Source organism: Stenotrophomonas sp. 1L-E-5-B-C3 (assembly GCF_057292075.1).
In genome coordinates, this window is sequence record NZ_JBXAWS010000008.1 from 56,314 (window position 1) to 168,402 (window position 112,089).

101 protein-coding genes, 1 other RNA gene and 1 riboswitch (2 of these 103 cut by a window edge) are annotated in these 112,089 nt (G+C 66.5%); of the genes, 47 read left to right on the forward strand and 55 right to left on the reverse strand.

The window, feature by feature from the left end; all coding sequences use genetic code 11:
- The 5 genes from AC0Z6F_RS12165 to AC0Z6F_RS12185 all read right to left on the reverse strand — a co-directional run.
- Positions 1-509: the 5' end (the start) of a TonB-dependent receptor gene (locus AC0Z6F_RS12165; RefSeq protein ID WP_100435260.1), read on the reverse strand. Its footprint begins 1,789 nt before the window's first position; 509 of the gene's 2,298 nt are visible here — the first part of the coding sequence; its start codon is at positions 507-509; its stop codon lies off the left edge, out of view.
- Positions 510-646: 137 nt separating this feature from the next.
- Complete coding sequence (locus tag AC0Z6F_RS12170) at positions 647-907, reverse strand: hypothetical protein (RefSeq protein WP_180889640.1); 261 nt, start codon at positions 905-907, stop codon at positions 647-649.
- Between the two features lie 205 nt (positions 908-1,112).
- Positions 1,113-1,853, reverse strand: a complete 741-nt coding sequence (gene phbB, locus AC0Z6F_RS12175) for an acetoacetyl-CoA reductase (protein ID WP_012512061.1) — start codon at positions 1,851-1,853, stop codon at positions 1,113-1,115.
- A 24-nt stretch (positions 1,854-1,877) separates the two neighbouring features.
- A complete protein-coding gene (locus AC0Z6F_RS12180) occupies positions 1,878-3,206 on the reverse strand; it encodes a CitMHS family transporter (protein ID WP_100435267.1) in 1,329 nt (442 codons plus the stop codon).
- A 75-nt stretch (positions 3,207-3,281) separates the two neighbouring features.
- The gene (locus AC0Z6F_RS12185) at positions 3,282-4,421 is read right to left on the reverse strand and encodes an OprO/OprP family phosphate-selective porin (RefSeq protein WP_485616919.1); all 1,140 of its coding nucleotides are present in this window, start codon (positions 4,419-4,421) and stop codon (positions 3,282-3,284) included.
- Between the two features lie 276 nt (positions 4,422-4,697).
- On the opposite strand from AC0Z6F_RS12185, the gene AC0Z6F_RS12190 reads away from it, so the two are divergent.
- The 4 genes from AC0Z6F_RS12190 (at position 4,698) to AC0Z6F_RS12205 (ending at position 8,562) form a co-directional block, all read left to right on the forward strand.
- Complete coding sequence (locus tag AC0Z6F_RS12190; protein WP_012512060.1) at positions 4,698-5,393, forward strand: response regulator transcription factor; 696 nt, start codon at positions 4,698-4,700, stop codon at positions 5,391-5,393.
- On the forward strand, positions 5,386-6,777 hold the full coding sequence (locus tag AC0Z6F_RS12195) for a sensor histidine kinase N-terminal domain-containing protein (RefSeq protein ID WP_485616920.1): 1,392 nt from the start codon (positions 5,386-5,388) through the stop codon (positions 6,775-6,777). The genes AC0Z6F_RS12190 and AC0Z6F_RS12195 overlap by 8 nt, the downstream gene beginning before the upstream one ends.
- On the forward strand, positions 6,774-7,829 hold the full coding sequence (locus AC0Z6F_RS12200; RefSeq protein WP_100435264.1) for an ABC transporter substrate-binding protein: 1,056 nt from the start codon (positions 6,774-6,776) through the stop codon (positions 7,827-7,829). Before AC0Z6F_RS12195 ends, AC0Z6F_RS12200 begins: the two co-directional genes overlap by 4 nt.
- Before the next feature lie 76 nt (positions 7,830-7,905).
- A complete protein-coding gene (locus AC0Z6F_RS12205) occupies positions 7,906-8,562 on the forward strand; it encodes a response regulator (RefSeq protein WP_197584872.1) in 657 nt (218 codons plus the stop codon).
- Between the two features lie 45 nt (positions 8,563-8,607).
- Here AC0Z6F_RS12205 and AC0Z6F_RS12210 read toward each other — a convergent pair whose 3' ends face one another.
- The 5 genes from AC0Z6F_RS12210 to AC0Z6F_RS12230 form a co-directional block, all read right to left on the reverse strand.
- Positions 8,608-9,966 (reverse strand): GlcNAc-transferase family protein, encoded by a 1,359-nt coding sequence (locus tag AC0Z6F_RS12210; RefSeq protein ID WP_197584871.1) that lies wholly within the window; start codon positions 9,964-9,966, stop codon positions 8,608-8,610.
- A 57-nt stretch (positions 9,967-10,023) separates the two neighbouring features.
- Entirely contained in the window at positions 10,024-10,686 is a 663-nt protein-coding gene (locus AC0Z6F_RS12215) for a hypothetical protein (RefSeq protein WP_197584870.1), read from the reverse strand.
- A gap of 29 nt (positions 10,687-10,715) precedes the next feature.
- Positions 10,716-10,964, reverse strand: coding sequence for a hypothetical protein (locus AC0Z6F_RS12220; RefSeq protein ID WP_197584869.1), 249 nt, complete (start codon positions 10,962-10,964; stop codon positions 10,716-10,718).
- A gap of 235 nt (positions 10,965-11,199) precedes the next feature.
- Positions 11,200-13,848, reverse strand: a complete 2,649-nt coding sequence (locus tag AC0Z6F_RS12225; RefSeq protein ID WP_197584868.1) for a PAS-domain containing protein — start codon at positions 13,846-13,848, stop codon at positions 11,200-11,202.
- A gap of 66 nt (positions 13,849-13,914) precedes the next feature.
- Positions 13,915-15,084, reverse strand: coding sequence for an OprO/OprP family phosphate-selective porin (locus AC0Z6F_RS12230; RefSeq protein WP_065724721.1), 1,170 nt, complete (start codon positions 15,082-15,084; stop codon positions 13,915-13,917).
- Positions 15,085-15,416: 332 nt separating this feature from the next.
- Between AC0Z6F_RS12230 and AC0Z6F_RS12235 the strand changes: the two genes are divergently transcribed.
- Together AC0Z6F_RS12235 and AC0Z6F_RS12240 are read left to right on the forward strand one after the other, a co-directional pair.
- On the forward strand, positions 15,417-16,760 hold the full coding sequence (locus AC0Z6F_RS12235) for a dicarboxylate/amino acid:cation symporter (RefSeq protein WP_006391248.1): 1,344 nt from the start codon (positions 15,417-15,419) through the stop codon (positions 16,758-16,760).
- Between the two features lie 229 nt (positions 16,761-16,989).
- The gene (locus tag AC0Z6F_RS12240; protein ID WP_012512055.1) at positions 16,990-19,281 is read left to right on the forward strand and encodes an NADP-dependent malic enzyme; all 2,292 of its coding nucleotides are present in this window, start codon (positions 16,990-16,992) and stop codon (positions 19,279-19,281) included.
- A gap of 459 nt (positions 19,282-19,740) precedes the next feature.
- Here AC0Z6F_RS12240 and AC0Z6F_RS12245 read toward each other — a convergent pair whose 3' ends face one another.
- Together AC0Z6F_RS12245 and AC0Z6F_RS12250 are read right to left on the reverse strand one after the other, a co-directional pair.
- Positions 19,741-20,478, reverse strand: coding sequence for a basic secretory protein-like protein (locus AC0Z6F_RS12245; protein WP_154354826.1), 738 nt, complete (start codon positions 20,476-20,478; stop codon positions 19,741-19,743).
- Positions 20,475-23,819, reverse strand: coding sequence for a GH92 family glycosyl hydrolase (locus AC0Z6F_RS12250; protein WP_197584982.1), 3,345 nt, complete (start codon positions 23,817-23,819; stop codon positions 20,475-20,477). The genes AC0Z6F_RS12245 and AC0Z6F_RS12250 overlap by 4 nt, the downstream gene beginning before the upstream one ends.
- A 420-nt stretch (positions 23,820-24,239) precedes the next feature.
- Between AC0Z6F_RS12250 and AC0Z6F_RS12255 the strand changes: the two genes are divergently transcribed.
- The 3 genes from AC0Z6F_RS12255 to AC0Z6F_RS12265 are packed head-to-tail and all read left to right on the forward strand — an operon-like array spanning position 24,240 to position 26,880.
- Positions 24,240-24,437 carry a zinc-finger domain-containing protein gene (locus tag AC0Z6F_RS12255; RefSeq protein ID WP_012512052.1) on the forward strand — a complete coding sequence of 66 codons (198 nt, stop codon included), beginning with the start codon at positions 24,240-24,242 and terminating at the stop codon, positions 24,435-24,437.
- A gap of 15 nt (positions 24,438-24,452) precedes the next feature.
- Positions 24,453-25,568 carry a glycosyltransferase gene (locus AC0Z6F_RS12260; protein WP_006391101.1) on the forward strand — a complete coding sequence of 372 codons (1,116 nt, stop codon included), beginning with the start codon at positions 24,453-24,455 and terminating at the stop codon, positions 25,566-25,568.
- Positions 25,549-26,880 carry an O-antigen ligase family protein gene (locus AC0Z6F_RS12265; protein ID WP_012512051.1) on the forward strand — a complete coding sequence of 444 codons (1,332 nt, stop codon included), beginning with the start codon at positions 25,549-25,551 and terminating at the stop codon, positions 26,878-26,880. The genes AC0Z6F_RS12260 and AC0Z6F_RS12265 overlap by 20 nt, the downstream gene beginning before the upstream one ends.
- A gap of 100 nt (positions 26,881-26,980) precedes the next feature.
- On the opposite strand, the gene AC0Z6F_RS12270 is transcribed toward AC0Z6F_RS12265, so the two are convergent.
- On the reverse strand, positions 26,981-27,898 hold the full coding sequence (locus AC0Z6F_RS12270; RefSeq protein ID WP_006390992.1) for an LpxL/LpxP family Kdo(2)-lipid IV(A) lauroyl/palmitoleoyl acyltransferase: 918 nt from the start codon (positions 27,896-27,898) through the stop codon (positions 26,981-26,983).
- Positions 27,899-27,958: 60 nt separating this feature from the next.
- On the opposite strand from AC0Z6F_RS12270, the gene waaA reads away from it, so the two are divergent.
- Positions 27,959-29,257, forward strand: coding sequence for a lipid IV(A) 3-deoxy-D-manno-octulosonic acid transferase (gene waaA, locus AC0Z6F_RS12275; RefSeq protein ID WP_012512050.1), 1,299 nt, complete (start codon positions 27,959-27,961; stop codon positions 29,255-29,257).
- Between the two features lie 213 nt (positions 29,258-29,470).
- The gene (locus AC0Z6F_RS12280) at positions 29,471-30,721 is read left to right on the forward strand and encodes a hypothetical protein (protein ID WP_012512049.1); all 1,251 of its coding nucleotides are present in this window, start codon (positions 29,471-29,473) and stop codon (positions 30,719-30,721) included.
- Between the two features lie 100 nt (positions 30,722-30,821).
- On the opposite strand, the gene AC0Z6F_RS12285 is transcribed toward AC0Z6F_RS12280, so the two are convergent.
- From AC0Z6F_RS12285 to AC0Z6F_RS12295, 3 genes are all read right to left on the reverse strand, one after another.
- Positions 30,822-32,180 carry a TolC family outer membrane protein gene (locus tag AC0Z6F_RS12285; protein WP_012512048.1) on the reverse strand — a complete coding sequence of 453 codons (1,359 nt, stop codon included), beginning with the start codon at positions 32,178-32,180 and terminating at the stop codon, positions 30,822-30,824.
- Between the two features lie 16 nt (positions 32,181-32,196).
- Positions 32,197-32,844 carry a protein-L-isoaspartate O-methyltransferase family protein gene (locus AC0Z6F_RS12290; protein ID WP_006390984.1) on the reverse strand — a complete coding sequence of 216 codons (648 nt, stop codon included), beginning with the start codon at positions 32,842-32,844 and terminating at the stop codon, positions 32,197-32,199.
- A gap of 136 nt (positions 32,845-32,980) precedes the next feature.
- Positions 32,981-33,661, reverse strand: coding sequence for a TetR/AcrR family transcriptional regulator (locus AC0Z6F_RS12295; protein ID WP_006390982.1), 681 nt, complete (start codon positions 33,659-33,661; stop codon positions 32,981-32,983).
- A gap of 123 nt (positions 33,662-33,784) precedes the next feature.
- Between AC0Z6F_RS12295 and AC0Z6F_RS12300 the strand changes: the two genes are divergently transcribed.
- Both AC0Z6F_RS12300 and AC0Z6F_RS12305 read left to right on the forward strand, forming a co-directional pair.
- Positions 33,785-34,924, forward strand: a complete 1,140-nt coding sequence (locus AC0Z6F_RS12300) for an efflux RND transporter periplasmic adaptor subunit (RefSeq protein ID WP_485616925.1) — start codon at positions 33,785-33,787, stop codon at positions 34,922-34,924.
- Between the two features lie 3 nt (positions 34,925-34,927).
- Positions 34,928-38,089: an efflux RND transporter permease subunit gene (locus AC0Z6F_RS12305; protein ID WP_065724728.1), complete on the forward strand. Its 3,162-nt coding sequence runs from the start codon at positions 34,928-34,930 to the stop codon at positions 38,087-38,089.
- A 214-nt stretch (positions 38,090-38,303) separates the two neighbouring features.
- Here AC0Z6F_RS12305 and AC0Z6F_RS12310 read toward each other — a convergent pair whose 3' ends face one another.
- Complete coding sequence (locus AC0Z6F_RS12310) at positions 38,304-39,209, reverse strand: LysR family transcriptional regulator (protein WP_485616926.1); 906 nt, start codon at positions 39,207-39,209, stop codon at positions 38,304-38,306.
- Positions 39,210-39,324: 115 nt separating this feature from the next.
- On the opposite strand from AC0Z6F_RS12310, the gene AC0Z6F_RS12315 reads away from it, so the two are divergent.
- Together AC0Z6F_RS12315 and AC0Z6F_RS12320 are read left to right on the forward strand one after the other, a co-directional pair.
- On the forward strand, positions 39,325-40,098 hold the full coding sequence (locus AC0Z6F_RS12315; protein ID WP_100435221.1) for an SDR family oxidoreductase: 774 nt from the start codon (positions 39,325-39,327) through the stop codon (positions 40,096-40,098).
- Positions 40,099-40,193: 95 nt separating this feature from the next.
- Positions 40,194-41,333: a hypothetical protein gene (locus tag AC0Z6F_RS12320; RefSeq protein WP_157804790.1), complete on the forward strand. Its 1,140-nt coding sequence runs from the start codon at positions 40,194-40,196 to the stop codon at positions 41,331-41,333.
- Between the two features lie 99 nt (positions 41,334-41,432).
- Here the strand turns inward: AC0Z6F_RS12320 and leuB are convergent, their stop codons facing one another.
- The 9 genes from leuB to ilvC form a co-directional block, all read right to left on the reverse strand.
- Positions 41,433-42,494, reverse strand: coding sequence for a 3-isopropylmalate dehydrogenase (leuB, locus tag AC0Z6F_RS12325; RefSeq protein ID WP_100435219.1), 1,062 nt, complete (start codon positions 42,492-42,494; stop codon positions 41,433-41,435).
- Positions 42,484-43,062: a 3-isopropylmalate dehydratase small subunit gene (leuD, locus tag AC0Z6F_RS12330; RefSeq protein ID WP_485616928.1), complete on the reverse strand. Its 579-nt coding sequence runs from the start codon at positions 43,060-43,062 to the stop codon at positions 42,484-42,486. Before leuD ends, leuB begins: the two co-directional genes overlap by 11 nt.
- A complete protein-coding gene (leuC, locus tag AC0Z6F_RS12335) occupies positions 43,062-44,480 on the reverse strand; it encodes a 3-isopropylmalate dehydratase large subunit (protein ID WP_006390725.1) in 1,419 nt (472 codons plus the stop codon). Before leuC ends, leuD begins: the two co-directional genes overlap by 1 nt.
- Positions 44,481-44,540: 60 nt before the next feature.
- The gene (locus tag AC0Z6F_RS12340; protein WP_006390723.1) at positions 44,541-45,314 is read right to left on the reverse strand and encodes a class I SAM-dependent methyltransferase; all 774 of its coding nucleotides are present in this window, start codon (positions 45,312-45,314) and stop codon (positions 44,541-44,543) included.
- A gap of 10 nt (positions 45,315-45,324) precedes the next feature.
- Complete coding sequence (locus AC0Z6F_RS12345; protein WP_100435218.1) at positions 45,325-46,911, reverse strand: 2-isopropylmalate synthase; 1,587 nt, start codon at positions 46,909-46,911, stop codon at positions 45,325-45,327.
- Positions 46,908-47,999, reverse strand: coding sequence for a threonine dehydratase (locus AC0Z6F_RS12350; protein ID WP_197584985.1), 1,092 nt, complete (start codon positions 47,997-47,999; stop codon positions 46,908-46,910). Before AC0Z6F_RS12350 ends, AC0Z6F_RS12345 begins: the two co-directional genes overlap by 4 nt.
- Positions 48,000-48,095: 96 nt before the next feature.
- Complete coding sequence (locus AC0Z6F_RS12355) at positions 48,096-48,347, reverse strand: ACT domain-containing protein (RefSeq protein ID WP_012512039.1); 252 nt, start codon at positions 48,345-48,347, stop codon at positions 48,096-48,098.
- The gene (gene ilvG / locus AC0Z6F_RS12360; RefSeq protein ID WP_485616929.1) at positions 48,331-50,067 is read right to left on the reverse strand and encodes an acetolactate synthase 2 catalytic subunit; all 1,737 of its coding nucleotides are present in this window, start codon (positions 50,065-50,067) and stop codon (positions 48,331-48,333) included. The genes AC0Z6F_RS12355 and ilvG overlap by 17 nt, the downstream gene beginning before the upstream one ends.
- A gap of 38 nt (positions 50,068-50,105) precedes the next feature.
- The gene (gene ilvC / locus AC0Z6F_RS12365; RefSeq protein ID WP_006390600.1) at positions 50,106-51,080 is read right to left on the reverse strand and encodes a ketol-acid reductoisomerase; all 975 of its coding nucleotides are present in this window, start codon (positions 51,078-51,080) and stop codon (positions 50,106-50,108) included.
- A gap of 728 nt (positions 51,081-51,808) precedes the next feature.
- Between ilvC and ggt the strand changes: the two genes are divergently transcribed.
- Entirely contained in the window at positions 51,809-53,527 is a 1,719-nt protein-coding gene (gene ggt, locus AC0Z6F_RS12370; RefSeq protein WP_100469601.1) for a gamma-glutamyltransferase, read from the forward strand.
- Positions 53,528-54,088: 561 nt separating this feature from the next.
- Here ggt and AC0Z6F_RS12375 read toward each other — a convergent pair.
- On the reverse strand, positions 54,089-55,666 hold the full coding sequence (locus tag AC0Z6F_RS12375) for a BCCT family transporter (RefSeq protein WP_006390329.1): 1,578 nt from the start codon (positions 55,664-55,666) through the stop codon (positions 54,089-54,091).
- A gap of 66 nt (positions 55,667-55,732) precedes the next feature.
- Between AC0Z6F_RS12375 and AC0Z6F_RS12380 the strand changes: the two genes are divergently transcribed.
- The 7 genes from AC0Z6F_RS12380 (at position 55,733) to AC0Z6F_RS12410 (ending at position 65,754) form a co-directional block, all read left to right on the forward strand.
- Positions 55,733-55,873, forward strand: coding sequence for a hypothetical protein (locus AC0Z6F_RS12380; RefSeq protein ID WP_154354822.1), 141 nt, complete (start codon positions 55,733-55,735; stop codon positions 55,871-55,873).
- Between the two features lie 39 nt (positions 55,874-55,912).
- Positions 55,913-56,014: riboswitch (TPP riboswitch) on the forward strand.
- 82 nt (positions 56,015-56,096) lie between these two features.
- The gene (gene thiC, locus AC0Z6F_RS12385) at positions 56,097-57,941 is read left to right on the forward strand and encodes a phosphomethylpyrimidine synthase ThiC (RefSeq protein ID WP_012512035.1); all 1,845 of its coding nucleotides are present in this window, start codon (positions 56,097-56,099) and stop codon (positions 57,939-57,941) included.
- A gap of 134 nt (positions 57,942-58,075) precedes the next feature.
- Complete coding sequence (locus AC0Z6F_RS12390) at positions 58,076-58,747, forward strand: ion channel (protein WP_100435214.1); 672 nt, start codon at positions 58,076-58,078, stop codon at positions 58,745-58,747.
- A gap of 269 nt (positions 58,748-59,016) precedes the next feature.
- Complete coding sequence (locus tag AC0Z6F_RS12395) at positions 59,017-61,341, forward strand: winged helix-turn-helix domain-containing protein (protein WP_012512033.1); 2,325 nt, start codon at positions 59,017-59,019, stop codon at positions 61,339-61,341.
- Positions 61,342-61,455: 114 nt separating this feature from the next.
- Entirely contained in the window at positions 61,456-62,355 is a 900-nt protein-coding gene (locus tag AC0Z6F_RS12400; RefSeq protein WP_006390157.1) for a helix-turn-helix transcriptional regulator, read from the forward strand.
- A 49-nt stretch (positions 62,356-62,404) separates the two neighbouring features.
- A complete protein-coding gene (locus AC0Z6F_RS12405; protein ID WP_006390155.1) occupies positions 62,405-65,368 on the forward strand; it encodes a TonB-dependent receptor plug domain-containing protein in 2,964 nt (987 codons plus the stop codon).
- A gap of 179 nt (positions 65,369-65,547) precedes the next feature.
- Entirely contained in the window at positions 65,548-65,754 is a 207-nt protein-coding gene (locus AC0Z6F_RS12410) for a hypothetical protein (protein ID WP_012512032.1), read from the forward strand.
- A gap of 56 nt (positions 65,755-65,810) precedes the next feature.
- Here the strand turns inward: AC0Z6F_RS12410 and AC0Z6F_RS12415 are convergent, their stop codons facing one another.
- Entirely contained in the window at positions 65,811-66,932 is a 1,122-nt protein-coding gene (locus AC0Z6F_RS12415) for an HDOD domain-containing protein (RefSeq protein ID WP_006390153.1), read from the reverse strand.
- 151 nt (positions 66,933-67,083) lie between these two features.
- Complete coding sequence (ppa, locus tag AC0Z6F_RS12420) at positions 67,084-67,620, reverse strand: inorganic diphosphatase (protein WP_005410935.1); 537 nt, start codon at positions 67,618-67,620, stop codon at positions 67,084-67,086.
- 184 nt (positions 67,621-67,804) lie between these two features.
- On the opposite strand from ppa, the gene AC0Z6F_RS12425 reads away from it, so the two are divergent.
- From AC0Z6F_RS12425 to AC0Z6F_RS12440, 4 genes are all read left to right on the forward strand, one after another.
- Positions 67,805-68,278: a hypothetical protein gene (locus AC0Z6F_RS12425; protein WP_153676080.1), complete on the forward strand. Its 474-nt coding sequence runs from the start codon at positions 67,805-67,807 to the stop codon at positions 68,276-68,278.
- A gap of 72 nt (positions 68,279-68,350) precedes the next feature.
- Positions 68,351-68,851: an RNA polymerase sigma factor gene (locus AC0Z6F_RS12430; protein WP_006390147.1), complete on the forward strand. Its 501-nt coding sequence runs from the start codon at positions 68,351-68,353 to the stop codon at positions 68,849-68,851.
- A gap of 104 nt (positions 68,852-68,955) precedes the next feature.
- Positions 68,956-69,903 (forward strand): FecR family protein, encoded by a 948-nt coding sequence (locus AC0Z6F_RS12435; protein WP_485616931.1) that lies wholly within the window; start codon positions 68,956-68,958, stop codon positions 69,901-69,903.
- 244 nt (positions 69,904-70,147) lie between these two features.
- Positions 70,148-73,069, forward strand: a complete 2,922-nt coding sequence (locus tag AC0Z6F_RS12440; protein ID WP_485616932.1) for a TonB-dependent receptor — start codon at positions 70,148-70,150, stop codon at positions 73,067-73,069.
- Between the two features lie 110 nt (positions 73,070-73,179).
- Here the strand turns inward: AC0Z6F_RS12440 and AC0Z6F_RS12445 are convergent, their stop codons facing one another.
- A complete protein-coding gene (locus tag AC0Z6F_RS12445; RefSeq protein WP_100435232.1) occupies positions 73,180-73,437 on the reverse strand; it encodes a DUF2789 domain-containing protein in 258 nt (85 codons plus the stop codon).
- 108 nt (positions 73,438-73,545) lie between these two features.
- Between AC0Z6F_RS12445 and AC0Z6F_RS12450 the strand changes: the two genes are divergently transcribed.
- From AC0Z6F_RS12450 to AC0Z6F_RS12475, 6 genes are all read left to right on the forward strand, one after another.
- Positions 73,546-74,133, forward strand: coding sequence for a biliverdin-producing heme oxygenase (locus AC0Z6F_RS12450; protein WP_046983038.1), 588 nt, complete (start codon positions 73,546-73,548; stop codon positions 74,131-74,133).
- A 31-nt stretch (positions 74,134-74,164) separates the two neighbouring features.
- A complete protein-coding gene (locus tag AC0Z6F_RS12455; RefSeq protein ID WP_012512027.1) occupies positions 74,165-74,632 on the forward strand; it encodes a YbaN family protein in 468 nt (155 codons plus the stop codon).
- Positions 74,619-75,347 (forward strand): tonB-system energizer ExbB, encoded by a 729-nt coding sequence (gene exbB / locus AC0Z6F_RS12460; RefSeq protein ID WP_012512026.1) that lies wholly within the window; start codon positions 74,619-74,621, stop codon positions 75,345-75,347. The genes AC0Z6F_RS12455 and exbB overlap by 14 nt, the downstream gene beginning before the upstream one ends.
- Positions 75,348-75,356: 9 nt before the next feature.
- Positions 75,357-75,782, forward strand: coding sequence for a TonB system transport protein ExbD (exbD, locus tag AC0Z6F_RS12465; protein ID WP_012512025.1), 426 nt, complete (start codon positions 75,357-75,359; stop codon positions 75,780-75,782).
- Positions 75,779-76,498: an energy transducer TonB gene (locus tag AC0Z6F_RS12470; protein WP_006390046.1), complete on the forward strand. Its 720-nt coding sequence runs from the start codon at positions 75,779-75,781 to the stop codon at positions 76,496-76,498. Before exbD ends, AC0Z6F_RS12470 begins: the two co-directional genes overlap by 4 nt.
- Positions 76,499-76,585: 87 nt before the next feature.
- Positions 76,586-76,921, forward strand: coding sequence for a hypothetical protein (locus tag AC0Z6F_RS12475; protein WP_238380139.1), 336 nt, complete (start codon positions 76,586-76,588; stop codon positions 76,919-76,921).
- A gap of 43 nt (positions 76,922-76,964) precedes the next feature.
- Here AC0Z6F_RS12475 and AC0Z6F_RS12480 read toward each other — a convergent pair whose 3' ends face one another.
- Complete coding sequence (locus tag AC0Z6F_RS12480; RefSeq protein ID WP_006390044.1) at positions 76,965-78,992, reverse strand: sodium-translocating pyrophosphatase; 2,028 nt, start codon at positions 78,990-78,992, stop codon at positions 76,965-76,967.
- 284 nt (positions 78,993-79,276) lie between these two features.
- Between AC0Z6F_RS12480 and AC0Z6F_RS12485 the strand changes: the two genes are divergently transcribed.
- Complete coding sequence (locus tag AC0Z6F_RS12485) at positions 79,277-79,780, forward strand: hypothetical protein (protein ID WP_485616935.1); 504 nt, start codon at positions 79,277-79,279, stop codon at positions 79,778-79,780.
- Between the two features lie 72 nt (positions 79,781-79,852).
- On the opposite strand, the gene AC0Z6F_RS12490 is transcribed toward AC0Z6F_RS12485, so the two are convergent.
- The 3 genes from AC0Z6F_RS12490 to AC0Z6F_RS12500 form a co-directional block, all read right to left on the reverse strand.
- Positions 79,853-80,242 (reverse strand): DUF488 domain-containing protein, encoded by a 390-nt coding sequence (locus AC0Z6F_RS12490; RefSeq protein ID WP_485616936.1) that lies wholly within the window; start codon positions 80,240-80,242, stop codon positions 79,853-79,855.
- A 120-nt stretch (positions 80,243-80,362) separates the two neighbouring features.
- On the reverse strand, positions 80,363-81,157 hold the full coding sequence (locus AC0Z6F_RS12495) for a hypothetical protein (RefSeq protein WP_006390034.1): 795 nt from the start codon (positions 81,155-81,157) through the stop codon (positions 80,363-80,365).
- A gap of 205 nt (positions 81,158-81,362) precedes the next feature.
- The gene (locus AC0Z6F_RS12500; RefSeq protein WP_006390031.1) at positions 81,363-82,619 is read right to left on the reverse strand and encodes a 6-phosphofructokinase; all 1,257 of its coding nucleotides are present in this window, start codon (positions 82,617-82,619) and stop codon (positions 81,363-81,365) included.
- A 136-nt stretch (positions 82,620-82,755) separates the two neighbouring features.
- Here AC0Z6F_RS12500 and AC0Z6F_RS12505 point away from each other — a divergent pair, with 136 nt between their 5' ends.
- The 3 genes from AC0Z6F_RS12505 (at position 82,756) to AC0Z6F_RS12515 (ending at position 85,586) form a co-directional block, all read left to right on the forward strand.
- Complete coding sequence (locus tag AC0Z6F_RS12505) at positions 82,756-83,319, forward strand: adenylate kinase (protein ID WP_012512023.1); 564 nt, start codon at positions 82,756-82,758, stop codon at positions 83,317-83,319.
- A 327-nt stretch (positions 83,320-83,646) separates the two neighbouring features.
- Positions 83,647-85,011, forward strand: coding sequence for a UDP-N-acetylmuramate:L-alanyl-gamma-D-glutamyl-meso-diaminopimelate ligase (gene mpl / locus AC0Z6F_RS12510; RefSeq protein WP_012512022.1), 1,365 nt, complete (start codon positions 83,647-83,649; stop codon positions 85,009-85,011).
- Positions 85,008-85,586: an LON peptidase substrate-binding domain-containing protein gene (locus tag AC0Z6F_RS12515; RefSeq protein WP_006389956.1), complete on the forward strand. Its 579-nt coding sequence runs from the start codon at positions 85,008-85,010 to the stop codon at positions 85,584-85,586. Before mpl ends, AC0Z6F_RS12515 begins: the two co-directional genes overlap by 4 nt.
- 96 nt (positions 85,587-85,682) lie before the next feature.
- Here the strand turns inward: AC0Z6F_RS12515 and AC0Z6F_RS12520 are convergent, their stop codons facing one another.
- Positions 85,683-87,677: a bifunctional DedA family/phosphatase PAP2 family protein gene (locus AC0Z6F_RS12520; protein ID WP_329894239.1), complete on the reverse strand. Its 1,995-nt coding sequence runs from the start codon at positions 87,675-87,677 to the stop codon at positions 85,683-85,685.
- Positions 87,678-87,762: 85 nt separating this feature from the next.
- On the opposite strand from AC0Z6F_RS12520, the gene AC0Z6F_RS12525 reads away from it, so the two are divergent.
- Both AC0Z6F_RS12525 and AC0Z6F_RS12530 read left to right on the forward strand, forming a co-directional pair.
- Positions 87,763-88,425: a serine/threonine-protein kinase gene (locus tag AC0Z6F_RS12525; protein WP_006389922.1), complete on the forward strand. Its 663-nt coding sequence runs from the start codon at positions 87,763-87,765 to the stop codon at positions 88,423-88,425.
- Positions 88,422-88,928, forward strand: a complete 507-nt coding sequence (locus AC0Z6F_RS12530; RefSeq protein ID WP_485616937.1) for a DUF2867 domain-containing protein — start codon at positions 88,422-88,424, stop codon at positions 88,926-88,928. Before AC0Z6F_RS12525 ends, AC0Z6F_RS12530 begins: the two co-directional genes overlap by 4 nt.
- A 63-nt stretch (positions 88,929-88,991) precedes the next feature.
- Here AC0Z6F_RS12530 and AC0Z6F_RS12535 read toward each other — a convergent pair whose 3' ends face one another.
- Entirely contained in the window at positions 88,992-89,675 is a 684-nt protein-coding gene (locus AC0Z6F_RS12535) for a hypothetical protein (protein ID WP_012512018.1), read from the reverse strand.
- Between the two features lie 108 nt (positions 89,676-89,783).
- Here AC0Z6F_RS12535 and AC0Z6F_RS12540 point away from each other — a divergent pair, with 108 nt between their 5' ends.
- The 3 genes from AC0Z6F_RS12540 to AC0Z6F_RS12550 all read left to right on the forward strand — a co-directional run bounded on the left by AC0Z6F_RS12540 (position 89,784) and on the right by AC0Z6F_RS12550 (position 92,671).
- On the forward strand, positions 89,784-90,602 hold the full coding sequence (locus AC0Z6F_RS12540) for an SDR family oxidoreductase (RefSeq protein ID WP_100435206.1): 819 nt from the start codon (positions 89,784-89,786) through the stop codon (positions 90,600-90,602).
- A 93-nt stretch (positions 90,603-90,695) separates the two neighbouring features.
- Positions 90,696-91,688, forward strand: coding sequence for a YiiG family protein (locus tag AC0Z6F_RS12545; RefSeq protein ID WP_012512016.1), 993 nt, complete (start codon positions 90,696-90,698; stop codon positions 91,686-91,688).
- Positions 91,689-91,705: 17 nt separating this feature from the next.
- The gene (locus AC0Z6F_RS12550; RefSeq protein WP_485616938.1) at positions 91,706-92,671 is read left to right on the forward strand and encodes a YiiG family protein; all 966 of its coding nucleotides are present in this window, start codon (positions 91,706-91,708) and stop codon (positions 92,669-92,671) included.
- A 102-nt stretch (positions 92,672-92,773) separates the two neighbouring features.
- Here AC0Z6F_RS12550 and AC0Z6F_RS12555 read toward each other — a convergent pair whose 3' ends face one another.
- Positions 92,774-93,646: an ion transporter gene (locus tag AC0Z6F_RS12555; protein WP_485616939.1), complete on the reverse strand. Its 873-nt coding sequence runs from the start codon at positions 93,644-93,646 to the stop codon at positions 92,774-92,776.
- A gap of 63 nt (positions 93,647-93,709) precedes the next feature.
- Between AC0Z6F_RS12555 and AC0Z6F_RS12560 the strand changes: the two genes are divergently transcribed.
- Positions 93,710-94,936: an acetylornithine transaminase gene (locus AC0Z6F_RS12560; protein WP_006467246.1), complete on the forward strand. Its 1,227-nt coding sequence runs from the start codon at positions 93,710-93,712 to the stop codon at positions 94,934-94,936.
- A gap of 139 nt (positions 94,937-95,075) precedes the next feature.
- Here the strand turns inward: AC0Z6F_RS12560 and AC0Z6F_RS12565 are convergent, their stop codons facing one another.
- Entirely contained in the window at positions 95,076-95,678 is a 603-nt protein-coding gene (locus tag AC0Z6F_RS12565; protein WP_485616941.1) for an HAD-IA family hydrolase, read from the reverse strand.
- A 123-nt stretch (positions 95,679-95,801) separates the two neighbouring features.
- Here AC0Z6F_RS12565 and azu point away from each other — a divergent pair, with 123 nt between their 5' ends.
- Positions 95,802-96,251 (forward strand): azurin, encoded by a 450-nt coding sequence (azu, locus tag AC0Z6F_RS12570; RefSeq protein ID WP_006389875.1) that lies wholly within the window; start codon positions 95,802-95,804, stop codon positions 96,249-96,251.
- A 121-nt stretch (positions 96,252-96,372) separates the two neighbouring features.
- Here azu and hemL read toward each other — a convergent pair whose 3' ends face one another.
- Both hemL and thiE read right to left on the reverse strand, forming a co-directional pair.
- A complete protein-coding gene (gene hemL / locus AC0Z6F_RS12575) occupies positions 96,373-97,662 on the reverse strand; it encodes a glutamate-1-semialdehyde 2,1-aminomutase (protein ID WP_485616942.1) in 1,290 nt (429 codons plus the stop codon).
- Between the two features lie 16 nt (positions 97,663-97,678).
- Entirely contained in the window at positions 97,679-98,305 is a 627-nt protein-coding gene (thiE, locus tag AC0Z6F_RS12580) for a thiamine phosphate synthase (protein ID WP_012512011.1), read from the reverse strand.
- 34 nt (positions 98,306-98,339) lie between these two features.
- Between thiE and AC0Z6F_RS12585 the strand changes: the two genes are divergently transcribed.
- Positions 98,340-98,564, forward strand: coding sequence for a rubredoxin (locus AC0Z6F_RS12585; protein WP_014038358.1), 225 nt, complete (start codon positions 98,340-98,342; stop codon positions 98,562-98,564).
- Positions 98,565-98,623: 59 nt separating this feature from the next.
- Here the strand turns inward: AC0Z6F_RS12585 and AC0Z6F_RS12590 are convergent, their stop codons facing one another.
- From AC0Z6F_RS12590 to AC0Z6F_RS12625, 8 genes are all read right to left on the reverse strand, one after another.
- On the reverse strand, positions 98,624-99,469 hold the full coding sequence (locus AC0Z6F_RS12590; RefSeq protein ID WP_010484022.1) for a SirB1 family protein: 846 nt from the start codon (positions 99,467-99,469) through the stop codon (positions 98,624-98,626).
- Positions 99,470-99,629: 160 nt separating this feature from the next.
- Positions 99,630-100,076, reverse strand: coding sequence for a DUF192 domain-containing protein (locus AC0Z6F_RS12595; protein ID WP_012512009.1), 447 nt, complete (start codon positions 100,074-100,076; stop codon positions 99,630-99,632).
- 20 nt (positions 100,077-100,096) lie between these two features.
- Positions 100,097-100,744, reverse strand: a complete 648-nt coding sequence (gene rpiA / locus AC0Z6F_RS12600; protein ID WP_006389802.1) for a ribose-5-phosphate isomerase RpiA — start codon at positions 100,742-100,744, stop codon at positions 100,097-100,099.
- Between the two features lie 22 nt (positions 100,745-100,766).
- The gene (locus tag AC0Z6F_RS12605) at positions 100,767-101,246 is read right to left on the reverse strand and encodes an EVE domain-containing protein (protein WP_485616943.1); all 480 of its coding nucleotides are present in this window, start codon (positions 101,244-101,246) and stop codon (positions 100,767-100,769) included.
- On the reverse strand, positions 101,243-101,836 hold the full coding sequence (locus tag AC0Z6F_RS12610; protein WP_485616944.1) for a 5-formyltetrahydrofolate cyclo-ligase: 594 nt from the start codon (positions 101,834-101,836) through the stop codon (positions 101,243-101,245). Before AC0Z6F_RS12610 ends, AC0Z6F_RS12605 begins: the two co-directional genes overlap by 4 nt.
- An 83-nt stretch (positions 101,837-101,919) precedes the next feature.
- Positions 101,920-102,105, reverse strand: a non-coding RNA gene (gene ssrS, locus AC0Z6F_RS12615) — 6S RNA.
- 153 nt (positions 102,106-102,258) lie between these two features.
- Positions 102,259-102,555 carry a cell division protein ZapA gene (locus AC0Z6F_RS12620; protein WP_006389797.1) on the reverse strand — a complete coding sequence of 99 codons (297 nt, stop codon included), beginning with the start codon at positions 102,553-102,555 and terminating at the stop codon, positions 102,259-102,261.
- Positions 102,552-102,773 (reverse strand): TIGR02449 family protein, encoded by a 222-nt coding sequence (locus AC0Z6F_RS12625; RefSeq protein ID WP_005410898.1) that lies wholly within the window; start codon positions 102,771-102,773, stop codon positions 102,552-102,554. Before AC0Z6F_RS12625 ends, AC0Z6F_RS12620 begins: the two co-directional genes overlap by 4 nt.
- A gap of 154 nt (positions 102,774-102,927) precedes the next feature.
- Between AC0Z6F_RS12625 and AC0Z6F_RS12630 the strand changes: the two genes are divergently transcribed.
- Together AC0Z6F_RS12630 and AC0Z6F_RS12635 are read left to right on the forward strand one after the other, a co-directional pair.
- On the forward strand, positions 102,928-103,476 hold the full coding sequence (locus tag AC0Z6F_RS12630; protein ID WP_485616945.1) for a YecA/YgfB family protein: 549 nt from the start codon (positions 102,928-102,930) through the stop codon (positions 103,474-103,476).
- A gap of 5 nt (positions 103,477-103,481) precedes the next feature.
- Entirely contained in the window at positions 103,482-104,804 is a 1,323-nt protein-coding gene (locus AC0Z6F_RS12635; RefSeq protein ID WP_087986246.1) for an aminopeptidase P N-terminal domain-containing protein, read from the forward strand.
- Positions 104,805-105,361: 557 nt separating this feature from the next.
- Here the strand turns inward: AC0Z6F_RS12635 and pepQ are convergent.
- The 7 genes from pepQ to rph all read right to left on the reverse strand — a co-directional run.
- The gene (gene pepQ / locus AC0Z6F_RS12640; RefSeq protein WP_485616946.1) at positions 105,362-106,693 is read right to left on the reverse strand and encodes a Xaa-Pro dipeptidase; all 1,332 of its coding nucleotides are present in this window, start codon (positions 106,691-106,693) and stop codon (positions 105,362-105,364) included.
- 75 nt (positions 106,694-106,768) lie between these two features.
- Positions 106,769-107,143 carry a PilZ domain-containing protein gene (locus AC0Z6F_RS12645; RefSeq protein ID WP_006389793.1) on the reverse strand — a complete coding sequence of 125 codons (375 nt, stop codon included), beginning with the start codon at positions 107,141-107,143 and terminating at the stop codon, positions 106,769-106,771.
- Positions 107,140-109,422 (reverse strand): DUF1631 family protein, encoded by a 2,283-nt coding sequence (locus tag AC0Z6F_RS12650; protein WP_485616947.1) that lies wholly within the window; start codon positions 109,420-109,422, stop codon positions 107,140-107,142. The genes AC0Z6F_RS12645 and AC0Z6F_RS12650 overlap by 4 nt, the downstream gene beginning before the upstream one ends.
- Positions 109,423-109,625: 203 nt before the next feature.
- A complete protein-coding gene (gene hemW, locus AC0Z6F_RS12655) occupies positions 109,626-110,852 on the reverse strand; it encodes a radical SAM family heme chaperone HemW (RefSeq protein WP_065723796.1) in 1,227 nt (408 codons plus the stop codon).
- 56 nt (positions 110,853-110,908) lie between these two features.
- Complete coding sequence (gene rdgB / locus AC0Z6F_RS12660) at positions 110,909-111,505, reverse strand: RdgB/HAM1 family non-canonical purine NTP pyrophosphatase (protein WP_485616949.1); 597 nt, start codon at positions 111,503-111,505, stop codon at positions 110,909-110,911.
- The gene (locus AC0Z6F_RS12665) at positions 111,502-111,891 is read right to left on the reverse strand and encodes a VOC family protein (protein ID WP_485616950.1); all 390 of its coding nucleotides are present in this window, start codon (positions 111,889-111,891) and stop codon (positions 111,502-111,504) included. The genes rdgB and AC0Z6F_RS12665 overlap by 4 nt, the downstream gene beginning before the upstream one ends.
- Positions 111,888-112,089: the 3' end of a ribonuclease PH gene (gene rph / locus AC0Z6F_RS12670; RefSeq protein ID WP_049426699.1), read on the reverse strand. It continues 524 nt past the right edge of the window; only the last 202 of its 726 coding nucleotides appear in the window; its start codon lies beyond the right edge, outside the window; it ends in the stop codon at positions 111,888-111,890. Before rph ends, AC0Z6F_RS12665 begins: the two co-directional genes overlap by 4 nt.

Sequence of the window (112,089 nt, forward strand, 5' to 3'; positions counted from 1 at the left end):
TCCATCGAGAAGTACTGGATGGTGCCGCCCAGGTTGCTGGTCGAGGCCACACCCAGCGAGCCGATGCCCTGCGACAGCTCGGCGCCGGCCAGGTTCTCGGCGATCAGTGCACGGGCGATGCTCAGGCCGTTGTAGTTGCCGTAGCTGTTGTCACCCAGCGGGATGCCGTCCAGCGTGTAGCCGAGGCGACTCTTGTCGAAGCCGCGCAGGCTGATGGTCTGCGACTCCTCGTTGGCACCGAAGGCATCGTTGGACTGCACCGACACACCTGGCAGGCGGTCGAGAATCTTCTGGCCGCTCGTGCCCGGCGGCAGTACCTGCTTGTCCACCGTGGTGATGCGCTGTACCTGGCGGGTCTCGCCCTGGCCGATCACGGAGACAGTATCCAACGTCTGTGCGCTCAGCGCGGCATCGGTGCTGGCGCCGGTATCGGCGGCAGAGGCGGCATGGGCGCTGGCGGCGGCGGAGAGCGCGATCGTCACGGCGATCGTCAGGTGTCGGGTCTGCATGGTGGTCCGTTGCATTGGGGGTGGTCACCGGCACGGATGCGCGGCGCATGGCCACTATGCGAACGGAACATGAAACCTTCTTTACGAAAAACCAACGAACAGTGCAGGGCAGTGGTGCGTGTCCTGCAACATTCCTGTCACGGCGGCGGTGCATCTGCCGGTTTGAGGATCACCTGCGCGACGCACGCGTGATGCAATCCGGGGAAGAGGTAGCTCATCCATCGGTCCGGGGACGGGTAGCTCAGCGTCAATGCCTGTTCGGGGGCATGGCCTGAAGGAGGAAGCACGAGCGCTGGCGCGATCTGGCGCTGGACGATCTGCCGACGCGTAACGCAGGCGCCCCCGACATCCAGGCGCACGGAGTGCACGTGCTGGTGATCGGCCTGCAGCAGGACCACGCCGCCGGTGATCCGAAGCGGTCCGGCCGTTCATCCATCGGGCTCAGCGAGCGTTGGCAGGTAAACACCGGTTCTGCCGATGTATCGGGCAATGCGTCCCGAAAATGCAGAAACAAAAAGAGGCCGGATCACCCTCGCAAGCGAAGGTTCACCGGCCCCGCGCACTCCGTGGGGGAGGCGGTCCACGTACTGCGTGGACGAGGGCTTAGCCCATGTACAGGCCACCGTTGACCGGATAATCGGCGCCGGTCACGTACGAGGCTTCATCCGAGGCCAGCCACGCACACAGGCCGGCCACTTCCTCCGGACGGCCCAGGCGCCGCACCGGCACCGAGGCGGCCAGCCGGTCCAGCACGTCCGGCGGGAAACTGCTGATGGCCTGGCTGGCGATATAGCCCGGCGACAAGGTGTTGACGGTGACACCACGCGAGGCCACTTCGGCGGCCAGTGCACGGCTGAAGCCGTGCATCGCGGCCTTGGCGGTGGCGTAGTTCACCTGGCCGATCTGGCCCTTGTGGGCGCTGACCGAGCCGATGTTGATGATGCGGCCCCAACCCCGCGTGGCCATGCCGTCGACGACCTGCTTGGTCAGGTTGAACAGCGAGTTGAGGTTGGAGGCGATCACCGCATTCCAGTCCTCCACCGTCATCTGCCGGAACAGCAGGTCGCGGCTGCCACCGGAATTGTTGACCAGCACGTCGACCTCACCGACTTCAGCGCGGACCTTGGCGAACGCGGCGCTGGTCGAGGCCCAGTCGGTGGCGTTGCCTTCGGAGGCGATGAAGTCGAAGCCCTGTTCGCGCTGCTCGCGCAGCCAGTTGGCCTTGCGCGGCGAGTTCGGTGCACAGCCAGCAACCACAGTGTGGCCGGCACGGGCCAGGCTCTGGCAGATGGCAGTGCCGACACTGCCCATGCCGCTGGTGACGTAAGCGATTCGAAGCGTCATTGCAGAAGGCTCCTTGGTAGAGGGTCAGGCAGCGAGCGGGTACAGGCCGAACAGCAGGCTGCCGATCATCAGCAGCATCGAGATGGCGATGGCCCACTTCAGGGTGAACTTCTGGTGGTCGGCGAATTCGACTTTGGCCAGGCCTACCAGCAGGTAGGTGGACGGCACCAGCGGGCTGAGCAGGTGCACCGGCTGGCCGGCCAGCGAGGCGCGCGCCATTTCCACCGGGGTGATGCCGTAGTTGCTGGCGGCCTCGGACAGGATCGGCAGCACGCCGAAGTAGAACGCGTCGTTGGACATGAAGAAGGTGAACGGCATCGACGCCACCGCCGTGATCACCGCCAGGTACGGGCCCCACGATTCCGGGATCACCGCCAGGAAGCTGTGCGACATTGCCTCGACCATGCCGGTGTTGTTGAGGATGCCGGTGAAGATGCCTGCGGCGAAGATCAGCGATACCACCGACAGCACGTTGCCGGCGTGGTTGACCACGCGGCGACGCTGCTCGGCCAGGTTCGGGTAGTTGATCACCAGGGCGATGGCGAAGCCGACCATGAACAGTACCGGCATCGGCAGGATGCCGATGATCAGCGCGGTCATCAGCGCCACGGTCAGGGCCAGGTTCACCCACAGCAGCTTCGGACGCTTGATGTCCTCGGCGTCTTCCACCGTCGGCAGCGCATTGCTGTCATCGGAAACGCTGTTGTCCATCCAGCTGCCACCCTTGGGCAGGGTCACCACACCCAGCCGGCGGCGTTCCTTCAGGCCCAGGTACCAGGCCAGCAGCAGCACGCCGGCGCAGGCGATCACCATCGACGGGATCAGCGGCACGAACACATCGGCCGGGTCCACGTGCAGCGCGGTGGCCGCGCGGGCGGTCGGGCCGCCCCACGGCGTCAGGTTCATCACGCCGCCGGCAAGGATGGTCACGCAGGTCATGTTCAGCGCGTTCATGCCCAGCCGCTGGTACAGCGGCAGCATCGCCGAGACGGTGATCATGTAGGTGGTCGAGCCATCACCATCGAGCGAGATCAGCATCGCCAGCACCGCGGTGCCGAGCACGATCTTCATCGGATCGCCCTTCACGAAGCGCAGGATGATCCGCACCAGCGGATCGAACAGGCCCGCATCGATCATCACGCCGAAGTAGAGGATGGCGAACATCAGCATCACGCCGGTCGGCGCGATCTTCTTGATGCCCTCCAGCATCATCTCGTCGAGGCCGGCGCCGAAGCCGCCGATCAGCGCGAACAGGATGGGGATGGTGATCAGGGCGACGAGCGGCGACAGGCGTTTGCTCATGATCAAGTACATGAACGTAATGACCATGCCAAAGCCGAGGATGCTCAGCATCATCTGCGGACTCCTTGCGAAAACAGGACGTGGGGGAGTGGAAGGGGCCCGGGCGGCATGCCCGGAATGTCGGGCTTAGAAGTCGTACTGCAGGCGGCCGGTGACCGCACGCGTGCGGTCCACCGTGACCCCGGCCAGGCGGTCGCGGTTGCGGCTTTCGATCACGTTGAGCATGAAGCGCAGGTTGTCGCGCAGGTACCAGTTGCCACCCAGCGTCCAGGCTTCGGTGCTGCCGCGGCGCAGGTCCGGCGCACCGTCGAGGTGCTGCGCGCCCCACATCTGGTCGTAGCGCAATGCCACTTCGAAGGCACCGGCCTTGTGGCGGATATCCTTCACCCGCGCGAAGCGGCCGGTCTTGCGGTCGTAGGCGCGGCTCTCGCCGGTGACGAACCAGCTGAGCATGCCGTAGGCGGCCATCACGTCACCGCGCTGGGCACCGTCATCGAAGGTGGCGCCACTGAATTCGCCCTGCCATGACAGCGGGCCGCGCACCTGCGCGTATTCCAGCGACCACTTGTTGACGTCGGTATCGCGGCCGGCGGAGAAGTTGACCAGGGTCAGGCGGCTTTCATCAGAGAGATGGCCGGCCGGACGCGGGCGGATGCTCAGGCCCGGGGTGCCGTTGGCGCCGGGGTTGTCGTAGGCCTCGCGGGCCAGCGACAGGCCCAGGTGCAGCACGTCGCCCTCGCTGGGCGAGGGGGCCCAGGTGACGCGGCCACCGGCGGCGCGGCCCTTCACCTGCCAGGCATCGATGCTTTCCAGGCTGTAGATGCTGGCCGCCCAGGTGAAGTCACCCGGATTGGCCTGCCACGACGCACCCAGGCGGTACAGCGGCGCCAGCGTGGTGCCGGCGTTGCCGCGCTCCAGGAAGCTGCCGTAGTTGGAGCTGGTGCGGTCATCCAGCGAGAAATACTGCTTGAACTGGCCGACGGTCAGCTTGCCGGCCTTGCCGAAGCTGCGTACCAGGTACACGTCCTTGGCCTCGACGCGATCGCCGGAGAAGTCGGCTTCCAGCTTGTAGTCGACCACGAAGAACTTGCCGGACACGTCCAGCCAGGCGCGGCGGATCTCGGTATCGTCCTTGTTCGGCGTGCCGCGGTTGTCGTTGTCGAAGGTGGCGAAGTCCAGGTGCAGACGGCCGCCCAGGCTGGCGGTGACCGGACGGTCGTCTTCGGCGGCAAAGGCCGCCGCCGACAGGGCAGCCAAAGCCATCATGGCGGCAGGACGCCGCCAGGCAAACGTGAATTCCACAAACCCTCCCAGGTGCACGCCAGGCGCGCGGCAATCGTGGGCACCGGACGGTGCGCGGCCGCAGTCTGGGTCGGGCAAGCTGTCATCGTCCTGTCAACGGATTGTGCGGTGCAGCGTAAAAGACCGCCGGGCACGGCCCGGCGCTACCCATGCGGTGTATCCCGGTAGCGCCGGTCCATGACCGGCGGGCGGCCCCGGCGTCATGCGGTAGCATTCGTTTCCCCTCCCACCCCCGTGCCCATGCGCCTGCTGCTGGTCGAAGACAATCCGGATCTGGCCGATGCCATCATCCGCCGCATGCGCCGCAGTGGGCACGCCGTGGACTGGCAGGCCGATGGCCTGGCCGCTGCCAGCGTGCTGCGCTACCAGAGCTTCGACCTGGTGGTGCTGGATATCGGGCTGCCCAAGCTGGATGGCCTGCGCGTGCTTTCCGGCATGCGCGAGCGCGGCGACAGCACGCCGGTGCTGATGCTGACCGCGCGCGATGGCATCGAAGATCGGGTGCAGGCGCTGGATGTCGGTGCCGACGATTACCTGGGCAAGCCATTCGATTTTCGCGAGTTTGAAGCGCGTTGCCGCGTGCTGCTGCGGCGCGCGCGTGGCCAGGCCAGTGAGGTGGTGCAGATCGGCGGGTTCCAGTTCGACAATGCCGCGCACCGCGTCAGCCTCGATGGCGAACCGATCGAACTGCCCAACCGCGAGTACCGGTTGCTGGAGATTCTGGTCGGCCGCCTCGGCCAGGTGGTTGGCAAGGACGAAATCGGCAATGGCCTGTTCGGCTTCGATGACGAGGCCGGCCCGAATGCGATCGAGCTGTACATCGGTCGCCTGAGAAAAAAACTGGCTGCTGCGCCGTTGCGCATCACTACGGTGCGCGGTGTCGGCTACCTGCTGGAAGCCAGTGACGGCAGCACCGACGCCGACGCCGATGGCTGACGCGCGCGCCGCGAACGCCGCACCAGGCTCGCTGCGGCGCACGTTGCTGCTGTATCTCGGTGCATTGCTGGCGGTGTTCGCGGTGGCCCTGCTGTTCGCCGCGCGTGACTATGGCCAACGCGCCGCCAATCGTTCCTACGACCACCTGCTGCTGTCCTCGGCGCTGTCCATCGCCGACTCGGTGGCGCTGGTTGATGGCCAATGGCAGGTCGACCTGCCTTATGCGGCGCTGGACCTGCTGGCGATGGCGCCGGAGGACCGCGTGTTCTATCGGGTCGCCGACAGCCGCGGCAACCTGATCACCGGCTACGGCGACCTGCCGGCGCCGCCGCGCCGGCCCGGCACGCAACCGCAGTTGTTCGATGCCGCCTACAGCGGCGAGACCGTGCGCTTCGTGGTGGTCGGCCGCAGTTTCGCGGCCGCCTCGGCGCAGGGCGAGGTGCAGGTCCAGGTCGGCCAGACCCGGCGCGCCCGCGAAGCCGTGGCGCAGGACCTGGTCAATCGCGCATTGCTGGCCGTCGGCGTGCTGTCGGGGCTGCTGCTGGCGCTGGTGGCGTTTGGCGTGCACCGCGCGTTCCGGCCGCTGGTGCGGGTGGAACGCGAGCTGTCGCGCCGCGAGCCGTCCGACCTGAAACCGCTGGATGCGCGCGTGCCGCGTGAGATGGACCAGATGGTGGCCGCCTTGAACCGCTTCATGGAGCGCCTGTCCAGCAGCAACGAGACACTGCGTGCGTTCATGGCCGAGGCCGCGCACCAGATGCGCACGCCGCTGGCCGCGCTGCGTGCACAGGCGCAGCTGGCGTTGGACGACGACGATCCGGAAGACATGCGCCGCAGCCTGCAGGCGATCGAGCGCAATGCCACCCACATGAGCCGGCTGCTCAACCAGCTGCTCAGCGACGCCAGCGTGATCCATCGTTCGCACCTGCAGCGCTTCGCCACGGTGGACCTGGCCGAGACCGTGCACCAGGCCCTGCATGAAGCGCTGCCGCAAGCCGGCCCGGCGCCGCGCGTGCAGCTGGCGATGACCGCCGAGCCGGTGCAGGTGCATGGCGATGCGCTGTTGCTGCGCGAGGCGATCAAGAACCTGGTCGACAACGCGCTGAAGTACGGTGGCGATGGTCCCTTGCAGATCGCACTGACGGTGGAAGGCGGGCAGGCGGTGCTGACCATTGCCGACCATGGCGCCGGCATTGCCGCAGCAGACGCAGAGCGCGTCTTCGAACGTTTTGCCCGTGGCGAAGGCGCACCGTCCGGCGGCGCCGGCCTGGGGCTGGCCATCGTCAAGCGCGTGGTCGACAGCCATGGCGGCCGCATCGACCTCAGCAACCGTCCGCAGGGCGGCTTGATCGCTACCATCCGCCTGCCCCGGAGCAGTTCATGATCCGCCTGTTCGCCGCCGCTGTTGCCCTGCTGCTGGCCGTGCCGGTACTGGCCGCGCCGGGCGACGTGCGCCGTTTCCCCGCGCAGGGAAACGCTGCTGCGCAGCTGCGCATCCACGGCACTACCGACATCGAAGTGTTCGCGGTGGTCATCGCCGACTACCAGCGCCTTCACCCCGGCACCGAAGTGGTGTACGAGGACATCATTACCCAGGACCTGTACGCGCGTTACCTGCATGACCGCGCTGGACCTGCGTCGCCGGACCTGCTGATCTCCAGCGGCATGGACCTGCAGACCAAGCTGGTCAACGATGGCCATGCACTGCCGCACCGTTCGGCGCAGACCGCCGCGCTGCCGGCCTGGGCGCAGTGGCGCAACGAGGCGTTCGGGATCAGCTACGAGCCGGTGGTGATGGTCTACAACACCCGCGCGCTGCCGGTGGGGAAGGTGCCGCATACGCGCCGCCAGCTGTTGGACCGGCTGCGCGCGGAGGGCGCGCCGCTGCGCGGAAAGGTCGGCACCTATGACATCGAGCGCAGCAGCGTCGGGTACCTGCTGGCGACCCAGGACGCGCAGCGTGGCAGCATCGCCGGTGCGTTGCTGGGTGCGCTCGGTGACAACGACGTTGTGCGCGAGGAACGTACCGGCGTGCTGCTGGACCAGGTGGCCAGCGGGCAGCTGTCGCTGGTCTACAACGTGCTCGGCTCCTACGCGCAGGCACGTGTCGATGCCGGCGCACCGCTGGCCATTGTCGAGCCCGAGGATTACACGCTGGTGGTGCTGCGTACCGCGGTGATTCCGCGTACCGGCCCGCACCCGGAAGAAGCGCGGCGCTTCCTCGATTACCTGCTGTCGCCACGCGGCCAGCAGGTGCTGTCGCGCGAGGCGCGGCTGATGCCGATCGTGACCGGCAATGCACGCAGCGCGAATGCACCCGGCCGCAGCCGCCGCCCGATCCAGCTCGGCCCCGGCCTGCTGGTGTACCTGGACGCGCTCAAGCGCCGCCAGTTCCTCGATGCCTGGCGCAGCAGCGTGGAGCCGGCAGGGCGCTGATGCAGGGGACGATGCCCATCGCAATTCCGCCGGGCATGGCCCGGCGCTACCGGTGTCGCGCCCGTACAATGGCCGCATGAGCGAATACACCATCCTGATCGCCGATGACCACCCGCTGCTGCGTTCGGCGGTGGTGCAGTCATTGCGGCAGAGCCTGCCGCTGGCGCAGGTGCGTGAGGTCGCCAGTGCCGATGCGTTGGCCGAGGCACTCGATGCGCATCCGGATGTGGACCTGGTGCTACTCGACCTGACCATGCCCGGCGCGCACGGCTTTTCCGCGCTGCTGCACGTGCGCGGCTCGCATCCGGACATCCCGGTGGTGATCCTCTCGTCCAACGATCACCCCCGTGTGATCCGCCGCGCGCAGCAGTTCGGCGCGGCTGGTTTCATCCCGAAGTCGGCCCCGGCCGAGACCATCGGTGAGGCCGTGCGGGCGGTGCTGGACGGCGGACTGTGGTTCCCGGCGATGGCTGCCGAACGCTCCGAGGCCGACGCGCTGCTGGCCAGCCGCCTGGCCCAGCTGACCCCGCAGCAGTTCCGCGTGCTGCTGTGCCTGGCCGATGGCCTGCTCAACAAGCAGATCGCCTACGAACTGGGCCTGGCCGAGAACACGGTGAAGGTGCATGTCACCGCGATCCTGAAAAAGCTTGAGTGCCACAGCCGCACCCAGGCTGCGGTGCTGGTGAAGGCACTGGAACCGGAAGGTGACGCGCGAGCAGGGATGGACGGCTGACCTGGGCAGGGCGTTAAGGCAGAGATCCTTCGTCTGTTGCTGTGGTCAGAGAAGGACCTCTTCAACGAAGATCGAAAGCTGATGGTCCGCCGGCGCATCAGCGCAGCGCATATGTACCGCATAGCGAACCGGCAGTTGGTTTAGCGGTGCCCTGAGTGTGTCGACATACTGGACGTGGCCTTCTCTTGAGAGAGCTTTCAGTTCGAGCCTGGACAACTCGCGGGTGAGCAGCGTTGCGCCATCCGACGAATAGGAAGAGACGAGCACCGAGGCCGGGAATGAAGGGCAGAGGGTTGTGCAGAAAATATGGACTCGCATTGAGCGGAAGTAGACGAGATTCCGCTCCCATTCATTGTTATCAATAGTCTCTGACGCGCTAACTGGTTCTTGGACAGCAAGAGATTCCTCGTGAACTGCTCGGAGTCGAAAGTTGATTCCAGTGTATCGCTCATACTGAAGCAGTGTGCGCTGTGAGCCTAGTCCAAAGTCTCCAAAGTCTTCTATGTCAGCTCCTATAGGAAGGGCTACCAGAGCGAGTGTCTTTCGTAGCGCCGTGCTGGTGCGATCTTCTAGTGTCATGGAGGTGACAGAGTTGGCTGCTGACGATTCCGACTGGTCGTCCCAGACCTTTCGGGCAGGGTTGTCGTACTGATGCCAAAGTAGGGGGGCATATGGATGATAGAACTCATATCCCTTCGTGAACGCTCGTATGGATGTTGCGAGCTCTTCCGTGCAGAAGAAATGGTCAGGGTCGCTCATTACTTCCTGTATGAAGATCCCATCAGAGAAGATGAATCCGCCGGCTACGAATTTCGCCTTGAATGCGATCTCACCGTGAGCTGGAGAGGGGAGCCGGACAGATCGAAATCTGACTACACCGGTGGGTGAGAATGAGTCGAAGATGATGGCAGCTGTGTACTCCTGCCTTCCCAAAGGATAGGTGTCGGGATCGAAGCTGGGCGGATATCCCGTTAGAAGTGGCTTTGGTGAGCTTGCCTTCAGAAGTTCGAGCAGGGTCTTCATCTTGACGTCCCATTCACCTGAGAATCGGTGGTGCGAGTCGATTTGAAGGTTGTAGTGCTCACCTCGGTAGCGCCGCTGGGCTAGGTTTCTGGCCCAGCCGCATCCCTTGGAGTTGACGTACTCCACGTCGATCAACTCGATGTTTGCACCATGCAGCTGTAAGAAGTGGACTGTCGCGCCTTCTTCGCTTGCTGTATGGATCAATTCAAATCCATTCGCTTCGAAGGTCTGGATATCTTGCTCGGCTCCATGTTGCCAGCAGACGACAATTCGCAACAGGAATGGCGAGGTAGCGTTTCCTATCATGTCCTTCAGCGTTGGTAACAACTGAGGGTCTCGATAGCTTGGTACCTGTACGAAGATGGTTCTTTCCAGATTCATCAGTGATGCGTGCCTTTTGTGGCCTGATGTAATGGGGGCTTCAGGCTGCTCCAAGGATCAGTTGCCGCTGATCGAATTCATCGCTGGATCCGTGGAGAATATGAATCTGTTCTCGTACCCTGCGCCAATATTTTCGGATGTTTCGGCATAGCTGTAAGTGGGGGAGGACGTGTCTGACGCAAGTCTTTGACCCCAGGCTTCATGGTCTGCGTTGCTCCTGGCTCGAGCGATGCCGATGCAGATGCTAAGGCCGCATGACAGACGCTCAAGTAAAGCGTCCTCACCCATTGCGCGGGCTATTGAGGATCGATAGTGCTTGGCTAGATCCTGTGCTTCGGTGCTGGAAGCAGCGTCCACGGTCAAGCGGTCGATCGCGTCTGAAGTGCTTCTGCCGGAGCGTAGGAGCTCTTCGGACACCTGGCTTGAGATTCCGCCCTCGAAGATGAGTGCGGATTCTGACTGAAGATGCTCGATTGATGATGCTGCGCGATGTAAGGTTGCTGCCGAGTTGTAAGTTTCTGGTCGCGTAACCGGCGGCTGTGTGCTGAGATTGCTCGATATCACTTGATTGATTTGTGCGTCTTCCTCGGTTTTATCAAGGATGGTGTTGGTACTTTGCGCTGTGTATTCGGTACATCCTGCGCAGCACATGCATAGCAGTACTGCGGTGATCAGGCGTGAGGCCTGCATGATGGAGCTGGGTGCATGATTGGAGCTCACGGTGGATCCTCGGTCTCGGGCGGTCGCTGTCAATCAATAGGACAATCAAACGGACCATTGCAGTCCGGCGGTCGGGTTGTCTGGAATACTGTCTTCACGCGTCCGCCACAGCAGTCGGTGACCTTCCAAGCTCCGGCAGTGTCAACATTGACGACACAGCTGTTTGTGCAGCGGTACCTGACGCCATTGAAGGTCGTTTCACTTTCTGCATTTGCTTCGCCGGTTGCCAGTGTCAGGCCAGCTGCAAGAAAAACGCTACCAAGAGAACGCTTGTCCATTCTTTCGCCTACGATGTGATCGGCCGATCGGCCGGGAACTAGATATTCCTCACTTCGGCAGCGTCGGTCTGTCAGGGGACCGCTTGTCTTTACTCAGAGTTTGTCCTTTCCTTACGCATCTACGCCGCGCATCTCGCTCTTTTCACCCTGCGGATCTCACGTGAAGGGACGAGGGGATTCGCTATGGGGTCAGCTGGGCGCGAACCCACCCGTGCACTAATGCGGCGGAGTCGTCCTACCCCCGATGCCGCAACAACATCTGCGTCATCAACGCCCGCAACGCGGGCGGTCGCACCGGCTTGAGCAGGAAGCCCCAGCCGTTCTCGGCGGCATGCGCCTTCAGTGCCTCATCACGCTCGGCGGTCACCAGGATCACCGGCGGTCGCGCCTTCCACAGCGTGCACAGCGCTTCATACAGGTCCGGTCCGTGCCAGTGCCCCATGCGCACGTCCAGCAACAGCAACTGCGGTACGTTCAGTGCACTGGCGATTTCCAGTGCCCCCTGCGGACCGTCGGCAAGTTCCACCTGGCAGCCCCAACGTTCCAGTAGCGCGCGGGTCGCCGCACAGACGTGGGGGTCATCGTCGATGCTCCACACCCGGCATTGTCGCAGTGGGCTGTCATCGGAGGGTTCGCCCGCGATGACAGGCGCTGCGGCAGCTGCGATCACATCGTCGGCGCGCCCGAGTGCCACGCTCACAGCGAATACGCTGCCCTTGCCCAGGGTGGAGCGCAGGCTGATGCGGTGGCCGAGCAGCCGGCCGATGCGTTCGACGATGGCCAGGCCCAGGCCGGCGCCACGTTCCTGCTCCACACCATCGTTCAGGCGACGGAACTCTTCGAAGATCTCACCCTGCAGGCTTTCCGGAATGCCCGGGCCTTGGTCATGCACCTCGATGCGCAGCTGGTCGCCCGCACGCCGACAGCCGATCAGCACGCGTCCCTGTGGTGTGTAGCGCAGCGCATTGGACAGGAAGTTCTGCAGGATGCGGCGCAGCAGTGCCTCATCGCTGACCACTACGGCATCAGTATCTACCCAGTCGACCACCAGGCCGCGCGACTGCGCGGCGATGCCGAATTCGCGTGCCAGCGTCTGCAGCAGCGGTCCCAGCCGGAAGGCCTGTACACGCGTCGGCAGGCTGCCCGATTCCAGCCGCGCGATGTCCAGCAGGCTGTTGAGGATCGCGTCCTGCGCCGCCAACGCGGCATCGATATGGTCGCTGGTCTGCTGCTGCGCCGGGTCGCTCAGCTTGCCGCGCAGCACCGAGACGAACATGCGCGCGGCATTCAGCGGTTGCAGCAGGTCGTGCACCGCCGAGGCGACGAAGCGGGTCTTGTAGCGGTTGGCCTGTTCGGCCTCGCGGCGTGCTTCGTCCAGGTCATGGGTGCGTTCGGCAATGCGATGTTCCAGTGCATCGGCCAGCGAGCGCAGTTCGCGTGCAGCGTTCTTGTAGCTGGTGATGTCGGCGTAGCTGGTGACAAAGCCGCCGTCGGGCAGCGGATTGCCGCGGATTTCCAGCACCGTGCCGTCGTCCTTCTCGCTCTCGCGCATGTGCGGGCGGCCGCTGCGCAGATGGTTCAGGCGGCGCTCGATGGCCTCGTCGACCGGGCCGGGGCCGAGCAGGCCGCGGCGGGCGTTGAAGCGGAACAGCTCTTCGATCGGCCGGCCCACGCGTACCAGGTCCAGCGGGAAACGGAACAGTTCCAGGTAGCGCGAATTCCATGCGACCAGACGCAGGTCCCGGTCGATCACCACCACGCCCTGCGGCAGGTGTTCAAGGCTGCGGCTGAGGCCGCTGTCGGCATCAGTGGCGGCCTGCAGCAGGCCATCCTGTGCGGTGCGCAGTTCCTGTGCATGCTGCTTGAGCAGGGTTTCCAGTTCGCGGCGGCTGCGCAGGCGATGCTTGGCCAGGCGCCGGCGCTGCTGCACGAACAGCACCAGGAAGCCCAGCGCCAGCCACGCAGCACCTCCGGTAAGCGCGGCCGCACGGCCGGCGGCGGTGGCGGCACTGGCATCGTGCAGCAGGTGCAGGTTCCAGTTCTCGGCAGGCAGCGGCAGGCTCTGCCACAGCATCGGCTGCGGCAGCGCAGGGTCCAGCAGGCGCACCATGCGGCCACCGTCGGCCAGCACGTCTTCAGTGCGCGCGCGCAGGGGCTGCAGGGTACGGTCGGCATACTGGCGCGCATCCAGCATCTCGCGGCGCTCATCGGCACCCAGCGGGCGCAGCAGGCGGTAGCGCCAGGCATCGCGGTTGGCCAGGAAGACCACGTCGTGGTCGTCACTGGCCAGCACCACGTCCGGGCTGCTCAGCCATTCCTGTTCCAGTGCGGACAGCTCGACCTTGATCACCACCACGCCCAGTCGCTTGCCGTCTTCCTCGATGGCCTGCGACAGGTAGTAGCCGGGCACGCCGGTGGTCATGCCGATCCCGTAGAAGCGGCCACGGCCCTGGGCCAGCGCCTGGCGGTAATAGGGGCGGTAGCTGTAGTTCTCGCCGACGTTGGTGGTCGGCTGGTCCCAGTTGCTCGCCGCCACGGCCACGCCATCGTGACCGACCAGAGTCAGGGTCGAAGCGCGGGTGACTTCATTGGCACGTTGCAGCTTGAGGTTCAGCCGCTGCCGTTCGGTGGGCGAGGGCGGCACGCGTAGTGCGTGCAGAAGATCCGGATCAAGCGCCAGCACCTGCGGCAACGTACCGAATCGGTCGATACGCTGCTGCAGGCCCTGGCCGTACAGTTGAAGCTGGCGTTGCACCTGGCTGCTCTCGTCGCCGAGGGCGCGTCGCCAGGCGTAGTGGCCGGCGGCGACGGCGCACAGCACGGTGCCGCCGACCATGACCAGCAGGGTGAGCAACAGCATCCGGTGGCGGCTGAGCCAGTACATGGCGGCAGTCTACGCAGGGCCGGCGGGCGTGACGTGCACGCCCGCCGGGGTCTGACGTGGAAGGGGTCAGAAGTGCATCTGCGCGCGCAGTTCGAAGATCTCCGGCGTGCTGTGCACGCCGCGACGGCTGGCGTCGACCTTCACGTAGTTGGCCTGGAACTTGAAATGGCTGGTCAGGTACCAGTTCGCGCCGAGGGTCAGGTCGTGCTGGCGGCCGCCGAGGATGCTGCCGTCGTCGAGGTCGAGGCGGCTGTAGCGGGCCACCAGTTCCACCGCGCCGTAGTCGTGGGCCGGCTTGATGTTGGCCACCGCACCGGCGTTGTACGGGCGCGATTCGCCGGTCAACACCCAGCTGGCCATCGCGTACTGGCCGCTGCCGGTGTAGTCGGGCTTGCCGTCATTGCGGGTGACCGTGGCGCGCAGGGCTTCGGCCTGCAGCGAGAACGGGCCGCGGATCCAGATGCCTTCCAGGCCGGTGCGGCGGATCTGGTCGGCGGTGACCAGCGCGCCGGAATCGACGAAGCGGATATCGGTCAGGCCGGCTTCCGGACGGGCACGCAGGCGTGCGCTGGCTTCGTGGTGGACGTCGCGGCCATCGCTGTAACCACGCGGATTTTCCTGCGAATAGGCCAGGCCCAGGTGGATCACGTCACCGGGTGCCTTGACCGGGGTCCACACCGCACGCACCGCCTGGGTGGTGCCGGGGTTGTCACCCTGCAGGTCCTTGCCGCCATAGGCGCCGGCCTGCAGCAGGTACTGCGGACGCTCCAGCACCCATTCCACGCCGGTACGACGGCCTGCGTAGAAGGCCTGCACGGGCAGCGCGGTTTCCAGGAAGCTGCCGGCGCGCGAAGAGGTATTCGCATCCAGGCCGACCGGGGTCTTCATGTAGCCGAAGCGGAAGCGGCCGATGTCGCGGCCGAAGAAGGCCTTGCTCTCGAAGCGCACGAATACGTCCAGCCAGGTGTCGGCCTGGAAGTCGTAGTAGACCATCGCGTCGTAGACGCCCTTCTTCTTCAGCGTTGCACCGAACTCCTTGCGGCGCACGGCATCATCGTCCTCAAGGCCGCTGCCCGAGGAAAAATCGTTGTAGTCGTAGGCGATGTTGGCGGTAGCGGCCAGCTCGGTGCCGTCGCCGAAGGCGTACTTGGTCGGCCAGTTGTCGAAATCGGCAGCCGAAGCGAAGGCGGGAAGGGCGGCCAGCGACAAGGCCAGCAAGGTGGGAATCGGGCGCATGTTGGGTGCGGCTCTCTCAGATTGCGTGTGGACAGGACAACAACGGCCGCAAGGGCCGGAACTTTCGCAATGACGCGCCCGGCCGTTCAGCTCGGGCCACCGGCCTCCCCGTGATCGGGCGGTGCGGCGCCAGTGTAGGCACCGCTGCCACCTGAACCGGGGGGCTAGTACCAATAGGTTATCTGCGCCGGCGTGCCCGGCGCGTACAAAGGCGTCCATTGGTCGCACCCCCTGCGCGTGCAGCACAGGGCCTGCGAACAGTTTCCACGGTAACGGTTCCCGTGCAGTGCTGGGGCCGTACGTGCCTGAAAACGCCCCTTCCGGAGTCCGCCATGCACATCCCGACCGCAGCCCCGGCGCCTGCAAAGCCGTTGCCGATCTATCGCCAGCTGTACTTCCAGGTGATCGTGGCGATCGTCCTGGGCGCCATCCTCGGCCACTACGAACCGCTGGTTGGCGAGAAGATGAAGCCGCTCGGCGACGCCTTCATCAACCTGGTGAAGATGATCATCGCGCCGGTGATCTTCCTGACCATCGTCACCGGCATCGCCAGCATGACCCACCTGCGCACGGTGGGCCGCGTATTCGCCAAGGCGATGGCGTACTTCCTGTTCTTCTCCACGCTGGCGCTGATCGTCGGCATGATCGTGGCGCATGTGGTGCAGCCCGGCGCCGGCATGAACATCAACCCGGCCGAGCTGGACCAGACCGCGGTGCACAGCTACGTCGAGAAGTCGCACGACCTGACTCTGGTCGGCTTCCTGATGGACATCATTCCGAAGACGCTGGTGAGCGCCTTCGTCGATGGCAACATCCTGCAGGTGCTGTTCATCGCGGTGCTGTTCGGCATCGCCCTGGCATCGGTGGGCGAGAAGGGCAAGCCGATCCTGAACTTCCTGGAGGCGCTGGTCGCCCCGGTGTTCAAGCTGGTGCACATCCTGATGAAGGCCGCCCCGATCGGCGCCTTCGGTGCGATTGCCTTCACCATCGGCAAGTACGGCGTCGGTTCGCTGGTCAACCTGGCCTGGCTGGTCGGCTCGTTCTACCTCACCGCGTTCCTGTTCGTAGCGGTGATCCTGGGCGTGGTCTGCCGCCTGTGCGGGTTCTCGGTGTTCAAGCTGGCGCGCTACCTGAAGGCCGAACTGCTGCTGGTGCTGGGCACGTCCTCGTCGGAGTCGGCGCTGCCGTCGCTGATGGAGAAGATGGAACGCGCCGGCTGCAGCAAGTCGGTGGTCGGCCTGGTGGTTCCCACCGGCTACTCGTTCAACCTGGACGGCACCAACATCTACATGACCCTGGCCGCGCTGTTCATCGCCCAGGCCACCAATACCGAACTGACCCTGGGCCACCAGATCGCCCTGCTGCTGGTCGCCATGCTCAGCTCCAAGGGCGCAGCGGGTGTCACCGGTGCCGGCTTCATCACCCTGGCCGCTACGCTGGCGGTGGTGCCGGAAGTGCCGGTGGCCGGCATGGCGCTGATCCTCGGCGTGGACCGCTTCATGAGCGAGTGCCGCTCGCTGACCAACTTCATCGGCAACGCCGTGGCCACCGTGGTGGTCTCGCGCTGGGAAGGCGCGCTGGACCGCAACCGCCTGCAGCTGGCGCTGGACGGCCGCGAGAGCGAGCTGCCGCCGCCGATCGACGTGGTGCCCGAGGCACTGCCGGCCAAGGGCTGATCCAGGTGTGTGGTACTGCGGGGCCGATCACGACAGTGGTACGGCCCCGCAGCGTTTCAAGGCGTCCCATGGCTGTCATGGCCAGCGCCGAAGCTGTCCCTTCAGGCCGTCGCATACGCCCCGGAATTGTGCGGTCGCAGCATGACTGCGACAGGGTAGCGACAGGTCCGAGCGCTCCAACGGGGGTATGATCCCCTGTCCCTTCTGCCCATTCATGTAACCCACATCGATGTCCAACGAAGATTTCAAACAGGCCGCCCTCGATTACCACCGGATGTCCCCGCCGGGCAAGATCAAGGTTTCCGCTACCAAGCCCATGCTGACCCAGCGCGACCTGTCGCTGGCGTATTCGCCGGGCGTGGCATATGCCTGTGAAGCGATCAAGGCCGACCCGCAGCAGGCCAGCGAGCTGACAGCGCGCGGCAACCTGGTGGCGGTGATCTCCAACGGCACCGCGGTGCTGGGCCTGGGCAACATCGGCGCACTGGCCGGCAAGCCGGTGATGGAAGGCAAGGGCGTGCTGTTCCAGAAGTTCGCCGGCATCGATGTGTTCGACATCGAAGTGGATGAAACCGACCCGGACAAGCTGGTCGACATCATCGCCTCGCTGGAACCGACCTTCGGCGGCATCAATCTGGAAGACATCAAGGCACCGGAGTGCTTCATTGTCGAGCGCAAGCTGCGCGAGCGCATGAAGATCCCGGTGTTCCATGACGACCAGCACGGCACCGCGATCATCGTCGGTGCGGCGGTGCTCAACGCCATGGCGATCACCGGCAAGAAGATTGAGGAAGTGAAGCTGGCGACCACGGGCATGGGCGCGGCCGGCATTTCCTGCGTGAACATGCTGGTACAGCTGGGCCTGAAGCCGGAAAACATCCTGGCCTTCGACCGCGAGGGCGTGATCCACACCGGCCGTACCGATCTGGACCCGGAAAAGCAGCGCTATGCGCGCGATACCGACAAGCGCAGCCTGGCCGAGATCGTCGACGGTGCGGATATCTTCCTGGGCCTGTCGGCGCCGGGCATCCTGACTGCCGAGATGGTCAAGACGATGGCGCCGGACCCGGTGATCTTCGCGCTGGCCAACCCGACCCCGGAAATCATGCCGGAGCTGGCGCGCGCGGCGCGCCCGGACGCGATCATCGGCACCGGCCGTTCGGACTACCCGAACCAGGTCAACAACGTGCTGTGCTTCCCGTACCTGTTCCGTGGTGCGCTGGACGTGGGCGCGACCGCGATCAACGAGGAAATGAAGATCGCCTGCGTGCGCGCGATCGCCGCGCTGGCGCGTCGTGCGGCCACCGACATGGGTTCGGCTTATGGCGGCGAGACCCCGAGCTTCGGCCGCGAATACCTGATTCCGCGCCCGTTCGACCGCCGCCTGCTGGTGGAGCTGTCGGCTGCGGTGGCGCAGGCTGCGATGGATTCGGGCGTGGCCGCCCGTCCGATCGCCGACATGGGCGCCTACCGCGACAAGCTGGCCCAGTTCGTCTATCGCACCAGCCTGATGATGAAGCCGGTCTACGATCGCGCACGCAGTGACAAGCAGCGCGTGGTCTACGCCGAAGGCGAAGAGGAAGTGGTGCTGCAGGCGGTGCAGAACGTGGTCGACGACGGCCTGGCGCATCCGATCCTGATCGGTCGCCCGGAAGTGATCGAGTCGCGCATCGAGCGCCTCGGCCTGCGCCTGAAGATCGGCGAGAACATTGAAGTCACCAACATCAATGACGACCCGCGCTTCAACGAATACTGGCAGTACTACCACGGCCTGACCGGCCGTCGTGGCGTGACCGTGGCCGCGGCGAAGAACCTGATGCGTTCGCGTCCGACCCTGATCGCGGCGGTGATGGTGGCCCGTGGTGAAGCCGATGCGATGCTGACCGGCATCGTCGGGCGTTTCCACAAGAAGCTGGGTTACGTGCGCAGCGTGCTGCCGCTGGAATCGAAGGTCACCTCGACCTCGGCGATGACCGGCGTGATCAACCAGCAGGGCGTGTTCTTCTTCGTCGATACGCACGTGCAGGAAGATCCGACCGCCGAGCAGCTGTGCGAAGCGACCCTGCAGGCCGCCTACCGCATGAAGCTGTTCGGCGTGGAACCGAAGGTGGCGCTGCTGTCGCACTCCAACTTCGGCAGCCACGACTCGAAGGATGCGCTGAAGATGCGTCAGGTGCGCGAGCTGCTGCTCAAGCGCAACCCGCGTCTGAACGTGGATGGCGAGATGCAGGGCGACACCGCATGGGATGAAGCGCTGCGCCAGAAACTGCTGCCGGGTTCGACCCTGCAGGGCCGTGCCAACCTGTTCGTGCTGCCGAACCTGGAAGCGGCCAACATCGCCTACAATCTGGTGCGCGTGTTCACCGACGGCGTGGCGATCGGCCCGATCCTGATGGGCGTGAACAAGCCGGTGCACATCCTGACCACCAGCGCGACCTCGCGCCGGATCCTGAACATGACCGCGATTGCCGCGGTGGATGCGCAGATCCGCAAGCAGCTGGAAGCGGAAAAGAAGGCGTAAGCCTTCTTTCCAGCGACAGCTGCAGAAACGCGCCCCGCGGGGCGCGTTTCTGTTTCCGCAAAGCGGAAACGGGTAGTGCCGGCCGCTGGCCGGCAACCGCAATCATGTCCACCGCCACTGCAGCCGGCCAGCGGCCGGCTCTACCGCCCGCCGGCCTGTGCCACACGCGCTACGCCGCCCGGTCATGTCCCTGCAACGCCTTTGCGGCCCAATACGCCCACGTGGCCCGGCCGCGGGAAGGGACCGGACCGGCCTTCCTGCCCTGGGCCCGACCAACTTTCCATCGGCGAGGGTGCCATGCGCAATCGAGTGACGCGTCGTTATTTCCGGCAGCTGTTCGCGCTGTACGCCGGCTTCGTGCGGTCGCGCTGAGGCAGCGATGTGGTAGCGCCGGGCCATGCCCGGCGAGCGCGCAGCGCGGCGCTCTGCATTCCGCCGGGCATGGCCCGGCGCTACCCGTCAGCGCTTGCCGCGGCGTGCTGGCGCCGGCGGCGCATCCGAACGCGGCTTGGCGTACTGCGCCCACAGTGCCGGCAACGCCTTGCCGGTCTGCTTCTGCCACAGCGCAGGCGTGTAGCGACCATCGCGCAGGGCCTTGTCCAGCGCCAGTACCAGGCCCGGATGCTCGGTCTCGGCCCACTTCAGGAAGGCGCCGGTGACCCGGTAGCCGCTGTCGACGTTCTGCCCCTTCTCGACCTTGACCGGCAATGCCCAGCCGGCGGCGGCGTTATCCATGCCATAGCGGTCGCGGGCGTAGTCGGCGATGCCTTCCACCAGCCAGCCCGGTACCCGTGCATCGCCGTAGCCGGGATACCCCTGCACGATGTGCATCGCCTCATGGGTAACCAGGTCGATGTCGTTCGGGTGTTGCGCCAGCCAACCCGGATTGATGGTGATCGTCGCCGCCTGTTCCTTGTCGCCAACGAAGGCGATGCCGGTGTAGGCCGGATCGATCACGATGCGCACCATCGACGGCGCCGCCGGATGGAAGTCCGCGCGTTCGCGCAGATAGGCGAAGAAGAACGTATCGATCACCCGCTTGCGCTGCGGCGCGGCCAGGGCGCCACGGGCGTCCTGGTAGTTCAGCGTCACGCCATCGCGGGTCAGCTGCGTATCGAACGCCTGGGTCTGGCCGAAGCTGGAGAAGGACAGGGCAACAAGGGCCAGAGGCAGCAGACGGTAGCGCATAGGACTCATTGTACGGTGCTGGCTGCCAACAGTTCGATCTCCGCCAACGGCAGCCGACCCGGTGCCAGCAGGCGCAGGCGATACTCGCTGTAGCGGCCAGGCTTGGCGATGCGGAACGGACGGGTCTGGCGGGCGGACGCGAAGTCCTCACCACTACGCTGGTCGAGCACGGTCCAGCCGCCATTGCCGTTGCGTGCCTCCAGTGCCCATTCGCCGCCACGGATGCTGCCGTCGCCACTGGTCAACGTGTACATCGTCGGGGTGCCGTCGGTCAGGCCGCTCAGCGCGATGGTTGCGCCACCGCCCAGGCCCACCGTGGTGGTGGCATCGTCATCGACCAGTGCGGGCAGGGCGCGGCCATCGGCCAGCGTTGCTTTCGTACCGCTGCCGAGCAGGTCGTGCAGCAGCTGCGGGCGCTGGCCACGCGCGGTCAACGAGCGCGGAACATCGTCCACGCCACTGCCCCAGCGCGACGGCTGCGGGCCCATCACGAAGTCCAGGGTCGCGCCCTTGGCGATCACTTCGTGCGGCACCCAGGTCTTCGTCCACGGCGTGCCGTTGATCTTCAGCGACTGCACGTAGACGTTCTCGCGCGAGTTGTTGGCCGCGTTCACGGTCAGCACCGCGCCGCCCTGCAGTTCCACCCGCGCATGCTGGAACGCCGGCGAGCCGATCACGTACTCCGGCGCGCCCATGCGCAGCGGGTACAGGCCCAGCGACGCCAGCACATACCATGCCGAGGTCTCGCCGTTGTCCTCGTCTCCCGGATAACCCTGGCCGATCTCGCTGCCGACATACAGCCGCGACAGGATCTCGCGCACGTGCTGCTGGGTCTTCCACGGCTGCCCGGCATACAGGTACATCCACGGGATGTGATGCGCCGGCTGGTTGCTGTGCGCGTACATGCCCATGCGCACATCGCGTGCTTCGGTCATTTCATGGATGGTGCCGCCGTAGGAGCCGGCGAACGCCGCGTCGGCGGTTTCCGGCGTGGCGAAGAAGGTGTCCAGCTTGGCGGCCAGCCTGTCGCGGCCACCGTACAGCGCGGCCAGGCCTTCGCCGTCGTGTGCGGCGGTGAAGGCGAACGTCCAGCCATTGGATTCGGTGTAATCGTGGCCCCACACCCGCGGGTCGTAGTGCTTGGCATCCACCCGCCAGCGGCCATCGGCCCTGCGGCCCTGGAAGAAGCCTGCGGCCGGGTCGAACATCGTCGCGTAGCTGGCGGCGCGGTGACGGAAGTAGTCGGCCTCGGTGCTGTAGCGCTCGCGTGCGGCGGGCGTGGTCGCGCGCTTGGCCAAGGCCTCGGCCATGTTGGCGATGCCGAAATCGTTGAGCGCACCTTCCATCGTCCACGACATGCCTTCATGCACGTCAGCGCTGGCGTAGCCACGGAAGGTCGAGCGCTCCATGCCCTTGCGGCCGACATGGCGGTCCGGCGGTACCACCGTGGCGTTCTTCAGTGCGGCGGCATAGGCCTCGGCCGGGTCGAAGCCGCCGATGCCTTTCAGCCATGCATCGGCGAAGGCAACATCGGAGCTGGTGCCGACCATCAGATCGGCGTAGCCCGGCGACGACCAGCGTGCGATCCAGCCGCCGGCACGGTACTGCTCGATGAAACCCTGCACCAGCTGCCCGGCATCCTCCGGAGTGAACAGCGCATAGGCCGGCCAGGTGGTGCGGAAAGTGTCCCAGAAGCCGTTGTTGACGAACACCTTGCCATCGCGCACGGCGGCAAAGCTGCGGGTCGCGCTGCCGTCGGTGTTGTCGTCACTGGCGCTGGCCTGGTTGGCGTAGCGCCAGTCCGGCGCCGCCGCGCTGCCCACGTTCTCGTGGCCGGAGTTGGGGTACAGGTAGAGACGGTACAGGCTGGAATACAGCGTGGTCTTCTGGTCGTCGCTGGCATTGCCGATATCGAAGCGGGCCAGGCGGGCGTCCCATGCATCCTGGGCGCGACCGGCCACGCTTTCCAGCGTGTCGGTGGTGGCGATTTCCAGTGCGAGGTTGTGCCGCGCCTGTTCCACCGACATCAGCGAGGTGGCGATGCGCATGGTCACCCGGCGCTCGCTGCCGGTGTCGAACGTGATGTAGCCGGTGGGGCGGCCTGTATCGAGACGGCCGCTGCTGCGCCAAGGCTTGTCGAAGCTGGCCACCACGTACATGCGGCTGGCGCCGTTGGACAGGCCGCTGCGGGTATCGGTGTAGCCGGACAGCGTCTGCGTCGCAGCGTCCAGGGTCAGGCCGCCACGTGCATCGACGTTGTCGAACAGCAGGTTGGCGTTGCCGTCTGCGGGGAAGTCGAAGCGGAACACTGCGGCATGGTCGGTCGGTGCGATCGAGGCCGCGATGCCATTGTCGAAGCGCACGTCGTAGCGATACGGGCGCGCGCTTTCATGGCTGCGATCGAACGACAGTGCGCGCTTGCGGCGGTCTGCCTCCGGCACACCACGACTGGCCGAGGGCATCACCTGGAAGGTCTGGCGGTCGCCCATCCACGGGCTGGGCTGGTGGCTCAGCGCAAGCGCCTGCAGCTGCGGCCGGTTCTGTGCGTCGTTCTGTTCGTTCCAGCGGTACAGCCAGTTCAGCGCACCGGCATCGGTCACCGGGGTCCAGAAGTTGAATCCGTGCGGCACAGCGGTGGCCGGGAAATTGTTGCCGCGCGAGAAGGTGCCGTTGGCCTGGGTGCCACGGGTGGTCAGCACCCAGTCGGAGACGCGCTGCGGTTGCTGGTGTGGCTGCGCGTCGAGGCGCACATCGTCGATCCAGCCGGATACCGGTGCGCCGTCGGCACTGGCCACTTCCAGTTCGATCGCCACCACGCGGCGGCCCTTCAGCGCGGCCACGTCGCCCAGGCGTACCGCTTTGCGCGCCCACTGCTGCGGATACAGCGTCTTCGAATCGCCCTGCGCGCGCGCGCTGATGGCCACGCCATGCTGGTCGCGGGCAGTGCCGGCCGAAACCCTGCTGCCATCGTCCAGCAGCAGGTCCAGCGAGACATAGGTCGAGGCCACGCTGTCCTTGCCGACGATTTCCGGCAGCACCAACCACGACAGCGTGGTATCGGCCTCGATGGCCAGGTCTGTCTTGAACAGTTCGCGCCGCGCGTTACCGCCAGCGCTGCTGTAGCGCAGTGCATGCAGGCCGCTGTAGCCGGCGTTGCGCTTGGCGGTGTAGGGCGCTGCAGGGCCGTTGCCGATCGTGACCTGCAGTGCTCCCGCGGTCTGGGTCGGAGCTGGCTCACCGGGCTCGAACGAGGTCTGCAGCCCCTGTGCCAGCACCGGCATCGCAGTGGTCGCACAGGCCAGGGCCAGGGCGAGCGGAAGCAGGGCGCGGCGCGGATCGGACAGGGTCATGCAAGGGTCTCCCGGAGGGGCAGGCGGCAGGCAGAACCCGCATCGGCGGACACCACAGGCAGCATCGCTCCGCCCGCCAGGCTGGCAGTGGTAGAGGCGATGCTGGTCCGGTGGGGGCGGGCCATGCGATCGGGTCGGATTGAGCAGGTCGGGTTACGACCTGGCCCGATCCTGCAACAGCCATCGCGGCCTGACAAGTGCCATTTAGTTCGATCCAAATGCGGGAAATATCGCTGTCGGCCGATTTTCGGCATGAACCTGCAGGATCGGTCGGGAATTTCCACCGGCACCCCGTCCCGAGGCGGCATGCAAGGCCGCAGGGAATCGGCCCGGTACGCGCAAAGACCTGTTGCGGCGCAATGTCAGGGCAGCCCGGATGCTAGAATCGCAGGCCTCGCAACCCGTTCATCGACATCCGCCATGAGCCATACCGCCACCGCGCCCGCCAACGCCGAAAAGCGCTACACCGTGCACCGCAGCGATCTGCCGCTGAGCTGCCCGACGCCGGAAATGGCGCTGTGGAACTCGCATCCGCGCGTGTACCTGCCGATCGAAGACGAGCCCAACGGCGAAGCGAAGTGCGCGTACTGCGGCTCCGTGTTCGTGCTGGCCGACTAAGCAGGCCTTCGATCGATGCGCCGATTGACCGTGGTGCAGTTGCTGCCGGCGCTGCACTCCGGCGGTGTCGAGCGCTCGACCCTTGAAATTGCTGCGGCGCTGGTGGCTGCCGGCCATCGCGCGCTGGTGGTGTCCGCTGGCGGTCGCCTGGTACAGCCGCTGCTCGATAGTGGTGCCGAGCATCTCACCCTCGATATCGGCCGCAAGTCGCTGCTGACCCTGCGTCACCTGCCGACCCTGCGTCGCCTGTTCACCGAGGTCGGTGCGGATATCGTGCATGCCCGTTCGCGGTTGCCGGCCTGGCTGGGCCTGTACGCGATCCGTGCGATGCCCGTCGCACAGCGCCCGCATTGGGTGACTACCGTGCACGGCCTGAATTCACCCAGTCGCTACAGCGCGGTGATGACCAGCGGCGAGCGCGTGATCTGCGTGTCCAACACCGTGCGCGACTATGTGCAGCGGCACTATCCGACGGTTCCCGAAGCGAGGCTGCAGGTGATTCCGCGCGGCGTCGATGTCCGCCAGTTCCCGCGCGTGGCGTGTGCCGATCGCCGTCCGCGGCTGGCGCTGGCCGCGGATTACCCGTGGCTGGCCCAGGTTGAAGGGCCGCTGCTGCTGCTGCCGGGGCGGGGCACCCGCCTGAAGGGCCACGCACACGCGCTGCAGCTGCTGGCTGACGTTCGCGCCACCGGTGTGCCGGCGCAGCTGTGGATGCTGGGTACTGATGAACCCGGCCGCGAAGCCTACGTGGCTGATCTGCGCAGGCAGGCGGCGGCGCTGGGCATCGCCGACGCGGTGCAGATCAGCACGCCGACCGCGCGCATTGCCCAGGCCTATGCCGCCAGCGACCTGGTACTGCAGCTCTCGGACAAGCCCGAGGCGTTCGGCCGCACCGTGGTCGAAGCGTTGTCGGTCGGTCGCCCGGTACTGGGCTGGGACCATGGTGGCGTCGGCGAACTGCTGCAGCAGCTGCAGCCCAGCGGCGCGGTGCCGCTGGGTAATGCACGCGCGCTGGGTGAACGCGCGCTGGCCCTGCTGGCGCAGCCGCCGTCCTTGCCGGCCCGTATCCCGTTTACCCTGCAGGCCATGCAGCGTGACACCCTCCGCCTCTATGCCGACCTCGCCGGCTGATCCCGCCGTCATCGTGCGCGACGACCGCGCCGGTCGCTGGGCACCGTGGTGGGTGCTGGCGTACGTGGCGATGTGGCCGTTGCCGGGTATCGCCGAAACCGTACTCGGACTCGGTGCGCTGTATGCCGCCGCGCGCATGATGATCCGCCGGCTGCAGCGCCGCCCGCACCTGCTGAGCACCGCGGCGTGGGCGCTGACCTCGATCCTGTTCCTCGGCTATTGGCTGCCACAGGCGTTTTCCGCGTTCGATGCCATCGATCCGGCGGCGTCGTGGACCAAGGCCGCCGCTGGCCTGCGCTATCTGCCCTTCATGTGGCTGGTGGCGATTGCCGTGGCCACGCCGGAGCGGCGACGGCTGACCTTCGGCGGACTGGCGTTGATCACCGCCGCCTGGACGCTGGATGCGCTGGTGCAGGCGGTGGCCGGTACCAGCCCTTGGTTCTGGTCACTGGAACACCTGAAGCTGGCCGTGAGCGGCCACGCGTTGTGTCCGGCCGACGAGGCCGCGCTGGCTGACCGCCTCAGTGGCGCACTGGGTCCGTGCAACCTGAAGTTCGGCCAGGTGCTGGCCAGCCTGTCGCCGTTCCTGTTGCTGCCGGTAGCGCGCCGCTTCGGCAACCTGGGCTGGGTGTTGGCAGCGGCGGCGCTGGGCAGCGTGCTGCTGCTGGCCGGCTCGCGCGCGTCATGGATCACTTTCGCGCTGGTGCTGGCCTACAGCGGCGTGCGCCAGTTCGGCTGGAAGCGGTTGGCTTTGCTCGCGCTGCTCGCGGTTCTCGGAGCGGGCGCGCTGACCGCCAGCGTGCCACAGCTTCGCGAACGCTTCGCGCGTACCGCGATGGCCTGGGATGGAGGCGAGCGTGGCGTCGACGAAGCGCTGTCCGGGCGTGCAAGGATCTGGGAAGCCGCCGCCTGCATGATCGAGGCGCATCCGATCAACGGAGTCGGCGCGCGTGGCTTCCGCGACGCCTATGCGGACTGCGTGGCTGAGGAGGGCCCTGCGGTGTGGGGCAATGCTCCGGCCTTGCATGCCCACCAGATCGTACTGGAAATCCTTGCTGAAACCGGCGTGCTGGGCCTGCTGCTGTGGTTGGCCGCGGTCGCCCAGGCCTGGCGTGCGTGGCGCTTCGCGCCCACCGCCGCCCGCGAGCGAGCGCGCCCGGCAATGCTGGCGCTGGCGGTCACGGTGTTTCCGCTCAACACCCACCTTGCGTTCTATTCCGCGTTCTGGGGGGGCCTGACCGTGTTGTTGGCCGCATTGTTCGCCGGCAGCCTGCTGGCCCGCGAATCGGATGAATCTCCGCCGATGCAGTAGTTGCCAACCTTGGTTGGCTCTTCGGGACCGGCCTTGGTTCATCGGCGCCAACCAAGGTTGGCGACTACCATGAGCACGCCGGCCCTTCCACCGCATCCGGTTATTTGTAGAAATCGCTCCGCCCGCCGGGCTGGCGCTTGAAGCGGCGGTGGATCCACAGGTACTGGTCGGGGGCTTCGCGCACCATCGCTTCGATGGCCTGGTTGACCCGCGTGGTATCGGCTTCCACGTCCTCGCTGGGAAAATTCTCCAGCGGCGCGCCGATCTTCAGGAAGTACTTCCCGCCTTCGCGGCGGTGGAAATACGGGATCACCGCACAGCCGGTCATCCGTGCCAGCTGGTGGGTGGCGGTAATGGTGGATGCGGTATGGCCGAAGAACGGCACGAACACGGTGTCCTTGCCGCGCATGTCCTGGTCCGGCGCGTACCAGAGGAAGCCGCCCTTCTTCAGGTGGCGCACCGTGGCGCGGATGTCCTCGTTGGCGTACATCGCCTTGGCATAGCGCAGGCGACCGAACTTCACCGCCCACTCGTATACCGGATTCTTGTGCTTGCGGTACATGCCCGACAGGTCAACGTAGTCGCACAGCAGGCGGCCGCACATCTCCAGCGTCATGAAGTGGCCGGAGACCAGCAGCACGCCACGGCCCTCGGCCTGCATCTGCCGCAGATGTTCCAGACCCTCGATCTGCACCTGCGGGCGGATGCGGTCGATGCTGCCCCACCAGGCGCGGATGCACTCGAGTACGCCCACGCCCAGTGCGTCGAAGCTGTCGCGGACCAGGCGCTGTCGCCAGGCCTCGTCCTTTTCCGGGAAGCACAGTTTGAGGTTGACTTCGGCGGCGCGGCGGCGGCTGCCGAGCAGGCGCCAGCTGATCCAGCCGACGCCACGGCCCAGCGCACGCTGCAGCATCCACGGCAGGCGGGCGATGGCGAAGGCGCCGAGCATGGCGGCGAACATCGGCCAGTTGCGGGGATCGCGCAGCGACGGGCGGACGGCGGTGGTGGCATCGGACATGGCGCCATTCTACCAACCCGGCTGCGTGTCTTTCCCGGGGGGCTCCCGTATCCTTGCCGCATGCGTAAAGACCCTGTCGAATGGATCCTGCGCGGCCTGTACTCGGCCGTGCTCTACATCCTGCTGCCGATCACCGTGTACCACCTGGTCTGGCGCGGTTTCCGGGTCCGTGAATACTTCCGGCGCTGGGACGAGCGTTATGCCTCGTATCCGCAGCCGACCGGCCAGCCGCGGGTCTGGCTGCACGCGGTCTCGGTGGGCGAGGTCAATGCCGCCGCGCCGCTGGTGAATGCCCTGCGCCAGCAGCGTCCGGACATCCGCTGGGTCATCACCACCATCACCCCGACCGGTTCGGAGCGCGTGCGCGCGCTGTGGGGAGACGCGCTGGACCACGTCTACCTGCCGTACGACGTACCGGGCAGCGTAAACCGCTTCCTCGGCCATTTCCAGCCCAGCCTGGCACTGATCCTGGAAACCGAGCTGTGGCCGAACATGCTGTTCGGCTGCCGCGACCGCCGCATCCCGGTCTATATCCTCAACGCCCGCCTGTCCGCGCGCTCGTTGCGAGGCTACCGCTTGCTGGCCGCACTGATCCGCCGCGCGCTGCGCACCGTCACCTGCGTTGCCGCACAGTCGCAGGACGATGCCGAGCGCTTCGTGCAGCTGGGTGCCGTGCCGGAACAGGTGCAGGCGCTGGGCAATCTGAAGTTCGATATCGCCACGCCGGACGTACAGGGCTTTGTCGAACAGTTCCATGCGCGGGTTGCGGCCGGGCGCCCGGTGTGGATCGCGGCCAGCACCCATGACGGCGAAGAACAGGCGGTGATCGACCTGCACCGACGCCTGCGCCAGCAGCACCCCGGCCTGTTGCTGCTGTGGGCGCCACGGCATCCCGAGCGCTTCCCGAAGGTGGAGGCGCTGGCGCGCGAACAGGGCTGGAACGTGGCGACCCGTCGCGCGAAGCAGTGGCCCGATGCCGATACCGATGTGTTCGTCATCGACACCCTGGGCGAGCTGATGCCGTTCTATGCCTGCGCACAGGTCGCGTTCGTCGGCGGCAGCCTGCAGCCGATCGGCGGCCACAATCTGCTGGAACCAGCGGCGATGGGCACCGCAGCGGTAACCGGTCCGCACCTGCACAACTTCGCCGAGATCTCGCGACGCATGCGCGAGGCCGGTGCGTTGCTGATCGGCGAGGACGTGCAGGCGGTCGGTGATCTGCTGCTGCATCTGCTCGACAGCGCGCAGGCGCGCGAAGACATGGCGCGTGCAGGGTGCACGTTGGTCAGCAACGGTCGCGGCGCATTGCAGCGCACGCTGGCGCTGGTTGCGCCGCACCTGCCGCCGCCTCGTCGCTAGGGTTGTGCCTACGCCCGCGGTCTCGCTGTCGCGAACGACTGCATCAATTCTGCTTAGCGGCCAGATTCCTGTCGTCGCCGGACCGTTTGCGTAGAAGGCAGCGTGCCTGCGATCACATCGCGGCATAGATCGCACGGAATCTGATACCGCCTCTTGGCGTGGGCTGCCAGCCTGCGGTCGCCCGCATGTGGGCGCATATCAAGAGGACTTGCGATGGATGGCGACAGCAGCAGGGATGGCGTCGGCGGACTGCATCCCGGGAAGGAACATCTGGCGGTGGTTGCGCTGACGCTGCTGCTGGGAGGAAATGTGGTGGCGCGGGTCGGCCAGTACACCGCTGTCCAGGCCGGTCCAGCCATCGTGCTCAGTCTGCTGCTGGCCGCGTTGGCTGCCGGACTGGTGCTGTGCTGCGTGCAGGTCGTGCGCCAGCAATGGCCAGGCGTGGATGGCCTGCACGGGCTGCTGGTTGCAAGCTGGGGCAGGGGCCTCGCCGGCTTGCTGGGCGCCGTACTGCTGCTGGAACTGGTGGCGACGGCAGCAGGCGTCGCGCAGTCCGCTGCCCTGCATCTACATGCGGTGCTGGCCAGCCGCGGCATCAGCGCGGACAGCTGGCTGCCGGGCCCGTTGCTGGCGGCAGCAGGCCTGCTGCTGTTGGGAATGTTCGCGGTGTTGCCGCCGCGGCGTGCCGCACTGCTGGTCTGCGCACTGCTGACGGTGAAGATCGGTATCGGCGTGCTGTTGCTGGCGCTGGCGGCGCGGCATGTGCACTACGCCCATTGGATTCCGTGGTTGCCAGAGGCAACCGCGCCCTATCACTTCGGGCTGGGCGGCGTACTTGCCGCGAGCGTGTCGTTGCTGGGCGTGTTTGCCAGCGCAGGGCTGGCGCTGGGCTTTCCCGGCCTGCGCCTGCGAACGGTATCGCAGCAATTCAGGGTGCTGGCAGCGATGGTGTTGCTGGCCATGCTGCTGTTGATCCTGCTGGCTGCGCTGCAGGCGGGGCTGGTCGCATTCCCGGCGCTGGCCAGCCCGCGTCCGTTGTCGGTGGCACTGCAAGGCCATCCCGAACTGCAGTGGCTGCTGCCGCTGCTGCCTTTGGCCGGCATGGCCGGATTGGCGGCGCTGCTACTGGTGCTGGTGTTGCTGGCCGCACATCTGGCAATGGGGATGTGGTCCGTGGCATGCAAAGAGAAGCATGGGCCCAGGAAAACGCTGGCGACCGTGGTCGTTGTTCTGCTCTCGGCCTTGTTGGCGCTATGCGTGCCGATGGGGTGGCTGCCGGTGCTGCCTGGCCCGGCCGCCCTGCTGGTGACGGCAGCGCTGTGCCTTGGGGCACTGCGCACGCGGGAATGCGTGGAGGTGTCGCACGGCTCACGATGGTCGTTGACGATGCCGGTGCTGGCGCCCTTGGCGGCGGCACTGTGCCTGCTGTCGGCGGTGCTGCAGCTGCGCGCATGGCCCGGCTGATGCGCGGCAGTTCTGCGTCATGCGTGATTGCGTGCGCATGCGGCGTCCACAAAAAAGCCACCCTCGTGGGTGGCTTCTTCGTTGCCGGCAGGACGACGACTCAGTTCGTGGTCGTTGCCGGGTTGCCTGCGTCCTGGGTCAGCAGACGGTTGACGTCCTGCAGCTCGGCCACGTCCAGCGCGCCCAGCGACTGGCTCAGCAGCAGGCGGTTCTGCAGGAAGGTGTAGCGGGCCTGTGCATAATCCAGCTGCGCCGAGAACAGGATGCGCTGGTTCTGGATCACGTCCAGCACGGTACGGGTACCGACTTCCAGGCCGACCTGCGACGCGTCGTACGCGCTCTGCGCCGAGACCACCGCCAGGCGGCGGGCTTCCACTTCGCTGATGCCCTGCACCAGGGTCTGGTAGGCATTGCGGGTGTTGCGGTCCAGGGCGCGCTTCTGCTGCTCGTAGCCGTCCTGGGCGATGTCGCGCTGGGCCAGCGCCTGGCGCACGCCGGACTGGGTGGCACCACCGGCGAAGATCGGCACGCTCAGGGTCAGCCCGATGCTGTTGGTGCGTGCATCCGGCGACAACGAGCCTGCACCGGTGCTGTCACCCCAGGTCGCGCTCTTGCCCCAGCTGCCGCCCAGCGACAGGGTCGGGTAGTGGCCACCACGTGCGGCCTGCACGCCGGCCTCGGCAGCGCTGACCTTCAGTTCCTGTGCCTTCAGTGCCGGATTCCCGGTGGTGGCCTGGTGCACCAGCTCATCGATGTTGCCGCGGTTGGCCGGCACTTCCGGGCGGAAGTCCGCCGGCAGGCCGCGCAGGTTGACCACCGGCTGGCCGGTCAGTTCGGTCAGCGCCTGGTAGTTATCGGCCAGGGTGTTCTGCGCAACGATGCTGTTGGCACGTGCCTGGTCGTACTGGGCACGTGCTTCGTGCACGTCGGTGATCGGCGCCAGGCCCACTTCCAGGCGCTTGTCGGCGAAGTCGAACTGCTTCTTCGCGGCCGCTTCATTGGTCTGCGCGGCGTTCAGCGATTCGATCGCCACCAGCACGTTGAAGTAGGCCGCCGAGGTGCGCACGATCAGGCTGTCGTTGGCCGAATCCAGGGTGAAATCCGCCGCCTTGCTCAGTTCGCGCTGCGAACGCAGGTTGTTGATCTGGGTCCAGTTGAACAGCGTCTGGCTGCCCTCGACCGTGTAATTGCGGCGCCTGCTGGAGACCGTGCCGGAGTTGGCATCGGCATTGGCCTCCGAACGCGAACGGTTGAGCGTGGCCTGGCCGGTGAGCTGCGGCAGCAGGGCGGCACGTGCCTGCACGGCGCCTTCCTTGTCGACCAGCCGGGTCGATTCGGCGGCGGACAGCTGCGGATCGCCGTTGCGCGCCATTTCATAGACCTGCAGCAGGTCGGCGGCATGGGCGGACAACGGCAGCAGGGCAGTGGCCAGCGCAACAGCGAGGGATCGGCGGATCATTGCGGCTTCCTTGGACTCAGAGGTGGAACTGGGGTGCCGGGGCGGCACCACGCAGGTAATCGATATCGGTCTCGAACAGGGACTCGCTGCTGCCGTCGGCCTTGACCAGCAGGGCCTCCATTGCCGGCGAACGGCCATGGATCACGAACAGGCGACCACCCGGACGCAGCCACGATGCGAACTGTGACGGCACCACGTCGACGGCACCAGTGACACAGATCACGTCAAAGCGGCGTTCGGTCTGCCAGGCCAGGGCGTCGGCCACTTCCACGCGGACGTTGGTGCCCAGGCCGGAAGCATCCAGGCGCGCACGTGCGGCGGCAGCCAGCTCCGGGTCGATCTCCAGGCTCAGCACGTCGCGCGCCAGCGCGCCGATGCAGGCCGACAGGAAGCCGCTGCCGGTGCCGATTTCCAGCACTTCGTCACCCGGCTGCAGGTCCAGTGCCTGCAGGGTACGGCCCTCGATGACCGGCTTCATCATCTTCTGGCCATGGCCGATCGGCAGTTCAACATCGGCGTAGGCCAGCGCCCGGTGCGCGTCGGCGACGAAGGCCTCGCGCGGCAGGCGGGCCAGGACGTCGAGCACCTTGATGTCCAGCACGTCCCAGGGACGGATCTGCTGTTCCACCATCAGTTCGCGGGCGTGGGCGTAATCAATCGTCATGAGGTTCAAATCCAGCGCAGTGGGCCGGCCATTTTACCGGTGCCGGAGGCCGGCGGCGCGCCCAGAGCATCAGCTGCCGGGTGGCCGGGGTCGCAGTGCCGGAAGTCATCGCGACCTCCGGTTCGTTCAGTTTTGGTTATCCGGCCGTCCCGGGCCCTCTTGGCGCGTAGGCGCGCAGGAAGAAGTCGATGCTGGCGGTCACGTGGGTGAGAGGGTCGCATTCCACCGGTGACAGTGGCATGCCGCACATCATATGCATGTGCACTTCGCCCTTGACCAGGGTCAGGAACTGCTGGCCAGCCAGGTAATAGTCGGGGATGTCCAGTTCGCCGCGCGCGCCGCGCGCGCGCAGGAAGTCGGCCAGGGCCTCGCAGGTGCGCTCCGGGCCGGCCTGCCAGAACAGCTCGCGCAGGCGCTCATCGGTTTCCGGCGCCATCATCATGCGCTGGATGGAGATCGCCGCGTCGGAGGTGATCAACTCGAAGAAGGCCAGGCCGATGCCGATCAGCTGGTCGCGCAACGGTCCGTCCGCGTCGGCCACGAACAGCGCGTCAGGCAGCATTTCAATGCATTTTGACTGCACGGCCTCGGAGAACAGGGTCTCCTTGTCGCCGAAGTGGCTGTACACGGTCAGCTTCGAGACGCCGGCCTGAGCGGCGATGGTGTCCATGCTCACGCCGGTATAGCCCTGTTCGATGAACAGTGCCTTGGCTGCTTCAAGGATCGCCGCGCGCTTGCCGAGGTCCTTGGGGCGCCCGGGTCCGGCGGCCTTGGCAGCGGGCTTGGCCGACGGCTTGCGGGAAGTGGGAGAACTCATCACGACAATACTAGACCAAGCGGTTCGATATTTATACTATACCGACTGGTTCACTAATGTCCGTGTCGCAACAGTATGTTGCCGACGCGTTCCCCCGGATCCCCTTTTCAGGTCTTGTACCTCATGAAGAACATGCGTTGGTTGGGTGTTGGCGTGCTGGCGGTGGTGGTGGCAGCCTGTGGCAGGCAGGCCGCCGAACCGGTGGCGGCCATTCCGGTGCTGGTGGTGCATCCCACCACGCAGGACGGACAGGCGCCGGCGGCCTACCCTGGTGAGGTACGCGCCCGCCAGGAGAGCCCGCTGTCGTTCCGGGTCGGCGGCAACCTGATCAAGCGTCATGTCGACGCCGGGCAGCGCGTGAAGAAGGGCCAGCTGCTGGCCGAGCTGGACGTGGCCGACTACGCCTCGCAGGCAGCCGCCTCGCAGGCGCAGCTGGCGGCGGCGGAAGCCGACCTGGTGCGCGCCCGCGATGACCAGAAGCGCTACGCCAAGCTGGCCGAGGACCAACTGGTCAGCCGCTCGGCGCTGGACCAGCAGACCGCTGCGTTCAAGGCCGCGCAGGGCCAGGCCAATGCCGCCCGCGCCAACCTGGCGGTGGCCCGCAACCAGGCCGAGTACGCGCAGCTGCGCGCGCCGGCCGACGGCGTGATCGCCAGCCGCCAGGCCGAAGCCGGGCAGGTGGTCAGTGCCGGGCAGACGGTGTTCACCCTGGCCGCAGACGGTGGCCGCGAAGTGCTGATCGCGCTGCCGGAAAGCAACATCCGTGATTACAGGGTCGGGCAGCCGGTGCAGGTGGAACTGTGGAACCGCCCGGGCCAGCTGCTGCCGGGCACCCTGCGCGAGATCGCGCCGGCCGCCGATGCGCAGGCACGCACCTATGCCACGCGGGTCAGCCTGGCGCCGGAAGCCTTGAGCGAAGTCGAACTGGGCCAGAGCGCGCGGGTGTTCGCCGCCGCTGGCCGCAATGGCACCCTGCAGCTTCCGCTCGGCTCGGTGCTGCGCGGCAGTGATGGCAAGGCCAGTGTGTGGGTGGTCAATCCGTCCAATGGTGCGTTGAAGGCCACCCCGGTGACGGTCGGTGCCTATGGTGCGCAGGCGGTGCCGGTGCTGTCCGGCGTGGCCGCGGGTGACTGGGTGGTGGCTGCCGGTGGCCATCTGCTGCGCGAAGGCAAGGTGGTGACGCCGGTCGACCGCCAGAATCGTCCGGTGCTGGCACCGGCGGCCACGCCGGCCGCTGCGCCGGCCGCAGGCAAGGGGCACTGATCCGTGCGCCGCTTCAACCTCTCCGAATGGGCGCTGGGCAATCGCCCGCTGGTGCTGTTTGCGATGCTGGCCTTCGCCGTCATCGGCGCCTGGTCCTACAAGCACCTGGGCCAGTCTGAAGATCCACCCTTCACCTTCAAGGCGATGGTGGTACGCACGATGTGGCCTGGCGCCACTGCCGAGCAGGTCTCGCGGCAGGTGACCGAGCCGATCGAGAAGGCGCTGATGAACACCGGCGAGTACGAGTTCATCCGCTCGTACTCGCGCCCGGGCGAGTCGCAGGTGATCTTCATGGCCCGCGACAGCCTGCGTTCCAAGCAGATTCCTGACCTGTGGTACCAGGTGCGCAAGCGCGTGGGTGACATCAAGGCGACGCTGCCGCGCGAGATCGTCGGGCCGTTCTACAACGATGAGTTCGGCGATACCTTCGGCAACATCTATGCGCTGACCGGCGAAGGCTTCGATTACGCGGTGATGCGCGATTACGCCGACCGTATCCAGCTGGAACTGCAGCGCGTGCCTGACGTCGGCAAGATCGACCTGGTCGGCCTGCAGGACGAGAAGGTCTGGATCGAACTGTCCAACACCAAGCTGGCCACGCTGGGCGTGTCGCTGCAGCAGGTGCAGCAGGCGTTGGCCGACCAGAACGCGGTGACCGCCACCAGCTTCTTCGAGACCCCGACCGACCGCGTGCAGCTGCGCGTGACCGGCCAGTTCGATTCGATCGAGGACATCCGCAAGTTCCCGATCCAGGCGGGCGAGCGGACCCTGCACCTGGGCGACATCGCCGAGGTGAAGCGTGGCTTTGCCGATCCGGCCTCGCCGAAGATGCGCTTCATGGGCCAGGATGCGATCGGCCTGGCGGTGGCGATGAAGGAGGGCGGCGACATCCTGAAACTCGGTGCCACCCTGGATGCCGAGTTCGAGCGCCTGCAGAAGACCCTGCCGGCCGGCATGCAGCTGCGCAAGGTGTCCGACCAGCCACACGCAGTGGAAGAGTCGGTGGGTGAGTTCGTGCAGGTGCTGACCGAAGCAGTGGTGATCGTGCTGCTGGTCAGCTTCTTCTCGCTGGGCCTGCGCACCGGTCTGGTGGTGGGCGTGACCATTCCACTGGTGCTGGCGATGACCTTCTTCGTCATGCACTACTTCGACATCGGCCTGCACAAGATCTCGCTGGGCGCGCTGGTGCTGGCGCTGGGCCTGCTGGTGGACGATGCGATCATCGCGGTGGAAATGATGGCCACCAAGATGGAGCAGGGCTACGACCGCCTGCGTGCCGCCAGTTTTGCATGGGAATCGACCGCGTTCCCGATGCTGACCGGTACGCTGATCACCGCGGCCGGCTTCCTGCCCATCGCAACGGCGGCCTCGAGCACCGGTGAGTACACCCGTTCGCTGTTCCAGGTGGTGACCATCGCCCTGGTAGTGTCCTGGATCGCAGCGGTGCTGTTCATTCCGTACCTGGGCGACAAGATGCTGCCGGACCTGTTCAATCCGCAGCTGCCCAAGCCGGATAGTCTTGCCGGCCGCTGGCGCGCCAAGCGCCTGCAGTGGGCTGACCGCCACCCGGCGCTCGCGCGCTGGATCGCGCCGAAGGAGCATGCGCACGACCATGATCCGTACCAGCGGCCGTTCTACACCCGCTTCCGGGGTTTCCTGGATACCTGCCTGCGCCATCGCTGGTGGGTGATCGGTGCGACCATCGCGCTGTTCATCGGCTCGCTGATGCTGTTCCGCTTCGTGCCGCAGCAGTTCTTCCCCGATTCCACCCGCCCTGAGCTGATGGTGGACATCGAACTGGCCGAAGGCGCATCGCTGGCCGCCACCCAGGCGCAGGCCAGCAAGCTGGAAAAGCTGCTGAAGCAGCGCGAGGGCATCAGCAACTACGTGGCCTACGTCGGCACCGGTTCGCCGCGCTTCTACCTGCCGCTGGACCAGCAGCTGCCGGCGACCAACTTCGCCCAGTTCGTGGTGCTCACCGAAGACGCCAAGGCCCGCGAGGCGACCCGCGACTGGATGCTGAAGGACGTGATCAAGCAGTTCCCGGACGTGCAGATGCGCGTGACCCGGCTTGAGAACGGCCCGCCGGTCGGCTACCCGGTACAGATGCGCGTATCCGGCGAGCACATCGCACAGGTGCAGGCGATCGCGCGCCAGGTCGAGGCCAAGGTGCGGGAGAACCCGCACGTGATGAACGTCAATCTGGACTGGAGCGAGCCGAGCAAAGTGGTGCGGCTGGTGATCGACCAGGACCGTGCACGCGCGCTGGGCGTCAGCAGCGCGCAGGTCAGCCAGTTCCTCAGCAGTTCGTTGTCTGGCATGAGCGTGAGCACCTATCGCGAAGGCAACCGCCAGATCGAGATGCTGCTGCGTGGGCCGGACAACGAGCGCGCGCAGCTGGACCTGATCGGCAGCCTGGCAATGCCCACCAGCAGTGGCACGGCAGTGACGCTGTCGCAGGTCGCGCGGCTGGAATACGCCTTCGAGGACGGCATCATCTGGCACCGCAACCGCCTGCCGACGGTGACCGTGCGTGCCGACATCAGCGACGGCATGCAGGCGCTGGACGTGGTGCAGCAGATCGTACCGACGCTGGACGGCATCCGTGCCGAACTGCCTAGTGGCTACCTGCTGGAAACCGGCGGCTCGGTGGAGGATTCGGCCCGTGGGCAGAACTCGATCAAGGCCGGCATGCCGTTGTTCCTGATCGTGGTGGCCACGCTGCTGATGCTGCAGCTGCGTAGTTTCTCGCGAGCGGCGATGGTGCTGGTGACCGCGCCGCTGGGCATCATTGGCGCTACGTTGTTCCTGCTGCTGTTCCGCGCGCCGTTCGGCTTCGTGGCGCTGCTGGGCACGATCGCGCTGGCGGGCATGATCATGCGCAACTCGGTGATCCTGATCGACCAGATCCAGCAGGATATCGATGCCGGGCATGACCGCTGGCATTCGATCATCGATGCCACGGTGCGCCGTTTCCGTCCGATCGTGCTGACTGCGCTGGCGGCCGTGCTGGCGATGATTCCGCTGTCGCGCAGTGCGTTCTATGGCTCGATGGCGATCTCGATCATGGGTGGCCTGATCGTGGGCACCGTGCTGACCCTGGTGTTCCTGCCGGCGTTGTACGCGGCATGGTTCCGGGTCAAGCCGGACGAATCCGGGGCGTGATGCCCCGGGTTCTTCGGCCGGGGTCGGATCCCTTTCCAGCTGGGAAAGGGCTCTGACCCCATCCACGATGTGCACATCCACGCATGGCGTGGATTGATCTGCTCGCGGGATCTGCTTTCTGTAGAGCCGAGCCATGCTCGGCTGCTCTTCGCGCGATGATGGGATGAGTCGAGCATGGCTCGACTCTACAGAAGCATCCACACATGGCGTGGATCTACTGCAGCTGCAGGTCGGTGCGCAGCAATGGCAGCAGCCATTCGATGAACACCTGCACGCGTTGCGCACGATGCTGCCGATGCGGTTGCAGCAACGTCACCGGCAACGGTTGCGCCACGTACTGCGGCATCACTTCCACCAGTGCGCCGGCGTGCAGTTCCGCCTGCACGTCGTAACGCGGGATCTGCAGCAGCCCCAGCCCCGCCACGCAACAGGCAATCGACGCCTCGGCGCTGTTCACCCGTACCCAGCCGGGCATCGGCTGCGTGCGCAGCTGGCTGCCGTCCTGCCATTCCCACGGTTCCACCCGCGCCGTTGTTGGTGAGGCATAGTTCACCGCGCGGTGCTGCGGCAGATCCGCGGGATGCTGCGGCACTCCGTGCTCACGCAGGTAACTGGGCGCAGCAACGTTGACGAAGTCGAGCTGGCCCAGCGTGCGTGCCACCAGGCTGGAGTCACCCAGGTGGCCAACCCGCAGCACGGCATCGCAGCCGTCTTCGATCAGGTTCACCGCGCGATCGGTCATGCCCAGGTCCAGTTCCACCTGCGGGTAGCGCGCAAAGAAATCCGGCAGGGCAGGGGCGATGATGCGTCGGCCGATGCGGCTGGGTACGTCGATCTTCAGCAGGCCAATCGGTTGCGCGTCATCCTGGCGGAACAGCGATTCGGCGTCTTCAACCTCGGCGATCAGGCGCAGGCAGCGGGCATGGAACACGTCCCCATCATGGGTGGTGGACACCCGACGGGTCGATCGCTGCAGCAGGCGGGTGCCGAGCCGCTGCTCCAGTTCGGCGATGGCCGCCGATACCGAGGAGCGGGGCAGGCCGAGCTGATCGGCGGCGCGGGTGAAGCTGGCGCTCTCCACCACCCGGGTGAAGATACGGAAGCGGTCGATCCGGTCCATTGTTCGCTGACTCTGGAAAGTTAAGTCAATGTAGCGGGCTTTATCCGGATTTTCTGCACGATATCGTCATCAGGGCAGGCTGCCATCCCGGGCAGCCCCTCCCCGAGACCAAGCCATGACTGACCATTCCCTCAAGGGCAAGACCGTGCTGATCGCTGGCGGTGCCAAGAACCTGGGCGGGCTGCTGGCCCGCGACTTTGCCAGCCAGGGCGCCAAGGCCATCGTCATCCACTACAACAGTGCCGCCACCCAGGCTGATGCGGAAGCAACGGTCGCCGCCGTGCAGGCCGCTGGCAGCAAGGCGGTGGCGCTGCAGGGCGACCTGACTTCGGCCGCAGCGATGGAGCGCTTGTTCGCCGATGCCGTGGCTGCAGTCGGCCGGCCGGACATCGCCATCAATACCGTCGGCAAAGTGCTGAAGAAGCCGATGCTGGAGATCAGCGAAGCCGAGTACGACGAGATGAGCGCGGTCAATGCGAAGTCCGCGTTCTTCTTCCTCAAGGAAGCCGGTCGAAACGTCAATGACGGCGGTCGCATCTGCACCCTGGTCACCTCGTTGCTGGGCGCGTTCACGCCGTTCTATTCCAGTTATGCCGGCACCAAGGCGCCAGTGGAGCATTTCACCCGTGCGGCGTCGAAGGAATTCGGTGAGCGCGGTATCTCGGTGACGGCGATCGGCCCCGGTCCGATGGACACGCCGTTCTTCTATCCGGCCGAGAGTGCCGATGCGCAGGCGTACCACAAGACCGCGGCGGCGCTGTCGCCTTTCACCCGTACCGGCCTGACCGACATCGCCGACATCGTGCCGTGGATCCGCTTCCTGGTCACCGATGGCTGGTGGATGACCGGGCAGACCATCCTGGTCAATGGTGGGTACACCACAAAGTAGAGAAGCGCTGCGCCATGCGCGTAATGCTGTTCAGTTCGTGCAGTAGATCCACGCCGCGCATGGTGTGTGCTGGCTTCCAATACGCTCATCCACGCATGGCATGGATCTACTGTTGGTCCCCAACCATCGACAGGTTGGCAACGTTTTTTCCTGTCTCAAGTGGACAGAATCAGGGCGTCCACGGGCACAATAGCCGCAGTTCCAAGGCCGGAGTGCCTGCCATGTTCTTCCGCACGACCTGTGCCTCGGCGCTGCTGCTGGTTGCCAGCAGCGGTGTTGCCGATGCGCAACCGACAGATGACGATGCCCTGCGATTCCAGCTCGATCTACAGGACGTACTTGAGTGCAGCGCGAGTGCGGAGGTCCAGCAGGCCGTCGTCAACCGCTTGCGCGAGGCTCGCTATGCCGACGCTTCCGAACGACCGCATTATCTGCGCGACTGGCGATTCGAGCAGACGGACGAGGATGACGATCATCGGATGACCGTCGTCACGCCGCCGCAGTCGGTGACCGCCCATGGCCTGGACGCGCCGCAGCTGTTCGCCGACAGGTTCGGGTTCTCGGTTGCGCTGGACCCTGCGCAGCGCGAGCGCATCGTCGCTGCATACGGGCTGCAGCTGCAGTCGAGCACGCTGCACGAGCCGTTCGAGCTATGGTCGACGCCCACCACATCGATCATCGTACGCAGCGCGCGCGACAGCTACCGACTGGGCTGCAAACCTTTCACGAAAGATGGCAAGGCAGCCGTACGTCAGGTGCCGGCTGTTGACGTCCAGGACCTGCAGGATGCCATTCACTGCCGCGCCGACGAAGGCAGCATGCGCCGGTTGCAGGCGTTCTGGCAGCGGCTTTCCGAACAGCCGCAGTTCGAATGGCCGCAGGATGTCCGTTCGGTCAACGAGGTGAACTACACCGTCGACGATGAAGAGCTGCATCTGCTGCTGATCGGTTTGCAGACGCCCGTCCAAGCGTACGGCGTTTCCACGCACACGATCGCGCTGGCGTTCGGTGGTTTCTTTGGCGCGGATCTCGATGGCACTGCGGTGGCGCCAGTGCTTGCCCAGGCCGGCATGGATACCTCGCACGCGGTGGGCAAGGATGCCTGGCGGCGCTTGTTGCCACCGGTTGCTTTCAGCGGTGGTAGTTGGATCCCGCAACACATCGTGATGCGCACCGACGAAGGCCGCGTTGTTGCCGGTTGCGCCAGCGACTACGAGCGCGGTCCTTCGCGCTGAGTTGATCTCTTGCTGGGCAGCCCGCAGCAGGCCGGGTAGGGCTCGGCGTTACCGACGGACAGGCAATGGGTGCCGGATATGCTCCGGCACCCGCGTGGCTCATGCCAGCTTGGTCAGTACCGCGTCGGTCGCCTGCTTGGTGCTCACGGCCGAACCCTTCGCGGTCAGGTCTGCGGTGAACACGCCATCGTCCAGCACCGCATGCACGGCCGCTTCCACCGCGGCGGCTTCTGCTTCCAGCCCCAGCGAATGGCGCAGCAGCATCGCTGCACTGAAGATCGTTGCGTAGGGATTGGCGATGCCCTTGCCGGCGATGTCCGGCGCCGAACCATGGATCGGCTCGTAGATGCCGACCGCACCGGGCTCGCCCAGCGAGGCCGACGGCAGCAGGCCCAGCGAGCCGGCCAGCATCGAGGCTTCGTCGGTGAGGATGTCGCCGAACATGTTCTCGGTCACGATCACGTCGTACTCGCGCGGCTTTGCCAGCAGGTGCATCGCCATCGAATCGACCAGCTGGTGCTCCAGGGCAACGTCCGGGAACTCCTCGCGGCCGATGCGTGCAGCCACGTCACGCCACAGGCGCGAGGTTTCCAGCACGTTGGCTTTGTCCACCGAGGTGACCTTGCCGCGGCGCTGCTGCGCCAGGCGGAACGCACTGCGCAGCACGCGCTCGATCTCGGCCACGGTGTAGCGGCACAGGTCGCTGGCACTGTCGGCGTCGCGTGTCTTGTCGCCGAAGTAGATGCCGCCGGTCAGTTCGCGCACCACCACGAAGTCCACGCCCTGCAGCAGCTCGGCCTTGATCGGCGAGGCGTGCAGCGCGGCTTCATGAGTGCGCACCGGGCGCAGGTTGGCGTACAGGCCCAGCGCCTTGCGGATCGCCAGCAGGCCCTGTTCCGGGCGCACCTTGGCATTCGGATCGGACCACTTCGGGCCACCCACCGCGCCCAGCAGCACCGCGTTGGCAGCCTGGCAGGCGGTGAGGGTGGCGGCCGGCAGCGGCTCGCCATGGCGATCGATGGCGATGCCACCGATGTCGTGCTCGCTGAAGGTGAAGCTGTGGTTGAAGCGTTCGGCGACGGCGTTCAGGACGGCAACCGCAGCGGCGGCCACTTCCGGGCCGATGCCATCACCGGGGAGTACAACGATCTCAGCGTGCATGCTCACTCTCGTAACGTTCGATTTCAGGGACACGGCCCAACAGATACCCCAACTGGTCGACGCCTTCCAGCAGGCAGGTCTGCGAGAAGCCATCCAGCGGGAAGGAATAGACGCGACCGTCAGGCGTCCGCAGCTCGCGCGCGGCGACGTCGATGGTCAGTTCATCGTCCGGGCGCTGCATCAGCGCCTGCACGTCGGCCTCGTCCAGCACGATCGGCAGCAGACCGTTCTTCAGCGAGTTGCCACGGAAAATGTCGGCGATCTCGCTGCTGACAATGGCACGCAGGCCGAGGTCGGTCAGCACCCACGGTGCATGCTCGCGCGAGGAACCGCAGCCGAAGTTGCGGCCCGCCAGCAGGATGCTGCGGCCGGCGTTGTGCGGCTGGTTGAAGGCGAAGTCGGCCACCGGGGAACCGTCGGCCTGCCAGCGCCAGTCATTGAACGCGTTGCGGCCGAGGCCGGCGCGCTCGGTGGTGGACAGGAACCGCGCCGGAATGATCTGGTCGGTGTCGATGTTGGTCTGCGCCAGCACCACGCTGGACGAGGTCAGGGTACGGAAACCGGCCATCAGGCCACCTCCTGCGCGAACAGTTCGCGGGTATCGGCAACGTGCCCGTTCACCGCGGCCCACGCCGCACTCATCGGCGAAGCCAGCAGCGTGCGTGAACCGGGCCCCTGGCGGCCTTCGAAGTTGCGGTTGCTGGTGCTCACGGCCAGTTGGCCGGGGGCGACCAGATCACCGTTCATGGCGATGCACATCGAGCAGCCCGGTTCGCGCCATTCGGCACCGGCGGCACGCACGATCTCGTGGATGCCTTCGGCCTCGGCCTCGCGCTTGACGATCTCCGAGCCCGGCACCACCAGCATGCGCACGCGCTCAGCGACGCGACGACCACGCAGCACCTGCGCCACTTCACGCATGTCGCTCAGGCGGCCGTTGGTGCACGAGCCGACGAACACCACGTCCACCGGCGTGCCGGCCAGCGCCTTGCCGGCCTCGAAGTGCATGTAGTCCAGGCCCTTCTGTGCGGCCGCATCGTTGGCCGCCGGAATCGGCGTATCCACCGCAATGGCGGTGCCGGGATGGGTGCCCCAGGTCAGCGTCGGGCGGATATCGGCGGCGTCGATGTGCACTTCGCTGTCGAAGCGTGCGCCTTCATCGCTGCGCAGCTGCTGCCAGCGCGCGACGGCGGCATCGAAGTCGGCGCCCTTGGGGCCGCGCGGAGTGGCGGCGACGAAATCGAACGTCACCTGGTCCGGCGCGACCATGCCGGCGCGCGCGCCCGCCTCGATCGACATGTTGCACAGGGTCATGCGCTGTTCCATGTCCATCGCTTCGATGGTGCTGCCACGGAATTCGATCACGTGGCCGGTGCCGCCGTTGACGCCGATCACGCCGATGATGTGCAGGACCACGTCCTTGGCACCAACGCCGGGTGCCAGAGCGCCATCGACGCTGATCGCCAGGGTCTTCGCCTTGCGCTGCAGCAGGCACTGGGTGGCCAGTACGTGGCCGACTTCACTGGTGCCGATGCCGAAGGCCAGCGAACCGAATGCACCGTGGGTGGAGGTGTGGCTGTCACCACAGACGATGGTCATGCCCGGCTGGGTGAAACCCTGCTCAGGGGCGATCACGTGGACGATGCCGCGATTGTCCGAGGCCATGTCGAACAGTTCGATGCCATGTTCGGCGCAGTTGCGTGCGAGCGTGGCGACCTGGGCTTCGGAGGCGGCACTGGCATAGGGCAGCTTGCCGTCGGCACCGGCAGGCAGGGTCGGGGTGGAGTGGTCCATCGTCGCCTTGGTGCGATCCGGTCGACGCGGCGCCAGGCCGCGCTCGCGCAGCTCGGTGAACGCCTGCGGCGAGGTCACTTCATGGATCAGGTGCAGGTCGATATACAGCACGGCAGGCGCGCTGTCGGTTTCGGGAACCACCACGTGGGCGTCCCACAGTTTGTCGTACAGGGTGCGGGGTGCGGAAGTCATGCGTTTGCCTGGCAGGAGTACGAAGTTGCGGACATCGGAAAAGATAACGAATGGATCATGTCAGCGGCGGCGGGCAAGTACCCGCAGCCGCACGTAGTCGGCCAGCGGCTGGCCGGCGGCGTTGCGCGGCAGCTCACCCAGCAATGCGGTGGCGGCCTCGCGCACGGTGGCGCGTGCCTCCGTCGTCAGGTCGTCCAGCAGTGGTGCGGCGAACACCCGCAGCCAGCCGGCCACGCCGGTGGGCAGCGCGGTCGGGCGCGGCGTGCATTCGATCAGCTGCACCTGGAAGCCATGCTGGCGCAGGCGGTCGGCGTAGGCGTCGGCAGTAGGGAAGTACCACTGGAATGCGCTGGCGCCGTGGCCATGGGCCACGCGTGCGGCCTGCACCGCGGCAATGATCGTGGCCACGTTGCCATGGCCGCCGAACTCGGCAACGAAGCGGCCGCCCGGGCGCAGTGCGCGGCGGACGCCTTCCATCACCCGGTCGGGATTGCTCATCCAATGCAGTGCCGCGTTGCTGAAAACCGCATCGAACTCACTGTCGAACGACAGCGCGTGGCCGTCCATCACCTGCGCATCGACGCCGCGTGCACGTGCGGCGATCACCAGCTCCGGCGAAGCATCGACACCGTGGATGCGCGCACCGCTGAGCGCCAACTCAGTGCTGAGCACGCCGTCGCCACAGCCCAGGTCGAGGATGCGTTCACCGGCGCGCGGGTCGAGCAGGCGCGATACCGCGCCGCCGAGCAGCGGCACGAAGCCGGCGTCGATTGCATAGTCCTGGGCGTTCCAGTGCTGCCCTGCGGGCAGTGCCGTGGTGTCGAAGGCGCTCATCTCAGGTTCCTCAGGCAGTAGCGGGGGCGGGTGCTTCAGTGGTGCTGGCAGCGTTTGCCTGGCGCTGGCGCAGCAGGCGGTTGGCCACATCCAGCCAGGCCAGCGCGGAGGCTTCGATGATGTCCTTGCTGGTGCCGGTGCCGTCGTACTCCACGCCCTCGTGGCGTACGCTCAGATTGGCTTCGCCGCGCGCATCGGCGCCGATGCCGACGCTGTGCACGTGGTAGCTGTCCAGCATCAGCTGCACGCCGGTAGCGGCCGACAGTGCGCCGAACAGTGCATCGACCGGGCCATCGCCCTGCGCGGTCTCGGCCACGCGGTTGCCGTCCGGGTCGGACAGCTCAACCAGCGCGTTGGCGCGGCTGCCGACGTCGCTGATGGTCATCGAGGCCAGGCGATAGCCCTGCGCATTCGAGCCACCCTGCATCAGCGTCTGCAGGTCGGCATCGGTGACCACGCGCTGCTGTTCGCACAGGCCCTTGAACTGCTCGAATACCAGCTTCAGCTCGTCCTCTTCCAGCCAGAAGCCCAGTGCACGCAGGCGTGCTTCGACGGCGGCGCGGCCACTGTGGCGGCCCAGCACCATCTGCGAGTCCTCCCAGCCCACGTCTTCCGGACGCATGATTTCGTAGGTGCCGCGATGGCGCAGCATGCCGTGCTGGTGGATGCCCGATTCGTGGGCGAAGGCATTGGCACCGACAATCGCCTTGTTGCGCTGTACCGGCATGCCGACCAGGCGCTGCAGCAGCTGCGAGGTGCCGACGATGCGCGGGGTGTTGATCGAACTGTCCTGCTCGTAGAAGGCCTGGCGCACCTTCAGCACCATCGCGATCTCTTCCAGCGAGCAGTTGCCGGCGCGCTCGCCGATGCCGTTGACGGTGCATTCGACCTGGCGGGCGCCACCTTCGATGGCGGCCAGCGAGTTGGCTACGGCCAGGCCCAGGTCGTTGTGGCAGTGCGCGCTGAAGATCACGTTGGCCGCGTTCGGCACATCGGCCACGCCGGCAATCACCTGCTGGAACATCGCGCGGATCTCTTCCGGCGTGGTGAAGCCCACGGTATCGGGCAGGTTGATGGTGGTGGCGCCGGCGGAGATCGCCGTGCGCGAAACTTCGATCAGGTAGTCCAGCTCGGTGCGGGTGGCATCCTCGGCCGAGAACTCGACATCGTCGATATAGGACCGGGCCAGCGATACGTGCTTGCGTACCGACTCCAGTACCTGCTCGCGGGTCATCCGCAGCTTGTGCTCGCGGTGCAGCGGGCTGGTCGACAGGAACACGTGCAGGCGCGGGTTGGCAGCGGCCTCCAGCGCACGTGCGGAGGTTTCGATGTCGGCCTGCAGGCAGCGCGACAGCACCGCCAGGCTCAGGCTCGGGCGGCGCAGCTCGCGACCGATCAGGGCCATCGCATCGCGGTCGGACTGCGAGCTGGCCGGGAAGCCGGTCTCGATGATGTCCACGCCCAGTTCGTCCAGCGCACGCGCCATCACCAGCTTCTGCGGCGGGCTCATGCTGCAGCCGGGGGACTGCTCGCCGTCACGCAGGGTGGTGTCGAAGATGCGGATGCGCGGGGTGGTAATTCGTTCGATGGTGGTCACAGGGAAATCTCCTCGACAGCGGGCGTGACGGCTTGCAGGGGGGAAGGGGAAGAGGTGGGGGAGGCGGTGGCGCTGGCCTTGCTGGGCGAGCGTGGGGATTCGCTGCGCCGTCGCCGCGGTTTGCGCGGTGGGCGAGGGCGGATGTCGGTGAGCAGGCCGGCCAGGACACCGGCATCGATGTTGCCGCCGGAGACCACCGCGCATTTGCGGCGGCCGGCAACGCGTCGACCGGCCGCCAGTGCCAGTGCGCCGGCGCCTTCGGCGATGATGTGTTCTTCCAGTGCCAGGCGGACCAGGGTCTCCCGCAGCTCGGCCTCGCGCACGATCACCACGTCGTCCAGCAGCGAAGTGCACAGGCGGCGGGTCAGGAAGCCGGGGATCTTCACCCGCACGCCGTCGGCCAGCGAGGCAACGGGGGCGATCTCGCGCACGTCGCCGCGGATCGCGCGGGCCATCGAATCGACGCCTTCCACCTGCGCGCCCACCACGCGGACGCCCTGCGATTTCAGTGCCAACGCGACGCCGGAGGCCAGGCCGCCGCCGCCGATCGGCACGATCACCACGTCCGGCGCGTGTGCGGCCAGCTCGATGCCGACCGTGCCCTGGCCGGCGATCACATCGGCATCGTCGAACGCGGACAGGAAGCGGTAGCCGTGGCGCTGCGCCAGTTCAACCGCGAACGCGTAGGCCTCGTCATAGCTGTTGCCATGCTGGCGCACGGTCGCGCCCCAGTGGGCGACGCCGGCGATCTTGGTGGCCGGCGCGCCGTGCGGCATCACGGTGATGGCCGGTACGTCCAGGCGGTAGGCGGCCCAGGCCACGCCCTGGGCATGGTTGCCGGCCGAGGCGCAGATCACCGGCCGGGTGTCGCCGCGCTCGCGCCCGGCCAGCAGCGCGTTCAATGCACCGCGTACCTTGTAGGAACCGGTGCGTTGCAGGTTTTCCAGCTTCAGCCAGGTGCCGAAGCGCTCGGCATGGTGCAGCGGGGTGGGCGGCAGGAAGCGGCGCAGGCGGGCCTGCGCTGCCAGTACGTCGGCAACGCTTACGTCGCCGACATCGCTTTCCTGGTTGGTGTCAGCGGCCGGCATGGACCACCAACGGGGGGCAGGCGACCACCGCGCACGGGCACGGGCGGCGAAGAAGACGCCTCCGTACCGGCACCGTGTTGGAAACGGTACGGGTGTTCATGCGGATACTCCTTCCAGTGCGGTCATCTGCACCGATACGCAGTCGTAGATCTTTTCCATCTGCCGGCACAGCGTTTCCGCCGGGCGCTGGCCATCCACCACCAGCTGCAGGTGCCAGCGACCATCATCGGCGGCCACCGGCGCACCGCTGATCGCGCACGGCGCGAAGCCGCGACGCTCGGCCATGCCGATCACGCGCAGCAGCGCGCCTTCGGCGGGGTGCAGCACCAGGTCAAGCCGGTATTGCATTGGGGATCTCCTGGCGGGCATGGGCGGGGTTGCTTTCCAGCATCGTGCTGTTGGCAGTGTTCGGCGGCACCAGCGGCCACACATTGGCGCGTGCATCAATGGCCACGTGCAGCAGCGCCGGGCCCGGTTCGGCCAGCAGCGCGGCCAGCCCACCTTCGACGTCGTCGCGTGCATCGATGCGGGTCGCGGCGATGCCAAATACCTTGGCCAGTGCCACGAAGTCCGGGTTGTCGGACAGGTCGATCTCGCTGTAGCGCTCGGCGAAGAACAGTTCCTGCCACTGCCGCACCATGCCCAGCGAACTGTTGTCCAGCAGCACGATCTTCACCGGCAGGCGGCAGCGGGCAATGGTCGCCAGCTCCTGCACGTTCATCATGAAGCTGCCGTCGCCGGACACCAGCACCACGGTGCGCTCGGGACAGGCGAACTGAGCACCCATCGCCGCTGGCAGGCCGAAGCCCATGGTGCCCAGCGCGCCACTGGTCAGGTGGTTGCGCGGGTGGTTGAAGCGGCAATGCTGGGCCACCCACATCTGGTGCTGTCCAACGTCACAGGCGATCACCGCATCGGCCGGGGCCAGTTCGCTCAACCGCTTCAGCATGGCGGGCGCATAGATGTGCTGGCCCGGCGCGTCGTAGCGTGCGGCGAAACGTTCGCGGTGCTGCGCGCATCGCTTGCGCCACGCGTCCTGATGGGCCTTGGGGGAGGGGAAGGCCGCACGCAGGGCGCGGATGGCATGGCCGACATTGCCGGGCACGGCGACATCGGCGCTGCGCAGCTTGGAGATCTCGTAGGCGTCGGCGTCGATGTGGACGACGCGGGCGAACGGTGCGAACTCAGCCAGCTTGCCGGTGGCACGATCATCGAAGCGCGCACCCAGCACCAGCAGCAGGTCACTTTCCTGCACCGCCATGTTGGCCGCGCGGGTGCCGTGCATGCCCAGCATGCCCAGCGAGTGCGGGTGGTTGGCCGGCAGCGCGCCCAGTCCGCGCAGGGTCATCACGGTGGGGATGGCGCTGGCCTCGACGAAGTCACGCAGGTCCTGCACCGCATCGCCCAGCGCGATGCCACCACCGGCGTAGACCACCGGCTTTTCGGCCGCCGCCAGTGCGGCGATGGCTTCGGCGATGGCTGCTTCAGCGGGGGCCGGCGGCGGTTCGACGCTGCTCGGCACGTGCACCGGCAGATGACTGGCATCGGCCAGCTGCACGTCCTTGGGCAGGTCGATCAGCACCGGGCCGGGACGGCCCTCGCGGGCGATGCGGAAGGCATCGGCGACCACGCGCGGCAGGTCGTCGACGCTGCGCACCAGCCAGCTGTGCTTGACGATCGGCAGGGTCAGGCCGAACACATCCAGCTCCTGGAAGGCATCGGTGCCCAGCAGCGGGGTGGCGACCTGGCCGGTGATGCAGACCATCGGCACCGAATCCAGCATCGCGTCGGCGATGCCGGTGACCAGGTTGGAGGCGCCCGGGCCGGACGTGGCCACGCAGACGCCGACCTGGTTGCTGGCGCGGGCGAAGCCGTTGGCAGCCAGCGCCGCGCCCTGCTCATGACGTACCAGGATGTGCTTCAGCGACGAATCCACCAGCGCGTCGTAGAACGGCATGATGGTGCCGCCGGGATAACCGAACAGCGTACGGACGCCTTCGGCTTCCAGCGCCTGGGTCAGCCAGCGCGCGCCGTTGGCTGGCGCGCTGCGGTGTGTGGAAGAGTTCATGGGGGAACCTTGCAAAGCGGGTGGGGGAGGCCGCGTGGTTACGCGGCCTGTCCTTGCAACCAGACCATCTTGGCGCGCAGTTCCTTGCCTACCTTCTCGATCGGGTGCTCCAGGTCGGCCTGCTTGAACTTGTTGTAGTTCGGCAGGCCCGCTTCGTACTCGGCTACCCAGTTCTTGGTGAAGGTGCCGTCCTGGATGTCTTTCAGGACCTCCTTCATGCGCGCCTTGGTACCGGCGTCGATCACCCGCGGGCCACTGACGTAGTCGCCGTACTGCGCAGTCTCGGAGATGAACTCCAACATGCGCGAGATGCCGCCTTCATAGAACAGGTCGACGATCAGCTTCAGTTCGTGCAGCACTTCGTAGTAGGCGATTTCCGGCTGGTAACCGGCTTCCACCAGCGTCTCGAAACCGGCCTGCACCAGCGCCGAGGCACCGCCGCACAGCACCGCCTGTTCGCCGAACAGATCGGTCTCGGTCTCTTCCTTGAAGGTGGTCTGGATCAGGTTGGCGCGGGCGCCGCCCAGGCCACCGGCATAGGCCAGGGCATACTCGGCGGCCTTGCCGCTCTTGTCCTGGTAGACCGCCCAGATGCACGGCACGCCACGACCGATTTCGTACTCGCGGCGCACCAGTGCACCGGGGCCCTTGGGCGCGACCAGCACCACGTCCAGGTCCTCGCGCGGCTTGATCATGTCGAAATGCACATTCAGTCCGTGCGCGAACAGCAGCACCGCACCCTGCTTCATGTTCGGTGCCAGCACATCGTCGTAGAGCTTCTTCTGCACCATGTCCGGGGTCAGCACGGCGACCAGGTCGGCATCCTTCACCGCATCGGCCGGTGCTTTCACGGTGAAGCCGTCGGCCTGCGCCTTGACCTCGGTGGGGCCGCCCGGGCGCAGGCCTACCACCACATCGAAGCCGGATTCACGCAGGTTCAGCGCGTGCGCGCGGCCCTGGCTGCCGTAGCCGATGACAGCGATCTTGGTCTGGGGCAGGTCGTTGGTGCTCATGGGGGAGGTTCCTTGCGGTGGGAAGAAAAAAGAACGGCCGGTCGTCGAGGCGACGTGCCGGCCGGTCAGGGGAAAGCGGTGGAGGAGGCGCCGCGCATCGCACAGGCACAGCCACCACGAGGCGTCGTGGTGGTGCTGGTCCTGGTTTTGAAGGTGGCGTTGTTCATGGTGGTTGCGTCTGAAACCAGGTCCTGAAATGAAAAAACCCGCACCGGGGCGGGTGCGGGTTTTTGATGAGTTCCGGTGTGTTTGTTGCTTACACGCTGGCTCGTCCCGCACCTGTTGGTTGGGTAATAAGTACGAGCACAAGAATCGAACGCAGCGAGGCGGCGCCGATGTCGGCGGCTTCAATGTGGGTTCGCGGTGGCGTGTTGTGATGCAACATGTGATCGAGAGAAACACAGCCGTTTCGGCGATGTCAACCCTTGCGATGGAATTTCCATCGGTTGCTGCTGCATCCAGCGCAATCGCTTGCAGCACAAGGATGGTTGCCGCTGAAAGTGTTTCGGTGAACCCGAATTCACTCTTTTCGTTGTGGTTTTTGCGCGGGAATGGGGGCGTCTCTGCCGCTTCGCTCGCCGGGCATGGCCCGGCGCTACCGGGTACTGTGCGGGTAGCGCCGGGCCATGCCCGGCGGATCACCCGCCTGGTCCATGACCTCTGCCCGATACCGCATGAAGGCCGCAGCGGCGAAGATCGGGGCATCACCCTTCCACCGGAACCCGACCGTGTCCCGACGCCTTGCCCGTTCCCTGCTCGCTGCCGCCGTGCTGGCTGCCGTGCCCGCGCTGTCCTTCGCCGCCGATCGCATCACCGGCCATAGCTTCGCCACCCGCTCGGAGGTGATCGCCCCGCATGCCATGGCCGCCACTTCGCAGCCGCTGGCCACCCAGATCGCGCTGGATGTGATGAAGGGCGGTGGCTCGGCGGTGGACGCGGCGATCGCCGCCAACGCCGCACTCGGCCTGATGGAGCCGACCGGCAACGGCATCGGCGGCGATCTGTTTGCCATCGTCTGGGACCCGAAGACGCAGAAGCTCTACGGCTACAACGGCTCGGGCCGCTCGCCGAAGTCGCTGACCCTTGCCGAGTTCCAGCGCCGTGGCCTGAAGGAGATTCCCGCCACGGGCCCGCTGCCGGTGTCGGTGCCTGGTGCGGTCGACGGCTGGTTCGCCCTGCACGACCGTTTCGGCCGCAAGCCGATGGCCGACAACCTGGCCCCGGCCATCCGCTATGCCCGCGACGGTCACCCGGTGGCTGAAGTGATCGCCTACTACTGGGACCGCTCGGTGCCCAAGCTGTCGCAGTATCCGGGCTTCAAGGAGCAGTTCACGATCAATGGCCACGCCCCGCGCAAGGGTGAGATGTGGAAGAACCCGAACCTGGCCAGCACCCTGCAGAAAATCGCCGACGGTGGCCGCAATGCCTTCTACAAGGGAGACATCGCCCGCACCATCGGCGACTACTTCAAGGCCAACGGTGGCTACCTGAGCTACCAGGACATGGCCGACCACCACGGTGAATGGGTCGAACCGGTCAGCAGCAACTACCGTGGCTACGACGTGTGGGAGCTGCCGCCGAACAGCCAGGGCATTGCCGCGCTGCAGATCCTCAATGTGCTGGAAGGCTACGACTTCTCGAAAATCCCGTTCGGTTCACCCGAGCATGTGCACCTGTTCGTTGAAGCGAAGAAGCTGGCCTTCGCCGACCGCGCGCGCTTCTATGCCGACATGGCGTTCCAGCCGGCGCCCGTGCAGAAGCTGATTTCCAAGGACTACGCCGCACAGCGCCGCGCGTTGATCTCGATGGACAAGGCGCTGAAGGAAGTGCAGCCGGGCACGCCGAAGCAGCTGGAAGAAGGCGACACCATCTACATGACCGTGGCCGACGCCGACGGCATGATGGTCTCGCTGATCCAGTCCAACTACCGCGGCATGGGCAGCGGCATGGCGCCGCCGGGGCTGGGCTTCATCCTGCAGGATCGTGGCGAGATGTTCGTGCTGCAGAAGAACCATCCCAATGGCTACGCACCGGGCAAGCGCCCGTTCCAGACGATCATCCCGGCGTTCATCACCAAGGGTGGCAAGCCGTATGCCAGCTTCGGCGTGATGGGCGGCGCGATGCAGCCGCAGGGCCACGCACAGATCGTGATGAACCTGGTGGACTTCGGGATGAACCTGCAGGAAGCCGGTGACGCACCGCGCATCCAGCATGAAGGCTCGACCGAACCGACCGGACAGGCCACGGCGATGACCGATGGCGGCGAAGTGAATCTGGAGACCGGGTTCCCGTATGAGACGGTGCGTGCGTTGATGCGCAAGGGGCATCGCATCGTGTTCGCCGACGGGCCCTACGGCGGGTACCAGGCGATCATGCGTGATCCCGAGACCGGGGTTTACTACGGTGCTTCGGAGAGCCGCAAGGATGGGCAGGCGGCGGGGTACTGAGGTTTTCCGGCCACCGGGCTGAGCCCCCTCTGCGGTGATGGTTCGTGGAAGCGGGATCATGTGATTGGGCCGGGCGGGTGGGCTGGTCGGGGGACGCCTTGAATCCGTCCCTGGAGGCTTGGCCGCGGCATCCATGCCGCGGACACCCCCGCCCAGCCCACCCGCCCGGCCCCTGACAGTTTCCGTGCCCGTCACCGCAGGAAAAGAAAAAAGAAGATCAAAAGCAAAGGCAACAGCAACAGCTGCGCGCTGCGGGTTGGGGTCGGATCCGTTTTCCGGAGGAAAACGGATCCGACCCCTTCCTGTTTTCCGATACACCTCATCCACGCATGCCGTGGATGGACCAACCGTCACACGTAACCTGTCGGGGGTGGGGCGGTGTGGGTGGGCAGGACCGTTGGCGCCATGGATGGCGCCATCGAGCCCCCATGGACGGGTTTACGGCGTGTCCTGCCCACCCACACCGACCCGCCCAACCAGTAGAAGCCCAGAGCTGCTCTGGGTTTTGAACTTGCTCTTGCTTGAAAGAAAAGCGGTGCAGCCGCAGGCTGCAAAACTCCCTCAATCCTGATCGTGCGCGCGCGCCGCCTCCGCCTGGGTCTCTTCCTGCGCCGCCATCTCGCGCGCGATCCACGCGTCGATCATGTGCCGCTGGCGCTGCGCCTGCCGCCGCTCGCGGGTGTACTCCTGGTCCAGTACCCGGTACAGCGACACCATCACCAGCACCATCAGCAGCGCGAATGGCAACGCCGCGATCGTGATCATGCCCTGCAGCGCATCCAGGCCACCGGCGAGCAGCAATGCGGCTGCGATCAATGCCACCGCGATGCCCCAGGCCAGCTTGCGCTTCAACGGCGGATCGCCTGCCTCGTCAGTGGACATGCTGGCCAGCACCAGCACCGCCGAATCGGCTGATGTCACGAAGAAGATCATCAGCAGCACCAGTGCGATGCAGGAAAGCAGCAAGGGCAGCGGCATGCTGTCAAACAGGGTGAACAGCACCGTCTCATAGCCGTTGCCCAGCGCCTGCACCAGGTCGGCGTGGCCGAAGATCTGCGCCCACAGTGCAGTACCACCAAACACCGCGAACCAGAAGAAGCCCAGCACCGTCGGTGCCAGCACGACGCCGATGACGAACTCGCGGACGCTGCGCCCACGCGAGATGCGCGCGATGAACGAGCCGACGAACGGCGCCCAGGAAATCCACCACGCCCAGTAGAAGATGGTCCAGTCCGCTACCCATGTGCTGCCCGAGAACGGCGACATGCGCAGGCTCATCGTCACCAGCTGGTTGAGGTACGACCCCAGAGTGGTGGTGAACGTATCGAAGATGAATCCGGTCGGGCCCAGCACCAGTACGGTGGCCGCAAGAAGCGCGGCCAGCGCAAGATTGAAGTTGGACAGCCACTTCACGCCGCGCTCGACACCGCTGGCGGTGGACGCCATGTACAGCACGAACGCGATGGCGATGATGGTCAGCTGCAGTGGCACACCCGCGTGCAGGCCGAACACGCGTTCCATGCCGGCAGCGATCTGGATGGTGCCAAAGCCCAGCGTGGTGGCAACGCCAATCGCGGTGGCCACGACCGCGGCGATGTTGACCACGCGTCCGATCCAGCCACGATGGTGGCGGCCGATGATCGGTTGCAGCATGTCACTGACCAGTCCACGGCCATTGCGGTTGAACTGGAACCAGGCCATCGCCAGGCCGATCAGCGCGTAGATTGCCCATGGATGCAGGCCCCAATGGAAGAACGCATAGCGCATCGAAGCCCGCGCCGCGTCCATGCTCTGCGGTGCAAGGCCTTCCGGAGGCTTGGTGAAGTGGGAAATCGGCTCGGCGGCGCCCCAGAACACCAGGCCGATGCCCATGCCGGCGGCGAACAGCATCGACATCCAGCTGGCGCGCGAGAACTCCGGCTCGGCATCTTCACCGCCGATGCGCAGGTTGCCGAAGCGACCGAATGCCAGGTACATCAGGAAAGTCAGCGCCAGGAACACGACCAGAAGATAGAGCCAGCCGACACTGCGGATGACATCGGCGAGTACCGACTGAACGACGGTATTGAACGGGCCGGGCGCGAAGCCAGCCAGCAGCACCAGCAGCAGAACGAGTGCGATGGAAACGCGAAACACCATGAAGGAGCTTCTCCGATCAAGGGATTGAGGGGAGCGAGCAGAGCTTGCTGCGAGGGGGCCGGCGGCATGCAGCACGAACCGGGCAGGAGCCGCGAAGGCGGCAAAGGAAACATCGGCCGCAGCGGCACGATGCGCGTGCACGTTACTGAATGCGATGTCACGGTTCTGTTAATGCCGATGGAGCAGCGCCACGCCATGCATGGATGAACGGCCATGAGCTGCAGTGCGTTCTATGCTCTAATGCACGGCAAGAAGCGGGGGTACCGCGGCCATGTGGCCACGGTTGAGACAGTCCCTTGGAACCTGATCCGGCTCATACCGGCGTAGGGAAGCTTTGCAGTGCAGCCATGCCCGGACTCCGCCCAAGGACCGTCCGGATGCGGCCGCAGTGCGCCGCCGCTTCGTCCCTGACCTTCCTGGACGATGCCCGATGAACGCACAGCTCTCCGCCCTGCAGCAACAGGCCCAGCAACTCTCCGAATCCGTGACCCGGCCCATTCCCGGTTCGCGCAAGATCCACGTGCCCGGTTCACGCCCGGATCTGCAGGTGCCGATGCGCGAGATCGCGCTGACCCGCACGCCGACCTTGTTCGGCGGAGAAGAGAATGCACCGGTGACCGTTTACGACACGTCGGGCCCGTACACCGACCCGGAGGTGCGCATCGATCTGTCCGCTGGTTTGCCGGCACTGCGTCGCGGCTGGGTGGAAGAACGCGGTGATACCGAGCGGCTGGAAGGACTGAGTTCTTCGTTCGGTCGCGATCGCGAGCATGACCCGAAGCTCGATGCGGTGCGCTTCCCCGCGCGCAGCCTGCCGCGCCGTGCGCGCGCAGGTGCCAACGTCACCCAGATGCATTACGCGCGCCGCGGCATCATCACCCCGGAAATGGAATTCGTCGCGATCCGCGAGAACCAGCGGCTGGAAGCGATCCGCGATGCCGGCCTGTTGCAGCAGCATCCGGGCGAGGCGTTCGGCGCTTCGATCCAGAAGATCATCACGCCGGAGTTCGTGCGCGATGAAATCGCGCGCGGCCGTGCGGTGCTGCCCAACAACATCAACCATCCGGAAAGTGAGCCGATGATCATCGGCCGTAACTTCCTGACCAAGATCAACGCCAACATCGGCAACAGCGCGGTGTCCTCCGGTATTGCCGAAGAGGTGGAGAAGCTGGTGTGGGCAATCCGCTGGGGCGGCGACACGGTGATGGACCTGTCCACTGGCAAGCACATCCACGAGACCCGCGAGTGGATCATCCGCAACTCGCCGGTGGCGATCGGTACCGTGCCGATCTACCAGGCGCTGGAAAAAGTCGACGGCCGCGCCGAAGCACTGACCTGGGAGATCTTCCGCGACACCCTGATCGAGCAGGCCGAGCAGGGCGTGGACTACTTCACCATCCACGCCGGCGTGCTGCTGCGCTACGTGCCGCTCACCGCCAAGCGGGTCACCGGCATCGTCAGCCGCGGCGGCTCGATCATGGCCAAGTGGTGCCTGGCGCACCACAAGGAGAACTTCCTCTACACCCACTTCGAAGACATCTGCGAAATCATGAAGGCCTACGACGTGACCTTCTCGCTGGGTGATGGCCTGCGCCCGGGCTGCATCGCCGATGCCAATGATGCTGCGCAGTTCGGTGAACTGGAAACGCTGGGCGAGCTGACGAAGATCGCCTGGAAGCATGATGTGCAGACCATGATTGAAGGCCCCGGCCACGTGCCGATGCAGCTGATCAAGGAGAACATGGACAAGCAGCTGCGTGAGTGTGGCGAAGCGCCGTTCTATACGCTGGGCCCCCTGACCACCGACATTGCGCCGGGCTACGACCACATCACCAGCGCGATCGGTGCAGCGATGATCGGTTGGTTCGGCACCGCGATGCTCTGCTACGTGACGCCGAAGGAGCACCTCGGCCTGCCCAACCGCCAGGACGTGCGCGACGGCATCATGGCCTATCGGATCGCCGCCCATGCGGCCGATCTGGCCAAGGGCCATCCGGGCGCGCAGGTGCGCGACAACGCGCTGAGCAAGGCGCGTTTCGAGTTCCGGTGGGAAGACCAGTTCCACCTTGGCCTGGATCCTGAGAAGGCCAAGGAGTTCCACGACGAGACACTGCCCAAGGACGCGCACAAGCTGGCCCACTTCTGTTCGATGTGCGGTCCGCACTTCTGTTCGATGAAGATCACCCAGGACGTGCGCGAGTACGCCGAGTCGGGCATGAAGGAAAGGTCGGAGGCATTCCGTGCCGCCGGTGCCGAGGTCTATCACCAGGGCTGATCCCGCCCAGATAGCGCCGGGCCATGCCCGGCGACGTGGGGGTTCAGGACAGCCGCCGGGCATGGCCCGGCGCTACCGGAGCCTCACATCCATCCCGGCTATCCTCGCCGCATCGCCCAGGGGAAAAGGACGCCATGCCCGTTGCCGTGACCACCCGCTGGCTGGCCATCGCCCGCCGCCATCCGTCTGCATGGCTGCTGGGCGCGCAACTGCTGGCGGTAGTCCTGTATCCGGCGCTGGATGACACTGCTGGGGCGCGCGCGGCCTTGGGCATGTTCGGCATGGCGGTACTCGGCCTGGCGCTGTGGGTGGTCCAGCGCAGCCCGCTGGGCACCTGGCTGGCGCTGCTGCTGGCCATTCCCTCGGTGGTGTTCTCGCTGGCCGGCGCACTGCTGGACCGGACTGCCCTGTTGACCACTGCGCAGTTGCTGGAAAGCCTGCTGTATTTCTATACGGCGGGGGCCCTGATCGCCTACATGCTGCAGGACCATAAAGTCACCCGCGATGAACTGTTTGCTGCTGGAGCAACCTTCACACTGCTGGCCTGGGCCTTCGCATTCACCTTCGCGGTCTGCCAGCAGTGGTATCCGGGCAGTTTCCAGGGCACTGGCGGTGGGGCGCAGCGGACGTGGATGGAGCTTCTTTATCTGAGCTTCAGCTTGTTGTCCGGAGTGGGTTTGAGCGACGTGGTGCCGCTGCACCCGCAAGCGCGGGCACTGGTCATGCTTGAACAGTTCGCAGGCGTTATGTACGTGGCGCTTGTCGTATCGAGATTGGTCGGTCTGACCATGCTTCGGCGCATGTGAAAATGAACGCCAGATAAAAATTTCGCGCCCAAGAGGGCGCGAATAGTGAAGCAGATTATGTGAATGCGTCGGCGAGAGAGAGCCTGAGTGTCGACCCCGTCATAGGCGGGGTAACCGGCTTAGGCTAATATCCGGGGGCGATATTGTTTTTGCGGTATGCGCCGATGCTTTGTGCGGAATCTGGCTTTTCGATGGCCCTGTCCAGGGACGGTAGGGGCGGTATTGCTGGTGAACCCTGCCCAGACCCCGTCCCTACTGTATAGCGGAAGATGAACAGCAGCGAATTCCTGCCCGTCGAGGCCGACCGTATCCAGGTTGGCGACTGCGTCATCACCTTGTCCTCGCGAGAGGTCGAGGTCGAAGGCGCACGTCGACCTCTCCGGTTGACGCCGAAGGCGCTGGGCGTGCTGCGGGTGCTGATGCGCCAGCCGGGGCGGGTCGTGACCCGTGAAGAGCTGTTTGCAGAAGTCTGGCCCGATACGCTGCCCACCAATGACGTGCTGACCCAGGCGGTCACCCAGCTACGCAAGGTGTTCGCCAATGACGACGACAATGGCCAGGCCTACATCGAGACCATCGCCAAGAGCGGCTATCGCCTGTTGGTGCCGGTGCTGGTGCTGGATGACGTGGCGCCTGTCGTGGAGGTTGATGCGGTCCCTGAGGTGATGCCCGCGCTGGCAGGTGCCAGTGCGATTCCGACGGCGACGGTGTTGCCGGCTCCTTCACGGCGCAGTGGATGGCGGCAGTTGCGCCGGCAACTGCTGTGGGTGCTGGGTGTGCTGATGCTGGCCGCGCTGGTGGTCATGGCCACGCTGCTGTTGCGCCGCGGACCGGAAACGAGTTCGCCAGTGGATGCGGCGGTCGAGAACGGTGTGCGGGTGATCGGCAGCCCGCAGCGCCCCTATCGCTTGATCACTGCGACCAGTGGTTTTGAGACGTATCCCACGCTTTCGCCGGATGGCTCGCAGGTTGCCTATGAAGGCGCCAACGAGGACGGTGCCGGCGGCGGCGCCATCAAGGTGCAGACGTCCGGTAATGCCCCGGCCAGGCAGCTGGCGCTGCCACCCAAGGGTGCCAGTGACCGTTTCCCGAGCTGGTCGCCGGATGGGCGCGAGATCGCTTTTGCCCGTTTCAGTGCCGATGGGGGGTGCCAGGTATTGATCGCCAGCGCGACCGGAGGCGTCGTGCGCCAGGCCACGCGCTGCGACGGAACCGAGCTGCTGAGTTTCGACTGGACCCCCGATGGCCGTGGCCTGGTCTTCGGCAGCATGGTGGGCCGCTACGCCCATCGTGGTATCCGCGTGCTCGACCTGGCCAGCGGGCAATGGCGCGCGCTGGCGTATGAGGTTGACCAGGATGATTTCGACTACGCGCCGCGTTACTCGCCCGACGGCAAGTGGCTGGTGTTTGTCCGCAACCCGCAGATGGGCGACCTCTGGCGGATGCCAGCAGGCGGCGGTGCGCTGGAACAATTGACCAACGAGTCCGCCGAGCAGCGCGGCTGGGCCTGGCTGGGCGACGGGCGCAGCATCGTGTTCGGCCGCCGCGTCGACAGCGAGGTGCGCCTGTACTACCTGGATGTCGAGCGGCGTACGCTGCGTGATGCCGGCCTTGATGACGCGCAATGGCCGACGGTGTCACGCCATGGTGACGTGTTGGCTTTCGTCCATCGCCGTGCACAGTTCGGTGTGTTCAGGATGCCGATGGCAGGCGGGGGCGCCGAACGCCTGTTCGCCTCCAGTGGGCGTGACGGTCAGCCGATGGCAGCGCCCGATGGCCGCCAGCTGGTCTTCACCTCCGACCGCTCCGGCAGTTTCGCCTTGTGGTGGGCCGACATGCAGCGGCCGGATTCGCTGCGGCCGATCGAGGGGTTGCGGCCGGAAGGCCGGCAGGCGCCGGACTGGTCGGCTGACAGCCGCCAGTTGCTGGTGGTCGGTCGTGACGAGCACGGGCGCACCGTGGTCTACGAAATCGCACCGCGTGACGAACGCCTGCAGCCGCTGCCGGTTCCGGTCGAACAGCCATTGCAGGCGCTGTATGGGGCGACCCCCGGACAGCTGCTCGTGGTCGAGCGCGATGCCGAGCAGCGCACCCGGTTGAGCCTGTTTGATCGCAGCGTGACCCCCTGGCGCCGGTTGGCCAGCATTGATGGCGTCTCCCAGGCCCGTTTCGATCGCGGTGGCGGCCGGGTGTTGTTCACCCGGCTGGCGTCCGGTGGCTTGTGGTCGGTGGACGCGTCGCTGTCCCCGGCCAGCGTGCAGCAGGTCAGTGAAGACCGGCCCAGCCGGTGGCGCTATCGGACCTGGACCGTGGCTGGCGCGGGTGGCATTGGCTATCTCGGTACCTCTGCCGAGTGCGGTACCACTCTGGTCCATATCCAGGCCGGCAAGGAAGCGCCCGAACGCTGCCTGGATCGACAGCGCCTCAGTGCGGGCAACGGCATCAGTGCCAGTGCCGATGGACGCGATCTGTTCGTCGCCCTGGCGATCAGTGATGGCGCCGACATCGGCGTAATGCAGCTGCCCAAGCCCGCCCCGACGCTGTTCCCGGCATTCCTCAACTCGTTGATACTGAAGAAGAATATTTCTTCGTGATTTCTTCGTGGGGTTCTCGCCGCGAATTCGTGGCGATCTCGGCGGATTTTCCTGACGGCGTGACGCCTGATTAGGCAAAACGGAGGCCTGTATCAGGCAAACCCGTGGTGCCCCATGCGTCAACTCTCGCTGGCCGATCGCGGCCAAACCGTCTCCCTCGACAAGGCCCTCGACGATGTTGCGCCGACCTGCATGGGCGTGGCCCGGCTGGGCAGCCTGCAGACCGCAGGCACCAGCTTCACGGTCTGGCTTCAGGTCCGGGGCAATTCCTGGGTCGAGGCCAAGGAAGGACGCTTCCGCCTGCGCCACGGGGAGTGGATCGCCTTCGAGAAGGAGTCGCGTCCGCTGGTCCAGGCAGGACGCAGCAGCCTGTGCGTTGGCCTGAACCTGAACGCCGAAGCGCTGCGTGTACTGTCCGAGATGGCCGACTGCGGCCTGTATGCGGGCCGTGGTCGCATGAGCCGCGGCGACGCCCGGGTTGCCCTGCGCCTCTGGCGCGATGCCTTGGCCAGCGGCATGCCGGCACAGGCGCTGCGCCCATTGCTGCTGCATCTGGCGGGCCTGCAGCGTGGGCTGGCCGACAATGTGCAGCGCTGCCCGGGCCGGTCACGCAGCCGCAAACGCCAGGTCTTTGGCCGCATGCAGCGCGCCCGCCTGTATCTGGAAGGCAACAGTCACCGGGTGGTGCGCATCGGCGAGCTGGCCGAGCTGACCAATTTCTCCAGCTGGTACCTCTCCAAGACGTTCCAGAGCCTGTACGAAGAGAGCCCCCAATCGCTTTCGGCGCGGTTGCGCCTGGAGCGGGCAGCCGACCTGCTGCGCGATACCGACATGATGGTGGGAGAAGTCGCCGCGGCGAGCGGATTCGACAACTGCTGCAGTTTCGCGCGTGCCTTCCGGGCCCGCTACGGCCAGTCGGCCTCCCGCTTCAGGGAAAACGACGGCTTGCTCCCGCCACATTCTGCAAAGTCTCCGGTTGGGTCGCGCAAATACAGCGTCGCAACGCAATCGTAACGTGCTGAAGCGTTTTAACACGCTACTAACACGTACCTTGGAGAGATTGATGAACGTTCGCACCCCTGCTGTGCGGTTGGGCCTGCTGCCCGCCGGCATCGCACTGGCGCTTGCCCCGGCATTTGCTTCCGCCCAGGAAGCCAGTGCCCCCACCACCCTTGATCGCCTGGAAGTCACCGGCTCCCGCATCCGCTCGGTGGATGTGGAAACCTCCCAGCCGGTCCTCACCGTAAGCCATGAGGACATTCAGCGTTCGGGCCTGGTCAGCGTCGGCGACCTGCTGCAGAACCTGTCCGTGGCAGGCACCCAGACCTTCAGCAAGGCGGCCGTGCTGGCGTCCAACCCGGAACAGGGCGGCCAGTACGTCAGCCTGTACAACCTGGGTGAGCAGCGCACGCTGGTGCTGGTCAACGGCAAGCGCTGGAGCACCAGCCTGGCCGGCTTCACCGACATGTCGACCATCCCGACCTCGCTGATCGAGCGCATTGAAGTCCTGAAGGACGGCGCCTCGGCGATCTACGGTTCCGACGCCATCTCCGGCGTGGTCAACATCATCCTGCGCAAGAACTTCGACGGCGCCGAGGCCAGTGCCTATTACGGCCAGAACAGCCACGGCGACGGTTCCAAGACCCAGTACAGCCTGACCCTGGGTGCCACCGGCGAGCGCTCCTCGATCGTGTTCGGCGCGAACTACATCAAGGAAGATCCGGTGTGGGCCAAGGATCGTGGCCTGACCCAGTACTCCTATGGCCAGGGCCACAAGGAAGACGGTCTGAGCCCGGCGGGCCCGTGGGGCCGCTTCACCGATCCGCGTGCCGAAGGCACCGCCGGTGCTGGTGAATACAACAAGGCTGGCAAGTGGGTCCCGAACACCTGGGTGGTCAACCACACCGGTTCGTGGGACACCCCGGTCGGCGTTGGCCAGCCGTCGAACAACTTCAACAACTACCACCTGATTGGTCTGGACGACTACTACAACGCCTCGCAGCAGATGATGCTGAACCAGGGCGCTGAGTCGAAGACCATGTTCACCTCGGCCAGCTACGACATCAACGACAACCTGCGTCTGAAGTCGACGGCGATGTACTCCGAGCGTGACTCCAAGCGCCAGATCGCCGGCTACCCGCTGACCGGCACCTCGCAGCCGCAGTTCCCGGTGGCGATCAGCAAGGACAGCATCTACAACCCGCTGGGCAACTGGGCCAACCCGGGCGCCGGCGTTGACATCGGTGGCTGGGGCCGTCGTATCTTCGAACTGCCGCGCATCACCCAGAACAACGTCAAGTCGCTGCACTTCGACGCGGCCCTGGAAGGCAACTTCGACTTCAACAACCGTCCGTTCGACTGGGATGTGGGCATCAACTACAACCAGTTCGATGTGACCCAGACCAGCTCGGGCAACATCAACCTGCTGGCACTGAAGAACGCCCTCGGCCCGTCGTTCATCAACGCCAACGGCGTCGCCCAGTGCGGCACCGCTGCCAACCCGATCGCGCTGGGCACCAGCCCGGGCAGCTGCGTCCCGTTCGACCTGCTGGGCGGCGCCAGCGCCGCGACCCCGGATGCGCTGAAGTACATCAACACCCTGCTGAACTCGACCGGCCAGAGCAAGAGCAAGCAGTACTTCGCCAACATCACCGGTTCGCTGTTCGACATGCCGGGCAATGCGGGCGAGTTCGCCTTCGCTGCCGGTTACGAGCATCGTGAAGTGTCGGGCTACGACCACCCGGACGCGCTGTCCTCCTCGGGTTACACCACCGAGCTGGCCGCCCAGCCGACCGAAGGCAAGTACAAGACCAACGAGTTCTACCTGGAACTGATGGTGCCGCTGCTGCGTGACCTGCCGGGTGCCAAGGAGCTGTCGCTGGATATCGCCAGCCGCTACTCGGACTACGACAAGTTCGGCAACACGGTCAACAGCAAGTTCAGCGTGACCTGGAAGCCGATCGACGACCTGCTGGTGCGTGCGACCTACGGCGAGGGCTTCCGTGCCCCGACCCTGGACGACACCTTCGGCGGTGGTTCGCAGACCTTCGACAAGTTCACCGATCCGTGTGATGCCGTGTTCGGCCAGCGCAGCAACCCGGCCGTTGCCGCCCGTTGCGGTGCTGAAGGCCTGGCGTCCGACTTCCGTCAGACCGACGCTGCTGGTCGTCCGATCAGTGCCCGTGACACCCAGGGCAACAACCCGTTCAACTCGGGCGTGGGCAACGACAAGCTGCAGCCGGAAACCAGCAAGACCCGCACCGCGGGCCTGGTGTGGAGCCCGAGCTTCGTCAGCGGCCTGAACGTCTCGCTGGACTGGTACAAGATCACCGTGGACAACGTGATCACCGCGCTGTCGGCGAACTACGTGCTGAACCAGTGCTACCAGAACGGTGTGCAGGCCTTCTGTGACCAGTACAGCCGTGGCGACGTTGCCAATGGCCAGCAGGTCACCGGCCTGAGCCGCGGCAATGCCAACCTGGGTTCGCTGGAAACCGAAGGCTACAACTTCGGCGTCCGCTACCGTATGCCGGAATACAGCTTCGGTACCCTGTCGTTCAACCTGGACACCAACTACCTGACCAGCTTCCGTCAGCAGGCCACCAAGGGCGCTGCATGGGATGACTACGCAGGCTACTGGAACTACCCGCGTGTCCGCGGCACCCTGGCAACCACCTGGACCAAGGGCGACCTGTCGGCCACCTGGACCATGCGTTACTACGGCGGCTTCCGCGACTTCTGCTACGACCAGGAAAATGGCCTGGAGTGCAACCAGCCGGATTACTACACCGAGAACGGTGGCTGGACCGGCGGCCTGGGTGCCAACAAGAAGGGTGCGATCGTCTATCACGACATCTCGGCCACCTGGCAGGCTCCGTGGAACGGCAGCGTGACCGTCGGTGCCCGCAACGTGTTCGGCAAGACCCCGCCGATCACCTACGCGGTGACCAACGCCAGCGCCGTGCAGCTGGACCCGATGCTGGATTACGACCGCTTCCTGTTCATCCAGTACAACCAGCGCTTCTGATCCATCGAAGCCTGAAGGCAATACGAGGAGGGCGGGCCGCAAGGCCCGCCCTCTTTGCGTTTGGCAGGGCCGGGTCGGGAAACTCTGAATCGGGCGGTTCAGCGACAGAGGTCACGCTTGTCGCAACTGGACCGCTGGTACGTTCACAGAGGTCCATTCCGGACCAAGGAGAGCGCGAAATGAAGAACGCGATGCCACGGATGTTCGCTGCGGCGGTTCTCGCCGTCCTGAGCCTGGCCGGCAGTGTGTCGGCCGGTCCGCTGGTGTGTGCCAATGGCCGCTATTGCGCGGAGGTGCGCAGCAACTGCATCAAGGCCGGTGAGGATGCGGCGTACTGCCAGTTCCTGTTCGAGCGCTGCGTGTACGACCACTGCGCGCAGCCCTGATGCAACGAAGGCGCGTCACTGCGGGCGCGCCTTCATCGCATGCATTGCCGGTGTGATCAGGCTTCGCTGGGCGTGAGCCCCATCAGGCTGTTGGCATGCTCGCGCCACTGCGGCAGTTTGTTGAGCACGCCCGCGCGCTGCAGGTAGTCCTCGTCCACCGGATCGCCATTGACCAGCGCCAGGGCCACGTGCACGGCGCCGGTCACCCAGAAGCTGCGCGTGTTCGCACGCTGCGGCTGCAGGTGGAACGCCACCGCTTCGATGATCGGCATCGGCAGTCCCCACAGGCCCAGCAGGTAGGCGCCGGCTTCGGCGTGGCCTGGGCGGGTATCACCGGCCAGCGACGGTTCGCTGCGCTCGTTGCGCACGCCGGGCAGCAGCAGGCCGATGTCGGCCAGCAGGGCGGCGGTCGCGCCCAGTTCGGCGCTGGATTCGGGCAGCAGGCGTGCGGCCAGCCGCGAGGCGAGCAGGGCACGTTGCTGCAGCGAGTTGCGTTCGGCCGTGGACAACGTCGGTGCCGAGAACACTTCACTGGCCAGTACCAGGTCGCGCAGCGTCGACAGGCCAAGGCGTGTCACCGCCGTACGCAGGTCGGCAATGGTGCGCCCCTGGCTGAAGAACGCCGAGTTCGACAGCTGCAGCACCTTCGCGGCAATGGCCGGATCGGCCGCCACAAGCTTGGCCACGTCGGCGCTGTCGGCGTCGTCGTCATGCTCCAGCGCCTGGGTCAGGCTCAGGTACAGGTGCGGCGGCGACGGCAGTTTCTCGATGCGGCCGATGGCATCACGCAGACGAGGGCTGTCCAGCACCTCGCGTAGTTCTTCCAGGCTGGTCAGTGCTTCCAACAGCACTTCCGGCGCCAGTGGCAACGGCAGGAAACGATGGGCGACACCGATCAGGCGCGCCGGTGGCGGGCGGTTGCCATGCTGTGCATCCACCAGTGCGATGCGGATGGTTTCCGGGCGCAGCGTCCGGATCTGGCCGAGCAACGTGGTTGCATTGAGGTCCGGCAGCTGCGGACAGACGATCACCGCATCCACGCCCTGCGTAGCCACCGCGGTCATCGCGGTCTGGCCATCGATAGCGGTCAGCGGCTGCCAGTCTTCCCCAAGATCGGCAATGAATTCGGTCAGCTCGGCCGGCAGGCTGGCTGCATCCCCAACAAGCAGAATACGCACGACACATTCCCCTGGCTGTCTCGACGATGGATGTCGACGACGTGTGAAGTGACGCAATTTACCTAATACGGCGACAAAGGTGATGCGCCGCAGTCATGAAACGTGACCCGCATCGCTCCGACGGCCTGCGCCGGAGCGATCCGGTTCAGGCTCAGGCCTTGCTGTCGAGGTGGCGCTGGTGCGCCTCGATCAGGATCTGCTTGGCCTCAGCGGCGCCGCCCCAACCGTCCAGCTTGACCCACTTGCCCTTCTCCAGGTCCTTGTAGTGCTCGAAGAAGTGGCCGATGCGCTCCAGCCAGTGGCTCGAGACCTGGGCGATGTCTTCAACGTGGGCGTAGCCACTGAAGATCTTCGAGACCGGCACGGCCAGGATCTTCTCGTCGCTGCCCGCCTCATCGCTCATCTTCAGCACGCCGACCGGACGGCAGCGCACGACCGAGCCCGGCACCAGCGGCAGCGGCAGCACCACCAGCACGTCGGCCGGATCGCCGTCGCCACACAGGGTGCTCGGCACGTAGCCGTAGTTGCAGGGGTAGCGCATCGGGGTGGACAGGATGCGGTCGACGAAGATCGCGCCGGTTTCCTTGTCCACTTCGTACTTCACCGGCTCCGAGTCCTTCGGGATCTCGATGATGACGTTGATTTCTTCCGGCGGGTTCTTGCCGGGCGAGACGAGTTCCAGACCCATGGTCGTGCTCCAGGTGGGAGATATAGACGGATAGCCCCCCATTTTATGCCTTTGCCGGGCGCTGTGCAGGGGGCGCGGCCGACAGCACGGCACGGCAGTGGCCCACCCTTGCTGGAGGTGTTGCCCGATGGGGGCATCGGGACGCCGGGTGCAGGCTGGAACCCTGTTCCCGAGGAGCTCCCGCATGAAAATGTCTGCCCTGCCGATCGGCCTGACCTGCGCGCTGCTGATGGCGCCGCCGGTACAGGCGTTTCCCTATGTCGATCTGATCGACTACCCGCACCAGGAGGCCAACTGGGACCGCTTCTTCGCCTTGGAAGGCCGGTTGCAGCATGGTTTCGACGCCATCTGTGGCGACACCTTCTGCGAGGGCGAGTACAGCGATATCCGCGCTCTGCGCCTGCGCTGCTCGGTGGATGCGGTGCGTGGCACCGTCCATGAGTGTCTGTGGGCATTTGCCGCCAGCGATCTGGAGATTTCCCGCAACGATGGCGCGATTATGGCACGGCAGCCGACCTGGCTGTGCCGGCTGCCGCTGATGCCGGGCACCGGGGTGGAGGCCTTCCATGCCGCGCTGGCGGCCCGCAATCCGCTGCACGATCCACTGCCGGGCACGTCGCAGAGCGCCTATGACGGCCTGACCGAGTGCATCTATTGATGAGAACGTGACTGATTCGCATTAACGGAGTAGCATGCGCGGCGCCTTCCGTCTGTCTTCCCGGCCCTGCGCATGTCCTCCAATGCCGCCACCCTCACCGAACTGCTGATCCGCGAGCGGCCGGCACTGCTGCGCCGGGTGCAGCGCATCCTCGGTGGAGACAATGGTGCCGAGGACGTGATCCAGGCGGTCTGGTTCAAGGCGCGTGGGGTAGACGACAGCCAGGCCATCGACAACCCGCGGGCCTATCTGTACCGGCTGGCCGCCAACCTGGCCACCGACCACGGCCGTGAATCGACCCGCCGCAACCGCCTGCTCGCCGACCATTACCTGTGGGGGCCGGACGAGGTGATCTCGACCGAAGAACAGGCGATGGCACAGGACGAACTGCAGCGGGTGCTGGATGCCGCCGGCCACCTGCCGGAGCCGACCCGCACCATTTTCCGCCTCAACCGCCTGCAGGGCCTGACCCAGGCCGCGATCGCACGCCGCCTCGGCGTGTCGGTGACCACTGTCGAAAACCACGTGCGCTCCGCGCTGCAACGCCTGGCTTGGGCGCGCAGCGGCCGATGAACGACCCGGCTTGGGGCAGGCCTTCGCTGAAACGTCTTGATTACTGGACCGTGCATGCGGTCTAGTTCCTTCGCCCGCGCTTGAATGCGCCTCTCTGCCAGCCCATGAGCCCGCCGAACACGCTGCCCGCCGCCAACGATGATGCCCTGGCCGAACAGGCCCGGGGCTGGATCGTGTGGCTGGCGTCTGGCGATATCAGTGATGCGCGCATGCACGACTTCGAGTGCTGGCTGGCACTACCGGGGCATCGCCGTGCCTTCGAGCACGAGCGTGTGCTGTGGCGCAGCGCAGGGCCGCGTCCGTCGCAGGCCGCGACGATCGCGACGATCGCGCGGCGCCGGCCGCAGCGCCTGCGGTGGGCGATGGCCGCCGCTGCGGCGCTGGCGATGCTGGTGGTGTGGCCGGAAGCCTGGCTGCGTGCGCAGGCCGACCATCGCAGCACGCATGTCGTACAGAACGTGCAGCTGCCTGATGGCAGTCGCGCGGTGCTGGATGCCGACAGCGCGATCGCCGTGCACTTCGATGTGAATGCGCGCCAGGTCGAGTTGCTGCGGGGCCGCGTCTGGTTCGAGGTCAGTCCGGACGCGCAGCGGCGTTTCAGCGTGCGTGCCGGCAATGGTGTGGTCGAGGACATCTCCACCGCGTTCACCGTTGCGCGCGGCGATGACCGGGTGGAAACCCAGGTCGGGCAGGGCAGGGTGCGTGTGGCCAGCCCGGCCGACGGTGGCTGGACGTACCTGCAGGTGGGGCAGCGTGCGGTCTATGGCGAGCGCAGTGGCGTGACGCGGCTCGATGACGTGGCGGCTGACAGTGTCGGCGCCTGGCGGCAGGGCGAGCTGCTGCTGGAGCAGGCCAGCGTCGCCGACGCGGTGCGAGGGGTAGGGCGCTATCGTGCTGGCCCGACCTTCGTGCACGGTGATCTGTCGCGGTTGCCGGCGGTCAGTGCAGCGCTGCGCATCGATCGCCCGGAGCAGGCGCTGGACGCGCTGGCGGCAACGGCAGGTTTGCAGGTTACCCGTCTGCCGTTCGGGGTCGCCATCGTCCACCCGTAGATCCCCGCCATTGCCCGTGTGCCGACCAACGGTCGGCACCCACCACTGGAAGCAGCCGACCAACGGTCGGCAGCCGCCGCGACAACCTGAGATACACCTTCAACTGCAATTCCCTCTTGGGGTTGTCGCCACCCCATCCGTCTTACCCCGCGAACGTACCCGCCGCCGCCACGTACGTCGCCGTGTCCGCGCCCGCCGCGGATGACGCCGCGCCTGCGGCTCCGATTACCTGACAGGTTCCCCCATGTTCGACTCCCATCGTCCGGGCCGCGTGCTGCGCCCGTCCCGCCTGTGCATCGCGTTGCTGGCTGCCGGCCTCGCCAGCGCCGCACCATCGTCCGTACTGGCGCAGAGTGCTGCCAGCGGCCATGCGGCCCTGCAGCGTTTCGACATTCCCGCGCAGCCGCTTGATGAAGCGCTGCGCAGCTACATGCGCCAGTCCGGCGTGCAGGTGGTGTATCCGGCCACCCTGGCCCAGGGCGTGAGCTCGCACGCGGTCAGCGGCAACCTGTCTTCCGATGAGGCCCTGGCTCGCCTGCTGCAGGGCAGTGGCCTGGCGGTGCGCCGGGTCAGTGCCGATGCGGTGACCCTGGAAGCGGCAGCGTCGGCGCAGGCCGACAGCGGTGTGATCGTCACCGATACGCTGAGCGTGGCCGGCGACCGTATCGACAGCGGCGCAACCAGCGACGAGGCGCGCCTGCTCGACGGCTATCGCAGCGTCGGCTCCGCCACCACGCTCAACCGCACCCACCTGGAGCGATTCCGCGGTACGTCCAACGGCGACATCGTCAAGGGCGTGGCTGGCGTCACCGCCGGTGATCCGCGCGTGGGCAACGGCTTTGACGTCAACATCCGTGGCATCCAGGGCCAGGGCCGCGTGCCGGTGATCATCGACGGTGGCCAGTCCAGCATGGATACCTACCGTGGTTATGCCGGCCAGTCGCAGCGCACCTACCTCGACCCGGACCTGATCTCCAGCCTGACCATCACCAAGGGCCCGAGCCTGCAGGCCAACGCCTCCGGTGGCATCGGCGGCGTGGTCGAGTTGGAGACGCTGAAGATCGGTGACGTGCTGCGCGAAGGGCGGGACTTCGGCGTGCGCGTGCGTGGCGGCCTGGCCAACAACAGCGCCAACAACCTGCCTTCCTACAGTGCCGCGCCGCGCAACGATCGCAGCGCCACCGGCAGCCAGTTCTTCAACGTGGCCGCTGCGGGACACTGGGATCGCTTCGATCTGGTCGCCGCCTACGCCTACCGCGACAATGGGAACTACTTCTCCGGCAAGCACGGCTACGACGATTTCCCGCAGACCCGGCGCACGCTGGCACCGCTGAATCCGCCGCGTACCGAGGTCTTCAATACCTCGGCGCGCTCGAAGTCGGCGCTGCTCAAGGGCACCTGGCGCATCGACGATGCACAGACGCTGGAAGCAGGCTATCGCCGCTACGAAGGCACCGCCGGGGAGATCATGGCGTCGCAGATCATCCGTGTGGATCGCGACCGCATCCCGCAGTGGGATCCGGGCCACGTTGACATGGACAGCTACACCCTGCGCTATCGCTTCAATCCGGACAGCGAACTGGTCGACCTGCGCGTCAACGCCACGTACACCGACACCGACAGCGTGATGTACAACAGTCTGACCGGCATCACCCCGTGGTACTTCGATCGCCGCACCGAGTGGTACGACGCGCCCAGCTTCAGTGGCGACCCCGGTTACAAGGATGCCTACCGCAATCCGCTGCGACAGAAGCGCTTCGGCCTGGATGCCAGCAATACCTCGAAGTTCGACACTCGTGCCGGCGCGTTCACCCTCGACTATGGCCTGTCCTACAGCGACGAAGACATCGCGCCGGGCAGTTCGGGGCCGGTCATGCACGATGACCTGATCAACAACCGCTTCCTGCGCAACGCCGAGCGCAAGGAATACAGTGCCGTGGCCTCGCTGAAGTGGCAGCCCGATGAGCATTGGGAACTGTTGGCCGGCGGCCGCTGGAACCGCGTGGATGTGCAGGACCGCAACCGCCTTGCCACGCCCGACGCCTATGAGGTGCAGGGCCAGTACCGCTACACCGAACTGCTCAACGGCAACCCGGCGCTGCCGTCGTGGCGTGCCAAGCGCATCGCGCTGCTGAACTGGTATCCGGACGCCAACGGCAATTTCACCCAGGAATCGCTGCTGGCCTCACCGTACAAGAAGGGTACGGTGGGCGACATCGGTGGCTGGAACTTCTACGACGCCGGCAAGGCGCAGGACCTGGAAGTGCCGGTCAGCTGGACCTGGTCGCAGCCGATCCGCCGTCGTGATACCGCGTTCTCGCCCACCGCCAGTGTGGCCTACCGCTTCAGCGAAGACACCATGGTCTACGTGAAGTACGCCGAAGGCACCAAGCTGCCGAGCCTGTTCGAGACCACGCTGGGCCTGTTCACTGCCGCCAAACCGGTGGGCGAGCTGAAGCCGGAGCGCGCGCGCAGCTGGGAAATCGGCGCCAGTACCATCCGCTACGACCTGTTCACTGCCGGCGACCGCCTGGCACTGAAGCTGGCCTACTTCGATACCCGCATCGATGACCTGATCACGCGCGACTACCGCACGCTGTCGGCCGGCCTGATCCGCAACGTCGACCAGTTCAAGGTCTCGGGCATGGAGTTCCAGTCCAGCTATGACAGCGGCAAGGTATTTGCTGATCTGTCCGCGCACTACTACTTCAAGGCCAAGACCTGTGCACCGGACATCGCCGCCGAGCGCCGTGCCTATGGGGCACAGCGCAGGAACGATGAGCTGGCCAACACGCCCAACTGCGTGGACGGTGGCTTCGAGGGCTCGTACACCAATACCCAGAATCCGCCGCGCTACATGGTCAACCTGACCCTGGGCTCGCGCCTGTTCGACGAGCGCCTGACCTTCGGCACCCGCGTGGTCCACAACGCCGGCCCGATCAGCAAGCTGGACAAGGACTGGAACGTGGGCCTGTCGGCGATCCAGCAGCTGTACCGGCCGACTACCCTGGTCGACCTGTTCGCCAGCTGGAGCTTCAACGACCAGCTGTCGGTGGAAGCGGGCGTGGACAACGTCACCGACCGCTACTACCTGGATCCGCTGGCGCTGGGCGTGATGCCGGCCCCGGGCCGTACCGCGAGGCTGGCGCTGACCTGGAAGTATTGATCGGCTGCGGATGAGTGATGGGGTCGGATCCCTTTCCTGCGGAAAGGGCTCTGACCCCATCGGGAGACAACGGTAGCGCCGGGCCATGCCCGGCGCCTTCCTCCAGGCAGTTACAGCCCGGTCGCCGCCTTCACTGCATCTTCGTGCAGCGACTCGTTCAGCTCATCCACCACAGTGCTCCACGCTGCGTCGGCCTGCAGCGATTCGGACAGGAACTGGCGCTGGGCATCGTTCCAGTAGGCGGCCTCGGCCACTTCCACATCGGTGGCCAGCTGGTGCTCGCGGATGAAGCGGGCAATCCCCTCGGCGCTGGCGTCCAGGCCCAGCTGCAGGAACAGGTTGGTCATGCGCGGTTCGGTGGTGATCATCATCGGTTCCGGGTGGAAGAAGGGAATGGCCCATTATCGGTGCACATGGGCTTGGGGAAAGCCCCGTGGCGAACGTCTACAGCAGGACGACCCCCTTGGCATTCCCCCATGAACGCACACATCGCCCCTGAAGACAGCCGCAGCCTGCGGCTCAAGGCCGCCACCCGCGACAGCCACGGCGCGTTGGACAAACGCATCATGGCCGGCGACATCTTCGCCGACCGCGGCAACTTCGCCCGTTTCCTGCGCGTGCAGTACCGCTTCCACCGCAGCATCGATGCGCTGTATGCCAACCCTGCGCTGGACGCACTGCTGCCCGACCTCGGTGAGCGCCGCCGCCTTACACAGGTGGCACGCGATCTGCAGGATCTGGAGCAGACCCTGCCGGGAGCCGACATCGCGGCGTTGCCGTCCGATCTGGAGCTACCCGCCGCATTGGGGTGGCTGTATGTGGCCGAAGGGTCCAACCTGGGCGGCACCGTGCTGTACAAGATGGCCGCCAAGCTCGGCCTGGACCGCGATTTCGGCGCCCGTCACCTGGCCGCGCACCCGGATGGCGCGGCGCGCCACTGGCGTGAGTTCACCGCTGCGCTGGATGCGGTGCCGCTGAGCGCCGAGCAGGAGCAGCAGGTGATCGACGCCGCCGATGCCGCCTTCCGCAGCGTGCACGGCCACGTTGAAGTGGAATTCGCCTGATGCACGCCTCCCGCCTATCGGCGCAACGCTGATGCGCTGGCTCTGGTTCGCGCTGGGCTGGGTGATGGTCGGGCTCGGGGTGATCGGCGCGCTGCTGCCGGTGATGCCGACCACCATCTTCCTGATCCTGGCCGTGGGCTGCTTCGCGCGCAGTTCGCCAAAGTTCGAGCAACGCCTGCTGGCGCACCCGCGCTACGGCCCGTCACTTCGGCTGTGGCGCGAGCAGGGCGCGGTGTCGCGCAAGGGCAAGGCGTTTGCCAGCGCCGGCATGGCGGTGGGCTTCGCGCTGTTCTGCTGGGGCGCGCACCCGTCCTGGCGGCTGCTGCTGGGCGTGGGCCTGTTCTTCGCGGTCAGTGCCGGCTACGTGCTCAGTCGGCCCGCACCGCGGCTGGAGCCCAACCCGGTCGTGGAAGTGGACGACGCCAATGATCCGCGCTCGGCACGCCGCCGTGCTGCGACCCCTGATGCTGATGGAAAACGAGACGATGTTGCCTGCTGACCTGGCCCCCGTGGCTGCCCCTGCACTGACGCCCTGGGGCATGTATCTGGCCGCCGACGTGGTGGTGAAGACCGTGATGATCGCGCTCGCGCTGGCGTCGCTGGCCACCTGGACCGTGCTGCTGGCCAAGGGCTGGGAACTGGCCCGCCAGGCACGGCAGCTGCGCGCAGCGCGTGCGCTGCTGCTGCAGGCGCCGAGCCTGCCCAGCGAAAGCGCCGACGCCAGTGTGCAGCAGGGCACCGCACTCGCCATGCTGGACGCGGCGCGAACCGAGCTGCGCCTGTCTCAGGAGCTGGACAGCCGCGATGGCACCAAGGAACGCGTTGCCTCGCGCCTGGGCCGTATCGAACTGGAAACTGCGCGCGTGCAGCGGCGCGGCATCGGCGTGCTGGCCAGCATCGGCGCGGTGGCGCCGTTCGTTGGCCTGTTCGGCACGGTGTGGGGCATCATGAACAGTTTCATCGGCATCGCCCACAGCAACACCACCAACCTGGCGGTGGTCGCCCCCGGCATCGCCGAGGCCCTGCTGGCGACCGCGCTGGGCCTGGTCGCAGCGATTCCCGCAGTGCTGGTCTACAACCATTTCAGCCGCGTGCTGGCTGGCCTGTGTGGGCTGCTCGGCGATCTGTCGGCGGCCGTGCAGCAACTGGTCTCACGCGATCTCGATCGTGCCGTTCCGCGTACCGCAGCCGCGCCGCTGCGTGCGGTGCACTGAGGCGCGACGATGGCGATCAGGACCGCGTCCGACCGTGACGATGCGCCGGAAGAAGCGCATGAGATCAATGTCACGCCTTTCATCGACGTGATGCTGGTGCTGCTGATCATCTTCATGGTGGCCGCACCGCTGGCCACCGTGTCGGTGCCGGTGCAGCTGCCGGCCAGCAATGCCAGTGCCACGCCGCCGGAACAGGCACCGGTGTACGTGACCGTGCAGGCAGATCTGTCGCTGCGCGTTGGCGAACAGGCCGTAGCGCGCGACGGGCTGGCGGCTGCATTGCAGGCGGCCACTCACAGTGATACCACGCAGCGCATCTTCCTGCGTGCCGATACCCGCGTGCCCTATGGCGAACTGATGGCCACGCTGGATGCGCTGCGAGCGGCCGGTTACCTGAAGGTGGCGCTGGTCGGCCTGGAGCAGGGCGCACGATGAGTGGACTGCGGCGCTGGGCGACCAGCCTGGCGATCGTACTGCTGGTGCATGCGCTGTTGATCGGCGCGGCCTGCTGGTGGGCGGCCCGTGCGCCGGCGCTGACGGCTGCGGTTCCGCCTGCGGCGCTGATGCTGGAACTGGCGCCGATGGCGCAGGCGCCGCCGGTGCCGCCGCGCGAGGTCGCCACCGGGCCGCTGCAGCAGCAACAGCAGCGGCAGGCGCCGAAGCCGGCCCTGCGCGAGCAACCGAAGGCGCCGATGCAGCCGCAGGGTGAGCTGCCACCGCCGCGTACACCGGAGCCGACGCCGTCGCCGGACACCGCTGACGCCAACGTCGCGCAGACCAGCGCACCGCCGCAGGTGGCGGCTGACGCGGCTACACGCTACACCGCACCGCAGACCACGGCGGGTGAGCGCAGTCGTGCCGAGGCGACCTGGGAAGGACGCCTGCTCGGGCACCTGCAGAAACACCGCCGCTATCCGCGCCAGGCCGAGCGGCTGCGCCAGCAGGGTGTGGTCTACGTGCGCTTTGCGGTTGCCCGCGATGGCGCGGTCTCGGGGTTGAAACTGGGCCGCAGCAGTGGCTTCGCGCTGCTCGACCAGGAGACGCTGGACACCGTGCAGCGGGCCAGCCCGGTACCGGCGCCGCCGGCCGAAGTGGCCGGCGACCCGGTGGAAGTGATGGTGCCGGTGTCGTTCTTCCTGCGCGGGCGGTGATCGCCATCGGGGTCGGATCCCTTTCCGCAGGAAAGGACTCTGACCCCAACCGGAATTCACGGCAGCGCGCAGGCGTTATGCTCGTGCATGACCGTCAATGGACGCGCGGAGGCTGGCATGACGACACGGACGTTACGGGGGCTGGCCTGGTGCAGCGTGTTCCTGGCTGCATGCGTGGCCGTTCTTTCGCTGGCACCGTTCACGCCGGCGATCATCCTGACCTTGCCCTTGCTGTTGTTCGCGGCCTTCTGGATCCGGCGTGGCTCGTGGCTGCCCGGCGTACTCTGCGCGTGGCTGGCCTCGTTCGCCTTCATCGGCAGCCCGCTGAGCCTCTTCGATGGCTGGGACCGGCCGATCTACGCCTGTTGGATGATCGCCGTCGTGCTGCTTGTCGTCCGGTGGATGAGGCGGGCGCGGCCGTAGAGTCGAGCAAGCTCGACTCTACGGGTTTGCGCATGGCGTGGATCTACAGCAGCGGCACCAGCAGCAGCGCCACGATGTTGATGATCTTGATCAGCGGATTGATCGCCGGACCGGCGGTGTCCTTGTAGGGATCGCCGACGGTATCGCCGGTCACTGCCGCCTTGTGCGCCTCGCTGCCCTTGCCGCCGAAGTGGCCGTCTTCGATGTACTTCTTGGCGTTGTCCCAGGCGCCGCCGCCGGTGGTCATCGAAATGGCCACGAACAGGCCGGTCACGATCGTGCCGATCAGCAGGCCGCCCAGTGCGCGCGGCCCCAGCAGCAGGCCGACCACCACCGGCACCGCCACCGGCAGCAGCGAGGGCACGATCATTTCGCGGATCGCCGAGCGGGTCAGCATGTCCACCGCCTTGTCGTACTGCGGCTTGCCGGTGCCCTGCATGATGCCGGGGATCTCGCGGAACTGGCGGCGCACTTCTTCTACCACCGCACCGGCGGCGCGGCCGACCGCTTCCATCGCCATCGCACCGAACAGATAAGGAATCAGGCCGCCGATCAGCAGGCCGATGATCACCGTGTGGTCGCTGAGGTCGAAGCGGAACTCCTGACCGGGATTGGCCGCCTGCAGGTTATGGGTGTAGTCGGCGAACAGCACCAGCGCGGCCAGTGCCGCCGAACCGATTGCATAGCCCTTGGTCACCGCCTTGGTGGTGTTGCCCACCGCATCCAGCGGATCGGTGATGTCGCGGATTTCCGAGGGCAGTTCAGCCATCTCGGCGATGCCACCGGCGTTGTCGGTGATCGGCCCGTAAGCATCGAGGGCGACGATCATGCCGGCCATCGACAGCATTGCGGTGGCGGCGATGGCGATGCCGTACAGGCCACCCAGCGCGAACGCACCCCAGATGGCCGCGCACACCGCGATCACGGGCAGTGCGGTGGACTTCATCGAGATCCCGAGGCCGGCGATGATGTTGGTGCCGTGGCCGGTGGTCGACGCCTGTGCCACGTGCTGCACCGGCTTGTACTGGGTGCCGGTGTAGTACTCGGTGATCCACACGATCAGGCCGGTCAGCACCAGCCCGATCAATGCGCAGCCATACAGCGCCATCGGCCCGTGCACGTTGTCACTCATCAACCCGGTGGTGATCGGGTAGAACGCAATCGCGGCCAGTACGCCGGAGACAATCACGCCCTTGTACAGCGCACCCATGATCGAGCCGCCCGGCTTCACCTTGACGAACAGCGCGCCGATGATCGAGGCGATGATCGACACGCCGCCCAGCACCAGCGGATACAGCACCGCGTTGGCGCCGGCCTCGGTCAGCATCAGGCTGCCCAGCAGCATGGTGGCGATGACGGTGACCGCATAGGTCTCGAACAGGTCGGCAGCCATGCCGGCGCAGTCGCCGACGTTGTCACCGACGTTGTCGGCGATCACCGCCGGGTTGCGCGGGTCATCCTCGGGAATCCCGGCTTCGACCTTGCCGACCAGGTCGGCACCTACGTCCGCGCCCTTGGTGAAGATGCCGCCGCCCAGGCGCGCGAAGATCGAGATCAGCGAGGAGCCGAAGGCAAGGCCCACCAGGGCATGCAGCGCTTGTTCCATCGGCAGGCCCATGCGCAGCAGCAGTGCGTAGTAGCCGGCCACGCCCAGCAGGCCGAGGCCGACCACCAGCATGCCGGTGATCGCACCGCCGCGGAAGGCGACGTCCATCGCCGCGCTGATGCCGTGGCGGGCAGCTTCGGCGGTGCGCACGTTGGCGCGTACCGAGACGTTCATGCCGATGTAGCCGGCGGCACCGGACAGCACCGCGCCGATGGCGAAGCCGACTGCGGTGTACCAGCTGAGGAAGATGCCGACCAGCACGAACAGCACCACGCCGGCGACGCCGATGGTCAGGTACTGGCGGTTGAGGTAGGCACGCGCACCTTCCTGGATCGCGGTGGCGATCGCGACCATGCGTTCATTGCCGGTGGGTTGGCGCAGGATCCAGCGCGCCGAGACGATTCCGAACAGGATCGCGAGAATGGCGCAGCCCAGCGCCAGTGACAGCCCGTGACGTTCCAGCATTAGACCCCTCCGCAGAATGGATGGACAAGCATCCAGTGGCGATGAACTGCACCACGAGGGGGACGACGGGCTGCAGCCTGGAACCAACCCGTACCGACCTTGGTGGTCGTCCGACGTATGGCGGTGTTCAGCATTCCCTGGTGCCCGCAGTATGCGTGCACCTGCGCCCGGATGGTAGCGCCGGGCCATGCCCGGCGAGCGCAGTGGCTGCTCGATGGATGCGTCTTTGCGCCCCGTTAAGCCTGCCTCTGCAAGCCTGCGCACAGTCCTGAAGGAGATCCCGCATGCGCCTGTCCCTGTTGATGCTTGCCGCCCTGGTCCCGGCCGTACCGGCACTCGCCGTGGAAACCCCCGAGCTGCAGCGTGCCGTGGGTGCCCCACAGACGGTGGGCGCAGTGCACACGCTGCGGCAGATCCCCGAGGCCTGTGCGCGACTGGAAGGTGCATTCACCGGCCAGGCGGCCGAGCCGTATCGCTTCGCACCGGTGCGGACCAGCGAGCAGTGCCAGCCGCGCGCACGCTTCGTCGACTATGCCAAGGCGCAGCCGAGTGTGGACAAGGGCTGGAAGCTCAACGATGTGATCCGCGTACCCAATGCCGCGTGCCCGGCGCAGCAGGCAGTAGTGCGGGTGTGGCGCCTGCCAGTGAACAATACCCAGGCATTGGATGGGCAGGGCCAGTCGCGCATCTATCTGGAAGAAGCGAAGAAGCAGGCCGCTGCAGGCAAGATCCCGCAGGTGACGATGTTCGCCGCGCAGCTGCAGATGGAAGGCAAGGCCTGCAATTGAAATTGCGCGGGCGGTGTACCCACGCGGTCATCCACCGGTAGTGCCGGCCGCTGGCCGGCAACTCTGCAATCATCACTCCGCCAGCGTCGCCCCGCGCGCGACCAGCAGCTCGCGCAATGCCGTACGGTGGCAGTGCGTCTCATCCTCGCAGTAGCAGCCCACGCTGATGTCGCTGTGCTGCGACATCGCGGCCAGCAGATCCAGCGCATGCGCGGCATCGGGTGCCTTCATCTCGGCCTTGTAGTGGCGGAAGAAGGCATTCCAGTCGGCGGTGGTCTTCGCTTCATGGGCCTGCTTCACCAGCTCCGCGCTGGGTGACAGGGTCGGGAACCAGACGTCGTACCAGTCCTGTTTCGCGAATTCGCTGCGTGGCACGCCGCGCGGTGGGCGCCGAACGGTGCCGATGCGCAGGCCTTCACCGGGGGCGCGAGGGGTGCCCAATCGCACAACACGCAGTGCCATGATGATCTCCAGGCGGGGCATCCATCATCCTGCGATGCACGTGCGTCAGGTGTGAACCGCTGTGGAAACGAAAAGGCCCGGGCGCCTGCGCACCCGGGCCTTTTCCCATGCTGGCAGCGATCAGTTGCCGCGGCAGTCCTTCAGCCACAACACACGACCAATCTGGTCGTAGCTGTCGACCACGCCGGTCAGCGTCACCTTCTCGCGCGGGCGCAGGGCCAGCGCATACGCGGCCTGGTTGGCTGCGAACGAGCAGGAAATGGCCACGCGCTCAAAGTCGATGCTGCCATCGCTGGGCAGGTCGAAGCTGGTGTTGTAGGTGCCGCCACTGCGCAGCACGGAGGTGATGCGACCGGTGATGGCGTAGGTCTTGCCCTTGTAGCGCGGCTCGACCGCGGCCGGGTTGTCCTTGTTCTGGTTGCGCAGCTGGAAGCCGAAGCGGTCGGCGGCAATCGTTACCACCGACGCCTGCGGAGTGGCCTTGGCTGCTTGTTCGCCAGCCTTGCCCGGCTTGATCTGGTTGAGCAGCTTGCACATTTCTTCGCGCACGCCATCGGCCGAGGCAATGGCGCCCTTGTTGACCTTCACCACCATGCCGACGGTGCCCTGGCCGCCTTCGGAGGTGGCACTGATGATCATCGGAATCGGCTTGTGGGCCATGGTTTCCGGTTCTTCGATCAGCATCGAGCCGCCTTCCACGTCCTCGCTGAGGACATCCATGTTGGCGTTCTTGGCGATCACCCGCATCTGGCCGATGGCACTGGCCACGGTCAGGTCCGGATGGGTGACCGATGAAGTGAAGGTCGTGCCGACGAAGGGATTGCCCTTCTTCTGGAAGTTGCTTTCGCAGGTCGCAGCGAAGGCCGGCGCGGCAGCGCCGCACAGCAGCGCGGCGATCAGGATCGGGTGCTTCATGGTTACAGTCCTTGTGAAATGGCAGCACAGGCCCGGGCCTTGAAGGCCGGGCAGCGTCGAATCTGGCTTGCGGCGGCCCCTTTGCCCCGGGCCGGAGCCCGATTGTGGGGTGCTTCGGCGGCCGCCGCAATGTGCCCTGCGCTCCGCACAGGGCTCAGCACAGAAGGGCGTATACGACTTAATCCCCTCCGTCCCCTTTTTCGGCTCAGCCCTCGAAGGCCGGCAGCTTCTGCTTCACGGCCACGTTCTTCAGCGTCACGTACTTCGGCAGGCCGTCGGTGCCGTACGGCAGCGGGGCTTCGCCCTTGATCAGCGGTGACAGGTAGGCGCGTGCCTTGGCGGTGATGCCGAAGCCATCGCGGCGGATGAAGCCGGCGGGCATCTTCTTCTCGTGGTTTGCGATCTTCGACAGCGGTGCCGCTTCGATCTTCCAGCGGTAGGGCGCATCGCTGCTGCGCACGATCACCGGCATCACGCCGTTCTGGCCCTTCAGTGCCAGCTGCACCGCGGCCTTGCCGACTGCCTGCGCCTGCTCCCAGTCGGTCTTGCTGGCCAGGTGGCGGGCCGAACGCTGCAGGTAGTCGGGCAGCGCCCAGTGCACCTTCAGGCCCAGCTGGTCCTTGACCCGGCCGGCCAGATGCGCGGCCACGCCGCCCAGCTGCGAGTGGCCGAACGAGTCCTTGCCGCCACCGGCGTCGGCGACGAAGCGGCCATCGGCGGTGGCGATGCCTTCCGAGGCCACCACCACGCAGTAGCCGACGCGTTCCACCACAGCCTTGACCTTGGCCAGGAACACCGCCTCGTCATAGGCGCGTTCGGGCAGCAGGATGATGTGCGGGGCCTCGTCATCGCCATTGCCTGCCAGGCCGGCGGCCGCCGCCAGCCAACCGGCATGGCGGCCCATCGCCTCGTAGATGAAGACGCGGGTGGAGGTCTCTGCCATCGCCGCCACGTCCAGCGCTGCCTCGCGCACCGACACGGCGGTGTATTTGGCCGCCGAGCCGAAGCCCGGGCAGGTATCGGTCACCGCCAGGTCGTTGTCGATGGTCTTGGGTACACCGATGCAGGTCAGGTCATAGCCGGAGGCCTTGGCCAGCTGCGAGACCTTCAGCGCGGTATCGGCCGAGTCGTTGCCGCCGTTGTAGAGGAACCAGCGCACATCGTGGGCCTGCAGCACCTGCAGCAGGCGGTCGTAGCGGGCGCGGTCGGCATCCAGCGATTTCAGCTTGACCCGGCACGAACCGAAGGCGCCGCCCGGGGTGTGGGCGAGGGCGCGGATGGCCGCAGCACTCTCCTTGCTGGTGTCGATCAGCTCCTCGCGCAGCGCGCCGAGGATGCCGTTGCGGGCGGCCAGTACCTTGATGCCCTTGGCGCGGGCCTGCTCGATCACCGCTGCTGCAGTGGCATTGATGACCGCGGTGACACCGCCGGACTGGGCATAAAGGAGAGTACCGTTGCGCATGCTTCTACCTGCTCGGGGGAGGGGACATTGCAGGGACATTACCCGTATGCGGTAAAGTGGCGCTATTGCGGTGCAGCGATACCGGACCGTCCGGGACGCGAACCTTCTTAATTTTCAACACGTTGGAGTCAGGTCAATGCGATTGGTTCTGTTGGGACCGCCCGGTTCGGGCAAGGGGACACAGGCGACGCGCCTGAAGGAAAAGCTGGGTATCGCCCACATTTCGACCGGTGACATGCTGCGCGCGGAAATCGCTGCCGGCTCCGAGCTGGGCAAGCAGGCCAAGGCCGTCATGGACGCCGGCAACCTGGTCTCGGACGACATCCTGCTGGGCATGCTGGAGTCGCGCCTGACCCAGGCCGATGTCGCCAAGGGCTTCATCCTGGATGGCTACCCGCGCAATGTGGCCCAGGCCAATGCGATGGACGGCCTGCTGGCCAAGATCGGCCAGCCGCTGGACGCGGTGGTGCAGCTGGACGTGGCCACCGAGCTGCTGGTCGACCGCATCGCCGGTCGTGCCAAGGAGCAGGGCCGCGCCGATGACAGTCCGGAAGCGGTGCGTCAGCGCCTGCAGGTCTACAACGACCAGACCGCCCCGGTGGTCGACTTCTATGCCGCCCGTGGCACTCTGGCCCGCGTCGACGGCGTCGGTGAGCTGGACGAGATCGAAGCCCGCATCCTGGCGGCGATCAAGGGTTGAACCGGCCGGGCCGGCGTCTTGCCGGCCCCCGGGCGCAAAAAACACAGGCCTGGTCCGCGAGGATCAGGCCTGTGTCGTTTCATAGGCGCCAGCAGAGGGCTTGCTCAGGGCCCCGCAGCATGAGCTCCCTTGGGGATGGCCTCTTGGGGAGTAGGACCGGTTCGGGTACTGCGGCTGGCAGTTCGAATTGTGTCCGGGTTCACAGAACATCGCTATCGGGATTTCCCTGACAGAAGATTGGAGTTTTCTCACATCCTGTGTAGGACTTGTCTTACCCCCGGTCGGACATTGGCCCTATACAGCCGTCATCAGTCACAATCCTCGGTCATGAGCAGCGTACATATCCTTGCAATCGCCGGCACCTTCATGGGCGGCGTGGCCGCCCTGGCGCGGGAACTGGGCCATACGGTCAGCGGCAGCGACCAGGCCATCTACCCGCCGATGTCGACCCAGCTCGAGCAGCTGGGCATCACCCTGGACCAGGGCTACCGCGCCGACAGCGTGCCGGCCGACACCGGCCAGGTGGTGATCGGCAACGCGCTGTCGCGCGGCAACGCGGCCGTGGAGGCCGTGCTTGATGCCGGCCAGCGTTACATTTCCGGGGCGCAGTGGCTGTCCGAGCAGGTCCTGCCGGGGCGCGATACCCTGGCTGTGGCCGGCACCCACGGCAAGACCACCACCACCACCATCCTCACCTGGCTGCTGGAAAGCGCTGGGCGCTCGCCGGGTTTCCTGATCGGCGGCGTAGCTGAGGACTTCGGCGTTTCAGCCCGGCTGGGCCAGGGCCGCGAGTTCGTGGTCGAGGCCGATGAATACGACACCGCCTTCTTCGACAAGCGCAGCAAGTTCGTGCACTACCGGCCGTTGGTGGCCATCCTCAACAACCTCGAATACGACCACGCCGACATCTTCCCGGACGTGGCTGCGATCCAGCGCCAGTTCCACCACCTGGTGCGCACGGTGCCGGCTCGCGGCCGCTTGATCGTCAACGGCGAGGACCCGCACCTGGCCGAAGTACTGGCCATGGGCTGCTGGACCCCGGTGGAGCGCTTTGGTTTCGATCCCTCGCTGGAGTGGCACGCCGAACTGCTGGCCGCCGATGGCAGCGCGTTCCGCGTGCACCATCGCGGGCAGGCGCTGGGTGACGTGCAGTGGTCGTTGCTGGGCCGCCACAACGTGCTCAACGGCCTGGCCGCACTGGCTGCCGCGCATGCGGTGGGCGTGGCCCCGGCCGAGGTGATCCCGGCGCTGGCGCACTTCCGCAGCGTCAAGCGCCGCATGGAGGTGATCGGCAGCCACGATGGCATCACCGTCTACGACGATTTCGCCCATCACCCGACCGCGATCGCCACCACGCTGGAAGGCCTGCGTGCCAAGGTTGGCGATGCGCGCATCGTGGTCGCGATGGAGCCGCGCAGCAATTCGATGCGGTTGGGCGCGCATGCGCAGGCGCTGGCCCCGTCGCTGGCGCTGGCCGATGAAGTGGTGTTCCTGCACCGCCCTGAGCTCGCGTGGGACGCGGCGGCAGTGGTCGCCGCCGTGCGTGGTGAAGCGCATGCGGTACCCGATACCGACGCGTTGCTGGCGCAGCTGCAGTCCAGCGTGCGCAGCGGTGACCATGTGGTGTTCATGTCCAACGGTGGCTTCGACGGCGCACCGCGCCGCTTCCTCGCTGCCCTGCAGGCCCGATGAGCGCCGACGATTCGCTGCCGCTGTTTCCGCTGCACACCACGCTGGTGCCGGGTGCAGCGGTGGGCCTGCGTGTGTTCGAGCGCCGCTATCTGGATCTGGTCCGCGACAGCGGTCGCAGTGGCGAAGGCTTTGGTGTCTGCCTGATCCTCGACGGCCAGGAAGTGGGAGCCCCGGCGACACCGGCAGCGTATGGCGTGCAGGTACGCATCGAAGACTTCGATGTCGGCGCCGATGGCGTACTGCAGCTGCGCCTGCGCGGTACCCGCCGCTTCCATGTCGAGCGCACCCGCGTGCGCGACAACGGCCTGGTGGTGGCCGACGTGCACTGGTGCGAGGAAGATCCCGATGACGAATTGAAGCCGCAGCATGCGCTGCTGGCCACGGTGCTGGGGCACATCATCGAACAGGCGGGCGAGGCCTATGCGCCCGCCAGCCCGGCACTGCTGGACCAGGCCAGCTGGGTCGGCTGGCGGTTGGCCGAGCTGCTGCCGCTGAGCGAGCAGCAGCGCCTGCAGCTGCTGCAGATGGACGACCCGCACCAGCGGTTGCAGCAATTGCTGGGCTGGATGCCGTAAAAAGCGCTCCATGCGTGCCGTGGATCTGCCCGCCGGGCATGGCCCGGCGCTACCTGGCCGCGTCCCGGTAGCGCCGGGCCATGCCCGGCGGCGCCATCACGGCGTGGTCTTCAACCGCAGCACCGGCAATCCGGTTTCGCTGTGCACGTCTTCGCGCTGCGGCAGGTCCTGCACGGCGTCCTTCACTGCATTCAAGGCCGGGTCGACACCACGCAACGGGTGCCACATGCCGATCCATTCGAAGTGGCGCTCGTAGCGCAGGGTCTGTGCACTGCCCAGCCACAGCGGCGTGTTGCCCGGCTGCAACTGCGCGGGTGCGGGCCACAGGCGCAGCACATAGCGCTCATCCGGCTTCGCGCCCTGGCGCACCATCAGCAGTGCTTCCACGCGGGTGTCCAGCGTTGCCGGCAACACCGGCAGTTCATCTGCACCGGTGTTCTTGTCCAGCATCAGCAGCGCCTGCTGCCAGCCAGCCTGTTCCTGCCGCTTCCAGCCGCGCGCTTCCAGCTGAGCCTGCAGCGGTGCCAGCGGCCCGGCCACCTGCACGTCCAGCGGCCAGCGCTGGTCGTCGTCGAACTCGTTGCGGCGTGCCGGCAGCGTGGCCCAATCGTGCTGCCACCAGGCCTGCGCATCCATCGCCTGCGGTGCCGGCAGGGTCGGCTCGAAGCGCTCCAGCTTCACCGGAATGTGGCGCGGCGCGTACCACATCGCCGCTACCGCGAACACGCCGTAGAACAGCCAGGCCACCGGCTTTACCCAGAACGAGCGGTTGAAGCGGCGGCGGTAGGCGATGCCCAGCACCAGCAGCCAGAACGTGCCGAACAGCATGCCGCCGATCACATCGCTCAGCCAATGCGCGCCCAGGTACAGGCGCGAGAAGCCGATCAGGCTGACCACGATGCCCGACACCAGGTAGGGCCAGACGCGGGTGCGGCCGGGCATCTCGCGGGCGATCAGCACCGCGAAGAAACCGAAGGTGATGGTGGCCATGGTCACCGACACCGACGGGAAGCCGAAGCCGCTGCTGGCGTCGACCGGGCGCACCACATCCACGGTGGCACCGAGCAGCATGGTCAGCGCCAGGCCGAAGGCGAGGGCGGCCAGCCAGTGCGCGGCCGCCATCCAGCGCCGGCGCCAGATCAGGTAGCCCATCGCCGCAGCGGTGGCCGGCAGCAGTACCTGCCACGCCCCCAGCGAAGCCAGCGCGGCCATCGGGTAGTCGGCCAGCGGGTTGCGCAGCGCCAGCATGGCCTGGTGCACCAGCAGATCGATCGCCAGCGGCTCGCCGTGTGCGACCACCACGGTCAGCAACGCGAACCAGCCCCAGCCCAGCACCAGCAGCATCAACGCCAGCATCGCCAGCGGCACCGACTCGCGGCGCTTCGGGTCCAGCACGCCAACGGTGTAGCGGCCCAGCGTCGGGTGACGGTTGGACCAATCCAGCAGGCGCGCCAGCCAGTTGTCCATGCGCGCGGCCGACCAGCGATAGCCGTACAGAACGATGGCCCAGACCAGGCCGAGGATCACCGCCAGCAGGCCGACCACCACCACCAGTCGTCCGGCCACGGCGGCCACGGCGTCATACGCCTCGCCAAGAATCCAGCCCGGCGCCAGGAACAGCACCGCCCACGAAATGCTGGCGATGCCGCTGGCCTGCACGTAACGGCTGGCTGGCATCTTCATCATGCCGGCAATGGCTGGCACGAACGGGCGGATCGCGCCGACGTAGCGTGCGATCAGGATGCTCTTGAACGCATTGCGGCGGAACAGGTTCTCGCCGCGGTCGAGTAGCTGCGGGTAGCGGCTGAACGGCCAGACGCCGCGCAGGCGGTCACCCCAGCGGCGGCCGATCCAGTAGCTGATGCCGTCGCCGGCAAAGGCGCCCAGGGCTGCAGCCGCAACCGCGTACGGCCCGGAGATCTGGCCCAGGCCGATGAAGACGCCCACCGCGAACAGCAACGGCAGCGCCGGCACGATGGCGCCAAGAATGATGACCGCATCGCAGAAGGCGATGAGGAAGATAACGGCACCCGCCAACACGGGGTGAGCGGCAATCCACGCAAGCGTGGCGTCGATCCATGAAGAGTCCATTGCCCGATTATAGGGGCGTGAAGGTGACTGGTTCCCAGCCGCTTCGTGACCGTTTGCAACCGGCGCCATCGCCTAGAATGGGCCCATGCCGCATACGCCAGACGCTCCACCGCATGCTTTGAAGGCCGACAGCTTCGGCCAGATCCTTCTTGTGAAAGGGCCCGATGGCCCGTTCGTGCGCCGTGATCTGGGCGCCACACCGCTGTGGCTGCGGCTGCCCGCATGGTGGTTGGCCCGCCGCGAGGCACGCGCGCTGCAGCACATCCACGGCATGGCCGATGTGCCGCAGCTGCTGGCCTGGAATGGCCGTCACCTGGACCGCAGTTTCATGGCCGGCGACGCCATGTACCAGCGCCCGCCGCGCGGCGATCTGGCCTGGTTCCGCTCGGCGCGTCGCCTGCTGCAGCAGCTGCATCGCAACGGTGTCGCCCACAACGACCTGGCCAAGGAAGCCAACTGGCTGGTCACCGAGGATGGTCGGCCGGCGCTGATCGACTTCCAGCTGGCGGTGATCGGCAACCCGCGCTCGCGCTGGATGCGGTTGCTAGCCCGCGAGGATCTGCGCCACCTGCTCAAGCACAAGCGCATGTACTGCCGCGAGTCGCTCACCCCGGTGGAAAAGCGTGTGCTCAAGCGCACCTCGTGGGTGCGCGAGCTGTGGTTCGCCACCGGCAAGCCGGTCTACCGCTTCGTCACCCGCCGCATCCTGCACTGGGAAGACAACGAAGGGCAGGGGCCGAAGCCGTGAGCGCTTCGCAGGTGGTGAGCGCCCCGCCGGGTGCCGGCAGCGTGCTGCGTGCGCAGTTGCCCGGTGCCGACTTCGTGCACGCCTGCCAGGCGACGACCCGTCGGGATGGGCGCTCGGCTCTGCAGGCCTACCGCGATATGTCGGCGACCATTCCCGGCTGGTTCGACGGGCTGATGACGCTGCGCAACCACGGCATGCGCCTGCTCGGCATGAAGCATCTGGGGTCGTTGCGTGCGGTGCAGGTTGTTGAGGATCCTCGGCCCGGCCAGCGGCTGGGCATCTTCACCCTGCAGTCGCTGGGCGACGATGCCATCGTGCTGGAAGACGATGATCGCCATCTGCGCGTGCAGCTGGCCCTGCAATGGCAGGGTGACGTGCTGGAAGTGGCGACGGTGGTGCATATCCACAACGCGTTAGGGCGTGCGTACATGCTGCCGGTTGCACCCGTGCATCGGCTGATCGTGCCGCATCTGCTTCAGAAGCAGGTCCGCAGCTATCGGTAGCGCCGGGCCATGCCCGGCGGCATTGAACGCTGCGTCCGCCGGGCATGGCCCGGCGCTACCTGCTTACGGCGTTGCCGGTACCACTTGCTGGCCGATGAAGTTGCGCTTGGCGTCGAAGTCATAGGCGATCTGCAACTGGCCCACGTCCGGGCAGGCGTGGCAGTCGCGCAGCGGCGTGCGGTACAGCAGGCGGATGCCGCCGTTATCCAATGGCGAAGCGCCGGCCGACTGCGCCGGTGCGAACGGCGTGGCCTGTGGGTTGGCCTTCAGCAGTTCCTGCACAGTGGGGTCGGCACGCAGCGTGTCGTCCAGCTGCACCGCATCCACGTCGATGCGCTTGCCACCGGCATCGACCAGTCGCGTGCCTTCATTGGTGTTGGCGCGGAACGGATACTCGACCGTGGCAATGCCAAGTCCTTCGTTCTCGTGCCAGGCGGTCACATAGGCCAGCTCGCCGCCGCTGGACAACTGCTCGGCGGCGGTGATGGCATCGGCGCTGGCGCCACCCGCGCGCATCGCATCGCGCAGGCAATCGCGGGTCGCGGCGTTCTCACCTTGGCGGCAGGCATTGAGGTCGCCATCCCAGACCACCGCCTCGCTCCAGCGCATCTTGCCGTCGGCGGCGGCCTTCTCCGCACTGGGCGCGTCACCGGCGGGCGGCTCCTTGCCGGGTTCCGGCGAACGGCCCTGGCAGGCAGTCAGCAGGGCGAGGCCCAAGGCAGGCAGCAACAGGCGGGAACGGCGCATGGCGTGGACCTCGTGCGTTGTCTGGAGACCCGAGTATCGTCAAGGCTGGGTGAACTCCGCGTCGGCGCGGCATACTAGCGACTCATTGCATACGCTGGAGTGTGGAACGTGGGCAGTCTGCAGGGCAAAACCCTTTTCATCACCGGTGCCTCGCGTGGCATTGGCCTGGCCATTGCACTGCGCGCCGCGCGCGACGGTGCCAACGTCGCCATCGCCGCCAAGTCCTCGGTGGCCAATCCGAAGTTGCCCGGCACCATCCACACCGCTGCCGAAGCGGTGACCGCCGCCGGCGGCCAGGGCCTGGCGCTGAAGTGCGACATCCGCGAGGAAGATCAGGTCAACGCGGCAGTTGCGGCCACGGTCGACACCTTCGGTGGCATCGACATCCTGATCAACAACGCCAGCGCGATCTGGCTGCGCGGCACGCTGGATACGCCGATGAAGCGTTTCGACCTGATGCAGCAGGTCAATTCGCGCGGCAGTTTCCTCTGCGCGCAGGCCTGCCTGCCGTACCTGCTGCAGGCACCGAATCCGCACATCCTCACCCTGGCACCGCCGCCGAGCCTGGACCCAAAGTGGTGGGCACCGCACACCGGCTACACGCTGGCGAAGATGGGCATGAGCTTTGTCACTCTGGGCTTGGCCGCGGAGTTCGGTCCGCAGGGCGTGGCGGTGAATGCGCTGTGGCCGCGCACGGTGATCGCCACCGATGCGATCAACATGATTCCGGGCGTGGATGCGGCCGGCTGCCGCACGCCACAGATCATGGCCGACGCCGCGCATGCGGTGCTGGTGCGCGAAGCGGCGGGCTTCCACGGCCAGTTCCTGATCGACGATGAAGTGCTGGCGCAGGCCGGTGTCACCGATCTTTCGGGTTACGCGGTGGATCCGTCGCGTCCATTGTTGCCGGATCTGTTCCTGGATTGATCGCGCGTCGCCGGAAGAGGCCGAGGGCTGCGACCTTCGGCCTGCTGCGCTAGAATGCGTGGCTGTAATCGTTTTCAACAGGGATGTGAGCACATGTCACGCACTCTTTCCGTCGCGGCGCTGGCCGCTTCGCTGTCGTTGATCCTGACCGCCTGCGGTGGCAAGGCACCCGCAGTTGCGGGCGGCGCCGCTGCCTCCGGCACGGCAGACGCCAGCGCGGCCCCGTCCGACACGCAGCAGCAGTTGACCGCCAAGCTCAACGCCTACATCAGCTGCTTCAACGCGCTGGATTCGAAAACCCGCGGCAGCATCCAGTCCTACACGCGCTGGATCAAGGATGTCGACGCTGGCCCGACCGGCCGCGAGACGCACGTGTACGGGCCGTTCGAGATCAGCGATTACGACATGAAGCAGTGCGACGCCCCGGTAACCGAGGCGATCGCTGCCAAGCCGGCGCTGGCCGATCTCGATGCGGCTGCAGGCCGTTACCAGCAGGCGCTGAAGGCGCTGGTGCCGGTGAGCAAGGACGCGCACGACTACTACGATCGCCATGACTACGAGGACGACCAGTTTGCCAAGGGCAAGCAGCTGCATGCGCCCTTGATGGCCGCTTTCAAGGATTTCGTGGCTGCCAGCGAAACGTTCAATGCCGAGCTGGAGCGCCAGAACGACGCTGCCCAGCGCGAGCAGCTCAAGGCGCTGGAGCAGGCCGAGGGGCGCACCCGCGAGTACTACCGTCTGGCGATGATGCTGGAAGCCAAGGCCATCATGGATCTGATGAGCGAGGATGATTTCGATCAGGCCAAGGCCCGTGAACGTCTGGATGCCTTCAACCGCATTTCCGATGAAGCGCACGCCAAGGTTGCCGACCAGGAGCCGGGCAAGTCCGACTGGGAAGGCTTCGAGCGTGGGGCCGAGAATTTCCGGCGCGAAGGCAAGGAGCGGCTGCAGCGCGTCAGCGAGAAGAAGCCTTACACCGATTTCGAACGACGCATGCTTGATTCGCCGTCGATGGCGCCGCGTGGCTCTGCCAGCAAGCTCATGCAGGAATACAACACGCTAGTTTTCCAGAGCAACCGCCAGTGACCGGCGCGCCAGCACCCATGCTAGAGACCATGACGACTTCCTATCTGCGTATCGCGCCGCTGCTGCTGATCGGCGCTGTGGCTGGCCTGAGCGGCTGCAACAAATCGGCAGGGTTGTCTGTGGCCGACCCCGGCCTGGAGAAGGTGAACGCCTACATCGAATGCTACAACGGCGTTGAACAACCCATTCACGAGGGCTTCCAGGCCTACACCAGCTGGATGAAGGACCCTGAAGTCGGCCCGACCGGCAAGGAAGCGCAACCTCGTTCGCCCGGCAAGGTGCTGTCGCACCGGGTCGAGTACTGCGGCCAGCCGCTGACCGATGCGCTGGCAAAGACCCCCGCGACGCCGCTGGACGCTCCCGCGCGGCAGTACCAGCAGGCGTTCCAGGCACTGAACACCCTGGTCGAGCGCGCTGATGGCTATTTCACCCGCGAAGACTATCGTCGCGATGGCGGTGAAGGGATGCGCAGCCAGCATGCCCCGCTGATGCAGGCTTATGTTGATTTCTTCAAGGCCAGCGAAGCGATGGATGCGGCGCTGGAAAAGAACGAGAACGATCGCCGCGCCGCGCAGCTGAAGCAGATTGAGGAACGCGAAGGCCGCTCGCTGGCGTATTACCACCTGCGCCTTGTCGGTGATGGCAAACAGCTGGCGATGGCGTTCCAGGGTGACGCACCGGATGTGGCGGTGCTGCGCAGGCAACTGGCCGACTATCAGGCGTTGGTGACGGAAATCCAGAACGGTAGTGTCGGCAAGGACGACCCGATGTGGGGCCATGTGCAGCGCTCGGCCGACAAGCTGGTGCGTACTGCCGGACGCGGTGTCGAGCGGCTGCAACAGGGCAAGCCGATCGCCGCCCATGCGTTGGCAGCCGAGCGCAAGGCGTCGGGCAGCTGGCTCACCACCGATCCTGAAGGGGCGCAGTCGACGATTCTGGATGCCTACAACGACCTGGTAACCACCAGCAACCGCATGCGTTGAGCGCGATCCACGCAGGGCGTGGGCCTGCCCACGGTAGCGCCGGGCCATGCCCGGCGCGCACCATCCTGTTTCGGTAGTGCCGGCCGCTGGCCTGCATGCGCCTCAATGGCTGAACGTATCCGGCAATGGTCCGCCACATTTGCGGCAGTGCCGCGCATCCGGCTCGTGGCCTTCCAGCTCGCAGTGCGGGCAGCCACGTGAATCGCGGCGCGCGGCCAGTTCGGCATCGCGCATGGTGCTGGCCAGTTCGGCGGTGTAGATGCCGGTGGGCACGGCGATGATGCTGTAGCCGATCAGGATCAGCACCGAGGTGACGAAGCGGCCGAGCACAGTCTGCGGCACGATGTCGCCGAAGCCGACCGTGGCCATGGTCACCACCGCCCAGTACATGCTGCTGGGAATGCTGGTGAAGCCATGGTTCGGTCCCTCGATCACGTACATCAGCGTGCCGGCGATGATCGTGATGGTGACCACGGTGAACAGGAACAGCAGGATCTTGCGCCGGCTGCGCCACAGCGACTGCATCAGTACACCGCTTTCTTCAATGTAGCGGGTCAGCTTGAGGATGCGGAACACGCGCAGGATGCGCAGCGCGCGCACCACCAGCAGGCTCTGCGCACCGGGAATGAACAGCGACAGGTAGGTCGGCAGGATCGAGGCCAGGTCGATGATGCCCCAGATGCTCACCGCGTAGCGCAGCGGGCGCTTGACCACCACCAGCCGAAGCACGTATTCGGCGGTGAACAGCACGGTGAAGCCCCATTCCAGCACGTACAGCCAATCGGCATGGGCGATGTGGAAGCGCTGCACGCTGTCGAACATCACCACCAGCACGCTGGCGATGATCGCGTAGACCAGCAGCAGGTCGAAATTGCGCGACGGCCGGCTGTCATGGCGGTAGATGATGTCGAACCACCGACGGCGCCAGCCGGTCTCGGTGGCAGGGTTCAGCTGGGGGGCGGAAAACGGTCGCATGGGCGCATTGTGCCGCAGGGGTTCCGGCGCGAGAATGGGGATTCCTGAACCCTGCCGACTGCCATGACCGCCGCTACCGATCCGCTGATCTCCCTTTCGCACTATTACCTGCCGGTCTACAAGCCCCGCCAGGTGGTACTGGAGCGCGGCCAGGGCGCCCGCGTGTGGGACAGCCAGGGCCGTGAGTTCATCGACCTGGCTGCCGGCATCGCCGTGTGCGGCCTGGGCCACAACGATCCGGACCTGGTGGCCGCGCTGGTCGAGCAGGCCGGCAAGCTCTGGCACACCAGCAACGTGTTCTACAGTGCACCGCCGCTGCACCTGGCCGAGGAGCTGGTGAAGGCCAGCCGTTTCGCCGAGCGCGTGTTCCTGTGCAATTCCGGCGCCGAAGCCAACGAAGTGGCGATCAAGATGGTCCGCAAGTGGGCCTCCAGCCAGGGCCGCCCGGCCGACAAGCGCGTCATCATCACCTTCCGCGGCAGCTTCCACGGCCGCACCATGGGCGCGGTGACCGCGACTGCCCAGCCGAAGTACCAGGAAGGTTACGAGCCGCTGCCCGGTGGCTTCCGCTACATCGATTTCAACGATGAAGTGCAGCTGGAAACCGCGATGGCCGCTGGCGACGTGGCGGCGGTGATGCTGGAGCCGATCCAGGGCGAAGGCGGCGTGATGCCGGCCAAGTCCGGTTTCCTCAAGCGCGTGCGCGAACTGTGCGACCAGCACAACGCACTGCTGGTGCTGGATGAAATCCAGGCCGGCATGGGCCGCACCGGTACCCTGTTCGCGCACTGGCAGGACGATGTGGTGCCGGACATGGTCACCCTGGCCAAGGCGCTCGGCGGCGGCTTCCCGATCGGCGCGATGCTGGCCGGCCCGAAGGTGGCTGAGACCATGCAGTTCGGCGCGCACGGCACCACCTTCGGTGGCAACCCGCTGGCGGCCGCCGTCGCGCGCGTGGCGCTGCGCAAGCTGGCCTCGGCGGAGATCGCCGCCAACGTCAGCCGTCAGTCGAAGGCGCTGCGGGATGGCTTCGCCCGCATCAACGACGAGTTCGGTGTGTTCAGCGACGTGCGTGGCCGTGGCCTGATGCTGGGCGCGGTGCTGAGCAAGGACTTCGCCGGCCAGGCCGGTGCGATCCTCGACCACGCCGCCGAGCAGGGCCTGCTGACCTTGCAGGCCGGCCCGGACGTGCTGCGCTTCGTGCCGTCGCTGAACATCACTGACGAAGAAGTGGCCGAAGGCCTCAAGCGCCTGCGCGCGGCGATTGCCGCGTTCATCGCCGCGCGCTGAATCCGCTGGGGTCGGACCCCTCTCCTGCGGAGAGGGCTCTGACCCGGCTGCCGCGGAATCCCTGTAGAGCCGAGGCCATGCTCGGCTCATCGTGATGTCAGGCAATTGCAGCCGAGCATGGGCTCGGCTCTACAGCGGGTCATCCGATCCGATGGCGCTTCAACACCTTGCCCAAGCCCTTGCCATCGCGCACGGTTTCCGCGTGCAGGCCGGCGGCGCGTGCGCCGCGCACGTTGGCGAACAGGTCATCGACGAACAGCGTGTGCGAAGGCGCGACGCCCAGTACATCGAGCGTACGCAGGAACACCGCTGACTCGGGTTTGCGCAGGCCGAAATCGGCGCTGCAGAACACGCGGTCCTGCAGTGCCGGGAACAGTTCCGGCAGCAGCGTGGGCAAGGCCTGCACCATCAGCTCGCCATTGTTGGTCAGCACCGCCAGTGGCAGCTGCAGCACCTGCAGCCGCTGCAGCACGGCGGGCTGTGGATGGCTGGCGGCCTGTCGCGCAGCGATCCAGGTGTGCACATCAACGGTGCGGCCCAACTGTTGGCCCAGGCGCGCCAGATAGGTGGGGCCATCCAGTGCGCCGCAGTCGTGCTGGGCTTCCAGCCCGCTGTCGTACAGCGCGGCCTGCACGGTTTCCGGCGCGACATCCAGCGCCCGCGCCAGGTGCAGCACGCGCTGCGCGCGCTGGTACTGCACCAGCACGCCATCCACATCCAGCAGCAACAGGTCGATCCGCATTGGCCGAGCATGCCATTGCAATGAACACGCGGGAAACCCTGGACCAGCCATGCGACAGACGGTCGCAGACGGGGCCGCAGGCGCCTGCCTAGAATGGCGCTTGAATCCGCAGGAGACGCAACGATGAAGGCTTGGATGGTGGCAGTGGGACTGGGCGCGCTGATGCTGGCGCCGTCGGCGATGGCGCGGGTGTGTGCGGTGAGTATCGACAGCACCGACCAGATGAGCTTCAGCAGCCGCGAGATCAAGGTGGCCGCTGATTGCACCGCCGTCGACCTGACCCTGCGCCACACCGGCAAGCTGGCCGCTACCGCGATGGGCCACAACTGGGTGCTGACCCGCAGCGCGGATTACCAGCCGGTGGCGATGGCCGGCATGCGCATGACCCTGGCCGACAGCTACCTGCCGAAGGCTGACAAGCGCGTGCTGGCGCACACCAAGGTGATCGGCGGCGGCGAAACCACGCGCGTGCGCTTCTCTACCCAGGGGCTGCAGAAGGGTGGGGATTACACCTTCTTCTGCTCGTTCCCCGGCCACTTCGCGATGATGAAGGGCAAGTTCGTCTTCGGTTGATGCCCTGTGTAGAGTCGAGCCATGCTCGACTGCGTTCTTGGAAAAAGGGGACGGAGGGGATTAAGTCGTTTGTGCACAAACGACTTAATCCCCTCCGTCCCCTTTTTCGTGCAGAGCGGGCTCAGCCCTTGGCGGCCTTGAACGCCACGCGTGCGGCGGCCAGCGTGGCCTCGATCACGGCGTCATCGTGTGCACTGGACAGGAAGCCGGCCTCGTACGCCGACGGCGCCAGGAACACGCCCTGGTCCAGCATCGCGTGGAAGAAGCGGTTGAACGCCGGAATGTCACAGGCGGTGGCCTGCGCATAGGTCTCCACCTTCTCACTGGTGAAGAACAGCCCGAACATCGCACCCACACAGGTGGTGGTCACGACCACGCCGGCTTCGGCGGCGGCCGCTTCCAGGCCGGCACACAGGCGCGCGGTGCGCTCGGCCAGGTCGGCGTGGAAGCCCGGCTGCTGGATCAGTTCCAGCATCGCCAGGCCGGCGGCCATCGCAACTGGATTGCCGCTCAGCGTGCCAGCCTGGTAGATCGGGCCGGCCGGTGCGATCTGCTGCATCAGTTCGCGGCGGCCGCCATAGGCGCCCACCGGCATGCCGCCGCCGATGATCTTGCCGAAGGTGGTCAGGTCCGGGGTGATGCCGTAATGCGCCTGTGCACCGCCGAGGGCGACGCGGAAGCCGGTCATCACTTCGTCGAAGATCAGCAGCGTGCCGTGCTTCGTGCACAGTTCGCGCAGGTGCTGCAGGTAGCCGTCGCGCGGCGGGATGCAGTTGGCATTGCCAACCACCGGTTCGATGATCAGGCCGGCGATGTCGTCGCCCTGCTGCTCGAACAGCGCGGTGGCCGCTTCGAAGTCGTTGTAGGGCAGGGTCAGGGTCAGTTCGCTCAGGCCGGCCGGCACGCCGGGCGAGGTCGGCACGCCCAGGGTCAGCATGCCGCTGCCGGCCTTGACCAGGAACGAGTCGCCGTGGCCGTGGTAGCAGCCTTCGAACTTGACGATGCGGTTGCGGCCGGTGGTACCGCGCGCCAGGCGGATGGCCGACAACGTAGCCTCGGTGCCGGAGTTGACCATGCGCACCATCTCGCACGACGGCACCAGGCGGGTGATGGTCTCGGCCATGGTCACTTCGGCCGCGCAGGGCGCACCGAAGGACAGGCCATTGTCGATCGCCTTCTTCACCGCCTGGCGCACCGCCGTGTGGTTGTGGCCGACGATCATCGGACCCCAGGAGCCGACGTAGTCGATGTAGCGATTGCCGTCGACGTCATACAGGTAGGCACCGTCGGCGCGCTCGACGAAGAACGGCTCGCCGCCGACCGACTTGAACGCGCGCACCGGCGAATTGACGCCGCCCGGCAGCAGTTGCTGGGCGCGGGAGAATAGGGCGTGGGACTGGTCGTGGTTCATGGGGCTTTCCTGGGCATTACGCGAACTGGGCGAGGTAGGCACGCTGGGTCGCCACCGGGTCTTCGGCGGCGAACACGCTGCTGACCACGGCGACCAGATCGGCGCCGGCGTCGATGATGGGACCGACATTGTCCGGCGTCAGGCCGCCGATCGCCACCCGCGGCACGCCCAGTGCGGCGCTTTGCCGCAGCAGGTCGGTATGGGCGCGGCTGGTAGTGATCTTGGTGGTGGTCGGGAAGAATGCGCCGAAGGCCACGTAGCTGGCGCCGGCGGCCACGGCCTGTTCGGCATTGGCCAGCTGGTCGTAGCAGGACGCGCCGATGATGGCATCCGCGCCGAGCAGGGCGCGCGCGCTGGGGATGTCGCCATCGGTGCCGCCCAGATGCACGCCGGCGGCGCCGACCGCCTTGGCCAGCGCCGGGTCGTCGTTGACGATCAGCGGCACGCCGTGTTCCGCGCACAGCGCCTGCAGGGCGGTGGCCTGCTCGCGCCGCAGCGCGTCACTGGCGGTCTTGTTGCGGTACTGCAGCCAGGTGGCGCCGGCGGCCAGCAGCGGCGCGGTGCGGTCCAGCAGGCGCGCGGTATCGGGCTCGTCCGGGGTGATCAGGTAGACGCCGCGGGGCGCCGGGGAAGCAGAAGTCATCGATGGCTACCGGTGAGTGGACCGCGATGGGACAATGGCGGCCCGTGAATCCAGTCCTGATTATCCGATGAGCGATGCCACCCCCACCACCTTGCGCACCTGGATGTGCGTGGTCTGCGGCTTCCTTTACAGCGAAGCGGAAGGCTTGCCGGAGGAGGGCATCGCGCCGGGGACGCGCTGGGAAGACATTCCCGAGACCTGGACCTGCCCGGATTGCGGCGTGACCAAGGCCGATTTCGAGATGGTCGAGGTCGATTGATTGGTGGGCCACCCGGCCCATCCGGTGGGTGTGGACCGTTGGTCCACACACCGACATCCTCAATGCAGCCGCGGCACCGGTCCACCCAGGTCGATCAGCTTCTCGCGCAGCCACTGCGCATCGCTGGCCTCGGGATTGCGCTTCAGGTACTGCCCCAGGTCATGGCGGGCACCGGCCAGATACTCCAGCTGCAGGTAGGCCAGGCCACGGTCGCGCAGGGCGTCGTCCTGCTCCGGGGCCAGTTTCAGCAGGCGGTCGGCACTGCGTGCAGCGCGGTCCCATTCGCCCGCTTCGGCATACACGCCGTGCAGGTTGCGCAGCATCCGCATCAGGATTGCGCGCGCAGGGGCCGGGTCGAGGATCTGCGCCAGCACCTGGTCGTCGGGCATCTGCCCGCCCAGGTGTGACTTGGCCCGCTCGCGCAGTTCGTCCACGTCCAGCGGGCGGCCGCCATTGAACGGGTCCATCACCAGCACGCCGTCGTCCACCGGCAGGCGCACCAGGAAGTGGCCGGGGAAGGACACGCCGTCGAGCGGGATTCCCAGCCGGCGCGCGACTTCCATCTGTACCAGTGCCAGCGAGATCGGGTTGCCCAGGCGGCGCTCGAATACCTGGTTGAGGTAGCTGTTGCGCGGGTCGTAGTACTCGTCGTGGTCGCCGCTGTAGCCCAGCTCGTCGAACAGGTGGCGGTTGATTGCCGCCATCTTCAGCGGGCTGTTATCGATGCTGTCCACTTCCGAGCGGAGGTGGTCGACGTGGCTCTGGATCAGCGCGTCGTACGTGGACGGCTGCAGATCGGGGTATTCATCGCGCGCGATCAGCAGCGCGGTCGGCAACAGTGGCAGCGCCTCGTCTTCGAGGTCGGCCAGTGCATCCCAGTCGGGGAGTGAGATCCGGTCCTGCATGACCACAGACTGGCGGCAATTGCAGGCGGTTTCAAGCGGTGTCGCGTGAAAAAGTCAGGGGTCAGATCCCTTTCGCGTGCGAAAGGGATCTGACCCCTGCAGGGTTGCCGGCCAGTGGCCGGCACTATCGCGGGTGCCGGCCGCTGGCCGGCCGCATCGTTTACTTTTCGATGCCCGGGCCGAAGGTCAGCTCGGTGCCGTCCTTCAGCTTGAGCTTCTCGGCCTGGCCGGCGTTGAGCTCCAGCACATAGCGCGCCGGTCCACCGCTGGGGTAGGGCGGGCACATGTCGCCGGCCGAGCACGGCGGCACATCGCGCTGCTGGCTGACCAGCTTGCGCTGGCTGTCGAAGTACAGGATGTCCAGCGCAAGCTTGGTGTTCTTCATCCAGTACGCCTGCATTTCCTCGCGGTCGTGGATGAACAGCATGCCGTGATCGGCGGCCATCTGGTCGCGGAACATCAACCCGCGCGCGCGGGTTTCATCGTTGGTGGCCAGCTCCACCTGGTAGCGGGCGCCATCCAGCTCGACCCAGTGGCGGGCCGCATCGGTGGCACAGCCGGCCAGGGCCAGCAGCGGAAGCATCAGCAGCGAACGCAACAGCGACATCGTCAGGATCCTTGCAAAGGTCAGAGCACGACCGGCGGCTCGCCACCGACGATCACCACGTCGGCGCGACGGCGCGCGAACAGGCCGACACAGACCACACCCGGCAGCTGGTTGAGCTCGCGCTCCAGCTTTTCCGGGTCGGTGATCTGCAGGTTGTGGATGTCCAGGATCTGGTTGCCGTTGTCGGTCACCACGCCTTCGCGCCAGGTCGGCTGGCCGCCGGTCATGTCGCGGATCTGGCGGGCGACCAGGCTGCGCGCCATCGGGATCACTTCCACCGGCAGCGGGAATTTGCCCAGCACCGGCACCTGCTTGCTCGGGTCGACGATGCAGATGAAGCGCTCGCTGGCCTCGGCGATGATCTTCTCGCGGGTCAGTGCGGCGCCGCCACCCTTGATCAGGCACTTGTTGGCATCGCACTCATCGGCGCCGTCCACGTACAGCGACAGGTTGCCGCTGTGGTTCAGCTCGATCACCTCGATGCCGTGCTGCTTCAGGCGCGCGGTGCTCTGTTCGGAGCTGGACACGGCGCCCTTGATACGGTGCTGGATGCGGGCCAGGGCATCGATGAAATAGGCCACGGTGGAACCGGTACCGACGCCGACGATCATGCCGTCTTCAACGTACTCGATGGCTTTCTCGGCGGCCAGGCGCTTGGCTTCGGACATGGGAGAACTCTCAGGCAAGGAATCAGGATTTCTTTTCCAGCGACAGCAGCAGCTTCCACTGCGCGGCGGTCACCGGGAACACCGACAGGCGGTTGCCCTTGGCAACCAGCGGGAAGCCTTCGCCGAGCTCTTCGGCGTGCAGCTTGATCTCGTCCAGCGCGATCACCTGCTTGAGCTTGCGGTCGAAGGCCACGTCCACCAGCATCCAGCGCGGGTTTTCGCGCGTGCTCTTGGGGTCGTGGTAGTCGGATTTGGGGTCGAACTGGGTGTCGTCCGGGTAGGCTGGGCTGGCCACCGTGGCCAGGCCGACGATGCCCGGCACCTTGGTATTGGAGTGGTAGAACAGGATGCCGTCGCCCACCTGCATGCCATCGCGCATGAAGTTGCGCGCCTGATAGTTGCGCACCCCGTTCCAGGGTTCGACCTTGATCTTGGCCAGGTCATCGATGGAGAAGGCGTCCGGTTCGGACTTCATCAGCCAGTAGCGCTTGCGGGCGGTCATGCGTTCACGGGGGCAGCGGAGGGGAACAGGGGGCCGTCTTCGGTGCAGATCGCATCCACCGGCACGTCCCACGACGCCACCGGCAAGGACTCGACCTGCTGCACCGCGAACGCAGCGCCGACCAGCCAGGGCGGCGCCGGCCGGTCGTGGCGGAAGGCGAAGCTGCGATCATACCAGCCGCCCCCCATGCCCAGCCGCCGGCACTGTGTGTCGAAGCCCACCAGCGGGGTCACCACCAGCGCCATCTGCGTTGGTTCCAGGGTGTCTTCCACGGCCACATCCGGCTCGGGGATCCCGTAACGGTTGCTGGTCAGCGGTTGCCCGGGCCGCCACGGCGCGAAGCGCAGTACGTCGCCGGCCAGTACCGGCAGGCAGTAGGTGAGTCCTTCGGGCAGCTGCAGTTGCCAGCGGTGCAGGGCGATTTCGCCATCCAGCGCCCAGTAGCCGGCCACGGCACCTTTGCGCGGGGCGAAGGGCAGGGCCAGCAGGGCATCGGCGAGGGATTCGGCGGCGGCAATGCGCTCAGCGGCGGAAAGGTCGCGGCGGCGTTGCCGCAGGTCGTGGCGCAGGGCCTGGCGCGGGTCGGTCATGGCAGCGTGCGGCAAGGATCAGCCGTCATTGTGCCGGAAAGAACAAGGGCGACGCCCGAAGACGCCGCCCTTGCTGGAATATTGCATTCTCCGCAATGTCGATGCATGCGAAACGACCTTGAACCCGGGGGCTCAAGTGGGAACGCTGGAGAACCATCGGGCTTCCCGCTACAAGGCGGACCTGCACTCCCGGCGCTGTCGCGCTCCCGGTGTCGTTCTTAAGGGACAAGGCGAATGTTTGCACATGCCGTCGAGTACCGCAGAGAACGCGTGGCCATTATAGCCAGCACGCAGGATCTGGATAGGCCGTTCGTCGGCAACAGTCCGTGCCAATTCAGATATGAGAAAAGGGGACGGAGGGGATTAAGACGTTTCCAGCACAGAAGGGGCGAATGCGCCTTAATCCCCTCCGTCCCCTTTTTCTATGGGGTGCCGTCGATCGCGCGGTCCAGACGCCGGTTCAGGTCGGCCAGCGTCTGCTGCAGCGCCACCGCCTGGCGGGCGTTTTCGTCGCGCAGCAGCTGCAGTTCGTGGGCCAGGTTCAACGCGGCCAGCACCGCAATGCGGTCCACCGCGGCCATGCGGTTGCTGCCTCGGATCTCGCGCATGCGTGCATCGAGCAGGCGCGCGGCGGCCATCAGGCTGTCGCGTTCATCGCCGCCGACACCCACGGTGTATTCACGATCGAGGATGCGGACACTGACCGGTTCGGCGCTCATGTGTGCTGCTCCAGGGATTTGAGCCGGCTGATCATTGCTTCCACCCGCGAGCGCGCCTGTTCGTTCTTGGCCAGCAGCGTGGAGCGCTCGGCCACCAGTTGTTCCTGCTGATGGCGCAGGCTGCGGTTCTCCTCGGCCAGCCGCTGGTTGCGTTCAAGCAACGCTTCCACGCGGGCGGCGAAGTCCTGCAGCTGGGCAAGGGGATCGGCGGGTTCCATGCGGGCACGATAGGCAAGCGGGGCAAGGGCGGTCAAGCGCTGTCGCAGCAAGGCCCGGCGGCCACGGGGAGGAGGCCGTTGGGTTGCTACACTAGGCGGTCTCACGGGCGCGCGCGTGCGCGCTCCTGGTTTCCTTATCCGAACGAGCCGCACGATGACCGAACTTCCCTCCGTCGACGACGTTTCCCGCGCCAGCCAGGAACTGGGCCTGGGCGCCACCGCTGCCGAGCTGCACGGCGCACTGTGCGGCTGGCTGGCCGCCGGCGGCGCCCCTGGCAACGACTGGCCGGCGCGCGTGCTGGCCGACGACAACCTGCCGCCGGTGGCCGCCGACAGCGTGCTGGCACAGCTGCTGCAGGTCACCATCAAGCAGCTGGAAGACCGCGACTTCGCCTTCGAGCTGCTGCTGACCGACAACGACGACGTGGCCGCGCAGGCCGATGCCATGTTCGCCTGGACCCGCAGCTTCCTCGGCGGCTTCGGCCTGGGCAGTGGTGGCCATCGCCCGGCGCTGTCCGAAGAGGGCGAGGAAGCGCTGAACGACATGGCCAGCCTGGCCCGCGCCTCCAGCGAGGATTTCGAGGCCGGTGGTGACGATGACGACGAAGCACTGTCGGAGATCGAGGAGTTCATCCGCGTGGCGGTGCTGTTGCTGCACGGTGACGTGGTGCTGGCCTCGCGCCATCGGCAGCGCCTGAACTGATGGATATCAAGCAGCGCACCGGCATCGCGGCCGGCGAGTACAAGCGTCGCCGCCGCCAGCTGATGGACATGGCCGGCGAGGACGCGATCCTGGTGCTGCCCGCCGCAGCCGAGAAGGTGCGCAGCCTGGATACCCATTACCCGTTCCGGCAGGATTCGGATTTCCAGTACCTGAGCGGCTTCCCGGAACCGGAAGCGGTGCTGGTGCTGATTCCCGGCCGTCGCCACGGCGAGGCGATCCTGTTCTGCCGCGAGCGCGACGCCGAGCGCGAAGCCTGGGACGGTGGGCGTGCCGGCCAGGAAGGCGCGGTGGCGCAGTACGGCATGGACGATGCCTATCCGATCGATGATCTGGACGAGATCCTGCCGGGCCTGCTGGAAGGGCGTTCGCGCGTCTACTACCACTTCGGCCGCGATGCCGACTTCGACCTGAAGCTGATCGGCTGGGTCAACCGCGTTCGTTCGCAGGTGCGCCACGGTGCGCAGCCGCCACATGAGTTCCTGGAGCTGGGCCATCTGCTGCATGAGCAGCGCCTGTTCAAGTCCGGTTCGGAAGTGGCGCTGATGCACCACGCCGCGCAGATCAGCGTGCGCGCACATCTGGCGGCGATGAAGGCAGCGAAGGCGGGCATCCACGAGTACGAACTGCAGGCCGAACTGGAGCGGGTGTTCCGTGCCAGCGATGCGGTGCCGGCGTACTGCAGCATTGTCGGTGCCGGCCGCAACGGTTGCATCCTGCATTACCGCGACAACAACGCACGTTCGCGTGACGGCGAGCTGGTGCTGATCGATGCCGGTGCCGAGTACCGTGGCTATGCCAGCGACATCACCCGCACGTTCCCGGTGAACGGCCGTTTCAGTGCCGAACAGCGCGCGCTGCACGACCTGGTCGGTGATGCACAGGCCGCGGCACTGGCCCAGGCCAAGCCGGGCGTGGCCTACGAGATGGGTCACCTGGCGGCGGTGCAGACCCTGACCGAAGGCCTGCTGCGGCTGGGCCTGCTGAAGGGCACGCTGGAAAAGAACCTGTCCGAGGGCCTGTACCAGCGCTTCTACCGGCACAAGACCGGGCACTGGATCGGCATGGACGTGCACGACGTGGGCGACTACCGCCTGGCCGGCGATTCGCGCCTGCTGGAGCCGGGCATGGCCTTCACCATCGAGCCGGGGCTGTACATCGGCGTGGACGACACGACGGTGGAACCGCGCTGGCGCGGTATTGGCATCCGCACCGAGGATGATGTGTTGATCACCGACGACGGCCATCGCGTGCTGACCGACGGCCTGGCGCGCAGTGCCGACGAGATCGAAGCGGTGATGGCGGGGTAAGGGGTTTCGGCAGGGCTTGCAGCCCTGCACCCGCAGAGGCAACAGCCAAAGCCAAGGCCAAAGCGGGCTATCCGTGGGATGGCGGGGCACTGTGGGTTTGCGGGGACGCCGTGAATCCATCCCTGGAGGCTTGGTCGCCGCATCCATGCGGCTCACACCCCGTAAACCCACCGTGCCCCGCCTTCGACAGGTTCACGCGGCTGTTGGTGGGTGCCGACCGTTGGTCGGCACATCTGTCAGATATCGAATGAATCCTCCACGCATGGCGTGGATCTACTGGCGACTGCGGCCGTTGGAACGCGCGGCTGTTGGTAGGTGTCGACCTTGGTCGACACAGAGCGAGCGCAGCGAGCGACCCGCTTCTGCTTTTCTTTTTTCTTTTCCGTGGTTGAACGCGCGCAGGAAACTGTCAAAGGCCGGGCGGGGTGGGTTTGCAGGACCGTTGGCGCCATGGATGGCGCCATCGAGCCCCCATGGATGGGTTTACGGCGTGTCCTGCAAACCCACCTCGCCCGGCCAAGCGCGGCTTCTGATTTCCGCGACCAACCACGAGGGACTCAGCCGTTCGCCGCCGCAAACACCGGTCGCGTCAGATTGTCCGCCTCGCCCTCGGTGCACAGCACTTCGTCTTCGATGCGGATGCCGCCATACGGACGGAAGAAGTCCATGCGGTCCCAGTTGATCGCATCGCCATGACCGGCGTCCTTCACTTCATTCAACAGCATGTCGATGAAGTACAGGCCGGGTTCGATGGTCACCACCATGCCCGGTTCCAGCACGCGGGTCAGGCGCAGGTACGGATGGCCGGCCGGGCGCTCGATGCGGCCACCTTCGTCGCTGGCCGCGAAGCCGGCCACGTCGTGCACCTGCAGGCCGATCAGGTGGCCGATGCCGTGCGGGAAGAACGCGGCGCTGACGCCGGTCTCCAGTGCGGTCTGCGGCGACACCTTGATCACGCCGAAGTCCTTCAGTACGCCCATCAGCGAAAGGTGCGCGTCCACGTGCAGCTGCTTGTAGTCGAAGCCCGGGCGCACCGCCGCGCACATCTGCTGCTGCGCGGCATCGACGGCAGCGATCATCGCCGCGAATTCATCGTGACCGTGCGCGGCGTAGGTACGGGTGATGTCGCTGGCGTAGCCGTACGCGCTGGCGCCGGCATCGATCAGGAAGCTGCGCAGCGGCTGCGGCGCCTTGCGGCCCAGCTCGGTGTAATGCAGCACGGCGGCGTGTTCGTTCAGCGCCACGATGTTGCCGTACGGCAGCTCGGTGGCATCCTGGCCCACGGCCTGGCAGTACGCCATGTGGATGCTGAACTCGTCGGCGCCGTTGCGGAATGCGGCCTCGGCGGCGCGATGGCCGCGCACGCCCAGCACCTGCGCCTGGCGCATCAACGCGATTTCATACGGCGTCTTGCTGCCGCGGTGCCATTCCAGGTAGTTCACCACCGGTGCCGGGTTGTTCGGCACATAACTGCCCAGCGCGCTCTGCGGCTCGCCGAGGATCGCGCAGCGCGACGGATCGGCCGGCAGCAGCGCCAGCGCCTCTTCGGGCTTGCGGATGATGTGGATGTCGAAGTGCTCCACCCACCAGCCGCTGGGTGCGTCCGGCACCACGTGCCAGTAGTCGAAGGGCTGGTGGAAAATCACCGCCGGGCGCTTGCCCGGGGTGAACACGATCCAGCTGTTGGGCACGCGGGTCAGCGGCAGCCAGGCCTTGAACTGCGGGTTCACCGCGTACGGGTAGTCGCGGTCGTCGAACACCTGGTAGTGCAGGGTACCGCTGGGCACCACCAGATGGTCGAAGCCGCCGCGGGCCAGTGCCTGTTCGGCGCGTCGGAACAGCACGGCCAGGTGGTCGGAATACAGGGCGCCGGGGTCTTGCTGGATCATTGCGGTGGCTCGACACGGAAAACGGCCCTAGATTCTGCCGCATACCGCGAAAAACCGCTGTGCCGGAACCGGCACTCAGGCCGTCGAAAGCGGTCCCTCGTCGCTGTCCTCGCCCACCCACTGGCGCAGCAGCTGCCGATGTTCACGTGACAGGGTCAGGAAGCGGAAGCCGGTCCAGCTCTGTCCAGGTACGTGCGCCGGCTCGCTCCACAGCAGATGCACGCCGACATCGATCGCTTCCTGGCGGCCATCACCCATCGGCAGCGGGAAGCGCAGCTGGTACAGCGCATCTTCGCGCAGCGGGGCGCTGGCCAGCATCAGCATGCCGGTCTCGGAGACATTGCCGAGGCGGCCGACCACGCATTCGCGCATCTGGTCGGTGACCGGCACCAGGTCCGAGACCTGGCGGCGCGGTGCGCGGCGCGTGTCCTGCGGCGGGACGGGTTTCATGCGTGGGTCTCCTGCGTGCGATCACCGGCCAATGTGCGCAATGCGCCAAGGCTGGCCTGCCAGGCGCGGTCGACCAGCCGGCCCTTGTCCTCGGTGACCAGTTGCGCATGGCCAGCGCTGATCTGCCGGGCCAACGTATCCAGGTCGGTATCGGCGATCTTCTGCCCGCGTGCGTTGACCAGCAACGCGTGGCCAGTCAGCAGGCTGTACCAGGACAGTCGCTGGCGGCGAAGGGTGCCGTCGTCGTTGTCGATATCGAACCAGCTGCCGAACGGCAGCGTCGACAGTTGCTGGTACGCCGCTTCTTCGGAATCGCTGCGCGGTGCGTCGGCAGCGGTACCGGCGGTCGTGCCGGCATGTTCACCCAGGCGCGCGCGTGCCTTCAGGCGGGCGCTGAGTTCGGTACGCGAGGTGCTGTCATCCTCGCCACCGGGCGTGGCCAGGCGGCGGGCGACGGCAGCGGCTTCCTCGGCGTGGTAGCCAACCTGCAGCAAGGCTGCTTCGACCTCGGCGGCCAGCACCGTATCGGTGCCGACAGCGGTATCTACCGGCTGTGCGGTCACCGCTGCGATGCGCTCGGTCTGCTGCAGGCGCTCCTGCCACTGTGGTGAGTCGTCGCCATGGCGAAGCCGGGTCAGGGTCAGGGCATCGGCCCAGGCCTGGCGCAACAGGGTCTGCACGAAGCGCTGTGGCTCCTGCGCATCGCAGCACTGATCGATGCGGGCGCTGGCCTGGCGCCGGGCCAGTTCCAGCCGTTCCTTGCCGCGTGCAGCTTCCACGTGACGGCGTTCGGCCAGTTCGGCACGATGCGCGGCGGCACGCTGGTGCTGCTGCACATCTTCATTGGCAGCGGCGAAGGCTTCCGGCGCGCGTGCATCCTGGCCGAGCAGGCCCTGCACGCTCTGCGCCATGCGCTGCAGCAGCTGCGGGTCGACATCATCGTCGCCCAGCCAGTTGGCGCCGACCTCGGCGATCTGGTTGAGCAGCTCGCGCGCGGGATGTTCGTCGCGTACGAAGAAGCCCGGGTCGGCCATCGCAGCACGCGCCAGCGGTACCTGCAGGCGCGCCAGCAATGCGGCGGGCACCGGGTCGGGGCGCTGTTGCTGTTGCACCTGCTGCATCAACAGGCGCAGCAGGTCGAGGTTGTCGCGGTCGTGGCTGCCGAGCTGGGCCTGCGCGCCGTGCTCGCTGCGCAGCTGGGCGACGACGGCGGCCTGCAGGTCGGCCACGCCGGTGGCGGCACTGGACTGGGCCTGCAGGCGCGCGAGTATGGCGTCCACCGCAGCGCTGGGTACGGCGCCGCTGTCCGCGGGTGCGGCGCTGGCATGGCGTGCCTGCTGCAACAGCTCATGCAGTGCGCTGCCGGTGGACGTGGTCAATCCAGGCGTGGTGGCGGGGCCGGCAGCGCCGCCCTCGTTGAAGGCGTCCTGCACCAGGCTCGACCAGGAGCCCGAGGGGGCCGAACCGTTCCAGCCGGTCAGTGGCGCAGCGGCGCGTTTTGCGGGCTGCGTGGTGCGGCCGCCACCCACCGACTGGGTGATGATCCGCCGCGTGCTCGAGGAACGCGCCAGATAGGGGGTGTAGACCAGCCCCGGCAGCACGCCGTGCTGGGCCAGCAGTGCATTGGCGCGGTCAAGTACATCACCCAGCCGCTCCAGCACCTGCCGTTCAAAGCTGCGGTACAGCGCCAGCTGCACCTCGGCGCCCAGCGCATCCTGTTCGGCCAGTCTGCGCACCATCGCGCACAGCGCCTGCGGCGCCAGTGGCAGTGTGTCGGCTTCGAAAGCCGGCGCTGCGGCAAGCACGCCCAGTCGTTGGCCCAGCAGGTTCAGCGTGTTGGTCGAGCGCAGGGTTTCCCGCCGCACCATCTCGGTCAGCAGCAGGTCGCGGTCGACGTCATGCTCGGCCACCAGCGACAGCCCCAGCATGCCGGGCAGCGGTGGTGGAGCCGTGCTGCTCGTGGCGGCGGCAGCCGGCTCGCGCAGGCGTGCCAGTGCTTCGGCAACGGCATCAAGCATGCGGTCGGCGAAGTGACCGGAGAAGGTGTGCAGCTGGCCGCGCTGGGCCATCAGTTCGGACTGCTGCTGCGGATTGCGCGCGCGGTCGGCGTCGTGCAGCAGGGTCTGCTCCAGCGCTTCGACGGTCAGGATCAGCGGCGCGGCCAGCGTTTGCCGGCACAGGCCGATCAACGCGCCCAGCAGTTCGCGCACCCGCGGTGGCAGGTCGCTGGCGGCCAGGCGGTTCTTGTCGGCAGGAGTGATGGAAAAGACAGCTGACATCGGCAGGCGGTACCCGGATTCCCGCGGATCGATCTGGTGAATCTACCGTGTCGGCCGCTGTCGGCGCTACTTTAGGGTGAATGTGCACCTTGTTCGCCGGGCCATGCCCGGTGGATGAACGGTAGTGCCGGCCGCTGGCCGGCAACTCTGTCTTTATCGGATTGCCGGCCAGCGGCCGGCACTACCCGTTACGGCGGAAGGGATCATTCCTCCAGGAACAGGCTCACCACATCGTTGGTGAAACGACGGCCCAGCTCGGTCGGCTGCACATGGCCATCCGTCACGTCCAGCCAACCGCGCTGCACGGCCTCGGCCAGCGGTGCATCAAGCACGTTGCGCGGCAGCCCGGTGCGCGACTCGAAATCGCGCAGGCCAAAGCCTTCATGCAGGCGCAGCAGATTCAGCATGTACTCGAACGGCAGGCGCTCGGGTGCGATCACCTCGTCACCGCCGAACGAGGCTGGCGTGCCAGCGCTGTCCAGGTAGGCCTGCGGATGCTTCAGTTTCCAACGCCGCAGCACGTGTTCCTCTGCACCGGAGCTGATCTTGCCGTGCGCGCCGGCACCGATGCCGAGATAGTCGCCAAAGCGCCAGTAGTTCAGGTTGTGCGCGCTCTGCCGGCCGGGGCGGGCGTAGGCACTGACTTCGTACTGGCCGAAACCGGCCTGCGCCAGGAGCGCCTGGCAGTGCTCCTGCATGTCCCAGGCGTTGTCTTCATCGGGAATGCCCTGCGGCGGCCGCGCGAAGAACACCGTGTTCGGTTCCAGGGTCAGCTGGTAGTGCGAGATGTGCGCCGGCTGCAGCGCGAACGCGCGTTCCAGATCAGCCTCGGCACCGGCCAGGGTCTGTTCCGGCAGTGCGTACATCAGGTCGATGTTGAAGTTGTCATAGCCCGCGTCCTGCGCCATTTTCACCGCGCGCTCGGCCTCGCCACTGTCGTGGATGCGGCCCAGGCGCTTGAGCATCGCATCGTCGAAACTCTGGATGCCGAAGCTGAGGCGGTTCACGCCGGCTGCGCGATAGCGGTCGAAGCGGCCGTGTTCGGCGGTGCCCGGGTTGGTTTCCAGGGTGATTTCGGCATTGGGCGCGAAGCGCAGGCGTGCGCTGGCCTGCTGCAGGAAGCGGTCGATCGCTTCCGGCGGGAACAGGCTGGGCGTACCACCACCGAAGAACACGCTGTGCACCACCCGGCCCCAGACCAGCGGCAGGTCCTGGTCGAGGTCGCGCAGCAGCGCATCGATGTAGGCATCGAACGGCAGCTCGCCCTTGGCCTGGTGCGAATTGAAATCGCAGTACGGGCATTTGCGCACGCACCACGGCAGGTGCACGTACAGCGACAGCGGCGGTGGCACCAGTCGCGGCGGGCTGTCGTGGTCAGCGGAGCAGGCTTCGCCGGGCAGGTGGTTGCAGTGGTCGTGGGCGTGCGGCATGGGCTTCTTCGGTAGTGCCGGCCGCTGGCCGGCTTCCCTGGTTCGATCGGGTGGCGTCAGTACAGCGTCGCCAGCTGCTGCTTGAGCTGTTGCAGGGCGAGGGCACGGTGGCTGATGGCGTTCTTCAGTGCCGGCTCCATCTCCGCGGCGGTCAGGCCGTGGGTGGTATCCAGGAACACCGGGTTGTAGCCGAAACCATTCGTTCCACGCAGTTCGCGGATGATCTGCCCCTCCCAGCGACCTTCGCAGATCAGCGGCTGCGGATCGGTGGCGTGGCGCAGCAGCACGATCACCGCATAGAAGCGGGCGTCGCGCTGGCCATCGGGAATGTCGGCCATCGCCTCCAGCAGCTTGGCGTTGTTGGCCGCAGCGTTGGTCGGATGGCCGGCATAGCGCGCGCTGTACAGGCCTGGTGCACCGCCGAGGGCATCGACGATCAGGCCCGAATCATCGGCCAGCGCCGGCAGGCCGGTCGCTTCGGAGGCCGCGCGCGCCTTCAGCAGCGCGTTCTCGACGAAGGTCAGGCCGGTCTCTTCCACGTCGCCCAGGCCCAGCTCGGCGGCCGAGGTGATCTGCAGCGGCAGATCGGCGAGGATCTCCTGCATTTCCACCAGCTTGCCAGCGTTGTGGCTGGCCAGTACCAGTTGCTTCATTGACGGGGCTCCAGCAGGTCCCAGGTGTTGCCGTACAGATCGCGGAACACCGCCACCGTTGCATAGGGTTCTTCGCGCGGCGCTTCCAGGAACTCTACCCCGGCGGCCAGCATCGCTGCGTGGTCGCGGTGGAAGTCGTCGGTGTTGAGGAAGAAGGCGACGCGGCCACCGGTCTGGTTGCCGATGCGGCTGCGCTGCTCGTCGTCGCTGGCGCGTGCCAGCAGCAGTGCGGCAGCGCTGCCGTCGGTCGGGCCGACCACCACCCAGCGCTTGTGGCCCTGGTCGATGTCATCCAGCAGCGCGAAGCCGAGCTTGCCGGTGTACCAGGCAATGGCTTCGTCGTAGTCGGCCACCACCAGCGTGGTCAGGGCGATGCGCCGGCTCATGCCGACAGCGCTGCCTGCTGTGCGGCCAGCAGTTCGGCCACGCCCTTCTCGGCCAGGCCCAGCAGCGCATCCAATTCGTCGCGACGGAAGGCATGGCCTTCGGCGGTGCCCTGCAGTTCGATGAAGCCACCGCCGTCGTTCATCACCACGTTCATGTCGGTGTCGCAGTCGCTGTCTTCGGCGTAGTCCAGGTCCAGC

Excerpts from the sequence above, each read along its gene's own strand:
- AC0Z6F_RS12490 (WP_485616936.1), bottom strand. The coding sequence starts at position 80,242 with ATGGCACTGCGTGTTGTGCGATTGGGCACCCCTCGCGCCCCCGGTGAA.
- AC0Z6F_RS12650 (WP_485616947.1), bottom strand. The coding sequence starts at position 109,422 with ATGTCAGCTGTCTTTTCCATCACTCCTGCCGACAAGAACCGCCTGGCC.
- hemL (WP_485616942.1), bottom strand. The coding sequence starts at position 97,662 with ATGAACCACGACCAGTCCCACGCCCTATTCTCCCGCGCCCAGCAACTG.
- AC0Z6F_RS12375 (WP_006390329.1), bottom strand. The coding sequence starts at position 55,666 with ATGGTGTTTCGCGTTTCCATCGCACTCGTTCTGCTGCTGGTGCTGCTG.
- AC0Z6F_RS12430 (WP_006390147.1), top strand. The coding sequence starts at position 68,351 with ATGTCCTCCAATGCCGCCACCCTCACCGAACTGCTGATCCGCGAGCGG.
- thiC (WP_012512035.1), top strand. The coding sequence starts at position 56,097 with ATGAACGCACAGCTCTCCGCCCTGCAGCAACAGGCCCAGCAACTCTCC.
- ilvC (WP_006390600.1), bottom strand. The coding sequence starts at position 51,080 with ATGAGCACCAACGACCTGCCCCAGACCAAGATCGCTGTCATCGGCTAC.
- AC0Z6F_RS12610 (WP_485616944.1), bottom strand. The coding sequence starts at position 101,836 with ATGACCGACCCGCGCCAGGCCCTGCGCCACGACCTGCGGCAACGCCGC.
- AC0Z6F_RS12605 (WP_485616943.1), bottom strand. The coding sequence starts at position 101,246 with ATGACCGCCCGCAAGCGCTACTGGCTGATGAAGTCCGAACCGGACGCC.
- AC0Z6F_RS12585 (WP_014038358.1), top strand. The coding sequence starts at position 98,340 with ATGGCGGCCCGTGAATCCAGTCCTGATTATCCGATGAGCGATGCCACC.
- leuD (WP_485616928.1), bottom strand. The coding sequence starts at position 43,062 with ATGGCCGGTTTCCGTACCCTGACCTCGTCCAGCGTGGTGCTGGCGCAG.
- AC0Z6F_RS12355 (WP_012512039.1), bottom strand. The coding sequence starts at position 48,347 with ATGCAATACCGGCTTGACCTGGTGCTGCACCCCGCCGAAGGCGCGCTG.
- AC0Z6F_RS12665 (WP_485616950.1), bottom strand. The coding sequence starts at position 111,891 with ATGAGCCGGCGCATCGCCCTGACCACGCTGGTGGTGGCCGACTACGAC.
- rpiA (WP_006389802.1), bottom strand. The coding sequence starts at position 100,744 with ATGTCCGAAGCCAAGCGCCTGGCCGCCGAGAAAGCCATCGAGTACGTT.
- leuC (WP_006390725.1), bottom strand. The coding sequence starts at position 44,480 with ATGACTTCCGCACCCCGCACCCTGTACGACAAACTGTGGGACGCCCAC.
- AC0Z6F_RS12620 (WP_006389797.1), bottom strand. The coding sequence starts at position 102,555 with ATGAGCGCCGAACCGGTCAGTGTCCGCATCCTCGATCGTGAATACACC.
- AC0Z6F_RS12495 (WP_006390034.1), bottom strand. The coding sequence starts at position 81,157 with ATGAAGCACCCGATCCTGATCGCCGCGCTGCTGTGCGGCGCTGCCGCG.
- AC0Z6F_RS12250 (WP_197584982.1), bottom strand. The coding sequence starts at position 23,819 with ATGACCCTGTCCGATCCGCGCCGCGCCCTGCTTCCGCTCGCCCTGGCC.
- AC0Z6F_RS12525 (WP_006389922.1), top strand. The coding sequence starts at position 87,763 with ATGCCGCATACGCCAGACGCTCCACCGCATGCTTTGAAGGCCGACAGC.
- AC0Z6F_RS12285 (WP_012512048.1), bottom strand. The coding sequence starts at position 32,180 with ATGATCCGCCGATCCCTCGCTGTTGCGCTGGCCACTGCCCTGCTGCCG.
- AC0Z6F_RS12300 (WP_485616925.1), top strand. The coding sequence starts at position 33,785 with ATGAAGAACATGCGTTGGTTGGGTGTTGGCGTGCTGGCGGTGGTGGTG.
- AC0Z6F_RS12520 (WP_329894239.1), bottom strand. The coding sequence starts at position 87,677 with ATGGACTCTTCATGGATCGACGCCACGCTTGCGTGGATTGCCGCTCAC.
- AC0Z6F_RS12230 (WP_065724721.1), bottom strand. The coding sequence starts at position 15,084 with ATGCGCCCGATTCCCACCTTGCTGGCCTTGTCGCTGGCCGCCCTTCCC.
- mpl (WP_012512022.1), top strand. The coding sequence starts at position 83,647 with ATGAGCAGCGTACATATCCTTGCAATCGCCGGCACCTTCATGGGCGGC.
- AC0Z6F_RS12505 (WP_012512023.1), top strand. The coding sequence starts at position 82,756 with ATGCGATTGGTTCTGTTGGGACCGCCCGGTTCGGGCAAGGGGACACAG.
- AC0Z6F_RS12435 (WP_485616931.1), top strand. The coding sequence starts at position 68,956 with ATGAGCCCGCCGAACACGCTGCCCGCCGCCAACGATGATGCCCTGGCC.
- AC0Z6F_RS12270 (WP_006390992.1), bottom strand. The coding sequence starts at position 27,898 with ATGTCCGATGCCACCACCGCCGTCCGCCCGTCGCTGCGCGATCCCCGC.
- AC0Z6F_RS12340 (WP_006390723.1), bottom strand. The coding sequence starts at position 45,314 with ATGAGCGCCTTCGACACCACGGCACTGCCCGCAGGGCAGCACTGGAAC.
- AC0Z6F_RS12425 (WP_153676080.1), top strand. The coding sequence starts at position 67,805 with ATGAAAATGTCTGCCCTGCCGATCGGCCTGACCTGCGCGCTGCTGATG.
- AC0Z6F_RS12515 (WP_006389956.1), top strand. The coding sequence starts at position 85,008 with ATGAGCGCCGACGATTCGCTGCCGCTGTTTCCGCTGCACACCACGCTG.
- AC0Z6F_RS12450 (WP_046983038.1), top strand. The coding sequence starts at position 73,546 with ATGAACGCACACATCGCCCCTGAAGACAGCCGCAGCCTGCGGCTCAAG.
- AC0Z6F_RS12500 (WP_006390031.1), bottom strand. The coding sequence starts at position 82,619 with ATGCGCAACGGTACTCTCCTTTATGCCCAGTCCGGCGGTGTCACCGCG.
- AC0Z6F_RS12350 (WP_197584985.1), bottom strand. The coding sequence starts at position 47,999 with ATGCCGGCCGCTGACACCAACCAGGAAAGCGATGTCGGCGACGTAAGC.
- AC0Z6F_RS12645 (WP_006389793.1), bottom strand. The coding sequence starts at position 107,143 with ATGAAACCCGTCCCGCCGCAGGACACGCGCCGCGCACCGCGCCGCCAG.
- AC0Z6F_RS12455 (WP_012512027.1), top strand. The coding sequence starts at position 74,165 with ATGCGCTGGCTCTGGTTCGCGCTGGGCTGGGTGATGGTCGGGCTCGGG.
- thiE (WP_012512011.1), bottom strand. The coding sequence starts at position 98,305 with ATGACTTCTGCTTCCCCGGCGCCCCGCGGCGTCTACCTGATCACCCCG.
- AC0Z6F_RS12210 (WP_197584871.1), bottom strand. The coding sequence starts at position 9,966 with ATGAATCTGGAAAGAACCATCTTCGTACAGGTACCAAGCTATCGAGAC.
- AC0Z6F_RS12320 (WP_157804790.1), top strand. The coding sequence starts at position 40,194 with ATGGCATGGATCTACTGTTGGTCCCCAACCATCGACAGGTTGGCAACG.
- AC0Z6F_RS12590 (WP_010484022.1), bottom strand. The coding sequence starts at position 99,469 with ATGCAGGACCGGATCTCACTCCCCGACTGGGATGCACTGGCCGACCTC.
- rdgB (WP_485616949.1), bottom strand. The coding sequence starts at position 111,505 with ATGAAGCAACTGGTACTGGCCAGCCACAACGCTGGCAAGCTGGTGGAA.
- leuB (WP_100435219.1), bottom strand. The coding sequence starts at position 42,494 with ATGCACGCTGAGATCGTTGTACTCCCCGGTGATGGCATCGGCCCGGAA.
- AC0Z6F_RS12265 (WP_012512051.1), top strand. The coding sequence starts at position 25,549 with ATGCCGACCTCGCCGGCTGATCCCGCCGTCATCGTGCGCGACGACCGC.
- exbD (WP_012512025.1), top strand. The coding sequence starts at position 75,357 with ATGGCGATCAGGACCGCGTCCGACCGTGACGATGCGCCGGAAGAAGCG.
- AC0Z6F_RS12380 (WP_154354822.1), top strand. The coding sequence starts at position 55,733 with ATGCAGCACGAACCGGGCAGGAGCCGCGAAGGCGGCAAAGGAAACATC.
- AC0Z6F_RS12225 (WP_197584868.1), bottom strand. The coding sequence starts at position 13,848 with ATGTACTGGCTCAGCCGCCACCGGATGCTGTTGCTCACCCTGCTGGTC.
- ilvG (WP_485616929.1), bottom strand. The coding sequence starts at position 50,067 with ATGAACTCTTCCACACACCGCAGCGCGCCAGCCAACGGCGCGCGCTGG.
- AC0Z6F_RS12220 (WP_197584869.1), bottom strand. The coding sequence starts at position 10,964 with ATGGACAAGCGTTCTCTTGGTAGCGTTTTTCTTGCAGCTGGCCTGACA.
- AC0Z6F_RS12400 (WP_006390157.1), top strand. The coding sequence starts at position 61,456 with ATGCGTCAACTCTCGCTGGCCGATCGCGGCCAAACCGTCTCCCTCGAC.
- AC0Z6F_RS12260 (WP_006391101.1), top strand. The coding sequence starts at position 24,453 with ATGCGCCGATTGACCGTGGTGCAGTTGCTGCCGGCGCTGCACTCCGGC.
- AC0Z6F_RS12290 (WP_006390984.1), bottom strand. The coding sequence starts at position 32,844 with ATGACGATTGATTACGCCCACGCCCGCGAACTGATGGTGGAACAGCAG.
- exbB (WP_012512026.1), top strand. The coding sequence starts at position 74,619 with ATGTTGCCTGCTGACCTGGCCCCCGTGGCTGCCCCTGCACTGACGCCC.
- AC0Z6F_RS12390 (WP_100435214.1), top strand. The coding sequence starts at position 58,076 with ATGCCCGTTGCCGTGACCACCCGCTGGCTGGCCATCGCCCGCCGCCAT.
- AC0Z6F_RS12240 (WP_012512055.1), top strand. The coding sequence starts at position 16,990 with ATGTCCAACGAAGATTTCAAACAGGCCGCCCTCGATTACCACCGGATG.
- AC0Z6F_RS12625 (WP_005410898.1), bottom strand. The coding sequence starts at position 102,773 with ATGGAACCCGCCGATCCCCTTGCCCAGCTGCAGGACTTCGCCGCCCGC.
- AC0Z6F_RS12485 (WP_485616935.1), top strand. The coding sequence starts at position 79,277 with ATGCGCCTGTCCCTGTTGATGCTTGCCGCCCTGGTCCCGGCCGTACCG.
- AC0Z6F_RS12550 (WP_485616938.1), top strand. The coding sequence starts at position 91,706 with ATGCTAGAGACCATGACGACTTCCTATCTGCGTATCGCGCCGCTGCTG.
- AC0Z6F_RS12535 (WP_012512018.1), bottom strand. The coding sequence starts at position 89,675 with ATGCGCCGTTCCCGCCTGTTGCTGCCTGCCTTGGGCCTCGCCCTGCTG.
- AC0Z6F_RS12565 (WP_485616941.1), bottom strand. The coding sequence starts at position 95,678 with ATGCGGATCGACCTGTTGCTGCTGGATGTGGATGGCGTGCTGGTGCAG.
- AC0Z6F_RS12295 (WP_006390982.1), bottom strand. The coding sequence starts at position 33,661 with ATGAGTTCTCCCACTTCCCGCAAGCCGTCGGCCAAGCCCGCTGCCAAG.
- AC0Z6F_RS12545 (WP_012512016.1), top strand. The coding sequence starts at position 90,696 with ATGTCACGCACTCTTTCCGTCGCGGCGCTGGCCGCTTCGCTGTCGTTG.
- AC0Z6F_RS12440 (WP_485616932.1), top strand. The coding sequence starts at position 70,148 with ATGTTCGACTCCCATCGTCCGGGCCGCGTGCTGCGCCCGTCCCGCCTG.
- waaA (WP_012512050.1), top strand. The coding sequence starts at position 27,959 with ATGCGTAAAGACCCTGTCGAATGGATCCTGCGCGGCCTGTACTCGGCC.
- AC0Z6F_RS12315 (WP_100435221.1), top strand. The coding sequence starts at position 39,325 with ATGACTGACCATTCCCTCAAGGGCAAGACCGTGCTGATCGCTGGCGGT.
- AC0Z6F_RS12180 (WP_100435267.1), bottom strand. The coding sequence starts at position 3,206 with ATGCTGAGCATCCTCGGCTTTGGCATGGTCATTACGTTCATGTACTTG.
- pepQ (WP_485616946.1), bottom strand. The coding sequence starts at position 106,693 with ATGATCCAGCAAGACCCCGGCGCCCTGTATTCCGACCACCTGGCCGTG.
- AC0Z6F_RS12405 (WP_006390155.1), top strand. The coding sequence starts at position 62,405 with ATGAACGTTCGCACCCCTGCTGTGCGGTTGGGCCTGCTGCCCGCCGGC.
- AC0Z6F_RS12445 (WP_100435232.1), bottom strand. The coding sequence starts at position 73,437 with ATGATCACCACCGAACCGCGCATGACCAACCTGTTCCTGCAGCTGGGC.
- AC0Z6F_RS12470 (WP_006390046.1), top strand. The coding sequence starts at position 75,779 with ATGAGTGGACTGCGGCGCTGGGCGACCAGCCTGGCGATCGTACTGCTG.
- AC0Z6F_RS12475 (WP_238380139.1), top strand. The coding sequence starts at position 76,586 with ATGACCGTCAATGGACGCGCGGAGGCTGGCATGACGACACGGACGTTA.
- AC0Z6F_RS12595 (WP_012512009.1), bottom strand. The coding sequence starts at position 100,076 with ATGTCGCTGTTGCGTTCGCTGCTGATGCTTCCGCTGCTGGCCCTGGCC.
- AC0Z6F_RS12190 (WP_012512060.1), top strand. The coding sequence starts at position 4,698 with ATGCGCCTGCTGCTGGTCGAAGACAATCCGGATCTGGCCGATGCCATC.
- hemW (WP_065723796.1), bottom strand. The coding sequence starts at position 110,852 with ATGCCGCACGCCCACGACCACTGCAACCACCTGCCCGGCGAAGCCTGC.
- AC0Z6F_RS12255 (WP_012512052.1), top strand. The coding sequence starts at position 24,240 with ATGAGCCATACCGCCACCGCGCCCGCCAACGCCGAAAAGCGCTACACC.
- AC0Z6F_RS12235 (WP_006391248.1), top strand. The coding sequence starts at position 15,417 with ATGCACATCCCGACCGCAGCCCCGGCGCCTGCAAAGCCGTTGCCGATC.
- AC0Z6F_RS12200 (WP_100435264.1), top strand. The coding sequence starts at position 6,774 with ATGATCCGCCTGTTCGCCGCCGCTGTTGCCCTGCTGCTGGCCGTGCCG.
- AC0Z6F_RS12560 (WP_006467246.1), top strand. The coding sequence starts at position 93,710 with ATGACCGCCGCTACCGATCCGCTGATCTCCCTTTCGCACTATTACCTG.
- azu (WP_006389875.1), top strand. The coding sequence starts at position 95,802 with ATGAAGGCTTGGATGGTGGCAGTGGGACTGGGCGCGCTGATGCTGGCG.
- AC0Z6F_RS12310 (WP_485616926.1), bottom strand. The coding sequence starts at position 39,209 with ATGGACCGGATCGACCGCTTCCGTATCTTCACCCGGGTGGTGGAGAGC.
- AC0Z6F_RS12195 (WP_485616920.1), top strand. The coding sequence starts at position 5,386 with ATGGCTGACGCGCGCGCCGCGAACGCCGCACCAGGCTCGCTGCGGCGC.
- AC0Z6F_RS12555 (WP_485616939.1), bottom strand. The coding sequence starts at position 93,646 with ATGCGACCGTTTTCCGCCCCCCAGCTGAACCCTGCCACCGAGACCGGC.
- AC0Z6F_RS12245 (WP_154354826.1), bottom strand. The coding sequence starts at position 20,478 with ATGAGTCCTATGCGCTACCGTCTGCTGCCTCTGGCCCTTGTTGCCCTG.
- AC0Z6F_RS12410 (WP_012512032.1), top strand. The coding sequence starts at position 65,548 with ATGAAGAACGCGATGCCACGGATGTTCGCTGCGGCGGTTCTCGCCGTC.
- AC0Z6F_RS12280 (WP_012512049.1), top strand. The coding sequence starts at position 29,471 with ATGGATGGCGACAGCAGCAGGGATGGCGTCGGCGGACTGCATCCCGGG.
- AC0Z6F_RS12630 (WP_485616945.1), top strand. The coding sequence starts at position 102,928 with ATGACCGAACTTCCCTCCGTCGACGACGTTTCCCGCGCCAGCCAGGAA.
- phbB (WP_012512061.1), bottom strand. The coding sequence starts at position 1,853 with ATGACGCTTCGAATCGCTTACGTCACCAGCGGCATGGGCAGTGTCGGC.
- ppa (WP_005410935.1), bottom strand. The coding sequence starts at position 67,620 with ATGGGTCTGGAACTCGTCTCGCCCGGCAAGAACCCGCCGGAAGAAATC.
- AC0Z6F_RS12480 (WP_006390044.1), bottom strand. The coding sequence starts at position 78,992 with ATGCTGGAACGTCACGGGCTGTCACTGGCGCTGGGCTGCGCCATTCTC.
- AC0Z6F_RS12205 (WP_197584872.1), top strand. The coding sequence starts at position 7,906 with ATGAGCGAATACACCATCCTGATCGCCGATGACCACCCGCTGCTGCGT.
- AC0Z6F_RS12395 (WP_012512033.1), top strand. The coding sequence starts at position 59,017 with ATGAACAGCAGCGAATTCCTGCCCGTCGAGGCCGACCGTATCCAGGTT.
- AC0Z6F_RS12185 (WP_485616919.1), bottom strand. The coding sequence starts at position 4,421 with ATGATGGCTTTGGCTGCCCTGTCGGCGGCGGCCTTTGCCGCCGAAGAC.